Below are 112,843 nucleotides of genomic sequence, written 5' to 3' on the forward strand. Positions count from 1 at the left end.
TGGGTGCTTCTTGGGGCGGGGGGGTTTGGGGGGGCCGTCACGTGTCCACCCCTTTGCCTGGCCGGGGGTCGCTCACACTGGTTTGTTTTTGGGTGGGGGGGGGGGGGGGGGCGCCCGCCCCCGCCCCCACCCCCTTTTTCTCTCCAGACCCTGATGGAGCGTCCCTCCCTTGAACTTCGACGGACTGTTCTCCAACTTCGGAGAACTCACGACGACCGGCCTGACGCAGGGTGCGATCTACGCCCTGGTCGCGCTGGGTTACACGCTGGTCTACGGCGTGCTGAGACTCATCAACTTCGCCCACTCCGAGGTCTTCATCGCCGGCGCGTTCGCCGCGCTGTGGACCTGGAACGGATTCGGCCTCAACCAGGACTCGCAGGTCAGCGGGGTCGGCACGATCATCTTCTACCTGCTGGTGGCGATGCTCGTGGCGGCGGTCGCCTCGGCGGGCACCGCGACGGTGATCGAGCGGGTGGCGTACCGGCCGCTGCGTAAGCGCAACGCCCCGCCGCTGGCCTTCCTCATCACCGCGATCGGCGCGTCCATCGCCATCTCCGAGGCGTTCGGCGTCTGGACCCGCCGCCGCCCGGAGGGCGCGCCGGTGCTGGTCAGCTCCAAGCCGCTGTTCGAGGTCTTCGGCGTGCCGATCGACGCGATCCAGCTGCTGACCCTCGGGTCTGCGCTGGTGATGATGATCGGGCTGGACCTGTTCATCAACCGCAGCCGGGTCGGCCGCGGCATCCGGGCGGTGGCCCAGGACGCCAACACCGCCGCGCTGATGGGCGTGAACAAGGACCGGATCATCATGATGGTCTTCGTCGCCGGTGGCGCGATGGCCGGCGTGGCCGGCCTGCTCTACGACGTGCGGATCCAGACCCTCACCTACAGCGTCGGCTTCCTGCTCGGCCTCAAGGCGTTCACCGCCGCGGTGTTGGGCGGCATCGGCAACCTGCGCGGCGCGCTCCTCGGCGGCCTGCTGCTGGGCGTCGTGGAGAACTACGCCTCCGGCCTGTTCGGCAGCGAGTGGAAGGACTTCGCCGCGTTCGCGCTGCTGGTGGTGTTGCTGATGTTCCGGCCGACCGGTCTGCTGGGTGAGTCGCTGGGGAGGGCACGGGCATGACGACCGTCCTGGAGAAGGTGCGCTCCGGCCGCGAGGCGGCCGGGGAACGGTGGCGCGGCGCGCCGCGCTGGGTGCGCTGGGCGCTGCTGGCCGCGGTGATCGTGTTCTTCTACGCGCTGCCGAACAAGGAGTTCTACCAGTACCTCGGGCCGATCCCGACCCCGGGTGCGAACTTCACGCAGGTGATGTTCACCGTCTCGATCTACGTGCTGCTGGCCGTCGGGCTGAACATCGTGGTCGGCTTCGCCGGCCTGCTCGACCTCGGTTACTTCGGCTTCTTCGCCGTCGGCGCGTACACCGTGGCGGTGCTGACCTCGCCGAGCAGCGACATCAAGACGCTGTGGCCGTGGCTGCTGGCGGTGCCGGTGGCGATCGCGCTGACGATGGTCTCGGGCGTGATGCTCGGTACGCCGACCCTGCGGCTGCGGGGCGACTACCTGGCGCTGGTGACGCTCGGTTTCGCCGAGATGATCCGGATCGGGGCGGTCAGCTCGGAGTTCCTCAAGGGCCAGCGGGGCTTCAACCAGATCCCGCACCCGCCCGGCCAGTACGCCGACGGCAAGCCGGTCTTCGGCGTGCTCGACGCCCGGCCGTACTACTGGCTGGTGCTCACGGTGATCATTCTCGTGGTGATCGGGGTGCGGAACCTGACCCACAGCCGGGTCGGCCGCGCCTGGATCTCCATCCGCGAGGACGAGGACGCGGCGCAGCTGATGGGTGTGCCGACGTTCAAGTTCAAGCTGTGGGCGTTCGCGGCGGGCGCGGCGATCGCCGGCCTGGCCGGCGCGCTCTTCGCGGGCAAGCAGAACTTCGTCAACTCGCAGAACTTCGAGCTGCTGAACTCGATCATCATCCTCGCCGCGGTCATCTTCGGCGGCTCGGGCAACATCGTCGGCGCGATCGTCGGCGGTGGCCTGGTGGCGTACATGATCGAGCGGTTCCGCGGCATCGAGCTGTTCGGCGTCGAGCTGTACGAGTACCGGTTCCTGTTCTTCGGCCTGGTGCTGGTGGTAATGATGATCTTCCGGCCCGAGGGCCTGATCCCGAACCGACGACGTGCGGCGGAGTTCAAGGACCGCCGCAAGGAGGTGACCGTCGGTGAGTGACACCGAGCAGACGCCGGCCGTTCCGGCGCAGGCCGGCGCGCCGGCCGTGGAGGCGGTGCCCACCCGGGAGCCGCTGCTGGAGGTCGACAACGTCACGCTGCGCTTCGGCGGCGTGGTCGCGCTGAACGAGGTGGACTTCACCCTCTACAAGGGGGAGATCCTCGGTCTGATCGGCCCGAACGGCGCCGGCAAGACAACCTGCTTCAACGCGATGACCGGGATCTACCAGCCCACCCAGGGACAGATCCGGTTCCGCGGCGAGAAGATCAGCGGCAAGAAGCGGCACCAGATCACCAAGATGGGCATGGCGCGGACGTTCCAGAACATCCGCCTGTTCCCCGAGATGACCGCTCTGGAGAACGTCCTGGTCGGCGCGGACGCGCACCACAAGACCAGCGTCATCTCCGCGCTGTTCCGCCTGCCGCGGTACTGGAAGGAGGAGCGCGAGGGCCGGGAGAAGGCCGAGCGCCTGCTGGAGTTCGTCGGCATCCGCAAGCGGATGCACGAGTTCGCCCGCAACCTCTCCTACGGCGAGCAGCGGCGGCTGGAGATCGCCCGCGCGCTGGCCACCGACCCGGTGCTGCTCTGCCTGGACGAGCCGGCCGCCGGCTTCAACCCGGCGGAGAAGGAGGAACTGCTCCAGCTCATCCGGCAGATCCGGGACACCGGCGTGACCGTGCTGCTCATCGAGCACGACATGCGCCTGGTCATGGGGGTCACCGACCGGATCGTGGTGCTGGAGTTCGGAAAGAAGATCGCCGAGGGACTGCCCGCCGAGGTGCGGGAGAACCCGAAGGTGATCGCGGCGTACCTGGGGGTGCCGGACGATGCTGCTTGAGATCGACGATGTGAGCCTGCTGTACGGGCGGATCCAGGCGCTGCACGGCATCAGCCTGACGGTGGACGAGGGCGAGATCGTCGCCCTGATCGGCGCCAACGGCGCCGGCAAGTCGACCACGATGCGGGCGATCTCCGGCATCCGGCCGGTGGCCACCGGGAGCATCCGGTTCGACGGTGAGGACATCACCAAGCTCCGGGCCGACCTGCGGGTCAGGCGGGGGCTGTGCCAGGCGCCGGAGGGCCGGGGCATCTTCCCGGGCATGACGGTGCTGGAGAACCTGGACATGGGCGCGTACACGCGGCGGGACCGGGCCGGCATCGCCCAGGACCTCGACCGGGTGTTGAACCTCTTCCCGCGCCTGGCCGAGCGGCGCAAGCAGCCCGGCGGCACCCTCTCCGGCGGCGAGCAGCAGATGCTGGCCGTCGGCCGGGCGCTGATGAGCCGGCCGAAGCTGCTGCTGCTCGACGAGCCCTCGATGGGTCTGGCGCCGATGCTGATCCAGCAGATCTTCGACATCATCACGGAGATCAACGAACAGGGCACCACCATCCTGCTGGTCGAGCAGAACGCCCAGCAGGCCCTGGCCCGCGCACACCGGGCGTACGTGCTGGAGACGGGCCGGATCGTCAAGAGCGGCACCGGCGCGGACCTGCTGCACGACCCGGCGGTCAAAGAGGCATACCTCGGCGTGGCCTGACCTGCCGCCACCCCTCATCGCAAGGAGAACGACATGTTCCACATCACTGGTGGCCGCCGGGCCGTGCTCGGCGCCGCGGGTGCCGCGTTGCTCGCTTTCTCGATCGCCGGTTGCGGTGAGAAGGAGAACACCGAGCAGCCCGGCGCCGGTCCCAGCGTCACCGCCGCCGCCGACTCGGCGCTGGCCGCGAAGGTGCCCGACGCCATCAAGGCCGACGGCGTGATCAAAGTCGGCACCGACTCGACGTACGCCCCGGCGGAGTTCCTGGACGCCGACGGCAAGACGGTCGTCGGCTTCGACGTCGAGCTGTTCAACGCCGTCGCGCAGAAGCTCGGCCTCAAGGCCGAGTACGAGTCGGCGCCGTTCGACTCGATCCTGCCCGGCGTGGACTCGGGCAAGTACGAGATCGGCGTCTCCTCGTTCACGATCAACGCCGAGCGGATGAAGACCGTCAACATGGTCAGCTACTTCTCCGCCGGCACCCAGTGGGCCACGAAGGCCGGCAACCCGGCCAAGGTCGACGCCGAGAACGCCTGCGGCAAGAAGATCGCCGTGCAGGTCGGCACCGTGCAGCTCGACGACATCAAGGCCCGGTCGAAGAAGTGCACCGAGGCCGGCAAGCCGGCGATCACCATCGACCAGTACCAGGCGCAGAGCGACGCCACCGCCGCCGTGGTCAGCGGCAAGGACGACGCCATGCTGGCCGACTCCCCGGTGGGCGCGTACGCGGTGAAGCAGAGCAACGGCCAGCTGGAGCTGCTCGGCGACATCTACGAGTCCGCCCCGTACGGCTACGCGGTGAAGAAGGACCAGGCCGCGTTCGCCGAGGTGCTGAAGGAGGCCGTCGCGGCGGTCATCGCCGACGGCACGTACGAGACCGCGCTGAAGAAGTGGGGCGTCGAGGGCGGCGCCATCACGACCCCGGCGCTGAACCCGACCAGCTGACCATGTCGGTCGAGACAGACACACCCGAGCGGGCACGGCCGGAACCCATCCGCGCCGTGCCCGTGCGGCATCCCGGGCGGTGGGTCGCCGTCGCCGTGATCGGGGTGCTGGTGGCCATGTTCGTCCACCTGCTGGTGACGAACAAGGCGTTCAACTGGTCGTTCATGGTCGACGAGATGTTCCGCCCGCCGATCGTCGAGGGGGTGCGCGGCAGCATCGCGCTGTTGGTGACCTCGATGCTGATCGGTGTCGTGCTGGGCGTCGTCCTCGCCGTCATGCGGCTGTCGGAGAACCCGATCCTGCGCGGCGTCGCCTGGGCGTACACCTGGTTCTTCCGGGCGGTGCCCCGGCTGGTGCTGGCGATCCTCTTCGGCAACCTGGGCATCCTCTGGGCCCGGATCGAGTTCGGCCTGCCCTTCGACCGGCAGATCGGCGCCCTGTTCGGGGTGGACGACTTCGAGGCGCGGCTGTTCGGCTTCTCCTCCGTCGACATCCTCACCGGCTTCGTCGCCGGCATGCTGGCGTTGGGCCTGTCGGAGGCCGCCTACATGGCGGAGATCGTGCGGGCCGGCATCCAGTCGGTCGACGAGGGGCAGACGGAGGCCGCGCAGGCCCTCGGCATGCGGCGCGGGCAGATCCTGCGCCGGATCGTGCTGCCGCAGGCCATGCGGGTGATCGTCCCGCCGACCGGCAACGAGACCATCGCGATGCTCAAGGACACCTCGCTGGTCGCCTTCGTGCCGGTCTCGGCCGAGCTGTTCTTCCAGCTCCGGGCCGTCGGCAGCCGGACCTTCCAGGTCTTCCCGATGTTGGTGGCGGCGACCATCTGGTACCTGCTGCTGACCAGCGTGCTGCTGGTGGGGCAGTACTACCTGGAGCGGCACTTCGCCAAGGGCGTCGGGCGCGGCGGCCGGGCGAGGACCAGGCTGCGCGCGGTCACCGCGGAGAGCGGCGGCAGGATCGGGAAGGTGGACGACGCATGACCGAGCTGACCGTGCCGGCGCAGGCCGGCGAGCCGGCGGTGGAGTCCGGGCCGATGGTCCGGGCCGAGCAGGTGCACAAGTCGTTCGGGTCGATCGAGGTGCTCAAGGGCATCGACCTGGAGGTCCGCAGCGGCGAGGTGTGCTGCCTGCTGGGTCCCTCGGGCTCCGGCAAGTCGACGTTCCTGCGCTGCATCAACCACCTGGAGAAGATCAACGCCGGTCGGATCCGGGTGGACGGCGAGCTGATCGGCTACCGCGAGCGCGGCGGGAAGCTGCACGAGATGCGGGAGAAGGAGGTCGCCGCCCAGCGCCGGGCGATCGGCATGGTGTTCCAGCGGTTCAACCTCTTCCCGCACATGACCGCCCTGCAGAACGTCGCCGAGGCGCCGGTGCTGCTGGGCAGGGAGTCCAGGGCCGCCGCGCGGGACCGGGCCGCCGCCCTGCTGGAGCGGGTGGGGCTGGGCGACAAGCTGGGCAACTATCCCGGCCAGCTCTCGGGCGGCCAGCAGCAGCGGGTGGCGATCGCCCGGGCGCTGGCCATGCAGCCGAAGCTGATGCTCTTCGACGAGCCCACCAGCGCCCTCGACCCGGAGCTGGTCGGCGAGGTGCTCGACGTGATGAAGGACCTGGCCCGCGACGGCATGACGATGATCGTGGTGACCCACGAGATCGGCTTCGCGCGGGAGGTCGGCGACTCGCTGGTCTTCATGGACGGCGGCGTGGTCGTCGAGTCCGGCAACCCGCGCGAGGTGATCGCCAACCCCCGGCACGACCGGACCAAGGCGTTCCTGGCCAAGGTGCTCTGAGCGGGGCTCCGGCGCGGCCCGCCCGGGCCGCGCCGGCGCCCGTGCCGGTGTCCCGGAGTGTCGGGGCGGGCGGCTAGAGTCGCTCGCGTGACAGCTACGACGCCGCGCCTGCTCCTCGTCGACGGACACTCCCTGGCATACCGGGCGTTCTTCGCCCTGCCGGTGGAAAACTTCTCCACCACGACGGGGCAGCCGACCAACGCGGTCTACGGTTTCACGTCGATGCTGATCAACGTGCTGCGCGACGAGCAGCCGACGCACATCGTCGTCGCCTTCGACGTCTCCCGCCGCTCCTTCCGCACCGAGAAGTACGCGGAGTACAAGGCCGGCCGCAGCGAGACCCCGACGGACTTCAAGGGCCAGGTGAGCCTGGTCAAGGAGGTCCTCGCGGCGCTGCGCATCCCGGTGGTGGAGAAGGAGGGCTACGAGGCCGACGACATCATCGCCACCCTCGCCTGCCAGGCCCGCGACCAGGGCATGTCGGTGCTGATCAGCACGGGCGACCGGGACGCCTTCCAGTTGGTCGGCGACCGGATCACCGTGCTCTACCCGCGCAAGGGCGTCTCGGACCTGGCCCGGATGGACCCGGCGGCGATCGAGGCGAAGTACGGCGTCGCCCCCGAGCGCTACCGCGACCTGGCCGCCCTGGTCGGCGAGACCAGCGACAACCTGCCCGGCATCCCCGGCGTCGGCCCCAAGACCGCCGCGAAGTGGATCAACACGTACGGCGGGGTCGACGGGGTCATCGCGCGGGCCGACGAGATCAAGGGCAAGGCCGGCGACAGCCTGCGCGAGCGGCTCGCCGACGTGATCCGCAACTACGAGATCAACTGCCTCGTCTCCGACCTGGAGCTGCCGCTGCGTCCCGAGGACGCCCGCTGGCAGGGGTGGGACCGGGAGGCGGTCCACCAGGTCTTCGACACCCTCGAGTTCCGCATCCTGCGCGACCGGCTCTACCAGTACCTGGAGGCGGTGGAGCCGGAGGCCGAGTCCGGCTTCGACCTCACCGGCGAGGTGCTCACCGCGCCCGGGGCGGTGGCGGGGTGGCTGGAGACGCACGCGCCGGCCGGCACCCCGGTGGGTGTCGCCGTGAAGCTCGACACCGGGCCCAACCGCCGGCACACCGCCACGGTGACCGGCATGGCCCTGGCGACCGCCGGCGGCGCGGCGGCGTGGCTCGACCCCGCCACGCTGGAGCCGGCCGACGAGGCGGCCCTGGCGGCCTGGCTGGCCGACGAGGCGCGGCCCAAGGTGCTGCACGACAGCAAGCCCGCAGTGCTCGCGTTCGCCGCGCACGGCTGGGGTCTGGCGGGCATCCTGCGCGACACCCAGATCGCCGCCTACCTGGCCCGCCCCGACCAGCGCTCCTACGACCTGACCGACCTCGCGCTGCGCTACCTGCACCGCGAGCTGCGGGTCGACGCCCCGGAGACCGGCCAGCTCACCCTCGACGGGCTCGGCAACGACGGCGAGGCGGAGCAGAACCTCATGCTCCAGGCCCGGGCCACCCTCGACCTGGCCGACGCGATCGACGCCGAGCTGTCCCGCGACGGTGAGCAGTCCGCCCGGCTGATGGCCGGGGTGGAGCTGCCGCTGATGCGGGTGCTCGCCGCCATGGAGCGCACCGGCATCGCGGCCGACACGCACTACCTCTCCGAGTTGGAGGCGCACTTCGCCGCCGAGGTGAAGGCTGCCGCGCAGGGGGCGTACGCGGCGGTCGGGCGGGAGTTCAACCTGGGCTCGCCCAAGCAGTTGCAGGAGATCCTCTTCGGCGAGCTGGGCCTGCCCAAGACCAAGAAGATCAAGACCGGCTACACCACCGACGCCGACGCCCTGCAGTGGCTCTACGCGCAGAACCCGCACCCGGTGCTGGCCCACCTGCTGCGCCACCGCGACGTCGCCAAGCTCAAGACGACCGTCGACGGGCTGCTCAAGTCGGTCTCCGACGACGGCCGCATCCACACCACCTTCAACCAGACGGTGGCGGCCACCGGCCGGCTCTCCTCGACCGAGCCCAACCTGCAGAACATCCCGATCCGCACGGAGGAGGGGCGGCGCATCCGCCGCGCCTTCGTGGTCGGGGAGGGCTACGAGTGCCTGCTCACCGCCGACTACAGCCAGATCGAGATGCGGATCATGGCGCACCTGTCGTCGGACGACGCGCTGATCGAGGCGTTCAACTCCGGCGCCGACTTCCACGCCGCCACCGCCTCGTCGGTCTTCGCGGTGCCCCTCGACGAGGTGACCGCCGACCAGCGGCGCAAGATCAAGGCGATGAACTACGGCCTGGCGTACGGGCTGAGCGCGTTCGGCCTCTCCCAGCAGCTCGGCATCACCGCCGAGGAGGCGCGCGGGCTGATGGAGGACTACTTCGCCGGGTTCGGCGGGGTGCGCGACTACCTCCAGGAGGTCGTCGCCCGCGCCCGGCACGACGGCTACACCTCGACCATCCTGGGTCGCCGGCGCTACCTGCCCGACCTGGTCAGCGACAACCGCCAGCGCCGCGAGATGGCCGAGCGGATGGCGCTCAACGCCCCCATCCAGGGTTCGGCGGCCGACATCATCAAGGTGGCCATGCTGCACGTCGACACCGCGCTGCGCGAGGCCGGACTGCGCTCGCGGATGCTGCTCCAGGTGCACGACGAGCTGGTCTTCGAGGTCGCGCCGGGCGAGCGGGAGACCCTGGAGGCGCTGGTGCGGCGGGAGATGGGCGGGGCGTACCCGCTGTCGGTGCCGCTGGAGGTCTCCGTCGGCGAGGGGCGCGACTGGAACAGCGCCGACCACTGACGGGCCGTCGCCGCCGGACGGCGCCCGGTGCCGGTCAGCCCGGCCGGCCGAACGGCGTGGGGCCGCGCGTGGTCGCGGGCTCCACGTCCCGGCGCGGCCGACCGCCGTGCGGCCGCACGCGGTCCCCGGCTCGCCGTCCCGGCGCGGGCGACGTCCGGCCTGCGCGGCTCGGCCTCCCGGCGCGGGCGACGTCCGGCCGTGTGCGGCTCAGCGTCCCGGTCCCCGGCGCTCCTTCGGCGGGGCGCCGTGCCGCTCGAGGGCCTGCCTGGACCGGCCGCCGGGGGCCGGGAGCGGGGCCTTGAGCGGGTCGTGCCCCCAGTTCATCAGGGACCAGCGCCACTTGGTGTTGCGGACGTCGCCCGACGGGCGCTGCGCCATGTGCCGGCGGACGTACCCGACGACCTTGCGCATGTGCCGGTAGTCGCCCTCGGAGAACTCGGTGCGCTTGCGCCGCAGCAGGCCGATGATCTTCCGGCCGGACTCGTGGCCGACCGACTCGCCGCCGCTGGTGCCCTTCTTCCGCCAGCCGACGTGCTTCGACTCGTCGGTCTCCAGCCACCTCGACAGCTCGCCGGGCTTCATGTTGACCGCCTCGGTGAACTCGCGGTATGTGTCCCGGCCCTCGTCAGCCCTGCTCATGGCGCAGCACCTCCGGTCGGTGGGCGACGTCCCGGCCCGAGTCGTCGTTGCGGATCCGGTACTGCGGGTCGTCGGGGGACGCGTTCACGGTGTGCCCGCGCACGTGCGTCCGTTCGGTGATCTTCTCCTTGACCACGCCGTACGCCCGGCCGCTGTGGCTGGCCCACGAGACGTGGTCACCCTCGCGGAACTCGTTCTGCTCGGCCATGCCGCGCGGGTACCCGGCGTCGCCGGGCGGAAACGACGGCACCGAACGTACGGGCCGGAGCGCACGTCGTGTCCGGTCGGTCACGACGCCGGCCGCTCCGCGACGAAGATGGCGGTGCCGGGGAAGAGGCGGCCGCGCAGAGGGCTCCACTGCCCCCAGATCCCCTCGTGCCCCGCGGGCCACTCCGGCTCCACGAGGTCGACCAGGCGGAATCCGGCGCCCACGAGTTCGCGGACCCGGTCGCCGAGCGTGCGGTGCTGCTCGACGTACGTGGCCTCGCCGGTCTCGTCCTGCTCGACGTAGGGGGAACGGTCGAAGTACGAGTGCACGGCCGTCAGCCCGCCCTCGCCGGGGTCGTCGAGGAAGATCCACCGCATCGGGTGGGTCACCGAGAACACCCAGCGGCCGCCGGGACGCAGCACCCGGAACACCTCGCGCATCACCGCCGCCGAGTCGGCCACGAACGGGATCGCCCCGAACGCCGTGCAGGCGGTGTCGAACGCGCCGTCGGCGAAGGGCAGCGCCAGCGCGTCGGCCTGCACCAGCGGCACGCGTACGCCGGTGCGTCCGGCGGCGAGCGCGGCGTGCCGCAACATGCCGGCGGAGAGGTCCATCGCGACCGGCCGGGCGCCCCGCGTGGCCAGCCACCGCGCGGCGGCCGCGGCGCCGCAGCCGACCTCCAGCACCCGCCGCCCGGTCAGCTCGCCCAGCAGCCGTACGTCCGCCTCGCGCACCCCCTCGGGGCACCAGACGAAGTCCACGTCCCCGAGGAAGCCGCCGTGCTCGGCCTGGTAGTCGTCCGCGTCGGCGTCCCACCAGCGGCGGTTGGCCCGGCGGGCCTCGGCGTCGGCCACCCGGCGCCGGGTCACCCGGCTGTCGTCATCCACCCGCTCACGCTAGGCCCCGGGCCCACCCGGCGCGACGGCGGGCGGCCGGCCCCCGGGGGTGCGGCGCGATGTGGGCGGCGCTACCGTCTCGGTTGGGACGGTTGTGACGGAGGCGACACCTGAGGCTGCTTCCTGCCGATATCTCCGCTTTCGCAGGTGGCGCGGCGGCGAGAGGACGGGAGGGCTTGCACGCTGTGGTAATGCAGCGGGTAGGCTAGACGATGCGCTCGCGGATCGTGTGCCTCGGCAGGGAGCAGGTGCGCGGTCTCCGGGACCACTGGCGGAGTTACTCCATGATCTCACTCGATCTATCGGTGTGCCCGGCGACGGATCCGCTGGCGCGAACAGGTCACCGCGACACCAGCCTGCTGTGACACACCATCCGACCGGAGCAACCGCCCACATGACGAGCAGCATCGAGGCCCCCTCGAGCGCCACCCGGGTCACCCACGACGATCTCGGTTCCGAGGAAGCTTTCCTCGCCGCCATCGACGAGACCATCAAGTACTTCAACGACGGCGACATTGTCGAAGGCACCGTCGTCAAGGTCGATCGGGACGAGGTCCTGCTCGACATCGGCTACAAGACCGAGGGTGTCATCCCCTCTCGGGAGTTGTCGATCAAGCACGACGTGGACCCGGCCGAGGTCGTTTCGGTTGGTGACCACATCGAGGCCCTGGTCCTCCAGAAGGAGGACAAGGAGGGTCGTCTGATCCTCTCCAAGAAGCGGGCGCAGTACGAGCGGGCCTGGGGCACCATCGAGAAGATCAAGGACGAGGACGGCGTCGTCCGCGGCTCGGTCATCGAGGTGGTCAAGGGTGGCCTCATCCTCGACATCGGGCTGCGCGGCTTCCTGCCCGCCTCCCTGGTCGAGATGCGTCGCGTGCGGGACCTGCAGCCGTACGTCGGCCGCGAGCTCGAAGCCAAGATCATCGAGCTGGACAAGAACCGCAACAACGTGGTCCTGTCCCGCCGGGCCTGGCTGGAGCAGACGCAGTCCGAGGTGCGCACCGAGTTCCTCAACAAGCTGCAGAAGGGCCAGGTCCGCAAGGGCGTCGTGTCCTCGATCGTCAACTTCGGCGCGTTCGTCGACCTGGGCGGCGTGGACGGCCTCGTGCACGTCTCCGAGCTGTCCTGGAAGCACATCGACCACCCGTCCGAGGTCGTCGAGGTGGGCCAGGAGGTCGAGGTCGAGGTCCTGGACGTCGACCTGGACCGCGAGCGGGTCTCGCTGTCGCTGAAGGCGACGCAGGAGGACCCGTGGCGTCAGTTCGCCCGCACCCACGCGATCCAGCAGATCGTGCCGGGTAAGGTCACCAAGCTGGTGCCGTTCGGCGCCTTCGTCCGGGTGGACGACGGCATCGAGGGCCTGGTCCACATCTCCGAGCTGGCCGAGCGCCACGTGGAGATCCCGGAGCAGGTCGTCCAGGTGGGTTCCGAGGTCATGGTCAAGGTCATCGACATCGACCTGGAGCGCCGCCGGATCTCGCTGTCGCTCAAGCAGGCCAACGAGGGCTTCGTCGAGGGCGAGGAGCACTTCGACCCGACCCTCTACGGCATGGCCGCGACCTACGACGCCGAGGGCAACTACATCTACCCGGAGGGCTTCGACCCGGAGACGGGCGAGTGGCTCGAGGGGTACGAGAAGCAGCGCGAGACCTGGGAGCAGCAGTACGCCGAGGCGCGCCAGCGCTGGGAGGCCCACACCAAGCAGGTGCAGACCTCCCGGGCCGCCGACGCCGAGGCCGCTGCCAACCCGGCTCCGGCCGTCACCGGTGGCACCACCACCTCGACCAGCGCGGCCCCGAGCCGCCAGGCCGAGGAGCCGGCCGGCACCCTGGCCACCGACGAGGCGCTCGCCGCTCTGCGGGAGAAGCTCGCCGGCGGCAAGTGACCCGCTGAACGACGGAAGGGCCCCGTCCCCGCGATCGCGAGATCGCCGGGGGCGGGGCCCCTCCGTCTGCCCGCACCGGCCCGCCGGACCACCGCGTCACGTCGTCCGTGGCCGTGGTGGGCGGCTCACCGGGTCGGCCACGGCGGCGAGCGGGTTGGTCGTCGTTGCGCCTACGCGCCCGAAGCGGCGGCGATGGTGACCGGCTGCCTCAGGATGGTGCGTTGCTTCTCCGGTGCGACCCTGCGGAAGTCGCTGAGGTAGATCTCGTGGTGTCTGCCGGCCATCCGCAACCCGTTGCCCGGCACGAACTCGTGGTGCAGTCGCGCCAGCACCTCGGCTTCGTCGTCGAAGGAACCGAGGTGCAGCGTCTGCACGCACCGCCCCTCGGACAGCGTCTCCAGCCGGGTGTCGTCGAGCCGCGACGGGCGGTTCCTGGCCCCGACCTGTTCGACGGCGGCGGCGAACATGTCCTTGTCGATCCAGTCCGGGACCATGATCATCAGCGTCCAGTCCCACCGTGACTTGTCGCGTGCCGCGGTGAAGGACGCCATGTCCTCGGCCCACCACAGGCCCTCCAGGGGCGGGACGACGTAGTCGCGTCCGAGGTCCCGTTTGCTGGCGAACTTCAGCTTGTAGGCAACCGGGTAGAGGGCTTCGACGGCGGCGGTGAACGCCGGTGAGGTGTTCGGGTCGCCGTGGCCGTCGACCATGAGGTATTGCGTGTCGGGGACGTCCAGGACCCGGAACCGGCCCCGGGTGGCCTGGTAGGCGTCAAGGGTCCTCTTGAAGTCAGTCTTGTCCGTCATCGGGCACCTGGGCTCGGGCGGCGAGCCACTGCCTTTCTGCCTCCAGGAGGCACAGCGAGTACGAGAACACCTCACGCGCCGGTGGCGGGAGGGGGGCTTGCGCCTGCCGCGCCGCCCGGACCGACTCGATGCGGGCTTCCACCCGCGCGAGCCGGGTGCGCAGCGCCTGTGCGTACTCCCGGTCGGAGAGCAGGGGCAGGTTGGCGACGCCGACGAGGAGCGGGTGCGGGACCGGCCGCGGTTCCTCGATGAGGGCCAGCGCCGTGCGCGCCGCGACCTCTCGGCCCTCGGCGGTGGCATGGAAGACGCGGCGGGACTTCGGGGCGGCGGGGGTTTCGGGAACGTGGACCAGGCCGCGCTTCTCCAGCTTGGCGAGCAGGTAGTAGATCGAGGAGAAGCCGACGTCGGACCACTGCCGGATGCCGCGTTGCTCGATCACCCGCTCCAGGTCGTAGCCGTGCCGGGCGCGTTCGATGACCAAGCCGAGCACGGTCAGCTCGGCGGGCGTCAGTTCCACGGGCATATCCTACTACTAGGATAGCGAGGATCCCGCCGGGTGATCCCGCGGATGTCTCCCAGGGGCGGGTCGCCGGGCGGAAGGGCCCGGCCGGGCGACCCGGTGCCGCCGGTGCGGTGGCGATCCGGTTGACTGGTGCCGTGCTGAAGGTGGGACTGACCGGGGGAATCGGGTCCGGCAAGAGCGCCGTGGCGAGCCGGCTGGCCGAGTGCGGCGCCGTGGTGATCGACTCCGACCGCGTGGCCCGGGAGGTGGTCGCGCCGGGCACGGAGGGGCTGGCCGAGATCGTCGCGGCCTTCTCCGACCGGATCCTCGCCGCCGACGGCGCCCTCGACCGGGCGGCGCTGGGCGCGCTGGTCTTCGCCGACGAGACGGCACGCCGCCGACTGGAGGCCATCACCCACCCGCGCGTCCGGCAGCGGACCGCCGAGCTGGCCGCCGCGGCGGGGCCGGACGCGATCGTGGTCAACGACGTGCCGCTGCTGGTGGAGGTGGGGCTCGCACCCACGTACCACCTGGTGGTCGTGGTGCAGACGGCGGTGGCCACCCGGTTGGCGCGGCTGGCCCGCGACCGGGGGATGGACCGGGCGGAGGCCGAGCGGCGGATGGCCGCGCAGGCCGACGACGCCCGGCGGCGGGCCGTGGCCGACGTGGTGCTGGCCAACGACGGCAGCCTCGCCGACCTGCACGCGGCGGTCGACGCGCTGTGGCACGAGCGGCTGGTGCCCTTCGAGGCCAACCTGCGCGCGCGACGGCCGGTGCGCCCGCACCGCGTCGAGCTGACGGAGGCAGACCCGACCTGGCCGCGGCAGTACGCCCGGCTCGCCAGCCGGATCCGGCACGCGGTGGCCCCCGCCGACCCGCGGCTCGACCACATCGGCTCGACCGCGGTCCCGGGTCTCGCCGCCAAGGACGTGATCGACATCCAGCTCACCGTCCCCACCCTCGCCGACGCGGACGGACCGCTGGCCGAGCGCCTCGCGGCGGCCGGTTTCCCGCGTCTGCCCGGCGACTGGTGGGACAACCCCCGCCCGCCCGGCAGCGGGCGGTGGGAGAAGCGGCTGCACGGCAGCGCCGACCCGGGCCGCCCCGTGCACCTGCACGTCCGCGCGGTGGACTCGCCGGGCTGGCGGTACGCGCTGCTGACGCGCGACCACCTGCGCGCCGATCCGGACCAGCGGGCCGCCTACCTGCTGCTCAAGCGGGAGCTGGCCGCCTCGGCCCCGGACAGCGTCGCCTACACCACCGCGAAGGACCCCTGGTTCGACGAGGAGCACCTGCGCGCCGAGGAGTGGGCGGCGCGGACCGGCTGGCGGCCCTGACCGGTCACCGACCGGCGGCCGACGCCTTCGCACGCTGTGGCGCGGGCCCGACCGGGGGCAGCCGGGGCACCGCGCCGGGGGTCAGGTCGAGCTGGGCCCAGGTGCCCAACCGGGTCCGCAGCTCCAGCCGCCGCAGCACGCCGGTCCGGTCGATCCAGTAGCGCAACAACGTCCGCGACGCGCGCAGCTCGACCACGTCGACGGTCTCGCCGGCGAGGCTGTCCCCGCGCACCCGCAGGGCGCCGCCGCGCTGGTCGGGCGGCCGGGCGGCCCGCAGCGCCGCGTCGAGCAGCAGGCCCAGGTCGTCGGCGCGCGTCGGGTCGGCCCGCCAGCCCCGGGTCGGGGGCGGCAGCGGCGGCCGGCCTGGTGCTTCCACGCTGCCCGGGACCGTCGCGGCGGGCACCTCCGCCCGCGCCACGCCGGCGGCGTCGACGCGCAGCAGCGCCCGGCGCTCCGGTGCGCCGAGGTCGGCGACGGTCACGTACGCGGCCCGTTCCGTCCAGCTCACCCAGCCGGCGCCGCGCAGGTTGGTGGCGACGGCGAGGGGCGCGGAGAGGGTGACGGCGGCGCCACCGGCGGCGCGGAGCCGGGCGGGCAACCGGTCCAGCCGGCCCCGCTCGGCGACGGTCAGGGCACGGGGCTGTCCGGGACGGCCGCCGAGGGCGTCGACCGGCCGCAGCGTGGGCCGGTCCGTGCGGGTCAGTTGCACGGTGACCGGCCCGAGGCCCGGCAGCCCCGTCTCCAGCCGGTGCAGGCGGGCGTCGCGGTCCAACCAGTAGCGCGGCTGGTCGGTGGTCCCGGCGGGCGGCGGCGCGCCGGGGTCGGGCGGCGGCGCCTGGAGGATGTCGACCGGCTCCGCCCCGACCGTGGCGCGCCCCACCCACCGGGCGGCTTCCGCGGGCGGCTCGGGGCGGTCCGCGCCGAGCCGGAAGAGCAGGTCGAGCAGGGCGGCGAGCCCCCGCCCGGCGGACGGGTCGTGCAGCCGCCACCGGTCGGCCGGCGGCACCAGCGGCGGCGGCGCGGGGGTCGGCACCGCCGACGGGTCGGGGCGTAGCACGGCCACGCCCGGGGTGGCCTGCAGCAGACCCCGCTCGGCGCCCGCGCCGGGCCCGCCGACGTCCAGGTAGACCAGCGGTCGCGACCAGTCGACCCAGCCCACGAGTTCGGTGCGCGCCGGCCCGGTGCCGGCCGTCACGCGTACCCCGGCCCGCAGGTCGCGGTAGTTGGTGACCCGCATCGCGGCGAGCCGCTCGCGCTCCTCGCCGGTCAGCGCGCGCGGCGGCTCCGGCCCGTCCGGCGCCCAGCTCACCAGCCCCACGACGAGCGCCGTCGCGGAGAGCACGGCCACGGCCGCGAGCGCCAGCAGGGTGGTGCGCCGGCGGCCGGCCACCAGCCGCGGGATGCTTCCGGTGGAAGCGTCGTCGTGCGGGGGGCGGTCCGGCGGCGCGACGGTGCGCTCGGTACGGGCGGCGGAGGTCTCCACGGAGGGTTGAACGGGATTCACCGTCGCGGGGTGACGAGCAGGGGCGCTCGCGGCGGCCGGTCAGCGCCTCGGGCGCGACCACGTCGGGTGCGCACGCCGGGCGTGCCGGGTGCTGCGACCCCTGTGCCGGGAGCGGGCCGGCCGCTGAGGGCCTGGCCGCCTGCCCGGTCGGCCGCCGCGAGCGGCCTACACCGAGAGCGTAGTCCGGTGAGATGGGCCACACAATGGCGATATCGAAGCCGATCAGGGACCGCCCGTAGTCGGCGCGGGGTGTCGGACCCCCGGCGTACCGTTGAGGTCATGGCGCTCGACATTCCCCGGCTCGACGGCCGCTTCCAGGTCGTCAGTGAGTTCCAGCCGGCCGGTGACCAGCCGGCCGCGATCGACGACCTGGAGCGCCGGGTCCGGCGCGGCGACCGCAACACGGTGCTGCTCGGCGCGACCGGCACCGGCAAGAGCGCCACCACCGCGTGGCTGATCGAGCGGCTGCAGCGCCCGACCCTGGTGCTCGCCCCGAACAAGACGCTCTGCGCGCAGCTCGCCAAGGAGTTCAGCGAGCTGCTGCCGCACAACGCGGTGGAGTATTTCGTCTCCTACTACGACTACTACCAGCCCGAGGCCTACATCCCGCAGACCGACACCTACATCGAGAAGGACTCCTCGGTCAACGAGGAGGTCGAGCGGCTGCGGCACTCGGCGACCATGTCGCTGCTCACCCGTCGCGACGTGATCGTCGTGGCGACCGTCTCGGCGATCTACGGCCTGGGCACCCCGGAGGAGTACCTCGACCGGGCCGTCCGGGTCGCGGTGGGCCAGGAGCTCGACCGCGATCAGCTGCTGCGCCGCCTGGTCGACATCCAGTACACGCGCAACGACATGGCCTTCAACCGGGGCACCTTCCGGGTCCGCGGCGACACGCTGGAGATCATCCCGGCGTACGAGGAGCTGGCGGTCCGCGTCGAGCTCTTCGGCGACGAGGTGGAGAAGCTCTACTACCTCAACCCGCTGACCGGCGACGTGGTCAGGGAGGTCGACCAACTGGTCATCTTCCCGGCCACCCACTACGCGGCCGGCCCGGAGCGGATGGAGCGGGCGATCCGCGACATCGAGGCGGAGCTGGCCGAACGGCTGGCCGAGCTGGAGCGGCAGGGCAAGCTGCTGGAGGCCCAGCGGCTGCGCATGCGCACGACCTACGACATCGAGATGATGCGGCAGGTCGGGTTCTGCTCGGGCATCGAGAACTACTCGATGCACATGGACGGGCGGCTGCCCGGCAGCCCGCCGCACTGTCTGCTCGACTACTTCCCCGACGACTTCCTGACGGTCGTCGACGAGTCGCACGTGACGATCCCGCAGATCGGCGGCATGTACGAGGGCGACGCGTCCCGCAAGCGGATGCTGATCGACCACGGCTTCCGGCTGCCCAGCGCGGCCGACAACCGGCCCCTGCGGTTCGACGAGTTCCTGGAGCGGGTCGGCCAGATGGTCTTCCTGTCCGCCACGCCCGGCCCGTGGGAGCTGGAGCAGGCCCAGGGCGAGTTCGTCGAGCAGGTGATCCGGCCCACCGGGCTGATCGACCCCGAGGTCGTCGTCAAGCCCACCAAGGGCCAGATCGACGACCTGATGCACGAGATCAAGCTGCGCACCGAGCGCGACGAGCGGGTGCTGGTCACCACGCTGACCAAGAAGATGGCCGAGGACCTCTCCGACTACCTGCTGGAGAACGGCATCCGGGTGCGCTACCTGCACTCCGAGGTCGACACGCTGCGCCGGGTGGAGCTGCTGCGGGAGCTGCGCAAGGGCGACTACGACGTCCTGGTCGGCATCAACCTGCTCCGGGAGGGCCTCGACCTGCCCGAGGTGTCGCTGGTCGCCATCCTGGACGCCGACAAGGAGGGCTTCCTGCGCAGCGGCCGGTCGCTGATCCAGACCATCGGCCGGGCGGCCCGGAACGTCTCCGGTCAGGTCCACATGTACGCCGACAAGATCACCCCGTCGATGGCGGACGCGATCGAGGAGACCGACCGCCGGCGGGCCAAGCAGATCGCGCACAACGAGGCGCACGGCATCAGCCCCGAGCCCCTGCGCAAGAAGATCCACGACATCCTCGACGACATCTACCGCGAGGCGGAGGACACCGAGAACAGCCGGGTCGGCGGCGCGGTGCGGCAGCTCTCCCGGGGCAAGGCGCCGGTCAAGGAGACCCGCAGCCGCAGCCGGGCCGGCGGCGCCGGGCCGGCGCGGGAGGGGATGGCCCGGGCCGAGCTGGCCCAGCTCATTCAGGAACTCAACGACCAGATGCTGGCCGCGGCGCGTGAGCTGCAGTTCGAGCTGGCCGCCCGGATCCGCGACGAGGTCGCCGACCTGAAGAAGGAACTGCGTGGCATGGACGCGGCCGGCGTGAAGTGACTTCCGGGCGTCGCCGGCGCGGGGCGGCGGCGCCCCCCCCCGGCCCCCCCGGGGGGCCGGGGGGGGCGCGGGGGGCCCGCCCCCCCCCCCCCCGGGGGGGGGGGGGCGCCGCGGGGGGGGGGGGGGGGCGGGGGGGCGCGGGGCGGCCCCCCCCCCCCCCCCCCCCCCCCCCCCCCCCCCCCCCCCCCCCCCGACCGGGCCCCGCGGGCGGTCCGGCGGTGACGACGGGAATCCGTCACCGCACCGCCGTGGCGTGGCGGGAACGCCTGGTCGGTCGGCGCGTGCCGGCGCTGGCCGGCGCGCGGCGGGCGCGCTCGGTGCACGGGGGCGACAGCGTCTCGGTTGCGGTACGCGAGCGAACTATTGCGCTGGGTGATCGTCCTGCGTACTCTCCCTCGGTGGGGAGGCGGGGATGCCGTTGCCAACGAGTCCGGTCATTCGACGCGCGCGGTTGGGCGCCGAGCTGCGCCAGTTGCGCCGGCGGGAGTCGCTCACGCTGGAGCAGGTCTGCGACCGGCTCGGTTGGGCCTCCACCTCGAAGCTGTCCCGCATCGAGTTGGGGCAGAGCCGGCCCGACCTCGCCGACGTGCTCGACCTGCTCGACGTCTACGACGTGCCGCCGCCGCAGCGGGACGCGCTCATCGTCATCGCCCGCGACGCGGCCACCAGCCGGGGCTGGTGGAAGGCGCTGGGGGAGATGGGCGAGCGGCAGCGCACCTACGCCGAGCTGGAGGCCGGGGCGGCGACCATCGTGGACTGGCAGCCCGCCGTGGTGCCGGGGCTGCTCCAGACCCCGGCGTACGCGCGGCTGCGGATCGCCGCCGGGCGGCTGCTCGACCCGACGGTCGACGTGGAGGCCGACGTGCGGGCCCGCGCGATGCGGCACGAGGTGCTGCGCCGCGCCGACCCGCCCCGCTACACGGCGGTGCTCGCCGAGGCGGCCTGCGAGGCCGGCGACACCCCGCCGCAGGTGTGGCGCGAGCAGGTGCGGCACCTGGTCGACCTGGCCGGGCTGCCGCACGTGACGATCCGGCTGCTGCCCCGGGGCGTCTCCCCGCGGGGCGGGGCGCAGCCGCTCACGCCGTACTCCTGCTATTCGTTTCCTGACCCGGCCGACCCGCGCACGGTGATGCTGGAGGCGCTGACCACCGACGTGCGGCTGGTGACGGCGGCCGACGTCGACCGGTACGAGCAGCTCACCGACTGGCTGCTCGACGCGGCCCTCGGCCCGGCGGAGACCGTCGCGGCGTTGACCCGGCACTGCGGGGAGTGAGCCGGGACCGGCAGCCCGGCCCCGTCGGACTCCGGCACGCCGCGCGGCCACCGGGCCCGGCGCCCCCGAGCCCGTCGGGACCGGCGGCCGGCGCGTGCACGGCGCAGGGTAGGACAGGGGTACGACAGCCTCAGGCCGGCACGTCCACGAAGTGCTCGACCAGCGGCGGGTTGGCGAAGTGCGGGCCGATCAGCGCCCGCCACTGCGGGAAGCGCTCGGTGCCCCGGAAATTCTCCTCGTGCGCCTCGACCGAGTCCCACTCGACCAGCAGCACGAACCGTGACGGGGACTCGACGCCCCGCGTCATCCGCACCGACCGGCAGCCCGGCGTCCCGGCGAGCACCGGGTGCCCCTTGGCGTACGCGGCGGCGAACTCGTCCTCGTGTCCCGGCAGTACGTCGATGAGCGCGACCTCAAGCACCATGCCCGCAGCCTTTCACGTCGGTGTGCCGGCCGGGCGTGGCGGGGGACTGTTCCCGGTGGTCGGACGGATCTAGGGTGGGCGCGCTGGGGGCCGGGGCCGGCCGCCACCGGTCGTGGAGAGGGAGCGGCATGATCGACTGGCTCACCGGCACGGCGTTCACCGTGGCGGACACCGGCACCACCCGGGGGGAGCTGCTGGGCTTCGCCACGGGGGTGCTCAACGTGTGGCTGGTGGCCCGGCAGCGGATCGCCAACTGGCCGGTCGGCATCGCCAACGTCCTGCTGCTGATGCTGCTGTTCTGGACCGCCGGCCTGTACGCCGACGCCGGCCTCCAGGTCGTCTACGTCGGCCTGGGCCTCTACGGCTGGTGGGCGTGGCTCTACGGCGGCGAGCGGCGTACCCGGCTCACGGTCACCCGGACCGGCCGCCGGGAGTGGTGGGCGCTCGGCATCGCCGGGGTGGCGCTGACCAGCGCCCTGTGGGCGCTGCTGGACGGGGTCACCGACTCGACGGTGCCGCTGCCGGACGCGCTGACCACCGCGCTGTCGCTGCTGGCGACGTACGGGCAGACCCGCAAGCGGGTGGAGAGCTGGTGGCTCTGGATCGCCGCCGACGTGATCTACATCCCGCTGTACGCCTACAAGGGCCTGTACCTCACGGCGGCGCTCTACCTGGTCTTCCTCGGGCTCTGCGTGCTCGGGCTGCGCGAGTGGCGGGCGGACCTGCGGCGCGGCGCCGCCGCGACGCCGGTGCCGCCCGGCCCGGCTCCGGTGTCGGCGTGAGCGCGGGGACGCCCGCCGTCCCGGGCGGACCGGCGGCGCCGGAGTTCCGGCACGGGCTGGTGGTGGGGAAGTTCTATCCGCCGCACGCGGGTCACCACGCGCTGATCGAGGCCGCCGCCGCCCGCTGCGCGGCCGTCACCGTGGTGGTGGCCCCGTCGCGCCGGGAGTCGATTCCGCTCGCCCCGCGGCTGGACTGGCTGCGCGAGGTGCACGCGGGCACGCCGTGGGTCCGCTTCGTCGGCCGGCACGACGACCACCCGGTGGACTACGCCGACCCGACGGTGTGGGACCTGCACTGCGCCGTGTTCCGCGAGGCGCTGGGCGGGCGGCGGGTCGACGCCGTCTTCTCCTCCGAGGCGTACGGCGAGGAACTGGCCCGGCGCTTCGACGCCGTCGGGGTGTGCGTGGATCCGGGGCGGCGGAGCGTGCCGGTCTCCGGGACGGCGGTGCGCGCCGACCCGGCGGGCCACTGGGACCGGCTCAGCGCGCCGGTGCGGGCCTGGTTCGTGCGGCGGGTGGTGGTGCTCGGCGCCGAGTCCACCGGCACCACCACGATGGCTGCCGCCCTCGCGGCCCACTACGGCACCCGCTGGGTCCCGGAGTACGGCCGGGAACTGACCGAGCGGAAGCTGGCCCGGCTGCGCGAGCGGGACCCGGCGGCCACGATCTTCGACGTGACGTGGGACCGCGACGACTTCGCCGAGGTGGTGCGGGAACAGCAGGCGGCGGAGGACGCCGCGGCCCGCTCGTGCGGCCCGCTGCTGTTCTGCGACACGGACGCCCGGGCGACCGCGGTCTGGGAGGAGCGCTACCTCGGGTCGACCTCGGCGCGGGTGCGCGCGGCGGCCCGCCGGCCTGCGCTGTACCTGCTGACCGACCACGTGGGGGTGCCCTTCGACGACGACGGGCTGCGCGACGGCGAGCGGCTGCGGCCGTGGATGACCGCGCGGTTCCGGGCGGAGCTGGCCGGCTGTGGCGTGCCGGTGGTCGAGCTGGCCGGCCCGCATCCGCGGCGACTGGCGCGCGCGGTGGCGGCCTGCGACGCGCTGCTCGCGGCCGGCTGGTCGCTGGCGGATCCGGTGGCGCCCGCCGGGCCCCCCGCCGATCCGGCGGCCGTCGACCCGTCACACCTAGCCTCCTAGGACGGCTTACGGGTGGTGCGCCCCGTCTCGCCGGAAGGGCCAGGATCGAGCGGTTGATGCCCGCGTCACCCGGAAAGGCCGCGCACGGTGATGCGGAAGCGTCGCCGGCCGGGGAGGGTGGGGGAGGACACCGACAGCCCGAGGTGCGGTGACTGGGCGTGGTGGGCAAGAATGGCGGACGAGGAGGGGAGTATTCCCCCGCGACGGAGTCGTCAGCACGGTCGAGCGCCACCCCCGGTGCGCGACCCGGCTCCGTCGGTCACCGCCCCCAGGGACGGTGACGGAAGAGACCTCCGACAGTCACCAGAGTCAGCGTCACCGGCACACCGCGCCCACCGAGGGCGTACGGTGTGCCCGTCGTTGCGTGTCTGCCGGAGGAATGAACCTTGGACGTGTCCGGACTGGTCTGGGCGGGGACCCTCGTCGTACTGACCGCGATCCTGCTCGTGGATCTGCTGATCATCGGTCGGCGGCCGCACGAGCCGAGCGTGCGTGAGTCGAGCCTGTGGGTCGGCTTCTACGTCGCCCTGGCCCTGATCTTCGGCGCCGGCGTCTGGCTCGCCTCCGGGGCGAGCGCGGCGGGGCAGTTCTACACCGGCTGGCTGACCGAGTACAGCCTCTCGGTCGACAACCTCTTCGTCTTCGTGATCATCATGGCGCGCTTCGGCGTGCCCCGGAAGTACCAGCAGAAGGTGCTGCTCGTCGGCATCGTGCTCGCGCTGGTCATGCGGGGCGGCTTCATCGCCGCCGGCGCCGCGCTGATCTCCCAGTTCTCCTGGGTGTTCTACATCTTCGGCGCGTTCCTCATCTACACCGCGATCAACCTCGCCCGACAGGGCGAGCCGGACGAGGACGAGTTCACCGAGAACGTGCTGATCCGGTGGAGCCGCAAGGCGCTGCCGATCTCCCGGGACTACGACGGCGCCCGGCTGACCACCCACACGCCGAAGGGCAAGCGGGTCTTCACCCCGATGCTGATCGTCATGATCGCCATCGGCACCACCGACCTGATCTTCGCGCTGGACTCGATCCCGGCGATCTTCGGCATCACCCAGGAGCCGTACCTGGTCTTCACCGCCAACGTCTTCGCGCTGATGGGTCTGCGGCAGCTCTACTTCCTGCTCGGCGGCCTGCTGGACCGGTTGATCTACCTCAGCTACGGCCTGGCCGTGGTGCTCGGCTTCATCGGCGTCAAGTTGGTGCTGGAGGCGCTCGCCGACAACAACCTGCCGTTCATCAACGGCGGGGAGCACGTCTCCTGGGCCCCGCACATCCCGATCTGGCTCTCGCTGACGATCATCCTCGGCACCCTCGCCGTGGCCACCGCGGCCAGCCTCGTCAAGTCCTCCCGGGATCGACGCCGGATGCTGGCCAAGGCCAGCCACTGACGCGTACCCGACGCGACGAGGGGGCGCTCCCGGCCGGGAGCGCCCCCTCGTGCCGTACGGGGGTCAGACCCGGTGCGCGCCGACCAGGGTGGCGGTGCGCTCGGCCGGCAGTCGCTCCTCCAGCACCCGGCGCTGCCGGTAGCAGGCGTGCAGCATCCGCCGGTCGTCGTCGGGTCCCGGCTCGGCGGTGACGATGCCGATGTGGTGGATCTTCCGTCCGGGCCGGGCGAAGAAGTAGAGGTCGCCGGGGCGTTCCGTGCCCAGCGGCACCGGCGTGGTCGCCGCCGCCTGGTCGTCGGCGTCGCGCGGCAGCAGCACGCCGAGTCGCCGCCAGGCCAGGTGGACCAGGCCGGAGCAGTCGATGCCGTACGCCGACACCCCGCCCCAGATGTAGACCACGTCGAGCAGCCGTTGGGCGACGGCCAGCACCTCCCCGGCCGACGGGGGCGTGGTGGGGACCGGCACGGCGTGGGCGGCGGGCAGCCAGAGCGGGTCGGCGTGACCGGGCGCGTGCACGGGGCGCCAGCCGTCGACCGGCGGGCCGGCCGGGACCAGCCGGGTGCCGAGCACCACCCCGGGCACCGCCTCGGCCCCGCCCGGCGCCGTCCGCAGGGCGGTGACGGTGGCGTCGACCACGAGCGGCTCGGCGTCGGGGACGACCGCGTCGGGGACGAGCTGCTCGGCGGGCAGCCAGCCGGGGTAGCCGCGCGGGTGCAGCTTGGCGGCCGGCTGCTCGACGGCGACCACGTGCGCCCAGCCGTCCGGGCGGACCTCGGTGACGTGCACCCGCTCGCCGAGCAGCAGTTGGCTCAGCACGCAGTCACCGACCTGCTGGTCGGTGTCCATGCCGGCGATCCAGCCGGCGATGTCGGTGCGCGCGGCGAGGGCGGGGCGGTCGACGGCCCGTACGGCCTCGGGGGAGGTCCAGAGGGTCGCGACGGCGACACGGACCACGGCCTCCCGGCCCGGTTGCAGCTCCACGTCCACCCCCAGCTCGGTTGTCCCCCGCGACCCTATGAAAGTTTCCGTCGGGCATCAATCACGAGACTGCATCTTTACTTCAGTCACGGACGTCACGCCGAGCCCCGGCGCGTCCGGCAGGACGACGGTCGCGCCGTCGTACCGGAGGCCGCCCCGCACCGGCGACCAGGCCAGCCACCAGGCGGCGTCCAGGTCGGCGACGGCCGTGGTGCGGTAGGCGGCGACCAGGCTGGCGGCGGCGCCGATGCCCACCTGGCTCTCCATCATCGACCCGACGATCGTGCCGAGGCCGTGCGCGGCGGCCAGGTCGAGCAGGGTCCGGGCGGGGTGCAGGCCGCCGCACTTGGCGAGCTTGACGTTGACCATGTCGGCGGCCCGGCGGCGGATCACCTCGACCAGGTCCCGCACGCCGAAGACCGACTCGTCGGCGAGGATCGGCACCTCCACCCGGTCGCTGACCCAGGCCAGCCCGTCGAGGTCCCAGCGGGGGACGGGTTGCTCGACCAGTTCCACGTCGAGCCCCGCGTCCTCGACGCCTCGGATCACCCGGACCGCCTCGCGTGGGGTCCACCCCTGGTTGGCGTCGAGCCGGATCCGCACGTCCGGGCCGACCGCCGCCCGCACGGCGCGGACCCGCTCCAGGTCGCCGGCGGCGTCGGTGCCCACCTTCATCTTGAGCACGCCGAAGCCCTCGGCCTGCCGCTGCCGGGCCGCCGCCGCCAGGTCCACGGCGTCGCCCGCGGCGAGCGTGACGTCCGTGGGGACCCGCAGGCCCGTGCCGCCCAGCAGTCGCACCAGCGGTACCCCGAGCCGCCGCGCCGCCAGGTCGTGCAGCGCGACGTCGACGGCCGCCTTCGCCGCCTCGTTGCCGGCGACGGCGCGCTGCACCTCGGTGCACCGGGCCACCAGGTCGTCGGGGTCGCGGCCGGTGAGCGCCGGGCCGAGCAGGTCGCGGACGCACGCCTCGGAGCCGGCGACCGAGGCGCCGGTCACCTGCCACACCTGGGGCGCCTCGCCGTAGCCGGAGCGGCCGTCGGCGTCGACGACCTCCACCACCAGGGTCTCCACGGTGGTCGTGCGGCGCAGCGCGGTGACGAACGGGGTGTGCAGGGGCGCGGAGAGCCGGTGGGTGCGTACCGCGGCGATCGTCATGTGGGGCACCCTATACGGACACGCGCAGCCGAAGGGGAGGCCGCATGAGCGGGCGGGACTGGGAACTGGTGGGCGCGCCGAACGCCCGGGACCTCGGCGGGCTGGTCGGGGCGGACGGTCGGCGGGTGCGCAGGGGCGTGCTGATCCGCACCCCGGCGCTGGGCCGCCTCGCCGACGAGGACCTGCCGGTGCTGGCGAAGCTCGGCCCGGCCTGCGTGGTCGACCTGCGGGACCACTCGGAGATCGCGGTCGCCCCGCCGGACCGGCTGCCGGGCGAGCCGACGGTGGTGCACCTGCCGGTGCACGACGCCGAACACCCCGTCTTCACCTACGTCTCGGCGGTGCTGCTCGGCCACGACCTGGGCGCGTACGCGGCCCTGGCCGAGGAGGGCACCCCGGCGGCGATGGCGGCGATCTACCGCTGGTTCGTCACCGGGGAGTCGGCGCGGGAGAGCTTCGGCGCGGCGGTGCGGCTGGCGGCGGAGGCGCGGAACCTGCCGCTGGTCTACCACTGCTCGGCCGGCAAGGACCGCACCGGCTGGCTGACGGTGCTGCTGCTCAACGCGCTCGGCGTGGACGAGGCGGCGATCCGGGCGGACTACCTGGCCAACAACCGGCTGACCGAGAGCCTGCGGGAGGTCATCCTGGAGGCGATGCGCCGGCGGCAGCCGGGGCTGGACGTCGCGGCGGTGCGCCCGGTGCTGGAGGTGCGTCCGGAGTACCTCGACGCCGCGTACGCGGAGGTGCGCCGGGTGCACGGCTCGTTCGGGGCGTACCTGCGGGACGGGCTGGGGGTCACCGACGACATCGTGGCGGCGCTGCGGGCGCAGTTGCTGGAGTGACGGCTCAGGGCAGCCCGTACGCGTCGGCGAGCGCGTCGATCTCGGCGCGGAGCAGGGTGGCCGGCGCGAAGCCCATCCCGGCGAAGTGGCCGACCGCCTCCAGCCCGATGACGCCGTGCAGGCGCGCCCAGACGGTGACGGCGCCCGCCAGCGCCGCCCCGGCGTCGGCGTCGGGCGCGTACGCCGCGACCCAGGCGGTCACCTCGGGCGTGCCGGCGGACCAGTGGTCGAGTTGGTCGCGCAGGGCGGTGCCGGGGGTGCCGGGTCGCCCGTGGGCCAGGACGCCGAGGAACGGGCCGAGCACGGCCCGCGCCCGGTCGACGGTCTCGGGCGGGGCCTGGTAGGTGGGGCTCGGCGGGCCGGTGAGCAGGAGATAGGTCTGCGGGTGGGCGACCGCCCAGGCATGGAACGCCTCGGCGAGGGCGTGCAGGCGGGCGCGGGCGGGTTGCCCGGCCGCCGCCTCGGCGGCCCGGGCCACGGCGGTGGCCAGGTCGGCGTACCCGTCGAGGATCAGCTCGGTGAGCAGCTCGTCACGGCTGCCGAAGTACTTGTAGAGGGCCGGGCCGGAGACGCCGAGCCGCTTGGCGATGCCGTTGAGGGCGACGGCGGCCGCGCCGCCGGAGGCGACCTGGTCCAGGGCGGCCCGCTTGATCTCGGAGCGGACCTGGGCGCGGTACCGCCCGCGCGGGCTGTCGTCGGTCTTCGGCACGTCGTCTCTCCGTCCGTCGGCCGCGTGACGTGCGGCACCATTGACAGATCATAACTTCGGTTAGAAGCTATAACCAACGCGATAACATATAACCAAGGAGTCGAGATGTCTGGGGAACTGCACGTCGTCCTGGGTGCCGGGCCCGCCGGCACCACCCTCGCCACCCACCTGGTCGACCGGGGCCGCCGGGTCCGCGTGGTCAGCCGAAGCGGCGAGGCCGCGGTGCCGGGCGCCGAACGGGTCGCCGCCGACCTCACCGACCCGGAGCAGGCCACGGCCGCGCTGGCCGGCGCCACGGTCGTCCACCACTGCGCGAACGTGCCCTACGCGCAGCAGGTCGAGGTGATGCCCCGCATGCAGCGGGCGGTGCTGGCCGCCACCGCGGCGGTGGGCGCGCGGCTGGTGGTGCTCGACACGCTCTACCCGTACGGGCCGACCGGCGGGGCGGTGATGACCGAGGAGACGCCGTGGCGGGCGGTGAGCGCCAAGGGTCGGATGCGCGCCGACCTGGACGCCGCGTACCTCGACGCGCACCGGCAGGGCCGGGTGTCGGTGGTGATGGGGCGCTCCGCGGACTTCTTCGGACCCGGCGTGTTCAACTCCAGCCTCGGCGGCACGGTCTTCCCGGCCGCCCTGACCGGGGGCACCGCGCTGGCGCTGGGCGACATCGACCTGCCGCACAGCTACAGCTACCTGCCCGACGTGGCGGCCGGCCTGGCGCTGCTCGGCGACCACCCGGAGGCCGCCGGGCGGGTCTGGCACCTGCCCGCCGCGCCCGCGCCCACCACCCGCGAGGTGCACCGGGCCATCGAGCGCCTGGTGGGCCGCCCGCTCGCCGTCGACGTGCTGGACTCGCCGCGGCCGTGGGGTCCGTTCGACGCGGCGTTCATGCGCGAGTACGCCGAACTGTTCTACCAGTACCTGGAGCCGCAGGTCATGGACTCCACGGCGTTCGAGACCCGGTTCGCGGTCCGGCCCACGCCGCTTCGGGAGGCGCTGGCCTCGACCGTCGACTGGTTCCGTGCGGTGCTGGCCCCGGCGGGCTGAGCGCCGTCACAGGTCGTGCCGGCCGGCCCAGGCGGCGGCGGAGATCCGCGCGATCAGCCGGCAGGCGTCGTCCTCCGCCTCCTCGCCGGTGGGGCCGCCGTCGGCGAGGTCGGTGGTGGTGCACACGACGATCGCGTACGGCGGCGCGTCGTCGGGGAAGACCACCCCGGCGCCGTGCCGCACGCCGCGCACCCAGCCGTTCTTGTGCGCGATGCGGGTGCCCTCGGGCAGCCCGGCGGCCAGGTCCTCGCGGTGTTCCTGGGCGAACAGCACGTCGAGCATGGCGGCGCAGGCGGCCGGCGGGGCGAGCGGGCCCGGGGTGTGCGCGCCGGCGGCCAGCGCGCCGAGCAGGGCGGCCAGGTCGGCGGCGGTGACGAGGTTGGTGATGCCCGCGTCGCGGGCCGCGAAGTCCTCGATGCCCCGCCCGGTGACGCTGTGCCGGGCTCCGGCGAGGGCCCAAACCTCCGCCACCGCCGGCAGGCCGACGTGGCCGATGACCAGGTTGGTGGCCAGGTTGCTGGACCGGACGATCATCCGGTGGGCGAGCCAGCGCAGTGACGCGCTGTCGCCGACCCGGTCCCAGACGGCCTCGTCGTTGTCGTAGTGGCGGGCGCAGGAGAACCGGGGCGCGCCGGGCAGCGCCGAGTCGAACTCGTTGCGCACCGGCACCGGCGCGTCCAGGTCGAGGGCGCCGGCCTCGGCGGCCCGGTGCAGCGCGACGAGCACCGCGGCCTTCATGGTGCTGGCCGCGTAGTGGGTGGCGTCGGCGTGCCGGGTCCAGGTGGGGCCGGCGCCGAGGCGCCCCAGGTACGCCGACACGGTGCCGGGCACCCCGTCCAGGTGTGCGTCGAGTTCGTCCCAGGTCATGCGGGTGACCGTAGCGGATCATCGCCGGGGCGGCCGGCCGGGGCGAGCGGTCGCACCGTGCGGGGATGACGGGCGGAGCCCGGACCGTAACGGGCGGAGCCCGGACCGCGCGGGGCGGTCCGGGCTCCGGGGCGGCTGCCGTCGTACGTCAGCCGGCGTGCTTGCGGCGGGCGGCGGCCCGGCCGCGGAGCTGCTGGTCGAGCACCACCTTGCGGATCCGCACGGCGGCCGGGGTGACCTCGACGCACTCGTCCTCGCGGCAGAACTCGAGGGCCTGCTCCAGCGACAGCTTGCGCGGCGGGATCAGCTTCTCGGTCTCGTCGGCCGTCGACGAGCGCATGTTGGTGAGCTTCTTCTCCTTGGTGATGTTGACGTCCATGTCGTCGGAGCGGGAGTTCTCCCCGACGATCATGCCCTCGTACACCTCGGTGCCGGGCTCGACGAAGAGCTGGCCGCGCTCCTGGAGGTTGGTCATCGCGAAGGCGGTGACCGCCCCGGCGCGGTCGGCGACCAGCGAGCCGTTGTTGCGGGTGCGCAGCTCGCCGAACCACGGCTCGTACGACTCGAACACGTGGTGCAGGATGCCGGTGCCCCGGGTCTCGGTGAGGAACTCGGTGCGGAAGCCGATCAGGCCGCGGGCCGGGACCAGCCACTCCATCCGGATCCAGCCGGTGCCGTGGTTGACCAGCTGCTCCATCCGGCCCTTGCGGGTCGCCAGCAACTGGGTGATCGCGCCGAGGTACTCCTCCGGGGCGTCGATGGTGAGTCGCTCGACCGGCTCGCAGGTCTTGCCGTCGATCTCCTTGGTGACGACCTGCGGCTTGCCCACGGTCAGCTCGTAGGACTCGCGGCGCATCTGCTCGACCAGGATGGCCAGCGCCAGCTCGCCGCGGCCCTGCACCTCCCAGGCGTCGGGACGCTCGGTGGGCAGCACCCGCAGCGACACGTTGCCGATCAGTTCCTTGTCGAGCCGGTCCTTGACCATCCGGGCGGTGACCTTGGCGCCCTTGACCCGGCCGACCAGCGGCGAGGTGTTGGTGCCGATGGTCATCGAGATGGCCGGCTCGTCGACGGTGATCAGCGGCAGCGGCTGCGGGTTCTCCGCGTCGGCCAGGGTCTCACCGATCATGATCTCGGGGATGCCCGCGACCGCGATGATGTCGCCCGGGCCCGCCGAGTCGGCCGGCTTGCGCTCCAGACCCTCGGTCATCAGCAGCTCCGAGATGCGGACCCGCTGGGTGCTGCCGTCGGTGCGGCACCAGGCCACGGTCTGGCCCTTGCTGATGGTGCCCTGGCGCACCCGGCACAGCGCCAGCCGGCCGAGGAACGGGGAGGCGTCGAGGTTGGTGACGTGCGCCTGCAACGGCGCGCCCTCGTCGTACGCGGGCGGCGGGATGGTGTCGAGCAGGGTGCGGAACAGCGGCTCCAACGAGCTGCTGTCGTCGGGGACCGCGCCGTCGGCGGGTTGGGTCAGCGAGGCGATGCCGTCGCGGGCACAGGCGTAGACGATCGGGAAGTCGATCTGCTCCTCGTCGGCGTCCAGGTCGAGGAAGAGCTCGTAGGTGTCGTCCACGACCTCCTTGATCCGGGCGTCGGGGCGGTCCACCTTGTTGATCACCAGGATGATCGGCATGCGGGCCTTGAGCGCCTTGCGGAGCACGAACCGGGTCTGCGGCAGGGGGCCCTCGCTGGCGTCCACCAGCAGCACCACGCCGTCGACCATGGTGAGGCCGCGCTCCACCTCGCCGCCGAAGTCGGCGTGGCCCGGCGTGTCGATGATGTTGATGGTCACCGGGTCGGAGCCGTCCGCCGGCATGTACCGCACGCCGGTGTTCTTGGCCAGGATGGTGATGCCCTTTTCCCGTTCGAGGTCCATCGAGTCCATGACCCGCTCGGTTACCTCGCCGCGGGCGCCGTAGGCGCCGGCCTGCCGCAACATGGCGTCGACCAGGGTCGTCTTGCCGTGGTCGACGTGGGCGATGATGGCGACGTTGCGGAGGTCGGTGCGAAGCTGCATACCCTCCATACTCCTGTCTGCGGTTGCCGGGGCACGCGTCGGGGTCTCCCCCCAGATGGCCCGGATCTCTGCCGAAACTGATGTTCCGACCGTTTCAGCGCCTGGCATGCTGACCCCCGTGGGAATGGGGGCCCGATGCACGACCTGCTGACCTGGCTGCAGGGCCTGCCGCCCCTGCTGATCTATGTGATCGCCGCGACAATCGTCGCGGGGGAGACCGCGGTGATCTTCGGTCTGCTGGTGCCGGGCGAGGCGACCCTGCTGCTGGTCGGTTTCCTAGCGTACGCGGGGACGCTGCGCCTCGCCCCGGCCCTGCTGGTGATGATCCTTGCAGCGGTGATCGGGGACACACTCGCGTTCCGGGCCGGCCGCCGGTACGGGCCCCGGCTGCGCGCCGGCCGGCTGGGCACCCGGGTCGGCCACGAGCGGTGGGGCCGGGCGGAGGCGATGCTCGGCCGGCTGGGCGGGCGCGGGGTGCTGACCGCCCGCTGGGTGGCCTTCGCCCGCACCCTGGTGCCCCGGCTGGCCGGCGCGGCGGGAATGCCGTACCGGCGGTTCGCGCCGTGGAACCTCGCCGGCGTGGTGACCTGGGTGGGCGGCTCGGTGCTCGCGGGCAACCTGGCCGGGGAGTCGTACGAGACGGTCTCCCGGCTGCTCGGGCGGGCCACCGGCGCGGTGCTGGTGCTGGTGGCCGCGCTGGTCGCGGTGGTGCTGGCCGGGCGGTGGCTGGGCCGCAACCCGGACCCGGCCCGCGCGCTGGCCTCCCGGGCCGCCGGGCTGGGGCCGGTGCGCTGGCTCAGCGGCCGGTACGGCGTGCTGTTCTTCCTGCTCGCCATGTACGTCGGGCCGACCTGGACGCTGCTGATCAACCTGGCCGGCGGGCTGTTGCTGCTCTTCGTGGCCGGCTTCGCCATCGCCTGGGTGCTCGACGCGGTGGTCCGGCACAGCGGGTTGGCGGCGATCGACGGCGCCATCGCCGACTGGTTCGCCGACCGGCGTACGCCCGGTGCGGTCGACGTCACGCTGGCGGTGGTCTCGGCGCTGCGCGGCTCGTCGCTGATCGTGCTGGTGGCCGTCGTGGCCGCGGTGCTGGCCTGGCGCAACCGGCCCTGGCGGGCCGACCTGCTCAGCGTCGTCGGCACGGTCGGGGCGTTCGTTCCGCTGGTGGTGCTCGCCGTGGTGGTCGACCTGACCGGGCCGGGCACGGGCGGCCCGGACGGCCGGGACGCCGGCCTGTTCCCGACGCAGAACGCCGTGGTGGCGGCCAGTCTCTGCACCCTGGCCTGGCTGCTGTCGCGCGGGGCGCGCTGGCCGGTGGCGGTGGCCGCCTGGACCGGCGCGGCGGCCGGCGTGGTCGGCATCGTCGGCGCCCGCCTCTACCTGGGGTTGAGCACCGCCAGCGGCAGCGCGACGGCGGTGCTGCTCGGGGTGGCGTGGACGGCGTTGTTCGTGGTGGCCTGGGCCACCCGGGACCGGGCGGTGGGTGACGCCCCGGCGGAGCCGGAAGCGACGGCGGTGCCCGCCGACGCCTGAGGCGGCGCTCCGGACCGTGCCGCCCGGCGGCTCCTCGCGGCGGCCCGGACCGGGGGCCGTGGTGTGGCCGCCGCGACCCCCGGGTGGTGCGCGGGTCAGCCCCGGGCCGCCACCGGCTCCGGCCGGGCCGGGGAGTCCTCCGTGGCGGGGGCGATCCGCCCCGGCCACCAGAAGCGGTCGCCCAGCGCGAACGCCAGCGCCGGCACCAGGACCGTGCGGACGAGCAGCGTGTCCAGCAGCACGCCGATGCAGACGATGATCCCGATCTGGGTCAGCAGGATCAGCGGCAGGACGCCCAGCACGGCGAAGACGGCCGCGAGCAGGATGCCGGCGCTGGTGATGACGCCGCCGGTGACCCGCAGGGCCGACAGCATGCCGTCCCGGGTGCCGGTGCGCCGGGCGTCCTCCCGGGCCCGGGTGACGAGGAAGATGTTGTAGTCCACGCCCAGCGCCACCAGGAACACGAAGGCGAGCAGGAGCACGCCGCTGTCCAGCGCCGGGAACCCGAGCACGTGGTCGAAGATCAGCCACGACGCGCCGATGCTGGCGAAGAAGGACGCGATCACGGTGAGCACGAGCAGCACCGGCGCGACCAGGCCGCGCAGGAGCAGCACGAGCACGGCGCCGACCAGCAGCAGGATGACCGGCAGGATGAGCCGTACGTCCTTGCCGTTGGCCTCGTTCTCGTCGTAGGTGGCGGCGACGGCGCCGCCGACCACCGCCCCGTCGAACGCGGGCGCGCCCTCGACGGCCGGTGGGGCGGATCCGGGCACCGCCGCGACCGCCTCCCGCAGCGCCTCGACGGCGCGGTCCGAGGCGGCGGTGCCCGGCTCGGCGTCGAGCACGACGTCGACCTGGGCGACCCGGGCGCCCGCCTCGCCCGGCCGCGCGGAGGCGACACCGGGCACGGCCGCGGCGGCCTCCGTGACGGCCCGCGCCGCCGCGGGGGTGGTGAGCACCGCGACCGGCTGCGTCGTCCCGGCGGGGAAGGCCCTGGCGAGGGTTTCCGCGCCGGCGACCGCCTCCGGCTCGACCCGGAACTGCTGGGTCTCCGACAGGCCGGTGCGGATGCCGAGCCCGCCGAGGGCGAGCCCCGCGAGCAGCAGCGTGGTGAGCACCGCCACCGGCGCCGGACGGCGCTCGACGGCGGCGCCGAGCCGGCCCCACAGCCGACCCTCCCGGACCGCGCCGCCGACCCGGGGCACGAACGGCCAGAACAGGCCACGACCGAAGATCACCAGTGCCGCGGGCAGGACGAACAGCGCCGACAGCATCGCGAGGACGACGCCCGTCGCGCAGGCCACGGCGAGGGCGCGGTTCAGTTCCTGCTCCGACAGCAGCAGGGTGAGCACGCCGAGGACGACGGTGAAGCCGCTGGCGAGGATGGGCTCGGCGGTGCGGCGCAGCGCGGCGCGCATCGCCACGAACCGGTCCTCATCGCGGCGCAGCTCCTCGCGGTAGCGGGCGATGAGCAGCAACGCGTAGTCGGTGGCGGCGCCGAAGACGAGGACGCTGGCGATGCCGGTGACGGCGCCGCCGGGCAGGTTGATGCCGACGGCCGGGACGATCGTGTCGAGGGCGCGCAGCGTGAGCTGCTCGGTCGCCGCGACGACGACGAGCGGGACGATCCACAGGAACGGGCTGCGATAGGTGATCAGCAACAGCAGCGCGACGACGGAGGCGGTGACGATGAGCAGCGTGGTGTCGGCGCCGTCGAAGACCTTCGTCAGGTCGGTGGTGAACGCGGGCCCGCCGGTCACCTCGACGGTGAGCGCGTCGGGCGCGTCGTCCAGCGACGCGCGGAGGTCGTCGACCCGGCCGGCGGTCTCCTCCTGACCGCCCGCGGTCGACAGCGGCACGGCGACGAGTGCGACGGCGCCGTCCGGGGAGATCTGCGGCGGGCTGACGCGCCCGCCGACGGCGAAGCGGCCCAGGTCGGCGGACTGCCCGGCGAGCGCCGCGCGGTCGGCCTCGGTGAGCGGGCCGCCGTCGGCGCGGCTGACCACGACGAGCGCCGGCTGGACGTCGTGGGAGGGCAACTGGTCCTGGAGGCGTTCCACCTGGGTCGACTGCCACCCGACGGACAGGCCCGTGGACGAGACGGGAGCCGGGTTGTCGGGCGTGGGCAGCCCGAAGACGGCCGCGCCGAGGACGATCGCGGCGACCACGGTGAGCCACGCGGCCAGTCGGCCGCGGGCCACGCGGGTGAACACGGACATGGCTGACCTCACGGGTTCTCTCTACGGGATCCGGTCGACGCTCGAGACCCGCCACGACCGGAAAAGTGCGACCGCAGAGTATCTCGATAATCGAGATTATCGGCTGCTGAGTTATGCTGCAACCGGACGGGCGGCGGAGGGAAAGCGGCGGACGTGACAGGCCACGGCATGTACCGGAGGCGCGACACGCGCCGCGCGACGCTGGTCGCCGAGATCGCGGCCGAGCTGCGCCGCTACTCCGTCGACGCGCAGCACATCGGGCACGCCTTCGCCAACCTGCACGGGCTGGGCGCGACCGACCTGCAGGCGCTGATCGCGGTGATGGACGCCGAGCTGATCGGTCAGCCGATCACCCCCGGGCGCCTCGGCGAGCAGCTCAACCTCTCCTCCGGCTCCGTCACCGCCCTGATCGACCGGTTGGAGCGCGCCGGGCACATCCGCCGCGACCGCGACACCGCCGACCGGCGCAAGGTCCTCCTGCACTACGCCGAGCGGGGCGCGGCGCTGGCGATGGACTTCTTCCGGCCGCTGGGCCGGCGCACCGACGAGGTGATGGCCGGCTTCAGCGACGACGAGCTGGAGGTGGTGCACCGGTTCATGACCGCGATGACCGCCTCCATGCGGGAGCACCGCGACACGGTTCGGGCCGCCCGCGACGAGCCGGCCCGGCGGGCGAGCGGCTGACCTCGTGCTCGACGGGGCGCTCGTCCGGCTCGCCGCCGCCGCGCTGCGGCTGCCGGCCGGGCGCGCCCGGCGGGTCACCCTCACCCGGGGCATTCCGGTGCGGGTCCGCGACGGGGTGCCGCTGCGCACCGACCACTACGCCCCGGACCTGCCCGGCGCGCCCACCGTGCTGATCCGCACCCCGTACGGGCGGGGTGGGCCCATGCGGCTGCTCGGCCGGCTGGCCGCCGAACGCGGCTTCCACGTGGTGATCCAGTCCTGCCGGGGCACGTTCGGCTCGGGCGGGGCGTTCGATCCGCTGGTGCACGAGCGCGACGACGGCCTGGACACCCTCGACTGGCTGCGCCGCCAGCGGTGGTGGTCCGGCGCGTTCGGCATGTTCGGCGCGAGCTACCAGGGCTTCGTGCAGTGGGCCCTGGCCGCCGACGCGGGGGAGGAGCTGCGGGCGATGGTCGCGGTGGTGACCGCCTCGGGCACCCGTGATTCGACGTACGCCGGGGACTCGTTCGCCCTCGACGCCGTGCTCACCTGGGCCGAGCTGCTCCAGGCCCAGGCCGTGCCCTGGCTGGCCCGGCAGTGGGAGCTCAAGCGCGGCCAGCCCCGGCTGACCGCCGCGCTGGCGCACCTGCCGCTGGTCGAGGCCGACCGGGTCGCCACCGGCGTGACGGTGCCCTTCTTCCAGGAGTGGCTGCGCCACCACACCCCGGACGCCGGCTACTGGCGCGACCGTGTCTTCGGCGACCGGATCGCCGAGGTCCGGGCGCCGGTGGCGATGGTGACCGGCTGGCACGACATCTTCCTGCCGGCCCAGCTGCGCGACTTCGCGGCGCTGCGCGCGGCCGGCGCCCACCCCCGGCTGACGGTCGGGCCGTGGACGCACGGCAGCCCCGGGCTCTTCGTGGCCGCCCTGCGTGACGGGCTGGACTGGCTGGACGAGCACCTCGCCGGCCGCCCTCCGGCGGGCCGTGCCGCCCCGGTGCGGGTGTACGTCGGCGGGGCCGGTGGCGGCTGGCGGGACCTGCCGGACTGGCCGCCGCCGTCGGTGCCGACCCGGTGGCACCTGCATCCGGGCGGGGGGTTGAGCACCGCCGCCCCGGTGCCCTCGACGCCGGACCGCTTCCGCTACGACCCGGCCGACCCGACGCCGTCGCTCGGCGGGCCGCTGCTCGTCGCCCAGCGGGCCGGGCCGGTCGACAACCGCCCGGTCGAGGCCCGATCCGACGTGCTGACCTTCACCAGCGCCCCACTCGACGCGCCCGTCGAGGTAATCGGCCCGGTACGCGCCGAGATCCATCTGCGCAGCGAGCTGTCCCACCTGGACGTCTTCGTGCGACTGTGCGAGGTGGACCGGCGCGGCCGGTCCTGGAACGTCTGCGACGGGCTCGTCCGGGTCGCCCCGGGCCGGTACCCGACCGACCCGGCCGGCGTGGTGCGCGTGCCGGTGGAGCTGTGGCCCGCGGCGCACCGGTTCGCGCCGGGGCACCGGCTGCGCGTGCAGGTCTCCGGCGGCGCCCACCCCCGCTACGCGCGCAACCCCGGCACGGGCGAGGCCCTCGGCACAGCGGTCACCCTACGTGCTGGCTGGCGGGAGATCCTGCACGACCCGCAGCGACCGTCCGCAGTGGTGCTGCCGATCGTGCGGATCGCCCCGCAGCATTCTTGCCGCTGAAAAAATCCCGGTTGAGCTGGGCATTCATTCATCGGCGGCGTTATGGTTGGGCCAACGCCCGGCGCTGTGCACCACTCGGCCGGGCCCGCGCGTGAAGCCCTCCACCGCCTACGCGGTGTCACCGTCATGCCCGGCCCCCGACCATCCGCAAGGGGGAACCCATGACGCGGGCACCCGAGAACCTGCTGACCGTCCGCCGTCTGCTGCTCGACCACCTCAACATCGACCCCGACACCGTCCGGAGCCAGGACCTCGAACCCGCCGAGGTCGGCATCGTCGGCGACCCCGCCCACCGGGGCGGCTACCACTGCGGCTCCGACCGGGTGGTGACCAACGACTACTCCGTCGTCGAGTCGCCCCGGGACTCCGCCGGTCTCACCCTCGACGCGGCCGCGCTCGACGTCGGCCTCTTCCAGGTCCGCGCCGGCGGCCGCACGCATGACCTGCACACCTTCTCCAACTGGTGCGTGGCGCAGTGCGTCGCCAACACCCCGGACAGCCGGGACATCAGGGAGATCATCTATTCGCCCGACGGCGCCGTCGTGCGGCGCTGGGACCGGCTCCGCAGGCGCAGCAGTGGGGACAACTCCCACCTGTGGCACACCCACTTCAGCTTCTTCCGCGACTCGATCAAGGCGAACCGCGACCAGACGCCGCTGTTCCGCCGCTACCTGACCACCATCGGACTCCTGGAGGACGACATGAGCGCACAGGCCGAGAGCCAGATCAACAGCATCTATGTCGGCATGTTCTACGGCGGGTCGAGCATGGGGCGCAGCGTCGACCCCGACGCGGGCGGCCCCGCGACGGCCAGCAACAGCCTCGTGGCGAAGCTGGACTACACGATGCAGCGGCTCGACACGGTCGCCGCGCAGCTCACCGCGCTGTCCAACAAGGACTTCACCGACGAGCAGGCGATCGTGACGGGCGTCCTGGCCACGCTCACCCCCGACAAGATCGCCGCGGCGATCCCCGCCACCATGGCCAAGCAGGTCGCCGACGAGTTGGCCCGCCGGCTGGCGGCCTGAGCCGGCGTCCCCGGATCCGTCGGGCGGGCCGGGGACCGACCGAAGCCAGCAACGACAGTTGCGCAATGACTGTTGCGCAACTGTCGTTGCCGATGTCAGACTGGCGGCATGACGAATCCCGACGTGCGCCAGGTCACCGACTCCCGGGTCCTCGCCGCGCTGTCCCACCCGCTGCGCCGTCGGCTGATGGACGTGCTCAAGGTGCACGGCCCCTCGACCGTCGGCCTGCTCGCCGAGCGGACCGGCCAGGCGCCGGCGAACGTCAGCCACCACCTCAAGGTGCTGGCCGGCGCCGACCTTGTGGAGGAGGCGCCCGAGCTGGCCCGCGACCGCCGGGAACGATGGTGGCGCCTGGTCAACCGCGGCCTGCGCTGGTCCCGGTCGGACTTCGAGGCCGACCCGGCCGACCGGGCCGTCGCCGACGCGGCCGTCTCGCTCAACCTGGAGCGGCACGCCGCCCTGGTTCGCGCGTGGTACGCGGCCGACGACGCCACCCAGGCGGCCTGGGGGCAGGGGCCGTTCTCCATGGACCGGTGGCTGCGCCTGACCCCGGAGGAACTGGCGCAGCTCGATCGCGAGATGAACGACCTGCTGACCCGGTGGGCCGACCGGGAGGTGCCCGACGACGGGCGACGACGCGAACCGGTCTTCCTGTTCGCCTACGGCATTCCGGCCACCCCGTGAGGCCGCCCGCCGGCGTCGCGCCACCCCGTACCCCCGACGCCCGCGCGCCACGGCCGGAGCCCGCCGCGTCACCGCCGGAGCCCGCGGCCCCCGCGGCACGGCGTGGTGGCCTGCTGCGGCACCGGGACTTCCGGCTGCTCTGGGCCGGGCAGACGGCCAGCGCCATCGGCAGCAACGTCACCACCGTGGCGCTTCCCCTGGTCGCGGTGACGGTGCTCGACACCGGCACCTTCGGCGTCGCGGTGCTCACCGCCGCCGCCTGGCTGCCGTGGCTGCTCGTCGGCCTGCCCGCCGGCGCCTGGGTGGACCGGCTGCCGCGCCGGCCCGTGATGGTCGCCTGCGACCTGGTCTCCGCGCTGCTGTTCCTCAGCGTCCCGGTCGCCGCCGCGCTCGGCGCGCTGACCGTGGCGCAACTGTTGGCGGTCGCGCTGGGTGCCGGCCTGGCCCGGGTCTTCTTCGAGACGGCCGACCAGGTCTACCTGCCCGTGCTGCTGCGCCCCGAGCAGGTGCCGGAGGGCAACGCCAAGCTCCAGGCCACCCAGACCGCGAGCTACGTGCTCGGCCCCGGCATCGCCGGCGTGGTCGCGCAGGTCGTCGGCGCGGTCGCCGCGCTCCTGCTCGACGCGCTGAGCTTCCTGTTCTCCGCGGTGTGCCTGCTGCGCATCCGCACCGTCGAGAAGCGCCCCGAGCGCGTCGACCGGTCCCGGTCGCTGCGCCGGGAGATCGGGGAGGGGATCCGGTTCGTCGCCCGCGACCCGTACCTGCGGGTGCTCGCCGTCTTCGGCGCGGCCAGCAACGTGGGACTGATCGGCTACCAGGCCGTCCTGGTGGTCTTCCTCGTGCGGGAGGCGCGCCTCGCACCCGCGTCGGTGGGCGCGCTGGTCGCGGTGATGAGCCTCGGCGGCATCGCCGGCGCGCTGCTGGCCACCAGGCTCGGCCGGCGGCTCGGCACCGCCCGGGCCATGCTGCTGGCGGGGATGCTCACCGGCCCGATGGCGCTGCTGATCCCGCTCGCCGGCCCCGGCGGGCGACTGGCCCTGCCGGCGATCGGCGGCATGCTGGTCAGCCTCGGGGTGGCGGTCGGCAACGTGCTCAAGGGCAGCTTCCGGCAGACCTACACCCCGCACCACCTGCTGGGCCGCGTGACGGTGAGCATGCACATGCTCAACTACGGCACGATCCCGCTCGCGGCGCTGCTGTCCGGGGCGGTCGGCGCGGCCTACGGGGCCGGCACCGCGATCGCGGTGATGACCGGCTGGCTGGCGCTCACCCCGGTGATCCTGCTGGTCGGGCCGCTACGGCGGCGACGGGACCTGCCCGTCGCGCCGGAGCTGCCCTGAACGCGCTGCGGCGGCGGCCGGCTCCCGGCCGCCGCCACCGGCACGGATCTACATCGGGCGGACGTTGTCCGCCTGCGGACCCTTCTGCCCCTGGGTCACCTCGAACTCGACCTTCTGGCCCTCGTTCAGCTCCCGGTAACCGCTCGTCGCGATGGCCGAGTAGTGGACGAAGACGTCCGGCCCTCCGCCGTCCTGCTCGATGAAGCCGAAGCCCTTTTCCGAGTTGAACCACTTAACCGTGCCGGTTGCCATGCATCTCTCCCTGTTCCAAAGCGGGTGACCCGCGGTCGAAGACCGATGATCGCCCGGTACCACCCCGACAGTAACCGGCCGAGCGCCGATTCGCTGGCCGAAGTGCCGTAGGCGGCGTGGTGAACTCTCGGGGCCCGTGTGTGAAAGCGGCGCGGCGACCGGCCGACTGGGGCATGCTTGCGCCGGTGAGAGGTGCCACGGCCGACGCGCTGACCGAGTTGGAGCGGGAGATCGACGCTCCGGGCGGCGGGCTGGACCGGCTGCGGCTGGTGCGGATCCCGTTCGTGCCGGAGGTGCGGCTGCACCTGGCCGAGGACGCCATCGTCTGGTGGGCCCGGATGGAGGCGCAGGCCGGGCACGCGCTGCCGCCGCCGTACTGGGCCTCGGTCTGGGCCGGCGGGCAGGCCCTCGCCCGCTACCTGCTCGACCACCCCGACCTCGCCGCCGGGCGCCGGGTGCTCGACCTCGCCGCCGGGTCCGGCCTGGTGGCGATCGCCGCCGCGCTCGCCGGCGCCGACCGCGTCGTCGCCAACGACATCGACCCGTACGCGGTCGCGGCGGTGACCGTCAACGCCCGCGCCAACGGGGTGGCGGTCGCGGCCACCGGCGGCGACCTGCTCGACACCGACCCGGCCGGGGTGGACCTGCTGGTGGCCGGGGACGTGCTCTACGACGAGGCGATGGCGGCGCGGGTGCTGCCCTTCCTGCGCAGGGCCGCCGCCACCGGCACCGACGTGCTGGTCGGCGACCCCGGGCGGGGGCACCTGCCCCCGGGCGTGCTGGCGGCCGTGGCGAGCTATCCCGTGCCGACCACCGAGCCCTCCGTCGACTCGTCCGTCCGGCGGGTGCAGGTGCTGCGGCCCCGCTGACGGGGGGCCTCTCAGGGTCGACCCCGAGCCCGATACCAGGGGACGGTGGGGGATCGGACCCGATGCCCGGGGTGGTCGGGCGGCCATAGCGTACGGGGCATGACGGATTGGCTGGCCCAGGTCGGAGAGCTCCCCACCACCCTGCTGATGGGGGTGCTCGGGGTGGTGATGCTCTTCGACGCCGTGCCGCTGCTCGGGGTGCTGGTCCCCGGCGACGTGGCGATCCTGGCCGCCATGGGGGTCGGCGGGCCGATGACCGGCCTCGCCACCTTCACCGTCGTGGTGGCCGGCTGCCTCTCCGGATGGTCGCTGAGCTTCCTCGCCGGCCGCCGCTACGGGGACCGGCTGCGGCACAGCCGGATCGGCGGGTGGATCGGCGAGGAGCGCTGGGCGGCGGCGGAGGGGATCCTTCGGCGCGGGGGCGGCCGGATGGTGCTGATCGCGCCGTTCCTGCCGGTGTTCAACGCGCTGCTGCCGCTGGCGGCGGGCGGGCTGCGGATGTCGTACCGGCGCTTCCTCGCCTCCGCGACGCTCGGGGCGGCGGCGTGGGCGGGGCTCTACCTGGCGCTGGGCAGCGCCTCGCGGTCGCTGGCCGGGCTGCTGCCCGGGGAGTCCAGCCCGATGCTGGTCACCATGGCGGTCGGGCTGCTGCTGGCGGGGGTGGTGCTGATGGGCACGCGGCGTCGGCTGCGGGCGGTCACGGGGGCGTGACCGTCGCCCACGGGGGGAGCGGGGCCGGGCGCGGATCGCGCCCGGCCCCGCTGGGGCTCACCAGCCCCGGGCGCGCCACTGGGGCAGCGCCGGGCGCTCCGCGCCGAGCGTGCTGTCCTTGCCGTGGCCCGGGTAGAACCACGTCTCGTCGGGCAGCCGGTCGAAGAGCTTGTGCTCGACGTCGTCGATCAGCGCGGCGAACCGCTGCGGGTCCTTGTCGGTGTTGCCGACCCCGCCGGGGAAGAGGCTGTCGCCGGTGAAGAGGTGCGGCGGCCCGGCCGGGTCGCGGTAGAGCAACGCGATCGAGCCGGGCGTGTGCCCCCTGATGTGGATGACCTCCAGCGCGCAGTCGCCCACCGGCACGGTGTCCCCGTCGGCCAGCGTCTCCGCCTCGATCGGCAGCCCCGCCGCGTCGTCGGCGTGCACCAGAGCCCGGGCACCCGTCTTGGCGACCACCTCCTCCAGCGCCACCCAGTGGTCCATGTGCTGGTGGGTGGTGACCACGCCGGCCAGCCCGGCGTCGCCGACCAGGTCGAGCAGTCGGGGCGCCTCGTTGGCCGCGTCGATCAGCACCTGCTCGCCGGTGGCCCGGCAACGCAGCAGGTAGGCGTTGTTGTCCATCGGGCCCACCGACATCTTGGTGATGGTGAGCGCGTCGAGCTCACGTACGGCCGGCGCGCCGCCGGGCGTGACGTCTCCGCTGTAGGTCATGAGGTTGCCTATATCCATTCCGGTGGTTGCGGCAGCGGGCCGTCCGGGGTGACGGCCAGCACGGTGCCGGGGCTGCGGCCGATCAGCCAGGCGGCGAGTTCGGGGGCGGAGCCGGTGACCGTGGGCGCGGCCGACCGGTCGCCGACGACCAGTTCGTGCCGGCTGCCGTCGAAGCGCAGCACCATCGGCGGCACGTCGGCCCGGGCGGCGAGGTCGCCGGCCACCTCGTGCAGCAGCCGGTGGCCGAACGCCTCGGGCCAGTCCGCCGGCCGGTGCCCGGCGTCGAGGTCCACGTGGTGCACCTCGATCTCGCGCAGCCGGCCCCAGACCAGCATGGCCGCCGGCCAGGGACCGCGCCGCGTCTGGACCGTGGCCGCCCACGCCTCGACCGGCATCGCCCGGACCGCCTCGGCGAACCGGTCGGCCGAGCGGCGCAGGTCGTCGAGGTGGGCGGCGGGCGGGCGGGGAGCGCCGGCCTCGATGTCGGCGTCCCGGGCCGCCGCGGAGGCGTACATCGGGACGGGCTCGCCGGTGCGGGCGGCGGTGAGCAGGTTGACGAATCCGTCGGCGTTGCGGGCCAGGTGCGCCAGCACGTGCCCCCGGGTCCAGCCCGGCAGCAGCGACGCGGCGGCGATGTCCGCGCTGTCGAAGGTGGCCGCGGTCCGCAGCAGGCGGTCCGTGGCCGCGTCCACCTCGCCGGTCAGCAGGAGCGGATCAGTGGTCACGTGATGACCCTAGTCGCCGGGCCGCCCCGCGTCGCCGGGGAAATCGCTTTCGGCGCGTCGCCGCGCGCCCTACCGTCGGCGTCGGACGCGGCACCGGGAGGCCGGGAGGAGGTGGTGGCGTTGCCGGTCGCAGCACGCGTGCACCACTCACTCCGACACCGATGAGGATGCCATGACCATCGATCTCACCGCCCTCGGCTGGGACGCCGACCGGGCGGCACTTCTGCGACGGCGCAGCGACCACCGTCCGGGCCGCGTGGCCCGGGTGGACCGGGGCGTCTGCACCGTGCTCTGCGCGGACGGTCCGGTCCGCGCCACCCTGGGCGGGGCGGTCCTGGCCGACGCCGCCCGCGACCTGACCCGCCTGCCCTGCGTGGGGGACTGGGTGCTGCTGGGCACCTGGCCGGACCGGAACGTGACCGTGGAGGCGGTGCTGCCGCGGCGCACCGCCCTGGTCCGGCGGACCGCCGGCAAGGACGCCAGCGGCCAGGTGCTGGCCGCCAACCTGGACGCCGCCGCCGTGGTGGAGCCGGTGCACCCGGAGCCGGACATCGGCCGGATCGAGCGGCTGCTGTCCCTGGCGCACGAGTCGGGCGCCCGGCCGCTGGTCGTGCTCACCAAGGCCGATCTGGCGGCCGACCCGGAGGCGGTGGCGCGCCAGCTCGCCGCGGTCGCCCCGGGGGTGCCGGTGCTGGCCGTCAGCGCCGAGCACGGCACCGGGCTGGAGCCGCTGCGCGCCGAGGTGGCGCCGGGCCGTACGCTCGGCCTGCTCGGCCCGTCCGGCGCCGGCAAGTCGAGCCTGGTCAACGCGCTGGCCGGGGCGGCGGTCATGCCCACCCAGGCGATCCGGCGGGTGGACGGCAAGGGCCGGCACACCACCACCTGGCGGGCGCTGGTTCCGGTGCCGGGTGGCGGCGCCGTGCTGGACACCCCGGGGGTACGGGCGGTCGGCCTGCTGGACGGCTCGGCGGGGCTGGACCGGGCGTTCGCCGACATCGCCGAGCTGGCCGCCGGCTGCCGGTACGGCGACTGCGGGCACGACGGGGAACCCGGCTGCGCGGTGCGCGAGGCGCTGGAGAGCGGCGAACTGCCGGTGCGGCGCTGGGAGAGCTGGCGCAGGCTGCAGCGGGAGGTCGCGTACGAGAGCCGGCGGCGGGAGGCGCGGCTGGCCGCCGAGCGGCGCGGCGGCTGGCGTTCGGCGCGGCGTCGGGCCGCCCGCCCCTGACGTCCGGCGCGCCCGCCTGCCCGCCTGCGAGGTTCGGCGCGACGTCGGGCCGCCCGCCGTGGGCGGGGGCTTACGGGGACGGGCGGGGCGGCGAGCTGCCCCGCCCGCTGCCGCGTCCGCCTACGGTGCGGCGGTGGACCGGCCGCGGCCGGTCCGCGGCGGGGGCGGTCGGCCGCTCCGCGGCGTTGCGGCGGCCCCGGCCGACCGGCCGCTCCGCGGCGGCGGAGGCCGGCCGTTCCGGGGCGTGCCGCGTCCCCGGCCGACCGGGCTGAGCTGGGGGAACGTGCCGGCGGGGAAAAGTGTCGTACCACGGGGCTAGAGTTGCTGGGGCGCCTTTCCTGCGCGCAGACAACCGCTCAGACCAACCTCAGAGCGGACATTTCCTCCTCATCTTCTTCACCCGGGAGTACACGGACAGTGGCCGACCGACTGATCATCCGTGGCGCGCGCGAGCACAACCTGCGTGACGTCAGTCTCGACCTGCCCCGGGACGCCCTGATCGTCTTCACCGGGCTCTCCGGGTCGGGCAAGTCGAGCCTGGCCTTCGACACGATCTTCGCCGAGGGGCAGCGCCGCTACGTGGAGTCGCTGTCGTCGTACGCGCGGCAGTTCCTCGGCCAGATGGACAAGCCGGACGTCGACTTCATCGAGGGCCTGAGCCCGGCCGTCTCCATCGACCAGAAGTCCACCTCGCGCAACCCGCGCTCGACGGTGGGCACCATCACGGAGGTCTACGACTACCTCCGGCTGCTCTTCGCCCGCATCGGCGAGCCGCACTGCCCGGTCTGCGGCGAGCGGATCTCCCGGCAGACCCCGCAGCAGATCGTCGACCGGGTCCTCGCCATGGCCGAGGGCACCCGGTTCATGGTGCTCGCGCCGGTGGTGCGCGGCCGCAAGGGCGAGTACGTCGACCTCTTCGCCGAGCTCCAGGCCAAGGGCTACGCCCGGGCCCGGGTCGACGGCGTGGTGCATCCGCTGACCGAGCCGCCGAAGCTGAAGAAGCAGGAGAAGCACACCATCGAGGTGGTGATCGACCGGCTCACCGTCAAGCCCAGCGCCAAGCAGCGGCTGACCGACTCGGTCGAGGCCGCCCTGGGCCTGTCCAACGGCCTCGTCCTGCTCGACTTCGTCGACCTGCCCGAGGGCGACCCGGAGCGCGAGCGGCGCTACTCCGAGCACCTGGCCTGCCCCAACGACCACCCGCTCGCCATCGAGGACCTGGAGCCCCGGGTCTTCTCCTTCAACGCGCCCTACGGCGCGTGCCCCGAGTGCACCGGCCTCGGCACCAAGAAGGAGGTCGACCCCGAGCTGGTCGTCCCCGACCCGGAGCGCACCCTGCGCGAGGGCGCGATCCAGCCCTGGTCGACCGGGCACAACCTGGAATACTTCCTCCGCCTGCTGGAGGCCCTCGGCCAGGCGGAGCACTTCGACGTCGACACCCCGTGGCGGGCCCTGCCGTCGCGGGCGCAGAAGACGATCCTGCACGGCTCCGACGACCAGGTGCACGTGCGCTACCGCAACAAGTTCGGCCGCGAGCGCTCCTACTACACCGGCTTCGAGGGCGTGGTGCAGTGGATCGAGCGCCGGCACACCGACACCGAGTCGGAGTGGTCGCGGGAGAAGTACGAGGGCTACATGCGGGACGTGCCCTGCGCGGCCTGCGGGGGCGCCCGGCTCAAGCCCGAGGTGCTCGCGGTGACCCTGGCGGGCAAGAGCATCGCCGAGGTCTGCAACCTCTCCGTCGGCGAGGCCGCCGACCTGCTCGCCGGCATCGAGCTGACCGATCGGCAGAAGATGATCGCCGAGCGGGTGCTGAAGGAGATCAACGCCCGGCTGAAGTTCCTGCTCGACGTCGGCCTGGACTACCTCTCCCTGGACCGCCCGGCCGGCACCCTCTCCGGCGGCGAGGCGCAGCGCATCCGGCTGGCGACCCAGATCGGCTCCGGCCTCGTCGGGGTGCTCTACGTGCTCGACGAGCCGTCGATCGGGCTGCACCAGCGGGACAACCACCGGCTGATCGAGACCCTGGTCCGGCTGCGCGGCCTGGGCAACACGCTGATCGTGGTCGAGCACGACGAGGACACCATCCGCACCGCCGACTGGATCGTCGACATCGGCCCCGGTGCCGGCGAGCACGGCGGCAAGATCGTGCACAGCGGCTCGGTGCCGGCGCTGCTGGAGAACCCGGAGTCGGTGACCGGGGCGTACCTGTCCGGCCGCCGGTCCATCCCCACGCCGCGGCAGCGCCGCCCGCAGACCCCGGGCCGGGAGCTGGTCGTGCACGGCGCGCGCGAGCACAACCTGCGCAACCTGACCGTCTCGTTCCCGCTCGGCCAGCTCATCGCGGTCACCGGGGTCAGCGGCTCCGGCAAGTCCACGCTGGTCAACGACATCCTCTACGCGGTGCTGGCGAACCAGATCAACGGCGCGCGGCTGGTCCCCGGGCGGCACACCCGGGTCTCCGGGCTGGAGCACGTCGACAAGGTGGTCGGCGTCGACCAGTCGCCGATCGGGCGTACGCCGCGGTCCAACCCGGCCACCTACACCGGGGTCTGGGACCACGTCCGCAAGCTCTTCGCCGAGACCACCGAGGCCAAGGTCCGCGGGTACGGCCCGGGCCGGTTCTCGTTCAATGTCAAGGGCGGCCGCTGCGAGGCGTGCTCCGGCGACGGCACGATCAAGATCGAGATGAACTTCCTGCCCGACGTGTACGTCCCGTGCGAGGTCTGCAAGGGCGCCCGCTACAACCGGGAGACCCTGGAGGTGCACTACAAGGGCAAGACCGTCTCCGACGTGCTGGAGATGCCGATCGAGGAGGCGGCCGAGTTCTTCTCCGCCATCCCGGCCATCCACCGGCACCTCAAGACGCTGGTCGACGTCGGCCTCGGCTACGTCCGGCTCGGCCAGCCCGCGCCGACGCTGTCCGGCGGCGAGGCGCAGCGGGTCAAGCTCGCCGCGGAGTTGCAGAAGCGCTCCACCGGCCGGACGGTCTACGTCCTGGACGAGCCGACCACCGGCCTGCACTTCGAGGACATCCGCAAGCTGCTGATGGTGCTGGAGGGGCTGGTCGACAAGGGCAACACGGTGATCACCATCGAGCACAACCTCGACGTGATCAAGTCCGCCGACTGGCTGATCGACATGGGCCCCGAGGGCGGCCACCGAGGTGGCACGGTGCTCGCCACCGGCACCCCGGAGGAGGTCGCCGAGGTGCCCGAGAGCCACACCGGGCAGTTCCTGCGGCAGGTGCTCAAGCTCGACGGCGAGGCCAAGGGCGCCGCGGGGGCCACCTCCCGGGCGGCCAAGGCCAACGGCGCCAAGGCCAACGGCGCGAAGTCCCGCGCGCGGAAGGTCCCGGCCGGCGCCCGCTGACGCCCGTGGCGTGACCCGGACGGGCTCCCGGCCCGTTCGGGGCTCCTGGCGCGCCCGTGGCGTGACCCGGACGGGCTCCCGGCCCGTCCGTGGCCCCCGGCGGTCGCCGATCGGGTGAACCGTCGGGCACAGTGATCCGTGTACCCGAGTGCGGCCGCGGATCATGACTGGGCGGCGGCAGCCGAGAGAGAGGCGAGGCATGAGTGACGAGCAGGAGCTGACCGGGCCGGCGACGCAGACGCGGCGTGCCCTTCTCACGGGCGTCGGCGCGGTCGGCGCGGCGGTGGTCCTCGCCGCCTGCGGCAGCGACGACCCCGACGGCGGCGCGGCCCCGACCAGCGGCGGCCCGCCGGTGCCCAGCACGGGCGACGCCGGTGGTGGCGACCGCGAGGGCGCGCAGTCGCTGGCCCGCACCGCCGACATCCCGGTCGGCGGCGGCGCCGTCTTTCCCGCCCAGGGCGTGGTCATCACACAGCCGACCGCGGGCCAGTTCAAGGCGTTCGACTCGATCTGCACCCACCAGAACTGCCCGGTCACGAACGTCGACGGCGGCACGATCAACTGCACCTGCCACTTCAGCAAGTTCTCCATCGAGGACGGCTCGGTGAAGGGCGGCCCCGCCACCAGGCCCCTCCCGGCGAAGAACATCAAGGTCACGGGCGACCAGATCTCGCTGGCCTGATCGGCGCGCCGCGGCCGGCGACCCGACGACGACGCGGCCGAGTCCCCAGGCCAGCGCGGGCCGGGTCGCCGGTCGGCGTCATCGCGTCCCGGCGCCCGCGTCGGCCGCCGCCCGGCGGCCGACGGCCGGCTGCTCCCGGAGGGCGCCCGGCGGCAGGTGCCGCTCCAGCGCCAGGACGCCGGCCGCGCCAGCGGCGTTGAGCAGCGCCAGGGCCAGCCAGGGCGCGGCGCTGTCGACCTCGTACAGGATGGCGAAGAAGGCCGGCGCGACAAGCGAGGCGAGCGCGAAGGAGTACTGGAAGGCCGCCAGGTAGCGGCCGCGGGCGGCGACCGGCGCCGCGGCCGCGGCCAGCGCGGCGGACGCCGGCGCGTGCACCACCTCCGCCACGGTGAACAGCAGCGTGGCCGTGGCCAGCAGCGCGGCCACGGTGCCGAGCCGGCCGGGGCCGACCGTCGCCATGGCCAGGCCCCAGGCCGTCCACAGCGCCGCCGCCAGCGTGATCGCGCGGGTCCGGCGGTGGCGCGGCAGACGCGTACCGACGGGCGCGGAGAGCAGGGCGACGAGGAACGCGTTACCGGCGAGGATGGCCGAGGTCAGCCACGCCGGCCCCCGCGCGTCCGTGAGCATCACCGTGGGCAGCGCCAGGCCGAGCATCATGCTGGTCAGCGCGAAGACGGTGTTCAGGCCGATGAGCGCCAGGAAGGCGCGGTCGCGGGCCAGCGCGGCGTACCCGCCCCGCCGCGGACCCGCCGACCGGTCGGTGGCGGCCGGGGTGCGCACGCACGCGGCGATGAGCACACCGGCGAGGGCGAAGCAGGCCGCCGCCGCGTACGCCACCGCCCGGTAGGTGCCCGCCCGCCCGTCGGCCACCACCACCCCGGTGACCAGGCCGCCCACCGCCAGCCCGGCGGTCCGCGCGCCGTTGCTGACCGCGTACCAGGTGTCGCGGGTCCAGGCGCCGGCGCTGCCGTCGGCGTAGTCGGCGACGGCCGTGAAGACCGCGGACCAGAAGAACCGCACGCCGACCGCGACCAGCGCCGCCGCGACGAAGATCCCGACCGGCCCCCGCACCCAGGCGTACGCCAGGTAGCCGGCGGCCTGGAGCAGTTGGGCGGCGACGACCACCGGCAGGGCGCCCACCCGGTCCGCCAGCGCCCCGGCCCACAGCGGCACCGGGAGGGTGAGCAGGGTGGCGGCGCTGAGCAGCACCCCGAGCAGCGCCAGGGGCACGTCGGTCAGCCGCAGGAAGTAGACCAGCGACAGCGGCATGAACAGCCCGTTGCCGACCGAGTCGACGGTGAGCGCCGCCACGAGGACGGCGCCCCCTCGGCTGTGCCCGGTCCGATCCGTGCCCATGTCCTGCGCCCCCTCGCGTCGGTCCGGGTGGCGGATGCTATCCGGGGACGCCGCCGGCGGCACCCGGATAACCGGTCGGCCGCCGGGGCGGGCGGGGCGGCGACCGCGCTCGTGCGCGGGAGCTGTCGGGGGCGCGGACTAGGCTTGCTGCCGTGGCTGACCCCTCGACCTACCGTCCCGCGCCCGGCACCATCCCGGAGTCTCCGGGGGTCTACCGCTTCCGCGACGGCACCGGCCGGGTGATCTACGTCGGCAAGGCGAAGAACCTGCGCAGCCGGCTCAACTCCTACTTCGCCGACCTCTGGGGCCTGCACCAGCGCACCCAGCAGATGGTCACCACCGCCGAGTCGGTGGACTGGGTCACGGTCGGCACCGAGGTCGAGGCGCTCCAGCTCGAATACACCTGGATCAAGCAGTACGACCCGCGCTTCAACGTCCGCTACCGCGACGACAAGTCCTACCCCTACCTGGCGGTGACCCTCGACGAGGAGTTCCCGCGCCTGCAGGTGATGCGGGGGGCCAAGCGCAAGGGGGTGCGCTACTTCGGGCCCTACTCGCACGCATGGGCGATCCGCGAGACGCTCGACCTGCTGCTGCGGGTGTTCCCGGCGCGCACCTGCTCGGCCGGGGTGTTCAAGCGCGCCGGCCAGGTCGGCCGCCCGTGCCTGCTGGGCTACATCGGCAAGTGTTCGGCGCCCTGCGTGGGCAGCGTCACCCCGGAGCGGCACCGCGAGATCGTCGACGGCTTCTGCGAGTTCATGGCCGGCCGCACCGACACCATGGTCCGCAAGCTGGAACGGGAGATGACCGAGGCCAGCGAGCAGTTGGAGTTCGAGCGGGCGGCCCGGCTGCGCGACGACGTCGCCGCGCTGCGCCGGGCGATGGAGAAGCAGACGGTGGTGCTCGGCGACGGCACCGACGCCGACGTGGTCGCGTTCGCCGACGACCCCCTGGAGGCGGCCGTGCAGGTGTTCCACGTCCGCGACGGCCGGGTCCGGGGCCAGCGCGGCTGGGTGGTGGAGAAGACCGAGGACCTGACCACGGGCGACCTGGTGCACCACTTCTGCACCCAGGTCTACGGCGGCGAGCAGGGCGAGGCCGACGTGCCGCGCGAGCTGCTCGTGCCGGAGCTGCCCGCCGACGCCGCCGCACTGGCCGACTGGCTCTCCAGCCACCGGGGCAGCCGGGTGGCCCTGCGGGTGCCGCAGCGCGGCGACAAGCGGTCCCTGCTGGAGACGGTCGAGCGCAACGCCAAGGATGCCCTCGCCCGGCACAAGCTGCGCCGCGCCGGCGACCTGACCACCCGCAGCAAGGCCCTCGACGAGATCAGCGAGGCCCTCGACATGCGCACCTCGCCGCTGCGCATCGAGTGTTTCGACATCTCGCAGATGCAGGGCACCGACGTGGTGGCCAGCATGGTCGTCTTCGAGGACGGGTTGCCCCGCAAGAGCGAATACCGACGCTTCATCATCCGCGGCGCCACCGACGACCTCTCGGCCATGTCCGAGGTGCTGCGCCGCCGCTTCGCCCGCTACCTCGACGCCCGCGCCGAGACCGGGGAGGCGGGCGTCGAGCCGGCCGACGACCCCGACGCCCCGGCCGGCCAGGCGGGGCCCGACGAGCCCCGGGTCGGCGCCCTGATCGACCCGACCACCGGCCGGCCGCGCAAGTTCGCGTACCCGCCGCAACTGGTGGTGGTCGACGGCGGTGCGCCGCAGGTCGCGGCAGCGGCCCAGGCCCTCGCGGAGCTGGGCGTCGACGACGTGGCGCTGTGCGGCCTGGCGAAGCGGCTGGAGGAGGTCTGGCTGCCCGACGACGAGTTCCCGGTCATCCTGCCCCGCACCTCGGAGGGGCTCTACCTGCTGCAACGGGTGCGCGACGAGGCCCACCGCTTCGCCATCACCTTCCACCGGCAGCGGCGCTCCAAGCGGATGACCGAGTCGGCGCTGGACCGGGTGCCCGGCCTGGGGGAGGTGCGCCGCAAGGCGCTGCTGCGCCACTTCGGCTCGCTCAAGCGGCTCTCCGCCGCCACCGTGGAGGAGATCACCGAGGTGCCCGGCGTGGGCCGGCGCACCGCCGAGGCGATCCTCGCGCGGTTGGCCGACGGCACCGCCGGGTCGGGGGAGCGCGCCGGAGCCGCCGGACCGGGTGAGCGCGCCGGAGGCGCCGGGCCGGGAGAGCGCGGCGAAGCCGGCGGGAGCGTCGAGGCGGGGAAGCCGGACGCCGCCGGCTGACGCGCGGCCGGGGTCGGCGGCGGCGCTCGCCACCCCGGGCACCTCCGAGCGGACGTGTGCCGAGGGCGCGTGGCGCGCGTGCTGTGGTCGTCCGCGCCGACCCGCGGCCGGCCATCGCCGCCGAGGCCGGCCGTCCTACCGGACGGCGTCGAGGTCGACGGGCGCGCCCGGGAGAGCGTCCGGGGCCGGCGGGCCGGTCATCAGCGCGTCGAACACGAGATGCAGGTACCGTGCGGGCTGCGCGGCGACGTGCCCCGGCAGGCGGTCGGGATGGCAGGCGAAGACGTTGAGCAACAGGACGACGTCGCCGGTGCCGACGTCGGGGCGGACCGTCCCGTCCCGCTGCCCGCGGCGGACGAGGTCGTCGAGGAGTTCGAGCCACTCGTGGCGGGCCCGGGCGAACGCCGGCGAGGCGTGGAAGGTCTGCGTGGGCAGATCGGCCAACGCGGCGGCGAGGGCGCCCCGACCGGGGTCGGCGCACCAGTCGACCAGCCCGCGCAGGGCCGCCCGGGCGTCCCCGCTGCTCTCGCCGAGCTGCCGGGTGACGGCCACGAGGTCCGTCACGTACGCCTCGGCGACGGCGGCGATGAGCGCCTCGCGGGTGGGGAACCGCCGGTAGAGCGTGCCGATGCCGACGCCGGCCCGGCGGGCGATGAGGTCCATCGGGGCGGCGAGTCCCTGCTCGGCCACCACCGTGCGGGCGGCCGCGAGGATCTTCCCGAGGTTGCGTGAGGCGTCCGCCCGCAGCGGCGGGTTCTCCGCGTCGCCGATCCTCATGCCGCCCCCTATCCGGAACGCCGTCTTCCGGTTATCGTAACCCCCGTAACCGGAGAGTGGTATTCCGCTTAGGAGGAGTCATGATCGTGGTGACCGGGGCGTCCGGACAGATCGGCCGGGCGTTGGTCGAGCAACTCGATCGGTGGGGAGCGCCCCGCCGGGCGTTCGTGCGGCAGCACCGGCACGGCACGGAACTGGGCGGCGACTACGTCGTCGGCGACCTCGACGATCCCGACTCGATCAGGCGCGTTCTCGTCCCGGGGGCACGACTGCTGTTGAACGGCTCCCTCGGGCCGGAGTTCGTGACGCAGCAGCGGAGGCTCGTCGACCTCGCCGCCGAGGTGGGCGTCGCCCACGTCGTGAAGGTGTCGGTGCGCGGCGCCACCCCCGGTGGGCTGCTCGGGCTCGGCATGCACGGCGAGGTCGAGACCCACCTCAGGAACTCCGGGCTCGCCTGGTCGATCCTCCAGCCGGTGGGCTTCATGCAGAACCTCCTCACGGAGGTCACGTTCGACGGCGACGGGCAGGGGCGGTTCCACGGCTCCTACGGCCCGGGCCGGGTGGGCTACATCGACGCCAGGGACGTCGCGGCGGTGGCCGCCGCCCTGTTGACCCGGCCGGTGGGCGAGAACGAGACGCTGGTGCTGACCGGGTCCGAGGCGCCGACGCACGAGGAGATCGGCGAGGTGCTGACGCGGACCCTGGGCCGGCCGGTGCGGTACGTCGACCTGGCGGTGCCCGCCATGGCCGAGCGCCTCCGGTCGGCCGGGGTGCCGGCCGCCGCGGCCGACGACCTCGCCACCCTGATGCGCCTCGTCGGTGACGGCCGTTGGGCGAGCACGACGAGCGCCGTCCGCGACCTGACCGGTCGCCCGCCGCGTACCCTCGCCGACTTCGTGGCCGGGCACGCCGACCTGTTCCGCTGACGCCGTCGGACCACCGAACGTCCCGCCACCGCGCGGCGGCGCCCGGTGACGGGCCGAGGTCGACGTGCCCGGCGGCGCGGGTGTGGGCCGACGGCCCGCCCGGCGGCGCGGGTGTAAGTCGACGGCCCGCCCGGTGGCGCGGGCGTGGGTCGACCGGCGGTCAGCCCGGGTCGACCTCGTCGGCCAGGACGGCCAGGATCTGCCCGCCGTACTTGGCGAGCTTGTTCTCGCCGACGCCGCTGACCCGGGACAGCTCCGCCAGGGACGCGGGCGCGTCGGTGGCGATCTGCCGCAGCGTGGCGTCGTGGAAGATCACGTATGCCGGGACGCCCTGCTCCTTGGCGGTGGCTGCCCGCCAGGCGCGCAACCGCTCGAAGACCGCGGTCGCCGCCGGGGACAGCTCGGCGACGACGGTGGCCGCGCCGCGCGGCTTGGCGGCCCGGGGGGAGGCGACCTTCTCCGGCTCGCGGCGCATGATCACCGTGCGGCGGCGGCCCAGCACCTCCGCGCTGGCCTCGGTGAGGGTCAGCGTGCCGTAGTCGCCCTCGACGGCCAGCAGCCCCTCGGCCAGCAGTTGGCGCACCACGCCGCGCCACTGGGCCTCGCGCAGATCCCCGCCGATGCCGAACACGGTCAGCGAGTCATGGCCGTACTGGCTGACCTTGTCGGTCGCGCGGCCGAGCAGGATGTCGATGCAGTGGCCCGCGCCGAAGCGCTGGTTGCGTTCCCGGTCGAGCCGGAGAACCGTGGAGAGCAGCATCTGCGCCGCAACGGTGCCGTCCCACGACTCCGGCGGCTCCAGGCACGTGTCGCAGTTGCCGCAGGCGGCCGTGGCCTGCTCGCCGAAGTAGTCGAGCAGTTGGGTGCGGCGGCAGCGGACCGTCTCGCAGAGGGCCAGCATCGCGTCGAGGTGGGCGGCGAGGTTGCGCCGGTGGGCGAGGTCGCCCTCCGAGGTCTCGATCATCTTGCGCTGCTGCACCACGTCCTGCAGCCCGTACGCCAGCCAGGCGGTCGACGGCAGCCCGTCGCGGCCGGCGCGACCGGTCTCCTGGTAGTAGCCCTCGACGGACTTGGGCAGGTCGAGGTGGGCGACGAAGCGGACGTCCGGCTTGTCGATGCCCATGCCGAAGGCGATGGTCGCCACCATCACCAGGCCCTCCTCGCGCAGGAAGCGCTGCTGGTTGCGCGCGCGGGTCGCCGCGTCCAGGCCAGCGTGGTAGGACAGCGCGGCGATGCCGTTGGCGGTGAGGAACTCGGCCGTCTTCTCCACCGAGGCGCGGGACAGGCAGTAGACGATCCCGGCGTCGCCGGGGTGCTCGTCGCGCAGCAGGCTCAGCAGCTGCTTGCGCGGCTCGCGCTTGGGCACGATGCGGTACTGGATGTTGGGCCGGTCGAAGCTGGCCACGAAGTGCCGGGCGTCGGTGAGCTTGAGCCGGGTGGCGATCTCGGCGCGGGTGGCGCTGGTCGCGGTGGCGGTGAGCGCGATCCGGGGCACGTCCGGCCAGCGTTCGTGCAGCATCGACAGGGCGAGGTAGTCGGGGCGGAAGTCGTGCCCCCACTGCGACACGCAGTGCGCCTCGTCGATGGCGAACAGGGCGATCCTGCCGCGGTCGAGCAACTGCTGCACGCCGCGGGTGCCCAGCGCCTCCGGGGCGAGGTAGAGCAGGTCCAGCTCGCCGCCGACGAACGCCCGCTCCACCGCGCGGCGGGCGTCCAGGTCCTGCGTCGAGTTCAGGAAGCCGGCCCGCACGCCGACCGCGGTCAGCGCGTCGACCTGGTCCTGCATGAGCGCGATCAGCGGCGAGACCACCACCGCCACGCCGTCGCGGACCAGCGCCGGGATCTGGTAGCACAGCGACTTGCCGCCACCGGTCGGCATCAGGACCAGCGCGTCGCCGCCGGCCACGACGTGGTCGATCACCTCCCGCTGGAAGCCGCGGAAGGCGTCGTAGCCGAACACCCGGCGCAGCACCTCCAGGGCGTCGGAGGCGCGCAGGTCGGTGGGGGAAGCCATCCGGGGATTCTACGAACCTCCCCCGACACCCGGTCGGCCCGCGCCGCCGGGACGCGCCGGCCGTGCCCGAACCGCCGTGCGCCGTCGGCCTCCCCGGCGACCGGCCGGTCGGCGACGGCGGCACCGACCCGGCCGCCGCGGCGTCCCGGCAGCACGCCGGGCCGCGCCGCCCGCGGGCGTACGACGGTCGGCCGGGAGCGGCGGGATAGAGTCGCTGATTGACCACACGCGGCCGGGGCGCCGGCCGCGTGCGCCGCGGCTGGGGGGTAGTGGGTGAGCGAGGCGCGTACGGCCGAGGATCGGGGCGCGACGGTGACCGGGCAGCCGGCTCCGGCGGAATCGGACACCACCCTGGTGGTGGTCACCGGCCTCTCCGGCGGCGGCCGCAGCACGGTGGCCCGGGCGCTGGAGAACGTCGGCTTCTACGTGGTGGACAACCTGCCCCAGGCGCTCATGCTCGACATGGCGGAGCTGGCGTTCAAGGCCGGCGGGGCGGCCCGGCGCACGGCGATGGTGCTGGACGTGCGCTCGCGCGCCTTCTCCACCGACCTGGCCGGGGCGATCCGGGAGCTGAAGGAGCGCGGCTTCTCGCCCCGGGTGGTCTTCGTCGACGCCGACGACGAGGTGCTGATCCGGCGGTTCGAGAGCGTCCGGCGCTCGCACCCGTTGCAGGGCGACGGGCGGCTCGCCGACGGCATCGCCGTGGAGCGGGGCCTGCTGGAGGAGGCCCGCGACCAGGCCGACGTGATCATCGACACCAGCCATCTCAACGTGAACCAGCTCCGCCGCCGCATCGAGGAGCTGTTCGGCGGCGAGGACGCCCGCCGGCTGCGGCTCACCGTGCTCTCCTTCGGCTTCAAGTACGGCCTGCCGCCCGACGCCGACTTCGTGCTCGACGCCCGGTTCCTGCCCAATCCGTACTGGGTGCCCGAGCTGCGCGAGCACACGGGCCGGGAGGAGGCGGTCAGCTCGTACGTGCTGGGTCAGGAGGGCGCGGACGCCTTCGTCGGCTCGTACGCCGACCTGGTCAACGCCACCACCGCCGGCTTCGAGCGGGAGGGCAAGCGCTACCTGACCGTCGCGGTCGGCTGCACCGGCGGCAAGCACCGCAGCGTGGCCATCGCCGAGGAGCTGGCGGCCCGCCTGCGCCAGTCCGGCCTGGCCGCCAACGCCCAGCACCGCGACCTGGGGCGCGAATGACGGCGACGCGGGTGGTCGCCTTCGGCGGCGGGCACGGCCTGTCCGCCTCGCTGCGCGCCCTGCGCCGCTGCGCCCCCGAGCTGGACCTGGACATCACGGCCGTGGTGACCGTCGGCGACGACGGCGGCTCCAGCGGCCGGCTGCGGGCCGAGCGGGGCGGCCTGCCCCCGGGTGACCTGCGGCAGGCGCTGGTCGCTCTCGCGGGGGACCACCCCGCCACCCGGCGCAGCGCCGGGCTGTTCCAGCACCGCTTCGCCGAGGTGCCGCCGCGCGCCGGGGGAGCCGACGGGTCGACCCGCGCCGGGGACGCCGACCGCGCCGGGGGAGCCGGTGCCGACCGGGGCGACGGGCTGGCCGGGCACGCGGTGGGCAACCTCGTGCTCTGCGGGCTGATGGAGCTGCTCGGCGACCCGGTGGCCGCCCTGGAGCACGCCGGCGCGATGCTCGGCGCGGTGGGCCGGGTGCTGCCGATGTCCTGCGAGCCGGTGGGCATCGAGGCCCGGGTGCGCGGCGTCGACCCGCGCCGCCCGGACGAGGTGCGGACGGTCACCGGCCAGCACCAGGTGGCGGTGACCACCGGCCGGGTGGAGTCGCTGCGGCTGACCCCGGCCGCCCCGCGGGCCTGCCCCCAGGCGGTCGCGGCGATCGGCGCGGCGGACTGGCTGATCTTCGGGCCGGGCAGCTGGTACACCAGCGTGCTGCCGCACCTGCTGGTGCCGGAGCTGGCCGCCGCCGTCGTCGCCAGCCCGGCGCGGCGGCTCGTCACGCTGAACCTCGCCTCGGAGAAGGAGACGCTCGGGCTCTCCCTGGCCGACCACCTGGCCGCGCTGCGCTGGTACCTGCCGGAGCTGAGGGTCGACCATGTGGTCGCCGATTCCAAGGCGGTGGGTGACCCCGAACCGGTCGAACGTGCGGCAGAATCGCTGGGTGCCCGCCTGGTCCTCGCCCCCGTCGCGGTCACCGACGGCACTCCCCGTCATGATCCGGCCGCCCTGGGCGCCGCACTGGTGCCTGTCCTGGGCGCCGATCGTTAGACACGTACGTAATCTCCGGCGACACGCCGGAACAGGTCCGTGAGGGGACGCACAATGGCGATGACGGCTGCGGTCAAGGACGAGCTGAGTCGGGTCGACGTGCCCAAGCCCTGCTGCCGGCGGGCGGAGATGGCGGCGCTGCTGCGCTTCGCCGGCGGGCTGCACATCGTCTCCGGTCGGGTCGTGGTGGAGGCCGAACTCGACACCGGGGCGGTGGCCCGACGGCTGCGACGGGAGATCGCGGAGGTCTACGGCTACCCCAGCGAGATCCACGTGCTGGCCTCCGGCGGCCTGCGCAAGGGCAGCCACTTCATCGTCCGGGTGGTCAAGGACGGCGAGGCCCTCGCGCGGCAGACCGGCCTGCTCGACGTCCGGGGACGCCCGGTGCGGGGGCTGCCGCCGCACGTCGTCGCCGCGAACGTGTGCTGCGCGGTGTCGGCCTGGCGGGGCGCGTTCATGGCGCACGGCTCGCTGACCGAGCCCGGCCGCTCCAGCGCGCTGGAGATCACCTGCCCCGGGCCGGAGTCGGCGCTGGCCCTGGTCGGCGCCGCCCGCCGGATCGGCATCACCGCCAAGAACCGCGAGGTGCGCGGGGTGGACCGGGTGGTGGTCAAGGACGGCGACGCGATCGCCGCGCTGCTCACCCGCGTCGGCGCCCACTCCAGCGTGCTGGCCTGGGAGGAGCGCCGGGTGCGCCGCGAGGTCCGGGCCACGGCGAACCGGCTGGCCAACTTCGACGACGCGAACCTGCGCCGCTCGGCGCGCGCCGCGGTGGCCGCCGCCGCCCGGGTCACCCGGGCGCTGGAGATCCTCGCCGACGACGCGCCCAACCACCTCACCTCGGCGGGGCGGTTGCGCCTGGAGCACCGGCAGGCATCGCTGGAGGAGCTGGGCGCGCTGGCCGATCCTCCGCTGACCAAGGACGCGATCGCCGGCCGGATCCGCCGGCTGCTGGCGCTGGCCGACAAGCGGGCCCGCGACCTGGGCATCCCGGATACGGAAGCGGCCGTCACGCCCGACATGCTCGTGGTCTGATAGGACGGTGAGGCTCGGCGGTGCCAGTGGGCCACCACCCGGCGCTGCGCGGTGTCGCACGCTCGGATAGGGTCGCTGCGTACGGCAAGGGGGCCGGCACAGGCACTCCTCGCCGTGCTCACCGCCTCGGGCGGTCAGGTCCTTGGGACCGCGGCGGGGTGGCCGAGATGAACCGTCAACGGCCGGCTCCAACGGTCGGCGCACACACCTCCGCCGGCCCGGGTCTTACGCCGGCGGACCAGAACGCGAGGAGATGGGACCTGTGACCATCCGGGTTGGCATCAACGGCTTCGGCCGGATCGGCCGCAACTTCTTCCGGGCAGTGCTGGCGTCCGGCGCTGACATCGAGGTCGTGGCGGTCAACGACCTGACCGACAACGCGACGCTCGCCCACCTGCTCAAGTACGACAGCATCCTGGGTCGCCTCCCGCACGAGGTGAAGGCCACGGCCGACGAGATCACCGTGGGCGGCAAGACCATCAAGGCGTACGCCGAGAAGGACCCGGCGAAGCTGCCGTGGGGTGAGGTCGGCGCGGACGTGGTCATCGAGTCCACCGGCTTCTTCACCGACGCCACCAAGGCGAAGGCGCACGTCGACGGCGGCGCCAAGAAGGTCATCATCTCCGCCCCGGCGAAGAACGAGGACGTCACGGTCGTCATGGGCGTCAACCACGACCAGTACGACCCGGCCAAGCACACCATCATCTCCAACGCGTCCTGCACCACCAACTGCCTCGCCCCGATGGCGAAGGTCCTGCACGACACGTTCGGCATCCAGCACGGTCTGATGACGACGATCCACGCGTACACCCAGGACCAGAACCTCCAGGACGCGCCGCACAAGGACCTGCGTCGGGCCCGCGCCGCCGCGCTGAACATCGTGCCGACCTCGACCGGTGCGGCGAAGGCGATCGGCCTGGTGCTGCCGGAGCTGAAGGGCAAGCTGGACGGCTACGCGCTGCGGGTGCCGATCCCCACCGGCTCGACCACCGACCTGACCGTCAACGTCAACCGGGAGACCACGGTCGACGAGGTCAACGCCGCGCTGAAGGCCGCCGCCGAGGGCCCGCTCAAGGGCATCCTGGTCTACAACGAAGACCCGATCGTCTCCTCGGACATCGTCACCGACCCGGCGTCGTGCATCTTCGACGCGCCGCTGACCAAGGTCGTCGGCAACCAGGTCAAGGTCGTCGGCTGGTACGACAACGAGTGGGGCTACTCGAACCGCCTGGTCGACCTGGTCAAGCTGGTGGGTCAGTCGCTGTGAGCATCCGTACCCTCGACGACCTGCTCGCCGAGGGGGTGTCGGGTCGGCGCGTGCTGGTGCGCGCCGACCTGAACGTCCCGCTCGACAAGCAGACCGGCGACATCACGGACGACGGCCGGATCCGGGCGGTGCTGCCGACGCTCGGCGCGCTGGTGGAGGCCGGTGCGAAGGTGGTCGTCTGCTCGCACCTGGGCCGCCCGAAGGGCGCCCCGGACCCGCAGTTCAGCCTCCGCCCGGTCGCCGGGCGGCTCGGCGAGCTGCTCGGCGCGCGGGTGCACTTCGCCTCCGACACGGTCGGCGAGTCCGCCCGCTCCACCGTGGACGCCCTCGCCGACGGCGAGGTCGCGCTGCTGGAGAACCTGCGGTTCAACAAGGGCGAGACCAGCAAGGACGACGCCGAGCGGGGCGCGTTCGCCGACCAGCTCGCCGCGTTCGCCGACGCGTACGTCGACGACGCGTTCGGCGCGGTACACCGCAGGCACGCCAGCGTCCACGACGTGCCGGCGCGGCTGCCGCACGTCGCCGGCCGGCTGGTGCTGCGCGAGGTGGAGGTCCTCTCGAAGCTCACCGGCGAGCCGGAGCGCCCCTACGTGGTGGTGCTCGGCGGCTCGAAGGTCTCCGACAAGCTCGCGGTGATCGAGGCGCTGCTGCCGACGGTCGACCGGCTGCTCATCGGCGGCGGGATGTGCTTCACCTTCCTCAAGGCCCAGGGCCACGAGGTGGGCTCCTCGCTGCTGGAGGAGGAGATGGTCGAGACCTGCCGCAACCTGCTGGAGCGCTCCGGGAACAAGATCCTGCTCCCGGTCGACGTGGTGGCCGCCGACGCGTTCGCCCCGGACGCCGCGCACGACACCGTGCCGGCCGACGGCATTCCCAGCAAGCGGGTGGGTCTCGACATCGGTCCGGAGACCGTCGCCGGGTTCGCCGCCGCCCTCAAGGGCGCGCGGACGATCTTCTGGAACGGCCCGATGGGCGTGTTCGAGATGCCGGCGTTCGCCCACGGCACCCGCGGGGTGGCCGAGGCGATCGCCAAGGCCGACGCGTTCACCGTGGTCGGCGGCGGCGACTCCGCCGCCGCGGTGCGGGCGCTCGGGCTGGACGAGTCGTCCTTCGGGCACATCTCCACCGGCGGTGGCGCCTCCCTGGAATACCTGGAGGGCAAGACCCTCCCCGGCATCGCGGCTCTGGAGAACTGATGGCGAGCGCCACCCGCCGGCCGCTGATGGCCGGCAACTGGAAGATGAACCTCAACCACCTCGAGGCCAACCTGCTGGTGCAGAAGCTGGCGGCGAGCCTCACCGAGAAGCAGCTCACCGAGGTCGAGACGGTGGTCCTGCCGCCGTTCACCGACCTGCGTACGGTGCAGACCGCCGTCGACGGCGACAAACTGCTGATCGGCTACGGCGCGCAGGACCTGTCGCCGCACGCGTCGGGCGCCTACACCGGGGACATCTCCGGCCCGATGCTGGCCAAGCTGGGCTGCACGTACGTCGTGGTCGGGCACTCGGAGCGGCGCGCCTACCACCACGAGGACGACTCGGTCGTCAACGCCAAGGTGCAGGCGGCGCTGACCCACGGGCTCACCCCGATCCTCTGCGTGGGTGAGGGGCTCGACGTCCGGGACCAGGGCACCCACGTGGCGCACTGCAGCGACCAGCTCGACGGCGCCCTGAAGGGGCTGACCGCCGAGCAGGTGGCGAAGGTCGTGGTGGCGTACGAGCCGGTCTGGGCGATCGGTACGGGCAAGACGGCCACCCCGGAGGACGCGCAGGAGGTCTGCGAGGCGGTCCGTCAGCGGCTCGCCGAGTCCTTCGGCCAGGGCACCGCCGACCAGGTCCGGATCCTCTACGGCGGCTCGGTCAAGTCCTCCAACGTCGCGGCGATCATGGCCAAGCCGGACGTCGACGGGGCGCTGGTGGGCGGCGCGAGCCTGGACGCCGAGGAGTTCGCGAAGATCTGCCGGTTCCCGGAGCACATCACCCGCTGATCGCTCGCTATCCTTGACTCCGCCCGTCCGTCGGTCGGTGCCACCGTGCCCGATCTGCCCGGGCGAGGATCGTAACGAGAGGACTGACCCCAGCCATGCCGATCTGGTTCGCATACACGTTGATCGTGTTGCTGGTCATCACGAGCATCCTGCTGACCATGCTGATCCTGCTGCACCGCGGTAAGGGCGGCGGGTTGTCGAGCATGTTCGGTGGCGGCGTCAGCTCCAGCCTCGCCGGGTCGTCGGTGGCGGAGAAGAACCTCGACCGCTACACCGTCCTGGTGGGCATCGTCTGGTTCGCCTGCATCGTCGGGCTCGGGCTCTGGCTCCGCCTCCAGACGGCCAGCGGCGCCGTCTGAGCGCCGTCAAGTCGTACAATCTGCGCGCGGTCCGTCACCGACGGGCCGCGCGCAGTTCGTTTCACCCGCTGCACCGCGTCGCCCGCCGCCCCCTCCGCGGCGGTACCCCTCCCGACGACAGGAGCGAGCAGCCGTGCCGAGTGGCAACGTCATCCGGGGCGCCCGCATCGGGTCCGCCCCCGAGCGCAGCGCCGAGCGCTACCAGCCGGCCCCGTGCCGGGCGGTCACCTACTGGTGCCGCAACGAGCACCGCACCGAGATCCGGATCGCCGCCGAGGCCGAGGCCCCCGAGGTGTGGGACTGCCCGCGGTGCGGCCTGCCCGCCGGCCAGGACGCGGGGAACCCGCCGGGACGGGCCCGGCTGGAGCCCTACAAGACCCACCTGGCGTACGTGAAGGAGCGGCGCACCGCCGAGGAGGGGGAGGCCATCCTCGCCGAGGCCCTCGCCGACCTGCGCCGCCGCCGCGGCCGCACCGCCCCGTAGTGAGAAGGGCCCCTCGTCGACGCCCGGCGCCGACGAGGGGCCCTCACCTCGTCGGCGTCAACGAAGGCTGCGCAGGCGGGCCGGCACGTCGGCCGCCGCGGCCCGGTCCAGCAGCCAGAGGGTGCGGCCCGTGCCCTGCACGCCGGCCGCCGGCAGTTGCACCGGCCCCGCCCCGGCCAGCGCCATGCCGACCGCACGGGCCTTGTCGGCGCCGCTGGCGACCAACCAGACCTCCTCGGCGGTGTTGATCGCCGGCAGGGTCAGCGTGGTCCGCACCGGCGGGGGCTTCGGGCTGCCCCGCACGGCGCTGACCGGCCGGCTGTCGTGGTGCACCGGGTGCTCCGGGAACACCGAGGCCACGTGCCCGTCCTCGCCGACGCCCAGCATCAGCACGTCGAAGTGGGGCAGCGCGGCGTGGCCGGGGCGCGCCGCCCGGGCCAGTTCCTCGGCGTACCGGGCGGCGGCCTCCTCCGGGTCCGGGCCGGCCGGTCCGTCGGAGGCGGGCATCGGGTGGACCCGGGCCGGGTCCAGCGGCACCGCGTCCAGCAGGGCGGCACGGGCCTGGGTCTCGTTGCGCTCCGGGTCGCCGGCCGGCAGGAACCGCTCGTCGCCCCACCAGACGTCCACCCGGGACCAGTCCACCGCGTCCCGGGCCGGCAGCGCCGCCACCGCCCGGTGGACCGCCGCCGCGATCCGGCCGCCGGTCAGCACCATCGACGCCTGACCGCGCTCGGCCTGCGCGTCGAGCAGCTTCACCACCAGCCGGGCCGCCACCGCCTGCGCCAGCAGGTCGGCGTCGGCGTGGACGGCGACACTCGCCTCACTCATCCCTGTGCCTTCGTTTCTCCGGCCGCCCGCGCGGCCGGTGTTTCGCTCGTACGCCCGGCAGCCGGGCGCTCAGTGCTCGGCGCTCGTTCCCGCGTGCGCGGTCACCCCCGCCTCGGCCCGCTGGGCGGTGGCCGGATCCTTCCAGACGTGCACCCGCTGCGCCGGGTGCTGGTCCAGGCCGGTCAGGCCAGCCGCCGCGCCGAGCGCCTCCGCGTACACCTGGTCGGCGTCGAGCCGGCGCAGCTCCTCGGCCAACTCGTCGCCGAGCGGCCGGCGGACGAGCGGCAGCTGCCGCTCGTCCTGGCCGGTACGCCGGAACGTCGCCACGCTGTCCTCGCGGGTCAGCGTCAGCTCCTCGCCGTTGGCGCAGCGCAGCTGCACCTCCCGCATCCGGGGGAACTCGTCGGTGCGCTGCCACACCGGCTCGATGCCGAGCCGGGCGGCCAGCCAGCCCCGCATGAGCGCCGCGGTGGGATCGGTCGCCGGGGCGACCACGGTCGCCTCGGTCACCCGCGCCTGGGTGGTGTCGAACGCCCCGGCCACCAGGGTGCGCCACGGGGTGATCCGGGTCCACGCCAGGTCGGTGTCGCCCGGCGCGTAGTCCCGGGCCCGCTGGCGCAGCGCCTCGATCGGGTCGGCGGCCTGCGCGGCGTCGGTGATCCGCCGGTCGGCCACCACGCCGAGGAAGTCGGTCGCGATCTCGGCCGGTGGCTCGCCGTGCCACCACGTCACCACCGGCACGTCCGGCACCAGCAGCGGCATCACCACCGACTCGGCGTGCAGGGCGAGCCGCCCGTACATCCGGGTGACCACCGCCTCGCACGGGCCGAGCCGGCCGCCGACGACGATCTCCGCGTCGAGGCGGTTGCGCTCCCGCTCGACGTCGGAGCGGACCACCACCACCAGCCGGCAGGGGTGGGCGGCGGCCGCTATCGTCGCCGCCGCCTCCGCCTCGCGGACCCGCTTCTCGTCCACCACCACGATCAGGGTGAGCGCCATGCCGCTGGCCACCCCGCCGGCGCTGCGCCGCTCGGCGGCCAGCGCCTTGACCACCTCGTTGCCGGTGGTGTCCCACAGGCCGATCACTGGAGCCTCCTGGTTGACTCGCTGGGCTTGCTCACGCTCTGCGCCACGCCCGGCCCTCGCGGGCCAGCATCTCGTCGGCGGCCCGGGGGCCCCACTCGCCGGCCCGGTACGGCTCCGGCTTCGTGCCGGCCCACGCGTGCTCCAGCGGGTCCACCACCTGCCAGCTCTGCTCGACCTCGGCGGCGTCCGGGAAGAGGGTGCGGTCACCGATGAGCACGTCCAGCACCAGCCGCTCGTACGCCTCGGGGCTGGACTCGGTGAACGCCTCGCCGTACTGGAAGTCCATCGCGATGTCGCGGACCTCCATCGTGGTGCCGGGCACCTTGGAGCCGAACTTCAGCACCACGCCCTCGTCCGGCTGCACCCGGATGACGAGCTGGTTGTTCCCCAGCGACTCCATGTCGGCGGCGTTGAACGGCAGGTGCGGCGCCTTCTTGAACATGATGGCGACCTCGGTGACGCGGCGCGGCAGCCGCTTGCCGGCCCGGATGTAGAACGGCACCTCTGCCCAGCGGCGGTTCTGGATGCCGAGCCGGACCGCCACGTACGTCTCGGTGGTCGAGTCCGCCGGGACGCCCTCCTCCTCCAGGTAGCCGACCGCGCGCTGACCGCCCACCCAGCCGGGCAGGTACTGGCCGCGCACGGTGCCCTCGGCCACGTCCTTCGGCAGGGTGATGGCCCGGAGCACCTTGAGCTTCTCGGTGCGGATCTCGTCCGCGTCGAAGCTCGTCGGCTCCTCCATCGCCACCAGCGCCAGCAGCTGGAGCAGGTGGTTCTGGAGCACGTCCCGGGCGGCGCCGGCCGAGTCGTAGAACCCCGCCCGGGTGCCGATGCCGACGTCCTCGGCCATGGTGATCTGCACCGAGTCGACGTACTTGGAGTTCCACAACGGCTCGAACAGGTTGTTGGCGAACCGCAGGGCGAGGATGTTCTGGACCGTCTCCTTGCCCAGGTAGTGGTCGATGCGGAAGACGTCCTTGCGGGTGAAGACGTCGTCGACCAGGTCGTTGAGCGCCTTCGCCGAGGGCAGGTCGTGCCCGAACGGCTTCTCGACCACCACCCGGCGCCACCCGCCGGACTTGGCGTTGTCGGCCATGCCGGTGCGCGCGAGCTGCTTGAGCACCACGGGGAACGCCGCCGGGGGGATGGAGAAGTAGAAGGCGGCGTTGCCCGGGATGCCGTGGGTCTGGCGCAGCTCGTCGAGGGTGGCGGCGAGCTGGTCGAACGCGGCGTCGTCGTCGAACGAGCCGCCGACGAACTTGATGTTGCCGGCGAGCCGCGACCACACCTCCTCCCGCCAGGGGGTGCGGGCGTGCTTCTTGGCGGCCTCGTGGGCCAGCGACTCGAAGTCGCCGTCGCCCCAGTCCCGGCGGGCGAAGCCCAGCACGACGAAGCCCGGGGGCAGCAGCCCCCGGTTCGCCAGGTCGTACACGGCCGGCAGGAGTTTCTTGCGGGCCAGGTCGCCGGTGACGCCGAAGATCACCAGGGCGCACGGCTCCGGGATCCTCGGCAGCCGGCGGTCCTGCGGGTCGCGCAGCGGGTTCATGCCGCCTCCTCGCTCCGCATCGTCCACGGTCCTCATCGTCACGCCCGCAGCGCCCCGACCGCATCGAGCAGCTGGGCCACGCCCGCGGACCGGTCGGTCAGGTGCAGCCGCACCACCGGGCGCTGCCGCTCGGCCAGCGCCTGCCGGTCGCCGGCGGCCTGCGCCGCCTGCAGCTCCCCGAAGGTGTACGGCTTGCCCGGCACCGGCAGGTCGTCGGTGACCGCGCCGGTGAGCTGGAGGTAGCTGCCGACCTGCGGGCCGCCCTTGTGGTACTGGCCGGTGGAGTGCAGGAACCGCGGCCCCCAGCCGAAGGTGACCGGCCGCCCGGCGGCCCCGGCCAGCAGCGGCCGCAGCCGGGCCGCGTCGGCGTCGGCGAACCGGTCGAGGTACGCCATCACCGCGAGGTAGCCGTCGTCGCCCAGCCCGTCGACCAGCCAGCGCAGCACGCCGGCCAGGTCGCCCGGGGCGCCCTGCGGCGCGTACACCTCGATCGCGCCCTCGGTGAACGACGGCGTCTCCGCCGGCGGACCGGAGGCGAGGATCCTGTTGGTGTTCTCCTTGGACTCGGTGACGTTGGGCTGGTTGAACGGGTCGATGCCGAGCACCACGCCGGCGATCGCGGTGGCGTACTCCCAGGCCAGGAACTGCGCGCCGAGCGGGCCGTTGACCGCCACGTCGGCGCCGGCGCCGCCGCCCGGGACCGCGCCGGTGGCCAGCGCGCCGCCGTAGGTCACGGTGAGCACGTCGTCGCCGGTGGCGCCGGGGCTCTGCGGCGACTCCACGACGACCGGGAGGATGCCGACCCCCGCCTTGCCGGTGGACTCGGCGATGAGCTGCTCGGCCCAGTCGCCGAGGCCGTCGATGCCGGTGCCGTCGGAGACGAGGGCGACCTTGTCGCGGCCCATGGTGGCCGCCGCGCCGAGCGCGGCGCCCAGGGCCAGGCCGGGGTTGTCCCGGTCGCCGCCCAGCGACCGGGCCAGGGCGTCCGCCTCGTCGAGCAGCTCGGCCACCTCCACGCCGGCCAGCGCCGACGGGACCAGCCCGAACGCGGTCAGCGCGGAGTAGCGGCCGCCCACGTTCGGGTCGGCCAGCACGGTGAAGGCGCCCATCTCGGCGGCGGTCCGCTCCAGGGGCGAGCCCGGGTCGGTGACGACGACGAAGTGCCGGCCGGCCTCCGCCTCGGTCATCCCGGCGTCCAGGAACGCCTGCCAGTAGGCCCGGCGGTGGCTGTCGGTCTCCACCGTCGAGCCGGACTTGCTGGCCACCACGACCACGGTGCGCTCCAGCCGGTCGGCCAGCGCCGCCCGGACCTGCCCCGGGTCGGTGGTGTCGAGCACGGTGAGCTGCTTGCCGAGGGTGCGCGCGATGACCTCGGGGGCCAGCGACGAGCCGCCCATGCCGGCGAGCACCACGTGGTCCAGGTCGCCCAGCTCCGCCTTCAGCTCGGCGAGCTGGGGGAGCAGCTCCCGGCTGCGCCGGTGGGTGTCCACCCAGCCGAGGCGGATCTTCGCCTCGGCCTCGGCGTCCGGGCCCCACAGGGTCGGGTCCTTCTCGGCCAGCCGCCCCGGCACGCCGGCCTTGACCAGCGCGTCCCGGGTGGAGGCGGGGGCCGACCTGTCGACCGTGTCGGCGCCGTGCACGGCGAGCCCGGCGGCCGCCTCGACCGGCCCGTTGAGCAGATCACTCACGCGTTGCCTCCCGCCTGCTGCGCGGCCTGCGCGTTGCCCTTCGCGGCGTTGCCCGGGTGGCCGGTGCCCTTGCCCGCGGCGGCCAGCGACTTGCGGACGCCGTCGAGCAGCTCCAGCCAGCTCGCCTCGAACTTCTCCACGCCCTCGCGCTCCAGGGTGGCGATCACGTCGGCCATGTCGACGCCGACCGACTCCAGGTCCGTGAAGACCTTGCGGGCCTCGTCGTACGAGCCGGTGATGGTGTCGCCGCGGGTCTCGCCGTGGTCGGCGTACGCGTGGATGACCGGCTCCGGCATGGTGTTGACGGTGCCGGGCGCGATCAGCTCCTCGACGTAGATGACGTCGCGGTAGTCCGGGTTCTTGGTGGAGGTGGACGCCCACAGCGGCCGCTGCGGGTGCGCGCCGGCGTCGGCGAGGGCCTGCCAGCGGTCGGAGGAGAAGACCTCGCCGTAGCGCTCGTACGCCAGCTTGGCGTTGGCGACGGCGGCCTTGCCGCGCAGCGCCTTGGCCTCGTCGGAGCCGATCTTCTCCAGCCGCTTGTCGACCTCGCTGTCGACGCGGGAGACGAAGAACGACGCCACGGACCCGATCTTGCTCAGGTCGTGCCCGTTCGCCTTCGCCTGCTCCAGGCCGGCCAGGAACGCCTCCATCACCTGCGAGTAGCGGTCCAGCCCGAAGATCAGCGTGACGTTGACGCTGATCCCCTCCGCCAGGGTGGCGGTGATGGCCGGCAGGCCCGCCTCGGTGGCCGGGATCTTGATGAAGAGGTTCGGCCGGTCGACCAGCCACCACAGCGCCTTGGCCTCGGCGACGGTCTTGTCGGTCTCGTGGGCCAGCCGCGGGTCCACCTCGATGGAGACCCGGCCGTCGACACCCGCGCTGCGCTCGTACGACGGGTGCATCACGTCGCACGCCCAGCGCACGTCGTAGGTGGTGAGCATCCGCACGGCCTCCTCGACCTCCACCCCACGGGTGGCGAGGTCGCGCAGCTGCCAGTCGTACTCGTCGGCGTCGCTCAGCGCCTTGGCGAAGATCGTCGGGTTGGTGGTCACCCCGGCCACGTGCTTCTCCCGGCGGAGCTGGTCCAGCCCGCCGGAGCTCAGCCGTACCCGGGAAAGATCGTCGAGCCAGACCGCCACGCCCGCGGCGGTGAGTTCGCTCAGCCTGTCCGTCATGCCGTCCACGCTCCCTCAGTTGCCGGTCGTGAAACCGGTGATGTCGCCCACCCGGGTCATCGCCGCGTGCGCGGCGGCCACGATCCGGTCGGGAGTGAACCCGAACTGTTCGAAGAGCACGGTGTGCGGGGCGCTGGCACCGTAGTGCTCCAGGCTCACGCTCTCGCCGAGGTCGCCGACGACGCCGCGCCACGACATCGCGATGCCCGCCTCCACGCTCACCCGTGCCTTTACCCCACGCGGCAGCACCGACTCCCGGTACGCCTCGTCCTGCTCGTAGAACCACTCCTGGCAGGGCATCGAGACCACCCGCGTCGGGGTGCCGTCCGCCTCCAGGCGCTCCCGGGCGGTGAGGCAGAGCTGCACCTCGGAGCCGGTGCCGATGATGATCACCTGGGGCTTGCCGGTGGACGCCTCGGCGAGCACGTAGCCGCCCTTGGCCACGCCCTCGGCGCCGGCGAGGTTCGACCGGTCCAGCGTCGGCAGCGCCTGCCGGCTCAGCGCCAGCGCGGTCGGCCGGTCGGTGTGCTCCAGCGCCTGCCGCCAGGCCCAGGCGGTCTCGTTGGCGTCGGCCGGGCGGACCACGTCCAGGCCCGGGATGGCCCGCAGCGCGGTCAGGTGCTCCACCGGCTGGTGGGTCGGGCCGTCCTCGCCCAGGCCGATCGAGTCGTGCGTCCAGACGTAGATCACCGGCAGCTTCATCAGCGCGGCGAGCCGGACGGACGGGCGCATGTAGTCGCTGAACACCAGGAACGTGCCGCCGTACGGGCGGGTGCCGCCGTGCAGCGCGATGCCGTTGAGGATCGCGCCCATGGCGTGCTCGCGGATGCCGAAGTGCAGCGTGCGGCCGTACTCGTGGCCGGGGAAGTCCTTGGTGGCGTGGGTGGCCGGGATGAAGGAGGGCTCGCCCTTCATCGTGGTGTTGTTGCTCTCGGCCAGGTCGGCCGAGCCGCCCCACAGCTCCGGCAGGACCGGCGCGAGCGCCTCCAGGACCTTGCCGGAGGCGGCGCGGGTGGCGATGCCCTTGGCGTCGGCCGGGAACTCCGGCAGCGCCTCGGTCCAGCCCTCGGGGAGCACCCGGCCGGCCATCCGGTCGTAGAGCGCCCTGCGCTCCGGGTTCGCCTTCGACCAGGCGTCGAACGCCGTGGTCCACTCCTGCTGGGCGCGGGCGCCGCGCTCCAGCACCAGGCGGGCGTGCCCGAGCACCTCCTCGTCGACCTCGAAGGACTGCGCCGGGTCGAAGCCCAGGATCTGCTTCGTGGCGGCCACCTCGTCGGCGCCGAGCGCGGAACCGTGGATCTTGCCGGTGTTCTTCTTGTTGGGCGCGGGCCAGCCGATGATGGTGCGCAGGGCGATGAAGGAGGGACGGCCGGTCTCGGCCTTCGCGGCCAGCAGCGCCCGGTGGAGGGCCTCGACGTCCTCGTGGTAGTCGCCCTGGTCGGCGTCACCGGTGCGCCAGTCGACGGTCTGCACGTGCCAGCCGTACGCCTCGTAGCGGGCCGCGACGTCCTCGCTCTTGGCGATCCGGGTGTCGTCCTCGATGGAGATCTCGTTGTCGTCGTAGATCACGCAGAGGTTGCCGAGCTGCTGGTGGCCGGCGAGGGCGCTGGCCTCGTGGCTGATGCCCTCCTCGATGTCGCCGTCGGAGGCGATGCACCAGATGTCGTGGTCGAAGACCGACGCGCCGGACTCGGCCTCCGGGTCGAACAGGCCGCGCTCGCGGCGGGCCGCCATCGCCATGCCGACCGCGTTGCCCAGGCCCTGGCCGAGCGGGCCCGTGGTGGTCTCGACGCCCGGCGTGTGCCCGTGCTCGGGGTGGCCCGGCGTGAGCGAGCCCCACTGCCGCAGCGACTTCAGGTCCTCCAGGGCCAGCGGGTATCCGGAGAGGAAGAGCTGGATGTAGAGGGTGAGGCTGGAGTGGCCCGCCGAGAGCACGAACCGGTCGCGGCCGGGCCAGTTCGGGTCGGCCGGGTTGTGCCGCATGACCCGGTTGAAGAGCAGGTAGGCCGCGGGCGCGAGGCTCATCGCGGTGCCCGGGTGGCCGTTGCCGGATTTCTCCACGGCGTCCATGGCCAGCACGCGGACGGTGTCGACGGCCCGGCGGTCGAGGTCGGACCAGTTCAGTGCGGGGTGCTCGGGTCGGTTGGCAGCCACGATGGTTGTGCTCCTCGGCAGATGGGCGGAACCCTCACTGATGACCCTATCGAGCGGTCCTAAACGTCCGCCCGGGGATCTCCGCATGCTGGTCTGTGCGGGTCCGGGAGGATCGGTGGTTCCGTCGGCGGTGTGACGGCCCGCACCGTTGTCGGGTCGCCCGGGCAGCCAAAACGACAGCGCGTAGTCTGTGGTGCGGTGTGTGGCCCGAGCCGGGTCCGACCGACCCGACCTCCCCTGCCGACGCCGGAAGGTGGCAATCCGTGAGCATGATCACCGAGCGCCCCGTCAGCAACTCTGCCGGGAAGCCGCCGGTGCGCACGGCGGCGGAGGCGCCGGCGGTCGGCCGCCGGGACGTCCGCGCGGTGGTCTCGGCGTACGTGACGCTGACCAAGCCGCGGATCGTGGAGCTGCTCCTCGTCACCACCGTGCCGGCGATGATGCTCGCGGACGGCGGCCTGCCGTCGCTGTGGCTGATGGCCGTGGTGCTGGTCGGCGGCTCGCTCGCCGCCGGCGCGGCCAGCGTCATCAACTGCTACATCGACCGGGACATCGACCAGCTGATGCGGCGCACCAAGCGCCGCCCGCTGCCGGCGCACACCGTGTCGCCGCGCAGCGCGCTGATCTTCGGGCTGGTGCTGGCGACGGTGTCGGTCGCGTTGATGGTGGCGTTCACCAACCTGCTGGCCGCCGGGCTGACGCTGGCCGCGATCGTCTACTACGACGTGGTCTACACCCTCTGGCTCAAGCGCACCACCACGGCGAACACGTTCTGGGGCGGCGCCTGCGGGGCGGCGCCGGTGCTGATCGGCTGGGCGGCGGTGACCGGGTCGCTGGCGCCGGCCGCGTGGGCGCTCTTCGCGGTGGTCTTCTTCTGGCAGATGCCGCACTTCTACCCGCTGGCGATGAAGTACAAGGACGACTACGCCCGCGCCGGCATCCCGATGCTGCCGGTGGTCGCCTCCGCCCGCCGGGTGAACACCGAGATCATCGTCTTCGCCTGGCTCACCGTGGCCTCCTCGCTGGCGGTGTGGCCGCTGGGGATGAGCGCGATCTACGGGGTGCCCGCCGTGGTGGTCGGCGCCATCTTCGTGGTGGAGGCGCACAAGCTCGCCCGCCGGGTCTCGCGTGGTCAGGCCGTCAAGCCGATGCGGCTGTTCCACTGGTCGACGACCTACCTGACCATCCTCTTCGCCGCCGTCGCGCTCGACGCGCTGATCTGATCCCCGCCGCGTCCCCGCCGGCCTCCGCCGGAGGTCCGGCGCGCCCCTGCCGAGCCGACCGGGTCAGGGTCGAAGCGGTCGGGGCTTTCCGGGTCCCCGCCGGTCGCCGTGCCCGCAAATCACCATCGTGTATGCCTTGTCCGGGTTTCTTGTCACATCGGGGACAGCTTCGGTATCCGCCCGAACAGTTCGCCCTGCCCCGCGACGGGTCGGTTCGGGGCGAAACTTTGCGCTGATAAGTCGGATAAAGCCGGGCAGTTCGCCTGTGATCTTCCTTAAACCTCCAGGTAATTGGCATCACAAAAGGTTCATGGTTCTCGCCCGCCCGGGTGGAAGTCTGCTTACGCTTCGCGTCATGGCAGAAGGTTCCGATACGACGCTGACGGCCGATCAGACCGCCGGTCAGGCCCCCAACGGCCTGGTCGCGGGCATCAAGTCGTTCGCCGCCGGGCACGGCGGGGCGAAGGCGGTCATCGAGTACGTCGGCAAGCGCGGCGCCCGCATCGTCCTCGTCGGCGAGGACGGGGTGTGGGGCGACCAGTTCGCGGACGACACCGTCGTCGCGCGGGAGGCCTGTGCGATGGCGGGAGTCACCGTCGAGAACGCCTGGGAGCGTGAACTCATGGACCAGATGCGTCCGAGCAACGACCTCTGGCGGTCGATGGCCCGGCGCTCGATGGCCCGTTGACATAAATTGACCGACCACCACCAGTCGACCCGGGGGGAACCCCGGGTCGCTCTCGTCACCTGTGCCGAACTGCCCGACCTCGACCCCGACGACCGGCTGCTGCTCGCCCCGCTGACCGTGCGCGGCGTGACCGCCGAGCCGGTGGTCTGGGACGATCCCGCCGCCGACTGGTCGGCGTACGACCTGGCGGTGCTCCGCTCGCCCTGGGACTACGCGCTGCGTCGCGACGAGTTCGTCGCCTGGGCGTCGACCGTGCCCGGCCTGGCCAACCCGGCCGACGTGGTGCGCTGGAACACCGACAAGCGCTACCTGGGCGAGCTGTCGGCGGCCGGGGTGCCGACCGTGCCGACGTCCTGGGTCGCGCCGGGGGAGACCTGGCAGCCGCCCGCCGAGCGTGGCGAGTACGTCGTCAAGCCGGCGGTCAGCGCCGGCAGCCAGGACACCGGCCGCTACGACCTGGCCGACCCGGAGCACCGGGGGCTGGCCGCCGCGCACGTGCGGCGGCTGTCGGACGCGGGCCGGCTGGCCATGGTGCAGCCGTACCTCGACGCGGTCGACACGGTCGGCGAGACCGCGCTGCTCTTCCTGGCCGGGCCGGCGGGTCCGGCGTTCAGCCACGCCATCCGCAAGGGCCCGATGCTGACCGGCCCGGACCTGGGCACCGAGGGGCTCTACAAGCCCGAGGAGATCACCGCCCGCACCGCCGCCCCGGAGCAGTTGGCGGTGGCGGAGCAGGCCCTCGCGGCGGTGCCCGGCGGTCCGGAGCGGCTGCTCTACGCCCGGGTGGACCTGATCCCGGGTGCGGACGGCGCGCCCGTCCTGGTGGAGCTGGAGCTCACCGAGCCGTCGCTGTTCCTCGGGTACGCCGACGGCGCCGCCGACCGGCTGGCCGACGCGATCCTGACCCACCTGCGCCGCCCGCCGCGCGGCGTCTGAGCCCGGGCGGCCGGCGCCGCCCGTCAGGCGGCGACCGGGACGGCGTCCTCGGCGGGGGCGGGGTCCGGGGTCGGCGCGACGGGGCGGCGCGCACGGGTGGACCACTGCACCGAGAGCGTGGCCAGCAGCACCAGGCAGGAGCCGAGCATGTGCGCGCCGACCAGGAGCGCCGGCAGGTTGGTGAAGTACTGCACGAAGCCGATCACGCCCTGACCCAGCTCCACCGCGACCAGCACCACGGCGGCCCGTGCGGCCCGGTCCGCGCCGACCGCGCGGAAGGCGAAGACGAGGGCCACCGAGAGGCCGATCAGCAGGAAGACGCCGTCGGCGTGCACCTGGGCGATCGTCTCCGGGTCGAGCCCGTTGCGGGCCGCGCCGTGGTCGCCCGCGTGCGGGCCGCTGCCGGTGACCCAGGTGCCGACCACCAGCACGGCGGCGCTGACCACGGTGGTGAGCACGGCCAGGGTCCGCAGCGGCGCCGGCACCACGGCCACCGCCGGACCGGCCGGATCGTTGATCCGCCGCCAGAGCGCGTACGCGGCCGCGATGACGAGCATCGAGGCGAGGAAGTGCAGGCCGACCACCCACGGGTTGAGGTCGGTGAGCACGGTGATGCCGCCGACGATCGCCTGGGCGGGGATGCCGAAGAGCACGGCGACCGCCAGCGGGACCAGCTCCCGCCGGCGGGGGCGGTGCAGCAGCACGGCCACCAGGACGGCCAGCGCGATGACGCCGACGGCGAAGGTGAGCAGGCGGTTGCCGAACTCGATCGCCCCGTTGATGCCCATCTCGGCGGTTGCCACGTACGACTCGTCCGTGCACCGGGGCCAGGTGGGGCAGCCGAGACCGGACTCGGTGAGCCGGACCGCCCCGCCGGTGACGACGATGCCCACGTTCGCGATGATCGAGGCGAGCGCGAGACGGCGCAGCAGAGCGGTGGAGACCGGGAACCGGACGGATGGAGTCACGGCGCAAATCCTACGCACCGTAGTGATCGAGGTTCGTGCGACTCCGCCGGCGCGGTGGTTCGGATCACCGGGACCCGGGTTTGCGGCCCTCCGACGAATTACGTAACGTGGGCGTTGTGAAAAACGCGGCGGCGCTCTCGGGGCAGCAGCCGGCGGCCCCTCCGGCCGCCGGTCAGTCCGCGTCCGTCGCGGATCTCTCCACCCGTGACCGGGTCACCCAGCTGCTGTTGGAGCGGGGTGCGACCACCGCCGCGCAGCTCGGCTCGGCGCTCGGGCTCAGCCCGGCCGCGATCCGCCGGCACCTCGACGCGATGCTCGCCGACGGTGACGTGGTCGCCCGCGACCAGACCGTCCGTGGCCACCGGGGCCGGGGCCGGCCGGCGAAGGTGTTCCTGCTGACCGACGCGGCCCGCGGCCGCTGCGGCACCCACCACTACGACAACATGGCCACCGCCGCGCTGCGCTGGATCGCGCGCAACGGCGGCTCCGAGGCCGTCGAGGCGTTCGCCACCGACCAGGTCGCCGCCCTGGAGGCCCGCTGCCGGGCCGCCATGGAGGATGCCGGCGACGACCCCCTCGCGCGGGCCGAGGCGCTCGCCGGGGCGCTGACCGCCGAGGGCTACGCTGCCAACGCGTCCACGATCGCCTCCGGCGGCCAGCTTTGTCAGCACCACTGCCCGGTGGCGCACGTGGCCGCCGAGTTCCCCCAGCTGTGCGAGGCCGAGACCGCGGTGATCTCCCGCCTGGTCGGCACCCACGTGCAGCGCCTGGCCACCATCGCGCACGGCGACGGGGTGTGCACCACGCACATTCCCGCCCAGCCGGGGCGTGCCCAGTCCGGTAAGACCGTCACCACTGTGAGGACAGATAGATGACCGAGCAGATCGTCCAGCCCCTGACCCAGGAAGAGCAGCTCGCCGCCCTGGGTCGCTACGAGTACGGCTGGGCCGACCCCGACGTCGCCGGGGCGGTCGCCCAGCGCGGCCTCAACGAGGCGGTGGTGCGGGACATCTCGGCCAAGAAGAACGAGCCGGCCTGGATGCTCGACCTGCGGCTGAAGGGTCTGCGGCTGTTCGGCCGCAAGCCCATGCCGGCCTGGGGCGCCGACCTCACCGGGATCGACTTCGACAACATCAAGTACTTCGTCCGGTCCACCGAGAAGCAGGCCACCAGCTGGGAGGACCTGCCCGAGGACATCAAGAACACCTACGACAAGCTGGGCATCCCCGAGGCGGAGAAGCAGCGGCTGATCGCCGGTGTCGCGGCGCAGTACGAGTCCGAGGTCGTCTACCACAAGATCCGTGAGGACCTCGAGGAGCAGGGCGTCCTCTTCCTCGACACCGACACCGCGCTGCGCGAGCACGAGGACATCTTCAAGGAGTACTTCGGCACGGTCATCCCGGTCGGCGACAACAAGTTCGCCGCGCTGAACACCTCCGTGTGGTCCGGCGGCTCGTTCATCTACGTGCCGAAGGGCGTGCACGTGGAGATCCCGTTGCAGGCCTACTTCCGGATCAACACGGAGAACATGGGCCAGTTCGAGCGGACGCTGATCATCGTCGACGAGGGCGCGTACGTGCACTACGTCGAGGGCTGCACCGCGCCGATCTACTCCTCGGACTCGCTGCACAGCGCCGTGGTGGAGATCATCGTCAAGAAGAACGCCCGGTGCCGCTACACGACCATCCAGAACTGGTCGAACAACGTCTACAACCTGGTCACCAAGCGCGCCGTGTGCCACGAGGGCGCGACCATGGAGTGGATCGACGGCAACATCGGCTCCAAGGTCACCATGAAGTACCCGGCGGTCTACATGACCGGCGAGCACGCCAAGGGCGAGGTGCTCTCGGTGGCCATGGCCGGCGAGGGCCAGCACCAGGACGCCGGCGCCAAGATGGTGCACGCCGCCCCGCACACCTCCTCGACCATCGTCTCGAAGTCGATCGCCCGTGGCGGCGGCCGGACGTCCTACCGGGGTCTGGTGCAGGTGCTGGAGGGCTCGACCAACAGCCGCAGCACGGTCAAGTGCGACGCGCTGCTGGTCGACACCATCTCCCGCTCGGACACCTACCCGTACGTCGACATCCGCGAGGACGACGTGTCGATGGGGCACGAGGCCACCGTCTCCAAGGTCAGCGAGGACCAGCTCTTCTACCTGATGAGCCGGGGCCTGAGCGAGGACGAGGCGATGGCGATGATCGTGCGCGGCTTCATCGAGCCGATCGCCAAGGAGCTCCCGATGGAGTACGCCCTGGAGCTCAACCGCCTGATCGAGCTGCAGATGGAGGGCGCGGTCGGCTGACCCCGCCCGGCCCGGACCCGTCGCGTCGCGACCAGCCCGACTGACCCTCCGACTACGCAGAACAGACCAAGGAAGAGATGACTACCCAGGCTTCCGCGCCGCCCAGCACCAAGTCGCAGGCGCTCCGCTCGTACGACGTCGCCGACTTCCCGGCCCTGACGGGCCTGGAGGAGGAGTGGCGCTTCACCCCGCTCAAGCGGCTGCGGGGCCTGCTCGACGACGCCGCGGCGTCGGCCGGGCAGATCGTCACGCAGGTGTGGGCGCCCGACGGCGTCACCGCCGAGTGGGTCGAGCGGGACGACGCCCGCCTCGGCCGGGTGCTGGTGCCGTTCGACCGGCTCAGCGCCCAGGCGTGGAGCCGGTTCGACAAGGCCCTCGTGGTGACCGTGGCGCGGGAGGCCGTGCTGCGCGACATGGTCTCCATCGAGACCCGCGGGCAGGGGGACGGCGTCGCCCACCAGCACATCCTGCTGGACGTGCAGCCGCTGGCCGAGGCCACCGTCGTGCTCGACCAGCAGGGCAGCGCGACGCTGGCCGACAACGTCGAGGTGACGGTGGCCGACGGGGCGAAGCTGACCCTGGTCACCGTCGCCGACTGGGCCGACGACGCCGTGCAGGCCCAGCACCTGAAGGTGAAGCTGGGCCGGGACGCCAAGGTGGTGCACGTCCAGGTCAGCCTCGGCGGCGACCTGGTCCGGCAGTACACCTCGGTGGAGTACACCGAGCGGGGCGGCGAGGCCGAGCTGTACGGCCTCTACTTCGCCGACGCCGGGCAGCACCTGGAGCACCGCCAGCTGGTCGACCACAGCGTGCCGGACTGCCGCAGCTACGTCGGCTACCGGGGCGCCCTGCAGGGCGAGAGCGCGCGCACCGTCTGGGTGGGCGACGTGCTGATCCGCGCCGAGGCGACCGGCACGGACACGTACGAGATCAACCGGAACCTGCTGCTCACCGACGGCGCGCGGGCGGACTCCGTACCCAATCTGGAGATCGAGACCGGCGAGATCGCCGGCGCCGGCCACGCGAGCGCGACCGGCCGCTTCGACGACGAGCAGCTGTTCTACCTGATGGCCCGGGGCATCCCGGAGGCCGAGGCGCGCCGCCTGGTGGTCCGCGGCTTCTTCGCCGAGCTGATCAACAAGATCCCGGTCGAGGACCTGCGCGAGCGGCTCGGCGACGCCATCGAGGCCCGACTGGCGAAGGCCGGCGCCTGATGATCAAGATCTGCTCGACCGAGGACGTGCCGAAGGGCACCGCGATCAGCGCGGACGTCGACGGCACGCAGATCGCGATCGTGCACGGCGAGGACGACACCTTCTACGCCGTCCACGACGAGTGCTCCCACGCCGCGGTCGCCCTCTCCGAGGGGGAGGTCGAGGGCTGCACGCTGGAATGCTGGCTGCACGGTTCCCGTTTCGACCTGAGGACCGGCGAGCCGACCGGGCTGCCCGCCACCGAACCCGTTCCCGTCTATCCCGTCGAAGTCCGCGACGGCGACATCTACGTCAGCCTGACGCCGAGCAATGGAGTGACCCGATAATGAGCACCCTGGAGATCCGCGACCTGAAGGTGTCGGTCAAGCTGCCCGAGGGTGAGCTCAAGCCGATCCTCGCCGGGGTAGACCTGACGGTGAAGTCGGGGGAGACCCACGCGATCATGGGCCCGAACGGGTCCGGCAAGTCGACCCTGGCCTACTCGATCGCCGGCCACCCCAAGTACGAGATCACCGGCGGCTCGGTGACCCTCGACGGCGAGGACGTGCTGGCCATGTCCGTCGACGAGCGGGCCCGCGCCGGCCTCTTCCTGGCCATGCAGTACCCGGTCGAGGTGCCCGGCGTCTCGGTGGCCAACTTCCTGCGTACCGCCAAGACCGCCATCGACGGCGAGGCGCCGAAGCTGCGCACCTGGGGCGGCGAGCTGCGCGGGGCCATGGAGCGCCTCCAGATGGACCCGGCGTTCGCCCAGCGCAACGTCAACGAGGGCTTCTCCGGCGGCGAGAAGAAGCGGCACGAGATCGTGCAGCTGGAGCTGCTCAAGCCGAAGATCGCCATCCTCGACGAGACCGACTCCGGCCTCGACGTGGACGCGCTGCGCGTGGTCAGCGAGGGCGTCAACCGGGTCCGCGACACCGGCGACACCGGGATGCTGCTGATCACCCACTACACCCGGATCCTGCGCTACATCAAGCCCGACTTCGTGCACGTCTTCGTCGCCGGCCGGATCGTCGAGCAGGGCGGCCGGGAGCTGGCCGACAAGCTCGAGGAAGAGGGCTACGAGCGGTACGTCGCCGGGGCCGGTTCGGCGCGGGCCTGAGCGAAGGACCAGCTGAGGTGACCACCATCGCGATCCCACCGGGGATGCCGCAGTACGACGACGTGCCGCGTTACGACGTGGCCACGGTGCGCGCCGACTTCCCGATCCTCGACCGGGAGGTCAACGGGCACCCGCTGGTCTATCTCGACAGCGCCAACACCTCGCACAAGCCGCGGCAGGTGCTCGACGTGCTCGCCGAGCACTACGCGAGGCACAACGCCAACGTGTCCCGCTCGGTGCACACGCTGGGCACGGAGGCCACCGAGGCGTACGAGGGCGCGCGGGCGAAGATCGCCGCGTTCATCAACGCGCCCAGCGTGGACGAGGTGGTGTTCACGAAGAACTCCACCGAGGCGATCAACATCGTGGCGTACGCGTTCTCCAACGCCTCGCTGCGGCCCGACGCCGACCCCCGCTTCCGGCTCGGCCCCGGCGACGAGATCGTGATCTCCGAGATGGAGCACCACTCGAACATCGTCCCGTGGCAGTTGCTGGCCGAGCGCACCGGCGCGACGCTGCGCTGGTTCCCCGTCACCGATCACGGGCGCCTGGACGAGTCCGGGCTGGAGGAGCTGGTCACCGAGCGGACGAAGATCGTCTCGCTGGTGCACATGTCCAACATCCTCGGCACCGTCAACGCCACCTCGCGGATCACCGAGCGGGTCCGGCAGGTGGGGGCGCTGCTGCTGCTCGACTGCTCCCAGTCGGTGCCGCACCTGCCGATGGACGTGGTCGACTACGACGCCGACTTCATCGTCTTCACGGGTCACAAGATGTGCGGCCCGACCGGCATCGGGGTGCTCTGGGGCCGGGCCGAGCTGCTGGCGGCGATGCCGCCGGTGCTCGGCGGCGGCTCGATGATCGAGACGGTGTCGATGGCCGGCTCGACGTTCGCCGCGCCGCCGGCCCGGTTCGAGGCGGGCACCCCGCCGATCGCCGAGGCCGTCGCGCTGGGCGCCGCCGTCGACTACCTCAGCGGCATCGGGATGCGCGCCATCCAGTGGCACGAGAAGGAGTTGACGGCGTACGCGCTGGACGCGCTCGGCTCGGTGCGCGGCCTGCGGATCTTCGGGCCGAACGTGCCGGTGGGCCGCGGCGGCACCATCTCGTTCGCCCTCGGCGACATCCACCCGCACGACGTGGGACAGGTGCTCGACTCCCTCGGCGTGCAGGTGCGGGTCGGCCACCACTGCGCCCGGCCGGTGTGCACCCGGTTCGGCGTGCCGGCCATGACGCGGGCCTCGTTCTACCTCTACACCACCACCGAGGAGATCGACGCCCTGGTGGCGGGCCTGGAGCAGGTGCGGAAGGTGTTCGAGTGAGCGGCGACGCGGGAGCCCGCGGATCTACGGGAGTTCAGCCTGATGCAGCTTGAGTCTCTTTACCAGGAGATCATCCTGGACCACTACAAGCACCCGCACGGCCGTGGCCTGCGGGACGCGGGCGATCCGGCGGACCGGGTGGCCGAGGCGCACCACGTGAACCCGACCTGTGGCGACGAGGTCACCGTCCGGGTCGCCACCGACGGCGACGTGTTGCACGACGTCTCGTACGACGGCATGGGCTGCTCGATCAGCCAGGCGTCGGCGAGCGTGCTGCACGAGCTGCTGGTCGGTCGGGGCGCGGGTGAGGCGTTCCAGGTGCACGAGGCGTTCGTCGAGTTGATGTCCGGCCGTGGCCAGGTCACGCCGGACGAGGACGTGCTCGGTGACGGGGTCGCGTTCGCGGGCGTCGCCCGCTACCCCGCCCGGGTCAAGTGCGCGCTGCTGCCGTGGATGGCGTTCAAGGACGCCGCGGCACGCGCCGGCGTGGGCGTGAGCCCTTCGGAGGTTAAGGCATGAGTAGCGAGGACACCGCCACCGCGGCGACGCCGGCGGCCGAGGGCAGGGCGGCGCCGGAAACGGCTGCCGCCACGCCGGCCACGGACGCCGCGCCGGCGGCCCGGGGGAAGGCCGCCGTCGCCGACATCGAGGAGGCGATGAAGGACGTCGTCGACCCCGAGCTGGGCATCAACGTGGTCGACCTCGGCCTGGTGTACGGCGTGCACGTCGACGACAACAACGTCGCCACCCTGGACATGACGCTGACCTCGGCGGCCTGCCCGCTGACCGACGTGATCGAGGACCAGGCCCGGCAGGCGCTGACCACCGGGCCGGGCGGCGGCCTGGTCGACGACATCCGGATCAACTGGGTGTGGCTCCCGCCGTGGGGGCCGGACAAGATCACCGACGAGGGGCGCGACCAGCTCCGCTCCCTCGGCTTCAACGTCTGACCCGGCCCAGCGCCGGTCCGTCGAGCGCGCCGCCCCTCCGGGTGGCGCGCTCGACGTGTCTCTCCTCCTGCTCCGGCTCGCGCCGCCTGCCTGACCGCCGGTCCGCCCGTGCGGGCGGCCCTGGCCGCCGACCTGAGCCGGGATCCTCGAACAATCCCTGCGAACCCCGGCGCCGGACAACGCCGAACACCGCTGAGCGGCCCACCCCGCTCGGCTGCCGACGCCAGCGGCCCGGGCCGCCGTGCCGGCCGGTGGCCGTGGCCGCGCCCGGGTCTCGGCGTGACCGGGCGTCCGGGGTGGCGGCCAAACCACCGGTGCCCCTGGCCCCGCCCCGTTCGAGGCGGTGACCGTGGCGGTCAGCAATTCGGTGGCGGAGGGTGGCATCAGGGAGCAGGATCGGGGCGTGATCGAGACGTACCCGATGAAGCCCGTCCTCGTTGCCGCGACCATCGGCGCGCGGCGACAGCGGACGGTGCGCGGGGTCGTCTCGGGCCGCCACCGACCGTCGTGACCGGGGCGTTCCTGGCCGGTCTGGTCGCCGGCTACGGCGTCGCCGTTCCGGTCGGCGCGATCGCCGTGCTCATCCTCGGGCTCAGCGCCCGCACGTCGTTCCGGGTCGGTGCCGCCGCCGCGTTGGGGGTGGCGACGGCCGACGGGCTCTACGCCGCCGTGGCGGCCCTCGGCGGGGCCGCCGTCGCCGGGCTGATCGCCCCGGTCGCCGGGCCCTTGCGGCTGGCCGCTGCGGTCGTGCTGCTCGCCCTCGCCGGCCACACCGCCTGGCGCGCCCTACGACCCCGCACCGGGCCGGGCGTCCCGGCCGGCACCCGCCGGGGCCTGGACACCCCGATGCGGGCCTTCGGCGGCGTGCTCGCGCTGACCCTGCTGAACCCGGCGACGGTGGTCTACTTCGCCGCCCTCGTCATCGGGCGGCAGGGCGGCGCGGATCCGGGCGTGGCCGGCGCGCTGCTCTTCGTGGCGGGAGCCTTCGTCGCGTCGGCGAGCTGGCAGCTGCTGATCGCCGGCGGGGGCACCCTCGTCGGGCGGACCCTGGCCGGGCCGCGCGGTCGGCGCGTCACGGCGCTGGTCTCCAGCGGTCTCATCGCGGCGCTGGCGACCGTGATGCTGCTGCCGCGATGAGTCCGGGGCCGGGCCGCACGCCCGCCGGCCCGGCCTCGCCGCGACGCCACGCCCCGGGCCGCCCGCCCGGCCCCGCCGCGCCGACATCGCCGCGGACGGCCTGCCCGGGCCGCGGCGTGACGACCCCGGCGGGCGACCCGGGTGTCAGGCGGCGTAGCCGGGGGACATGGCCGCCGCCAGGCGCAGGTGGGCGGCGGCGCGCCGGGCGTCGCCCTGCCGCTGGAGGGTCCGCCCGAGCAGCAACTGCACGTACGCGTCGTCCGGCGCGGCCGCCGCCAGCGGCTCCAGGATCGCCAGGGCCCGGCTGAGCTGGGCGGAGTGGAAGTATGCCCGGGCGGCGAGCAGCCGGGTGCCGCGATCGTCGCCGTGGGCGTCCAGCAGGGGCCGGAGCAGGGTCAGGGCGCCGAGGGGGTCGCCGAGATCCAGCAGCGCCTCGGCGTGCCGGAGGCGCTCGACCTCCTCGGGGAGTTGCCGCGGGCTGCGCCGGGCGGCCTCGGTCAGGAAGCCGCGGATGACCTCCGGGGGCTGGGCGCCCCGCAGTGCCGCGCCGTTCACGACGAACGTCGGGGAGGTCGCCACCCCCGCGGCCCGGCCCCGCAGCACCAACTCCCGGACGGTCGCGTCGCCGCCGCCGTCGGCCAGCAGCCCACCTCCCGCCGGGAAGCCCGCCCGGCGGGACACCTCGTCCAGCACGCCGGGCAGGCTGATGTCCAGGGCGTCGACGAAGTGTGCCCGCATGACCTCCTCGGCCACCGCGTCCTGCAGGCGCGCGCCGCCGGCCTCGTGGGCGAGGGCGAGGAGGCGGTGGGCGTCGTGGCTGCTGGCCCGCCAGCCGGCGCCCCAGCGCGGGCCGAGGCCCTCGGCGAGCGCGATGCGGGAGACGCGTTCCCGGTTCTCGTCGGGCGTGAGGTCCGGCGCGCACCCCCGCAGGGCGGCGTCCACCATCGGGTCCCGCAGCACGTCCGCCAGGGGTTCGCCGGGCGCGGGGGCGGACGGGTCGATCCGGTACGGCCGCCAGACGACCTCGACCGGGTCACCCTCCCAGGACGCCAGCGCCCGCTCCAGCCGCCGCTTGCCGATGTACGCCCACGGGCAGACGACGTCCGCCCAGATCTCGATCCGCATGCCCGCCAGGTTACCCGACACCTGTCGCATAAACCACGGGTGTCGTATAGTGGCGGGGTGAACACCTCCGACCCCCGCGTCCGGCGGACCCGGGCCAGGCTGCGGGCGGCCGTCCTCGACCTGGCGGCCGAGCGGGAGCTGGGCGACATCACGATCGCCGAGGTGGCCAAGCGGGCCGGGGTGAACCGCGCGACGACCTACCTCCACTTCCCCGATCTGGACGCGCTCGTCGCGGACGCGATGGAGGAGGCGGTGGCCCAGGTGGCGCGCGCCGCGGCGCTCTGCCCGCTGGACGCCCCGCGCGACGAGCCGCCGCAGCCGCTCCGCGACCTCTTCGACACCGTCGCCGCCAACGCCGTCCTCTACCGTCGGATGCTGTCCCCGCACGGCAGCGCCCGCTTCGCGGCGGGCCTGCGGGACCGCCTCGCCGCCGAACTGCGGCGGAGCCTGGAGGGCCGGGCCCGTCCCCGGGGGACGGACGACGTGCCGGTGGACGTCCACGCCGCCTACCTCGCCGGCGCCCTGACCGGCGTCATCGCCACCTGGACGGCGGCGGGGGCGCCGGCAGGCGCGGCCGACACGGCGCTCGCGACGTGGCGGTTGCTCCGTGGCTGAACCGGCCCGCGTTCCGGCACGAACGTCACCAGGGAGGTTGTCGTGGTCGGCAGGCCGGCGGTAGGCGGGGGCCGGTGGGTCGAGGTGGCTCCGGGCCGGGTCGCCCGCTGGGTCGCCGGCTTCGCCGACCGGCACGGCCCGCCCGTCACCACCGCGCAGGCGTACGGCCTGCTGCTCGCCGCCCCGGACGGCGCGAGCGCCGAGTTGCACACCCCGCCCGGCGCGCGGGCCGCCTCGGACGTGCCCGGTTTCGTGGCCGCCGCGGTCACGCCCCGCCGGATCGGCCTGCTGCTGGCCCGCAAGGGCGCGGTCGCCGTCGGCGTGGCGGCGGGGGAGGAGCTGACGGTCTCCAAGGTGGACACCCGGTACGTGCAGGGCCGCACCGCCGCCGGCGGCTGGTCCCAGCAGCGCTTCGCCCGACGCCGCGACAACCAGGCGAAGGCGGCGCTGGGCGACGCCGCCGACCTGGCCGTACGCCTGCTGCTGCCGGCGGCGCCGTCGCTGAGCGCGCTGGTCTGCGGCGGCGACCGGCGTGCGGTGGACACCGTCCTCGCCGACCGGCGGCTCGCCCCGCTCGCCGCCCTCCGCGCCGAGCGCCTGCTCGACGTCCCCGAGCCCCGGCACGCGGTGCTGGTCGCCGCCGTCGCCGGCGCCCGGGCCGTCCGGATCCTGGTGCGCGACCCCGCGCCGTCCTGATCCGGGGCCAGGGCGACTCCGGCCCGGCGGGACGCCGCTCGGGGCCGGCCGGCCGGACGGCGGTCGCACTAGGCTGGGCGGGAGGGTGGGGAAGGAGCCGGGATGGCGGAGACGGCTGCGGCCGACGTCGTCGTGGTCGGTGCCGAGAGCGCCCCCGACGACGACCTGGTGGTGGAGAGCCTGGGCCACCGGATCAGGCGGCTGCGCGTGGCCCGGGGCCTGACCCAGCAGCAGGTGGTCGGCTCCCGCTACACCCGCGCGTTCCTCGGCGCGGTGGAGTCGGGCGCGCGGATGCCCAGCCCCGAGGCGCTGGCATACTTCGCGGACCGGCTCGGGCTGCCGGTGGACGACCTGCGGTACGGCCGACCGGCCAACGCCGCCGCCCGGCTCGCGGCCGAGCACGCGGCGGCCAGGCGGGCCCTCTCCGCCGGCCGGCTGGACGCCGCCGAGCGGGCGCTGACCGCGGTACGCCGCCGGGCGGAGCACTACCGACTGTCCGAACTGGCCGGCTGGGCCGGATACCACCTGGCGGAGGCGCAACTGCACCGGGGGCTGACGGAGGACGCCGCCGCCCGCTACGACGAACTGGCGAAGGCGCTGCCCGACGGGTGCCCGGCGCTGCGCGCGGCGGTGCTGGCCCGGCAGGCGTACTGCCTGCTGGTCACCGGGGACGCCCCGCGGGCGGTGGCGATGCTGGAGGGCGGCCTGCGGGACCTGCGGGTGGCGCCGCCGGCGGACGCCGACGCCGAGCTGCGGTTGACCAACGCGTTGATGTACACGTTCCTCGAGCTGAGCTGGCGGGAGCGGGCCCGGCGGCTGGAGCGGGAGGTGACGCCCCTGCTCGGCCGGGTGGGCAACCGGGAGTGGGTGGCGCAGTTCCACGCCGTGGCCGGGCAGTTGCGCCGCGACGGCGAGCTGGCCGAGGCGGACCGGCACCTGCGCGAGGCCGCCCGGGGCTACGCCGAGCTGGGGCTGACCCGCGAGATCGCGCTGTGCCGCTGGGCCCGTGGCTACGTGCTGCTGCGGGCCGGGCGGCCGGGGGAGGCGGGAACGGAACTGCGGTCCGCCCGGGAGATGCTGGGCGCCGTCGGCGCGGTGCTCGACCACGCCGGGGCGACGCTGGAGCTGGCCGAGGCGCGCCGGCGGGAGGGTGCCCTCGACGAGGCGGGCGAGCTGGCCGAGGAGGCCGCCCGGACGGTTGCCGCCTGCGACCACCGTGAGCTGATGGCCGAGGCCGACCGGGTACGCGGGCTGGTGCGGGCCGCCCAGGGCGACGACGACCAGGCGCGGCGGCTGCTGCTGCGCGCGGTCGACCGGTACGAGCGGGCCGGCCTGATGGGGGACGTGGTGATCACCTGCCGCCACCTCGCCGAGCTGCTGCTGGGCCGGTCGGAGCGGGACGCGGCCGCGGCGGTGCTGCGTCGGGGCCTGCGCGCGGCGGAGCGCCTGTCGTGACCCGGTCGGAGCCCGCCACGCCGGAGCGCGTGTCCGCGACCGGGCCGGAGCCGGTCGTCGCGGAGCGCGTGCCTGCGTCCGGGCCGGAGCCGGTCGTCGCGGAGCGGGTGCCTGCGTCCGGGCCGCCGGAGCCTGTCGTCGCAGGTGGGGCGTCGGGCGGGCTGGGCGTGCGCCTCCAGCGGTTGCGGGCGGAGCGGGGCCTGACCCAGCGCGCCCTTGCCGAGCCGCGGTACACCGCGGCCTATGTCTCCGCCGTCGAGGGCGGACGCCGGATGCCCTCCGCCGACGCCGTCGCCCATTTCGCCGAGCGGCTCGGCGTCACCCCCGCGGACCTGACCACCGGCCGCTCGCCGGCCGAGGCGGTGCGCCTGTGTCTCCGGCTGGTCGATGCGGACCTGGCCGGGGCGGCGGGCGGGACGAGCGCCCTCCTCCGGGAGGTGGCCGTGGTCGCCGTCGACCTGGCCGAGCCGGTGCTGGCCGCCCGGGCCCGGCTCGGTCTGGCCGGTGCCGCGCTGCGCCGGGGCGATCTCGACGCCGCGTCAGTCGAGGTGGACCGGGCCGAGGAGCTGCTGGCAGGGGCGCCGCCGCACGTTCGTGCGGAGGTGGTGGCCGGCCGCGCGGCGGTGGCGTGCCGCGCCGGTGATCCCCGGTACGCCCGCTACCTGCTTACCGAGGCACGGGACGCGCTGACCCGGGAGGGCTATCCGGACCCGTCGGCCCTGCTGGCCCTCCACGCCGAGCTGGTGCTCTGCCACGTGGCGCTCGGCGACGGGGACGCGGCGGCGGAGGACGCCGCGCGGGCCCTGGCCCTGGCGGTGCTGCCCGCGCCGGCCCGGGTGGCGGAGCTGCACCTGGCCGTGGCGCGCTCGCTGCTCGCCTCGGGACGGGCGGCGGAGGCCGAAGTCGCCACGGAGCAGGCCCGCCAGGCGGCCCGGCAGGTCGCCATGCGGGTGCAGTTGGCGTGCTGCCACCGGGCCCGGGGGCAGGGGCGCCGGGCGGCCGGCGACCTGGCCGGCGCCCTCGCCGACCTGGCGGACGCGCACACGGCGCTGGCCGACGCCGGGCAGCGGGCCCTGGCCGGGGACGTCGGGGTGGAGCTGGCCGAGGTCCACCACGCCCTGGGGCAGCCCGAGCGCGCCGAGGCGCTGCTGCGGGACGCCGACCCGGACGGCGACGCGGTGGTGGCGGCCCGCGCCGAGCGGGTGCGTGGGCTGTTGCGGGCCGACGTCGGGGAACGGGCCGGCGCCGAGCGGCACCTGCGGGCGGCGATCGCCGGCTACCGGGCGGCCGGGCGGCGCCGGGAGCTGGCCGCGTTGGTCCTCCTGCTGGCGGACCGGCTCGACGGGTGGGACCGGCCCGGGGACGCGCTCGACCTGCTCCGCGACGGGTTGCACCAGGTGGAGCAGCTCGGCGAACGGGTCTCGGCGCTCCGCGGCTCGGCCTGATTCGACCGGCCCCGCAACGGCCGTCGCGCGGCCGGCCCGTGCCCGCCCGATGTGGACACCGCCCCGCCCGGCCGTGCCCCGGCCATGGACGCCGCCCCGCCCGGACCGGTAGCCCCGGCACGTCCGGCCCGCGCCCGGCACCGCCGTGGGCCCGGCACGTCCGGCCCGCGCCCGGCACGTCCGGGCCGCTGTGGACCCTGGGGCGACCGGTCGCCCGCCCCCGACCCACGACAGGACGGGCGACCGGTACGTTTCACGGTCCCGCGTCAGTCCCTGGCCCAGAGCGCCGGCGTGTGCGGCGGCTCCCAGCCGGGCTGGGCGGTGTGCGCCTGGAGACACCGGTATCCCAGGCCACCGTACGTCACCCGGGCGCCGGCCGGGTACGCGGTGCCGGGTGCCCAGGTGCCGCCGGGCGCGGTGCCGGTCGGGGTGGGGGTGGGACCGGAGGTGACGTTCAGCACGAAGTCGAAGCTGGCCTCCCGGCCGCCGTCCACCGCACGCACCGCCATGAGCAGGGCGGGGTCGAAGATCGGGTCGGTGTTGTTCCGCGGTTCGCCGGGAAAGTACAGCTGGGTGGTGAGCACCGGCCGGTTGGGCGCCTGTGCCTTGACGTGGATGTGCCGCGTCCGTCCGGGATAGAGGCCCGGCACGATCGTGGTGAGCCGGTACGCGCCCGCGGCGTCGGTGAACTGGTGGCCGCGCAGCCGGTAGCCGGTGTTGTCGTAGGCGCCGTTGGCGTCCGCCTGCCAGAAGTCCAGCAGCACGCCGGGGACCGGCCGGCAGTCCAGCCCGAAGACGTGGCCGGTGACGGTGAGCCGGGTGCCGACCACGCCGGCCTCGACAAGGGACGTCCGCCGCGGCGAGTTCGGCTTGAAGTAGGGGCCCTCCATCTGCTCCGGCGTCGGGTCGTCGCCGTCGTCGCAGTACGGGGTGAGGGGCGGTGGCGACGCGGTCGCCTCCGTGCCGACGCCCTGGGCGGCGCCGGCGACCAGGAACGGAGCGGGCAGCGCCAGCGCCGCCACCTTCAGCACGCTCTTGCGTGTCACGCCGCCGCGGGGACCCGGCTCGCCGGGCTCCTGCGCGTGGTCTGGTGCACCGTTCATGAGCGCTCCTCCTCGTGGGGCAACGGGTTCCCGGTTCGGCCGGGCCGTGGGCCGCGAAGCCGGGTCAGCCGGCGCGGCCGGCGATCCGACGCTATTGACCGACGTCAGGGCGCGTCGATGTGTCGCAGGTCGCGGTCGTGGTGTTTTCCGCCGTCCCGTCGGAACGCGCCGGGGGAGTCGCCGACCTCGCGGCGGAAGAACCGGCAGAAGTAGGCGGGGTCGGCGAAGCCGAGCCGGCCGGCGATGGCGGCCACCGTCAGGTCGGTCCCGGTCAGCAGGCGTTTCGCCTCCAGCACCCGGGCCCGGCGGATCAGCCGGACTGGGGTGGTACCGGTGGCCAGCGGCACCGCGGCGTTGAGGTGGCGCACCGACACGCCGATCCGGCGGGCGTACGTGCGGGGCGGCTCGCCGACGAGGTCCGGCTCGGCGAGCAGTTCCTCGAAGCGGCGGGCGATGGCGGCGGCCCGGCGGTTGCGGGTGGTGGCCTCGGGCGGCGGGTCGGGGGCCGGCCGGGTGGGGCGGGCCCGGAGTACCTCGGTGAGCAGGAGGTGCAGGTAGGCCCGGAGGGTGTTGTCGTGGCCCGGCGCGGCCCGGCGGTGTTCGGCGGTCGTCCAGCGGAGCAGGGTGACGACCCTCCTCGCCTGGGTGGCGTCGCGGGGGCGCCAGGAGCGGTGGGTCGAGCGGTGCAGCGCGTCGCGGGCCGCCGGCACGGTGAGCAGGAACTCGGCGGCGCAGAGCAGCACGTGCCCGCGCAGGTCGCGCTGGTCCCGCCAGTGGTGCACCTGGCCCGGCGTGACCACGAACAGGTGCGGCGGCCGGACGGGGTGGGCGTCGAGGTCGATGACGTGCGACGCCCGGCCGTGGGTGACGTACACCAGCTCGTAGAAGGTGTGCCGGTGCGGGAAGTCGGCGCGCGACAGCGGGCCGATCTCGTCGAAGGTGCCGACGGCGAACGGCACGCCGTCCGGGGCGGGCGCCGCCAGGTGGTGGCGGGGCAGCGCCGACGGTGCTCCGGCGACGGCCGGTCGTGATCGGACGGACGGGGCCGGGCGGGGCGACGGGGCGGGCGGGCGCGACGGGGACACGGGCAACTCCCTGCGCTGACGCGAGACGGGGTCAGATCGACCGCCACCTCTATTGACGGCATCGGATGCCTAACCTACGGTAATGGCAACAGAGTTAACAACAAATGTTGTCTCTCTAGTAGCGCACCGGCCGTCAGCCCGTCGATCGGCACTTCGTGCCTGCTCACACCCGGTCGCTTCGCCCCTCCACACTGTCCCGACCGCGAGGAGAACCCCATGCTCCGCCGAACAGCCACCGTGACGGCGACTACCCTGAGTGCCGCTGCCCTGGTGCTGACCGTTGCCCTGTCCGCCCACGCCGGCACCGAGCCCACCGCCGCGTCCGCCGCCCCGGTCGCCGCCCCCGACGGCGTCGCCCCCGAGATGTTCGCCGCCCTGCAGCGGGACCTGCGGCTGACCCCGGCCCAGGCCCGCGCCCGTCTCGACGTCGACGACCGGGCCAGCCGGGTCCAGCGGGTGCTGCGCACCACCCTCGGCGCCCGCTACGGCGGCACCTGGGTCGTGGAGCGGGGCGACGCCGTGGCGGTCGGCGTCACCAGCGCCGCCGACGCCGCCTCGGTCCGCAACCTCGGCGCGCTCCCGGTTCCGGTGACGTACCCCGAGCGTGCCCTGGACGCGGCTGTCGACCGGCTGAACCGCGGGGCCGCCGCCGCGCCGGCCGCGGTGATCGGCTGGTACGCCGACCTGCCCGGCAACGCCGTCGTGGTCCTCGCGCGCGACGGCGGCGCGTCCGCCGTCCGCTCCTTCGCGGCCGCCGCCGGGGTGCCGGCCGGCGTGCTGCGCGTCCGCGCCAGCACGGAGGACCCGAGGCCGTACGCGGACGTGATCGGCGGCAACGCCTACTACACCGGCAGCAGCCGCTGCTCGATCGGGTTCTCGGTCAGCGGCGGCTTCGTCACCGCCGGCCACTGCGGCCGGGCCGGCGCCCGCACCTCGCAACCGGGCGGCACGGTGCGCGGCTCCACCTTCCCCGGCCGCGACTACGCCTGGGTGCAGGTGGACGCCGGGAACACCCCGCGTGGGCTGGTCAACGACTACCGGGGCGGGACGGTGGCCGTGGCCGGCAGCGTCGAGGCCGCGGTGGGCGCGGCGGTCTGCCGGTCCGGCTCCACCACCGGCTGGCGCTGCGGCACCATCCAGCAGAAGAACGCCTCGGTGACCTACCCCGAGGGCACGGTGAGCGGGCTGACCCGCAGCAACGCCTGCGCCGAGCCGGGCGACTCCGGCGGCTCCTGGATCTCCGGTGACCAGGCCCAGGGGGTCACCTCGGGCGGCTCCGGCAACTGCAGCACCGGCGGCACCATGTACTTCCAGCCCGTCAACCCGATCCTGGCGGCGTACGGGCTGAGCCTGGTCACCACCGCGGGCCCCGGCCCGACCCCCACGCCCACCTCGACCGGCAACCCGCCGGGCGGCACGACCTGGCAGGTCGGCGCCGTGTACGCCACCGGCGCGACGGTCGACTACGCCGGGGTTTCCTACCGCTGCCTGCAGGGGCACACCGCGCAGCCCGGCTGGGAGCCGCCGAACGTGCCGGCGCTCTGGCAGCGGGTCTGACCACCGCCTGCGCCGCAACACGTACGGGCCCGGTCGCCGTGGCGACCGGGCCCGTACGCGCGTCCGTCCGGACGGGCGGTCAGCCCGCCCGTCCCGCTGCCGTCACAGCGCCCCGCCGAAGGTGTCGCAGGACTTCGGGTCGCCGGTCTCGTAGCCCCGGGTGAACCACTGCCGGCGCTGCTCGGAGGAGCCGTGGGTGAACTCCTCCGGGTTCACCGGCCGGTTCGCCCGCTCGGAGATGGCGTCGTCGCCGATCTTCTCGGCGGTGTCGATGGCCTGCCGGATGTCCTGCTCGGTGATGCTGGTGAAGATCTTCTGGCCGCTCTCGTCGGCGGTGCCGGTGGCGTTCTTCGCCCAGGCGCCGGCGTAGCAGTCGGCCTGGAGCTCGAGCTTCACCGAGAGCGCGTTGGCGCTGTCCGGGTCGCGCTGCTGCTGGCGGCGCATCTGGGCCTCGGTGCCGAGCAGGTCCTGCACGTGGTGGCCGTACTCGTGGGCCAGCACGTACGGCTGGGCGAACTCGCCCTCCGCGCCGAGCTGCTGCGCCAACACTTGGTAGAAGGTGAGGTCGATGTAGACCAGGTCGTCGGCGGGGCAGTAGAACGGGCCGACGCCGGAGTCGGCCTGCCCGCAGGCGGTGCTGACGCCCTGGCTGAAGAACACCGTCCGCGACGGGCGGTACTGCTCGCCGAACGCCTCGGGCAGGGCCGTGCGCCAGTACGCCTGGATGGAGTTGACGTAGAGCGCGTTGCGGCAGTCGAGCTGCTTGAGCGCGTCGTCGGCCGAGCACTTCTGCTCCAGCGACGTGTTGTCGCCCTGCGGGTCCCCGCCGCCGTTGGTGGCGGCGTTCAGACCGAAGCCGCCGCCGACGAGGGCGACCAGCACGGCGATGACGAGGCCGACGATGCCGCCCCGGCCGCCGCCGATCGGGATGGGGATGCCGCCCAGCCCGCCGCCCCCGCCGGATCCTCGCCGGTCGTCCACCTGGCTGGTGTCGATCCGCGCGTTCTCGTTCAGCTCCATGTCTACCCCGATCACCGTTTCGATCCGTTTTGGTGGTTGCGGTACCGGACCGGGTCCGGACGGTGTTTCGGTACCCGATGATCTTGGCCGGTAATCCGGAGGGGCGCTCGGGCGGCGCCCGGTACACTTGCCCCCGTGCTGCTCTGCGAAGGCTGAACCGCCCCGCGCCGACGGGCCTCGTGCTCGCCGGCGCTTTCGCGTGCCCTGAGTCAGCCCTTCCAGATCCCGAGAGCGAGTCCTCCGACATGATCACTGCCACCGGCCTGGAGCTGCGCGCCGGCGCCCGGATCCTGCTGTCCGACACCACGCTGCGGGTGCAGCCGGGTGACCGGATCGGCCTGGTCGGCCGCAACGGCGCCGGCAAGACCACCACGCTCAAGGTGCTCGCCGGCGAGGGACAGCCGTACGCCGGGCAGATCGAGCGGCGCAGCGCCATCGGCTACCTCCCGCAGGACCCGCGGACCGGCGACCTGCAGGTCACCGGCCGCGACCGGGTGCTCTCCGCGCGGGGCCTGGACGTGCTGATGGCCCAGATGAAGGAGATCGAGGCCAAGCTCGCCGAGAGCGCCGACGACAAGCTGGTCCGCCGCTACGGCGCGCTGGAGGACCAGTTCGCCTCCCTGGGCGGGTACGCCGCCGAGGCCGAGGCCGCCCGGATCTGCGCCAACCTCGGGCTGCCGGACCGGGCGCTCGCCCAGACCATCGGCACCCTCTCCGGCGGTCAGCGCCGCCGCATCGAGCTGGCCCGGATCCTGTTCCGCGACGCGGGGGAGAACGGCGGCGGCATCCTGCTCCTCGACGAGCCGACCAACCACCTCGACGCCGACTCGATCACCTGGCTGCGCGGCTTCCTCGCCAACCACAAGGGCGGCCTGATCGTGATCTCCCACGACGGCTCGCTGCTGGAGTCGGTGGTGAACAAGGTCTGGTTCCTCGACGCCACCCGCTCGGTGGTCGACGTCTACAACCTCGGCTGGAAGGCGTACCTGGAGGCCCGCGAGACCGACGAGCGCCGCCGCCGCCGGGAGCGGGCCAACGCCGAGAAGAAGGCCGGTGCGCTGATGGCGCAGGCCGACAAGATGCGGGCCAAGGCCACCAAGACCGTCGCCGCGCAGAACATGGCCCGGCGGGCCGAGAAGCTCATCGCCGGCCTGGAGGAGGTCCGCGTCGCCGACAAGGTGGCGAAGGTGCGCTTCCCGAGCCCGGCGCCGTGCGGCAAGACGCCGCTCACCGCGACGGGCCTGTCCAAGTCGTACGGCTCGCTGGAGATCTTCACCGACGTCAACGTGGCGGTGGACCGGGGCTCCCGGGTGGCCATCCTCGGCCTCAACGGCGCCGGCAAGACCACCCTGCTGCGGATGCTCGGCGGCCTGCTGGAGCCGGACACGGGCGAGGTGCACGCCGGGCACGGCCTGCGGCTGGGTTACTACGCGCAGGAGCACGAGACGCTCGACGTGGAGCGGACGGTGCTGGAGCACATGCGCAGCGCCGCCATCGAGCAGACCGACACCGAGCTGCGCAAGATCCTCGGCGCGTTCCTGTTCTCCGGCGACGACGTGGACAAGCCGGCCGGGGTGCTCTCCGGCGGCGAGAAGACCCGGCTGGCCCTGGCCACCCTGGTCTGCTCCGGGGCGAACGTGCTGCTGCTGGACGAGCCGACGAACAACCTCGACCCGGTCAGCCGGGAGCAGGTGCTCGACGCCATCGCCCGCTACCCGGGCGCGATCGTGCTGGTCACCCACGACCCCGGCGCGGTCATGGCGCTGAAGCCCGACCGCGCCATCCTGCTCCCCGACGGCGACGAGGACGCCTGGAGCGACGACCTGCTCGAACTCGTCGAACTCGCCTGACCGGGGCGCCGCGCTCAGCGCACCAGGGCGAGCAGGTGGGTCAGGACGCCGGAGGTGGCCAGGATGACCAGGCCGATGGCGACGAAGATGGCCGGGACGAGCCGGTGCCCGGCGCGCTCGACCAGCCGGGTCACCCGGGGGTGGCCGCCGAGCCAGGCGCCGGCCGCGCACCAGAGCGCGATGAGCACCACGAAGACCAGCAGGAAGGCCGCGCTGTCGGCGAGGCCGAGGGCGCGGAACACCGGCACGTAGACGGCGACGTTGTCGGCGCCGTTGGCGATCGTCACCCCGGCCACGCCGAGGGCGGAGCCCACCACCGCCGGGCCCTCGTCGGCGTCGCGGTCGAGCAGCGCGCGGACGCCGAGGGCGATCGGCAGCAGGCCCAGCAGCCCGGTCCACGGGTCGGGCACCACCAGCAGCCCGGCCGCGGCCACCGCGCTGGCCAGCGCGAGCGCGCCGATCCCCAGGTACTGCCCGGCCACGATCTGCCAGGGCCGGGGACGCCCGGTGGTCCGGGCGGCGACGAAGAACAGCGTCAGGATGACGATGTCGTCGATGTCGGTGGCGGCGAAGACCACCGCCGCGCCGGCGGCGGTGCCGAGGAGGTCGATCACCCGAGCAGGGTACGGAGCGCCCGCCGCCGCCGTCCGGGCGCCCGCGGGGGGACCCGGATCGCGTCGGAAGTGTCACTCTTCCGGGAAGGTGACAACGCATAGCGTGTCGGTTGGCGAAGAGTTGATATCTGGCGCATGATCGTTCGAGGCGGTCTAATAGGTGGGACCGTATCCGAACCGCACAGTCTGGGACGTGAGGACACAGCATGGCAGCCACTGGCACAGCCACCAGCACTGAGAAGGGTCGCCGGATCGTCGGAGCCGAGCGTCAGACGCTCGCCAAGGACCTGGTCAAGCGGTACACCTCGGGTGAGAGCATCCGCGCGCTCGCGGCCTCGACCGGCCGTTCCTACGGGTTCATCCACCGGGTGCTCACCGAGTCCGGGGTTCAGCTGCGGCAGCGTGGCGGCGCCCGGCGCCGCAAGAAGGCGTGATCCGCCCACCAGCGTCGTCCACCAGCGCCGCACCCCGGGTCGCCCGGTGACCGCCGAGGCGACCGGGGTTCGGCTGGAATGTGACGGGCCGGTCGCGACGGTCACGCTGTGCCGGCCCGACGTGCTCAACGCGCAGACCCCGGCGATGTGGCAGGCGATGAGCGACTTCGCCAGGGATCTCCCCGGCGACGTGCGCGTCGTGGTCGTCCGCGGCGAGGGTCGGGCGTTCTCCGCCGGCCTCGACCTGACGGTGGCCGGGGCGTCCGGGCCGGGCTCGTTCGCCGAGCTCGCCACCCTGCCGGAGCAGGAGTGCGCGGACCGGATCGCGGAGCTCCAGGGCGGCTTCACCTGGCTGCACCGGCCGGACATCGTCTCCGTCGCCGCCGTGCAGGGCCACGCGATCGGCGCCGGCTTCCAGCTGGCGCTCGCCTGCGACCTGCGGGTGCTCGCCGAGGACGCGAAGTTCTCGATGGCCGAGGTGACGCTCGGCCTGGTGCCGGATCTCGCCGGCACCAAGCGCCTGGTCGACCTGGTCGGCTACTCCCGCGCGCTGGAGATCTGCGCCACCGGCCGGCGCCTGGACGCCGGCGAGGCGGACCGGATCGGCCTGGCCACCCTGGTCGTGCCGAACGCCGAGCTGGACGCCGCGGTGCGCGATCTGACCGCCGGCCTGCTGGCCAACAACCGGGACGCGGTGGTGGAGATCAAGGCGCTGCTGGCCGGTGCCGCCGGCCGATCCGCCGCCGAGCAGCAGCGGGCCGAGCGCGAGGCGCAGACCCGTCGGCTGCGCGATCTCGCCGGGCGGGGAGAATAGTAAGGACCGTTCGGGAAGATCCGGGTTACGGCCGAGGTTGTCAGAGTCGTCGGGAGAATTGACCTGACGGTGCGGTCGACCCGACGACCCGGAGGTGAACGTGTCCAACCCGATGTCCGGCGGCGGCATGGCCGGTTGGAGCATGCTCCGGTCGATGCGCAGCCGCGACGAGATCTCCACCCACCGGCTCAAGCGTGGCGTCGCCCGCCGGATCGTGGCCTTCGCCCAGCCCTACCGCCGGGACATCGTCGTGTTCCTCGTGACCGTGGTGCTGGCCGCGATCATCGGCGTGGCCACCCCGGTGCTCGCCGGCGACGTGATCGACGCGATCAACCGGGGCGGCTCGACCGCAGGCGACCTGGTGGTCCGGCTGGCCCTGGTCATCGCCGCGCTCGCGGTGGCCGACGCGCTGCTCTCCCTCGCCCAGCGTTGGTACTCGGCCCGCATCGGCGAGGGCATCATCCTCGACCTGCGCACCCGGGTCTACGACCACGTCCAGCGGATGCCGCTACAGTTCTTCACCCGCACCCAGACCGGCGCGCTGGTCAGCCGGCTCAACAACGACGTGCTCGGCGCCCAGCGGGCGTTCACCTCGACGCTCTCCGGCGTGGTCAGCAACGTCATCCAGCTGGTGCTCACCGCCGCCGTGATGTTCACCCTGTCGTGGCAGATCACGGCGCTGTCGCTGGTGCTGCTGCCGGTGTTCATCATCCCGGCCCGCCGGGTCGGCAAGCGGCTCGCCGAGATCACCCGGGAGTCCTACAACCTCGACGCGAAGATGAACGCGACGATGACCGAGCGCTTCGGCGTCTCGGGGGCGCTGCTGGTGAAGCTCTTCGGCCGGCCCGAGGTGGAGGCGCGGCGGTTCGCCGGGCGGGCCGAGCGGGTCCGCGACATCGGCATCCAGTCCGCGATGTACTCGCGAACGTTCTTCGTGGCCATGCTGCTGGTCGCCTCGCTGGCCCAGGCGCTCACCTACGGCCTCGGCGGCTGGCTCGCGGTCACCGGCAACGTCAGCGCCGGCACCGTGGTGACCCTGGCGCTGCTGCTCACCCGCCTCTACGGCCCGCTGACCGCGCTCTCCAACGTCCGGGTCGACGTGATGAGCGCGCTGGTCTCCTTCGACCGGGTCTTCGAGGTGCTCGACCTGAAGCCCACCATCGAGGAGAAGCCCGACGCGGTCCCGGTGCCCAAGGGCAGCGGTCGTGTCGAGTTCCGCGAGGTGCGGTTCCGCTATCCCAGCGCCGCCGAGATCTCGCTGGCCTCGCTCGAGGAGGTCGCCGCGCTGGACCGCACGGTCAACGAGCCGGTGCTCAAGGGCGTCTCGTTCGCCGTCGAGCCGGGGCAGATGGTGGCGCTCGTCGGGCCCTCCGGCGCCGGCAAGTCGACGCTGTCCATGCTGATCTCCCGCATCTACGACGTCACCGACGGGCAGGTGCTGGTCGGCGGGGTCGACGTCCGCGACGCCACCCTCGACTCGCTGCGCGACGAGATCGGCGTCGTCACCCAGGATTCGCACCTGTTCCACGAGACCATCGCGGAGAACCTGCGCTACGCCAAGCCGGACGCCACCGACGACGAGATCTGGGCGGCCCTGGCCGGCGCGCAGGTCGCCGACCTCGTGCGGTCCCTGCCCGACGGACTGGAGACCACGGTCGGCGAGCGCGGCTACCGCTTCTCCGGTGGCGAGAAGCAGCGCATCGCCATCGCCCGGCTGCTGCTCAAGGCCCCGTCGATCGTGATCCTCGACGAAGCGACCGCGCACCTCGACTCCGAGAGCGAGGCGGCGGTGCAGCGGGCGCTGTCGGTGGCGCTGACCGGGCGTACCGCGCTGGTGATCGCGCACCGGCTCTCCACGGTCCGCGACGCCGACCAGATCCTGGTCCTCGACGACGGGCGGATCGTCGAGCGGGGCCGGCACGAGGAGCTGGTCGCCGTGGGCGGGCTCTACGCCGAGCTCTACCGCACCCAGTTCGCGGTCGCCGACTCGCCCACCCCGTACGCCGACGCGACCGGCCCCGAGCCGGTGAGCCTGCCGCTGCGGCCCTACCTCGCCGACGAGGCCATGCCCCCCGCCGCGGCCAACTGACGGCTCACCCGGTGGCGGCGACCGCCGCCCGCAACTCGGCGAACGCGGCGCCGAGGGTCTCGGGGGTGAAGTGCGCGTTCAGGCCGCTGGGGTTGGGCAGCACCCAGCGCCGGGCGCCGGCCAACGGCTCCGGCTGCGGGCCGAACGCCGCCTTCGGCCGGGCGAACCCGATCCGGTAGGCGGTAACCCCGACCACGGCGACCCACCGGGGGCGGTACCGCTCGACCTTGCCGGCGAGGATCTCGGCCCCCTCGACCAGCTCGGCCGCGGTCAGTTCGTCGGCCCGGGCGCTGGCCCGCGCGACCATGTTGGTGATGCCCAGGCCGAGGCCGGGCAGCTCGCCCTGTTCGCTCGGGTGCAGCAGCCGCGGCGTGAACCCGCCCCGGTGCAGCGCCGGCCAGAACCGGTTGCCGGGCCGCGCAAAGTGCCACCCGGTCGCGGCCGACCACAGGCCCGGGTTGATCCCGACGAAGAGCACGTCCAACCCGGGCGCGATGACGTCGGGAATGGTGCGCTCCGCCGCCGCGGCGAGTTCCTCCCGGGTGGGCCGAAAAGAGCGCCGCGCGGCGTCCCCGGTGCCGGGTGCCGGCCGGGGCCGGCCACCCCGCCCGGTGCCCCCGGCCCCGGCCGGCGCGCCGGGGGACGTGGCCACTACAGGCTCCGCAGCGCGCCGCCGTCGACCGGCACGGTGACCCCGGTGAGGTAGCTCGCGGCGGGGGAGAGCACGAACGCGGCCACCCGACCGAACTCGGCCGGCGCGCCGATGCGGCGCAGCGGGATGCCCGCCTCGGCCTCTGCGCGGGCCCGCTCCGGGTCGCCCGTGGCGGCGAAGAGCTCGACGTTGCGGTCCGTCAGGATCCGCCCCGGCAGCAGCCCGACGACCCGTACGCCCCGGGGTCCGTACTCGTCGGCGACGTCCTTGGCCATCCCGGCCAGGCCGGGCCGCAGGCCGTTGGAGATGCCCAGTCCGGGCACCGGCGAACGCGCCGAGGTCGACAGGACCAGCCCGATCGCGCCGCCGTCGCCCTCGCCCAGGACGGCGGCGACCGTACGCACCGCGCGGACGGTGCCGAGGAAGACCGTCTCGAAGGAGCGGCGCCACTGCTCGTCGGTGGCCGACGCGGCGCTGCCCGGCGGCGGCCCGCCCACCGACACCAGCGCCCCGTCGAGGCGCCCGAAGTGTTCGCGGGCCGTCGCCACCAGGCGCCCCGGCGTCTCCGGGTCGGCCAGGTCGGCGGTCACCCCGACGGCCCGCTCCGGCCCTCCCAGGCGCTGCGCGGCGGCGGCCACCGCGTCGGCGTCGCGGGCGGAGAGCACCACGCGGGCGCCGTCGGCGACGAGGCACTCCGCGGTCGCGTAGCCCAGGCCGCGGGAGGCGCCGGTCAACACGTACACCCGATCGGTCAGTCCGAGATCCATGCCGACGATCCTGCCGCACCCGGCCGGATCCGCCAGCCGGGGGCGGCGGGTCGGTTCAGCGGCGGGCGGGACGCAGCAGGCGTACCCGGCCGGCGACCTGGACCGCGACGGCGTCGCCGGCGCGTCCCCACCCCGGCAGGCGGCGTGGCCGCGGCGGCCCGTGGCCGTCGTAGCGGTCGGTGGCCTCCCGCGCGGCCAGTTCCTCCGCGCCGAGCGGGGGCAGCGCGCCCCGGTCGCGCAGGTCGCGCGCCAGGTCCCAGCCGTCGCGCAGCGAGCCGCCGGTCGGCCGTCCCGCAGCCCACCGGGCGAAGGTCGCCGGCCAGTCCGCGCCGAGGCCGGCGGCGAGCAGCGGCCAGTGCCGCGCCACGTCCCCGGCCCGCTTGCGCAGCAGGGCGGCCCGGGCGGCGGCCAGCGCCGCCGGGTCGAAGCCGGGCGGGAGCGGCCCGCCGGCCACCAGCGCCGCCACCAGTTCCGCCTGCCGGGCGGCCAGGTCGCCGCTCACGTCACCGCCGGGAGACCGGAGGCGGCGGCGAGGGCGTCCAGCTCGGCGCGCAGCGCCGCGGCGGGCGGGTAGCGCCCGTCCCGTTCCAGCAGCAGCGCCGGCGGCCGGTGCCGGTCGCACAGCTCCCGCAGCAGGTCGAGCACCGCCGGGGGGACCGGGTCGGTGTGCGTGTCGTGGTAGAAGCCGCCGCTCTCGGCGCCGCCCGCCACGTGCAGGTAGGCGACCCGGTCCAGCGGCAGGCGGTCGAGCAGCGCGACCGGGTCGGCGCCCCGGTTGCGGGCGTTGGCGTACACGTTGGCGACGTCGAGCAGCAGGAACGCGCCGGTGCGGTCCAGGATCTCGGTCAGGAAGTCGGCCTCGTCGAGCTCGTCGTCGGGCCAGTCGAACAGGGCCGCGATCGGCTCCAGCGCGATCGGCACCGGCAGCTCGGCCCGGGCGCGGGCGACGTTGGCGCAGACTGCGTCGACCGCCTCGCGGCTGCGGGGCAGCGGCAGCAGGTGGCCCGCCTCGACGCCGCCGGCCCGGACGAACGCGATGTGCTCGCTGACCAGCGGCGCGTCCACCAGCTCCGCCACCGCGGCCAGGTGGGCGACCCGGGCCGGGTCGACGGGCTCCGCGCCGCCGAGGGAGAGCCGCACGCCGTGCGGTACGACCGTCACGCCGCGCTCGCGCAGCGCGGCGAGCCCGGCGGGCAGCGGCTCGGTGGGGGCGAGGCCCTCCGCGACCACCTCCACGAAGCGCAGCCCGGGCAGGTCGGCCACGAAACCGGAGATCTCCGGCCGCCAGCCGATGCCGACCCCGCGCGGGCCGGTCATCCCCCGCACCCGCCACCGCCGCAGCCGCCACCGCCGCCACCGCCGCCGCAGGAGCTGCCACCGCCGCACGAGCTGCCGCCGCCGGAGGAGCCGCCGGCGCTCGCCGCCTGCCGCTGGATCTCGGCCTGCTCGGCGAAGCCGGGGTCCATCGCCCACAGCGACGCGGTACCGAACAGGGCGACGCCCATCGCGGCGCCCGCCGGGCCGTAGGTGGCGTAGGCGGGGGCGGACGCGGGGACGAGGTAGGTGTGCTGCTGCCGCAGGGCGCGCAGCGCCCGGGTGGCGGCGCGGGTCCGCCCGGGCACCCGGTACAGCAGGACGGCCGCCACGATCAGCGGGAGCTGGCCCAGCACGAGCCAGCCGACCGGACGGTCGTTCTCCAGCCCCGCGAAGATCCGGAAGAAGCCGAGCAGCAGCAGGGCGGAGAGCAGGAACGGGCCGCGGCGCAGCGCCGCCCGGCGGGCCGGCGCGAGCGCCAGCCCCCGCTGCTCCAGGCCGGTCCGGAGCTGGTCGAGCGCCCGGCGTACCCGCTCGTCGCGGGGCAGCTCCCGGGTGGCGGCGTTCCGGCCGGCGGCGAGGTGGATCGCCTGGTCCAGCGGCGTGGTCCCGGCGGGCAGCGGGCCGCCGGTGGTCAGCCGCCGGTCCGGCCGTACGCCGATCGCCCCGCTGCCCCGCAGCCCGCCGAGCGAGGCCCAGATCGCCAGCTGCTCCCCGCCGTTGAGGTACGCGACCTGCTGCGGGCCGAGCTGACCGACGTCGCCGGCCGGCGGGCCGGCGAGGACGCGGACCCGGTGGACGATCGACCCCACGACGACCACGGCGGCGGCGAGGAGATAGACCCGGAGGAAGAGGGGGCCGGAGATGCCCCAGGTGTCACCCGGTGCGGCGAGGACAGTCATCTGCTGCTCCTGTCGAGCGAGGGGATCGCGGCCTCATTGTGGAGCAGTCCCGCCAGGGCCGACCCGCCGCCGGGGGCGAGTTACCGGACCGATACGAACCGGGGTGTCGGACGCGCGGGCGCGTGGGGCGGGGGCGCCGGGCCGGCCGGTCAGCGGCGGCGGACCGCCTCCTCTACCAGGTCGAGCACCGGGCCGAGGTCGCCGGCGGGGCGTCCCATCGCCAGGTGCAGCACCAGGCCGTCGTAGGCGAGTTCGAGGAACTGGGCCAGCACGTCGATCGGCACGTCCTCGCGGAGCACGCCCGCCTCCCGTTGCCGGGCCAGCCGCTCGCGGGTCGCCGCGGCGACCGCCGCGGACCGTTCCGCCCACCGCTTCGCGAATGCCGGGTCGGTGCGCAGCCGCCGGGAGACCTCCAGTTGGCTGCCGAGCCACCCGGTGGTGTCGGGGGAGACCGCCCCCGCCAGCAGGTCCCGCATCACCTGGACCAGGCCGTTGCGGGCGACCGTCTCCACCATGGCGGCGGCGTCGTCCTCGGCGACGGCCAGGAAGAGCGAGTCCTTGTCGCGGAAGTGGTGGAAGATCGCGCCTCGGGACAGCCGGGTGGCCTCTTCGAGCCGCCGCACGGTGGCGCCCTCGTAACCGTGCCGCGCGAAACACGCCCGTGCGGCGGCGAGGATCTCCTGCCGGCGCGCGTCGAGCTGGTCCTGACTTACTCTGGGCACGGGTCGATCGTGTCAGGTCGCCCCTGGCTACGCAAACCGTACGTACGGCTTGGGTTGCGGGCGAACGAATGATCATCTGGCGGGACGGCCCCGGTAGGATCGGCCCGTGACGCCACCCCCCGCCGCCGTCGCGGTCCCCGCCGCACCGCTGACCGTCGCGACCGTGCAGGCCGAGCCCGTCCCCGGGGACGTCGCCGGCAACGCGGCGAGCGCCGCCCGGCTGGTCCGCCGGGCGACGGAGCGCGGCGCCCGGGTCACCGTGCTGCCGGAACTCTTCCTGCCCGCGTACCATCCGCCGACGCTGGCGGCCGACCCGGTCGGCACCGACGTCGCGGCCGACGCCACCGCGATGGTCGACGACCCGCGGCTGGACCCGCTGCGCGAGGCCGCCCGCGACGGTGGCGGCGCCGTGGTGGTCGGCGCGGCGGTCCGGCACCCGGACGGCCGGCGGACGATCTCCTCGCTCGTGGTCGACCCGGCCGGCGCGGTCCGCGTCGGGTACGACAAGCAGCAGCTCTGGAGCGGCGAGCGGGAGCTGTTCGTCGCCGGCGACCGGGGCGCCACCCTGCTGGTCGACGACTGGCGGCTGGGGCTCGGCATCTGCTACGACGGCTGCTTCCCCGAGCACGGCCGGGCCGCCGCCGCCGACGGGGCGCACGGCTATCTCTGCCCGAGCGGCTACCTGGCCGGCTCCGAGCACCGCCGCGACCTCTACTACGCCGCCCGCGCTTTGGACAACACCATGTACGTGGTGTTCGCCAACGCCGTCGGCGGCGCCGACCCGTGGCGGTTCAACGGCGGCGCCGCCATCTACGACCCGGAGGGCCGGCCGCTGGCGCGGGGCGCGGACACCGGCGAGGCCGTGCTGGTCGTCGCGCTCGCGCCCGAGGCCCTCGCGGCCACCCGGGCGGCCCACTCCATGCTGCTCGACCGCCTTCCCGACCAGGGGCTGGCCCGGTCGTCGATGTCGGCCTGACGCACGCGCGACGCCGCGCGACCCTGTCGGCGGGACACCGCGGTCCCGTAGGGTGCCCGAGTGCCGTTGCTCCTGCTGGACCTGGACAACACCCTGCTCGACCGGGCCGGCCCCTTCCGCGCCTGGGCGGAACGTTTCCTGGACGGCATCGGCGCACCGGCCACCGACATCGACTGGCTGCTCTCCGTCGACGCGGACGGGCTGACCGACCGGTGGGACGTGGCCGACGCCATCCGGGACCGGTACGGGCTGCGGATCCCGTCCATCGACCTGGTCGAGGAGCTGCACGACGGCGTGGTCGCCTACACCCGCCTCGATCCGCTGGCCGCCTGCGCGCTGCGGATCGCCGGCGAGGCCGGCTGGACGCCCGTGGTGGTCAGCAACGGCGCGGTCCGGCAGCAGGAGGCCAAGATCCGGCGTACCGGGTTGGACCGGTACGTCGCCGACTGGGTGATCTCCGAGGAGGCCGGCGTCAGCAAGCCCAACCCGAGGATCTTCGCGCTGGCCGCCCGGCGCGTGCGGCTGCCACTGCGCGGCGCCTGGGTCATCGGTGACGGGCCGGAGGCGGACATCGGCGGTGCCGCCGCCGTCGGGCTGCCCAGCGTCTGGCTGCACCGGGGCCGCACCTGGACCGACAGCCGGTTCGCGCCGACCCGCACCGTGGACGGCCTGATCGCCGCCGTCGCGGTGGTGCTCGACGACTGACCGGCCGGCGCGCGTAATTCGGTTGACCCGGTTGACGCCCGGCCGCGAGCATGGTCGGCGCATCGTGCACCCGGGCGTGCGCCCGGTCGAGGAGAGGGGGTCGGTCATGGCCGTCTTCGCAGGTCACTTCCACCTGCCTCAACCAGCCTCGAGCAAGGGATCACCACCGCAGTGCGCGATCACGACCTTCCGGCGCGGGAGCGCCGTACCCGCGGCAAGCGCCGCTTCGACGACGACGAGCAGCTCTTCCTGAAGCGGGGCCGGGCCGCCGAGCCCGCCCCCGCCGACCCCGACGCCGAGCCGGACCCCGACACCGGGGAGCGCTGGTCCTCCTGGGACGACGCCGTGCACGGCCCGCAACCCCACCCGGACTGGCTGGTCACCGAGCTGGCCGCGAAGGACACCGAACTCGGTGTGCTCAAGACCGGCAAGGAGGCGGACGTCCACCTGGTGCGCCGCGCCGTGCCCGGCACCGACCGGTCCTGCCTGCTGGCGGTCAAGCGCTACCGGGACGCCCAGCACCGGCTCTTCCACCGCGACGCCGGCTACCTGGAGGGGCGTCGGGTCCGCCGGTCCCGCGAGAACCGGGCGATGGCGGGGCGCACCGCGTTCGGCCGTCAGATGATCGCCGGGCAGTGGGCGGCGGCCGAGTTCGCCGCGTTGGCCCGGCTCTGGGAGATCGGTGCCCGGTACGGCACGATCTCGGTCCCCTATCCGGTGCAGCTGCGCGGCACCGAGCTGATGCTGGAGTTCCTCGGGGATCCGGCCGAGGGGACGGCCGCGCCCCGGCTGGCCCAGCTGCGCCCCGAGGCCGGCGAGCTGCGCGGCCTGTGGGACCAGATGGTCGACGCCCTGCTGGTGCTCGCCCGCGCCGGCCTCGCGCACGGCGACCTGTCGCCGTACAACCTCCTGGTGCACGCGGGGCGGCTGGTGCTGATCGACCTGCCGCAGGTGGTCGACGTGGTGGCCAACCCGCAGGGGCCGGAGTTCCTGGCCCGCGACGTCCGGGTGGTCGCGACCTGGTTCGCGGCCCGAGGGCTGCCGGCGGAGGCAGTCGATCCGGCCGCGCTGACCGCGCTGCTGCTGCGGGAGGCGGGGATCCGCTGACCGGGTGCCCCGGGCGGCCGGCACCGGCCGCCCGGGGCCGGCTCACTGCAGGTAGCGCTCGACCTCCGGCTTGGGGCGCACCCCCTGCGCGTCCGGGTCGCCGTGGGTCTGCCGGGCCGCCCTGCGCCGGCGCAGCAGGTCCCAGCACTGGTCGAGGGACTCCTCCAGCTCGCGCAGCCGGTCGCGGGCGTCGTCGTCGGTGCCCGACTCGCTGGCCTGCGCGTCGGCGCGCAGCCGGTGTTCCTCGTCGACCAGCTCGGAGATCCGGTTCAGGATGGTCTTGTCGTCCATGACCTGAGCCTGACACAGGCCGTGCGGGCGCGCCCGGAATCCACCGCCGGCCGCCCCCCGCCGCGCCGGCCGCTGGGGTAGGTTGCCCAGCCATGGTCCCCTCCGTCCGGGCCGCCGGGCCGCGCGATGCGGTGCCGGCCGCCGAACTGCTCCGCGCCGCCGAGCCCCACCTGGTCGTCACGCCCGAGCTGCTCGCCTGGCAGGCGACCGGCAAGCCGGCGGAGCGCTTCGGGATGCTGGTCGCCGAGGCGGACGACGGCATCGCCGGCGTGGCCCGCACGGGGCTGCTGCACGAGAGCGCCGAGCCGGGGCTCGGCTTCGTCAACCTGGTCGTGCGCCCCGAGCGGCGGGAGCGGGGCGTCGGGTCGGCGTTGCTCGCCGCCGCCGAGGAGCGGCTCGCGGGGCTCGGCGTGCGCCGGGCGTACGCGCGGGTGGCCGACGAGCCGGCGGCCGTCTCCTTCGCCGAGCGGCGCGGCTACCGGCCCGGCCGGCGCAACCGGATCCTCCGCCTGGACCTGGCGGCGGAGTTGCCGGCGCCGCCCGCGCCGCCGCCCGGGGTGCGGCTGACCACGGCCGCCGACCTGCCCGACCCGCGCCCGCTGTACGAGGCGGACCTGGACGCCGCCGCCGACGAGCCGGGCGACGTCGGGATGGACGAGATCAGCTACGCCGACTGGCGGGCCGCGTACTGGGACCGGCCGGACCTGGACCGGCGGCTCACCACGGTGGCCGTGGCGGGCGGGGCGGTTGTCGCCTTCAGCGTCGCGCTGACCGACGGCGGGAGCCGTTACCTGTCGGGGATGACCGGCACCCGGAGCGGGTGGCGGGGCCGGGGCCTGGCCCGGCTGGTCAAGCACGCCTCGCTGCGGTCGGCCCGGTCGGCCGGCCACCGGTGGGCGTTCACGGTCAACGACGCCGGCAACGACGCCATGCGCGCGGTCAACGAGTGGTTCGGCTACCGGGAGGTGGCCGCCGAGCGGCGCTACCTCTCGGAGCTGCCCCGTCGACCACCATCCATTGTGTGACAGTGGGACATTTCGCAGCACAAACACTGGAGCTGCCCCCTCATTGGTGAGATGCTCTCGGCACCCGGACGGTGGAAGTTCCATGTGGACCGTCCGACGGGTCACCGTCGACACGACGAGGAGACGTGGTACGCGATGTCAAGCCTGCGTGACGGCCGCGGCGCCCCCCTCCCCGCGAATCCGCGCACCATCCCGCTGCGGCGGGCGCTGCCCGCCCTGATCCGGGACCCCCTCGGCGCGCTGGTCGGCTTCGCCGAGGACTCCGGCGGGGACGTCGTCCGGCTCAACCTCGGATCGTTCCGCCCGTACCTGGTCAGCCACCCCGAACACCTGCAGTACGTGCTGCGGGACCGCGCGGACAACTACATCCGGGACGGTCGGGGGCTGCTGTGGCGTCCGGTCCGCCGCGTCGTCGGGGAGGCCATCCTGGTCGCCGAGGGCGAGGTGTGGGAGTCCAGCCGCGGCGCCCTGCAACCGTTGTTCACGGCGAAGCGGGCCGAAACGCTGGTGGACCGGATGGCCGAGGCGATCAGCGAGGCGGTCGACGAGTGGGACGAGCCCGCCCGGCAGGGGCGGCCGATCGACACGGCCGCCGAGCTGACCCGGATCGTCCTGCGCGCCACCATGCGGGTGCTCTTCGCCGACCGGATCTCCGTGCCCGACGCGGAGCGGATCAGCGCCGCGCTGGACACCGTCACCACCGCCATGCTTCCCCGCCTGCTGGTGCCCTTCGTGCCCTACTCGGTGCCCATGCCCGGCGACCGCGCGTTCCGGTCCGCCGTGCGGACCATCGACGACGTGGTGCTGCCGATCATCCGTGCGGCGCGGGCCCGGCCGGGCGACGGCGACGACATCATCTCCACCCTCTGCCGGCCCCGACCGGACGGCCGGCAGCCAGACGAGTACCAGATCCGCGGCGATGTCGTGGCCATGTTCTCCACCGCCACCGAGACCACCATCGCGCTGCTGTCCTGGCTCTGGCCGGTGCTGGAGACCCAACCGGAGGTCGCGGCCCGGCTCTACGCCGAGGTGGACCGGGTGGTCGGCGGCGGCCGGGTGCGGCGGGAGCACCTCGGCGAGCTGCGGTACGGGCGCATGGTGCTGGACGAGATGCTGCGGCTCTATCCCGCCGGTTGGATGGTCCCCCGCACGGCGGTCGCCGCCGACGTGCTGGGCGGGGTGCGGGTCAAGGCGGGCGCGACGGTGCTGGTCAGCCCGTACGTGACCCAGCGGATGCCGATGTTCTGGGACGACCCGGAGCGGTTCGATCCCGAACGCTTCTCGCCGGAGAAGCCCCGACGCCGCTACCGCTACTCCTACTTTCCCTTCGGGGGTGGCCCCCACCAGTGTCTCGGGCAGTACCTGTTCCTCCTGGAGGCGCAGCTCATCGTGAGCACGCTGCTGAGCCGCTTCCGGTTCCGCCCCACCGAGCCGGCCGACCTGACCCCCCGCATGGGCGCCTCGCTCTCGCCCCGGCAACGGCTGCGGGTGACCCTGTCGCCGGTGCAGCGACCGGTCGCGCCGTGAGCACGACCGACGCGCCGCCGCGGGACGGCCACGCCGACGTGGCCGAGCAGGGCAGGATCTGCGCCCTGGCCACCCGGGGCGTGCGCGACCTGCAAGAGGTCACCGCCGCGCATCCCGGCCTCTTCTCCGCCGCCACGTTCGATTCCGCGCTGCTCGGTTCCGTCGCCAACGCCATCGCCTTCACCGCTCCCTGGCACAGCGCCGCCGAGCTGCGCATCACCACCCGTACGCTGCTCTGGGTCTTCGCGGCCGACTGGCAGGTCGACTACCTCGCGACATCCGCCGACGACGTGCGGGCGGTGGTGGCGCAGTGCCTGGCGGTCGCCGACGGCGCCGACCCGCCGGCGGGTCGGCACCTGGCCCGGCTGCTGGCCGACATCCGCGACGATCTGGCGACCGTGCCGGCGTTCGACCGGTTCCGCCCGGTGTGGCGCGACGAGCTGGCGCGGATGTTCGCCGCGGTGGCCCGGGAGTGGGACTGGAAGAACGCGTCGCGCGCGCCGGGCGGGTCCCTGCCCACCCTCGACCGCTACCTCGACAACGCCGACAACCTGGCCTGTTCCTTCGTCAACGCCACGCACTGGATCGCCACCGGCGACGGGGAGTGTCTACGGCACCTGGACGAGCTGCTGACGGTGGGCCGCGAGGTGCAGCGGGTGCTGCGCCTGGTCAACGACCTGGCCACGCACGAGCGGGACGTCGAGTGGGGAGACCTCAACGCGCTCATGCTGGTGCCGGACCCGGCCCTCGTGCGCGACCGGTTGACCCAGCTCACGCGGCGCTGCCAGGGGCTGCTGGACCTGCTGGCCGAGCGTGATCCGCGGCAGGCCGACTACATGCGCCGGCAGATCTCCTTCACCGCCGGCTTCTACCAGGTCTCGGACTTCTGGGGGGCGCGATGAGTGAGGGCGGGTCCCGGGCGGCCACGGCGCCGGCACAGCGCGCCGGCCAGGGTTCCGACGGCTGCGCCGACCTGGCCCGGGAACTCCTCGCCACCATGGCGCTGCGACCGTGGGGGGAGGTGGCTCCCTCCGTCTACGAGACCGGCCGGTTGGTGGTCGTCGCGCCCCGGCTCGCCGGGCACGCGGAGCGGGTCGCGTTCCTCGTCCGGACCCAGCGCGCCGACGGCGCGTGGGGGCCCCCGGAGGGCTACGCGCTGGTGCCGACGTTGAGCGCCACGGACGCGCTGCTGGCGGCGTTGGCGGACGGGAGCGTGCCGGCGCCCGCCCGCCCGGCCCTGGCCGACGCGGCCGGGCGCGGACTGCGGGCCCTGTCCGTCCTGCTGGCGGCGAACTCCGCGGTGCCGGACACGCCTGCCGCCGACCTCATCGTGCCGGCCCTGGTGGACTCGATCAACGCGCGGACGTCCGGGCCGGAGGCCGCGCTGTCGGCCCCGCACCCGTTGAGCCTGCCCACCGGGACGGACCGTCGCCGGTTGACCGCCGTCCGGGCGGCGCACGCCGCGGGCGCCGAGCTGCCTCCGAAACTGGCGCACTTCGGCGAGCTGCTGCACGGCCCGGCGCAGCGGCCGCCGCGGTCCCACGCGGCCGAGCCGACCGCGGTCGGGGCCTCGCCGGCGGCGACCGCCGCGTGGCTCGCCGCCGCCGGTCCGGACGCCGACGGGCGGGGGGCCCGCGCGTTCCTGGAGCGGGTGATCGGCGAGGGCGACGGGTTGGTGCCGTGCCCCATGCCGATCACCGTCTTCGAACGCGCCTGGGCCCTCGGCGGACTGTCCCGCGCCGGCATCGCGGTGCAGCCACCGAAGTCCGTCCTCGCCAGCCTCACCGACGCCGTCGGTCCCGCCGGTGTCGCCACCGGAGCGGGCCTGCCGGCCGACGCGGACACCACGGCCGTGACCCTGTACGCGCTCGGGCGCCTGGGGCGTCCGGTCGAGCCGACGAGCCTGTGGGCGTACGAGACGGCGGACGGCTTCTGTACCTGGCCGGGGGAGGACGGCTTCTCGGTCACCACCAACGCGCACGTGCTCGACGCCCTCGCACAGCACGCCGTGCGCGAGCCGGGCGCCGGCGCCCGCTACCGGAGGGCCGTCGACCGGCTGGCCCGGGTGCTCCGGGAGCGGCAGGAGGCCGACGGCAGCTGGCACGACCGGTGGCACGCCTCGCCGTACTACGCCACCGCCTGCTGCGCGCTCGCGCTGGCCGAGTCCACGTCGGACGCCGACCGGG

General features: G+C 74.0%; 105 protein-coding genes (1 of these 105 only partly in view). 67 read left to right on the plus strand and 38 right to left on the minus strand.

Annotation, left to right across the window (positions count from 1 at the left end; genetic code table 11):
- The first annotated feature begins 169 nt into the window (after window positions 1-169).
- The 8 genes from ACGF7U_RS06660 to polA all read left to right on the plus strand — a co-directional run bounded on the left by ACGF7U_RS06660 (window position 170) and on the right by polA (window position 9,285).
- The gene (locus ACGF7U_RS06660) at window positions 170-1,120 is read left to right on the plus strand and encodes a branched-chain amino acid ABC transporter permease (RefSeq protein WP_393103655.1); all 951 of its coding nucleotides are present in this window, start codon (window positions 170-172) and stop codon (window positions 1,118-1,120) included.
- A complete protein-coding gene (locus tag ACGF7U_RS06665; protein ID WP_393103657.1) occupies window positions 1,117-2,226 on the plus strand; it encodes a branched-chain amino acid ABC transporter permease in 1,110 nt (369 codons plus the stop codon). Before ACGF7U_RS06660 ends, ACGF7U_RS06665 begins: the two co-directional genes overlap by 4 nt.
- Entirely contained in the window at window positions 2,219-3,064 is an 846-nt protein-coding gene (locus tag ACGF7U_RS06670) for an ABC transporter ATP-binding protein (protein WP_393103659.1), read from the plus strand. The genes ACGF7U_RS06665 and ACGF7U_RS06670 overlap by 8 nt, the downstream gene beginning before the upstream one ends.
- Window positions 3,054-3,764, plus strand: coding sequence for an ABC transporter ATP-binding protein (locus ACGF7U_RS06675; RefSeq protein ID WP_393103661.1), 711 nt, complete (start codon window positions 3,054-3,056; stop codon window positions 3,762-3,764). Before ACGF7U_RS06670 ends, ACGF7U_RS06675 begins: the two co-directional genes overlap by 11 nt.
- A 33-nt stretch (window positions 3,765-3,797) precedes the next feature.
- On the plus strand, window positions 3,798-4,709 hold the full coding sequence (locus tag ACGF7U_RS06680; protein WP_393103663.1) for an ABC transporter substrate-binding protein: 912 nt from the start codon (window positions 3,798-3,800) through the stop codon (window positions 4,707-4,709).
- 2 nt (window positions 4,710-4,711) lie between these two features.
- Window positions 4,712-5,692 (plus strand): amino acid ABC transporter permease, encoded by a 981-nt coding sequence (locus tag ACGF7U_RS06685; RefSeq protein WP_393103665.1) that lies wholly within the window; start codon window positions 4,712-4,714, stop codon window positions 5,690-5,692.
- The gene (locus ACGF7U_RS06690) at window positions 5,689-6,498 is read left to right on the plus strand and encodes an amino acid ABC transporter ATP-binding protein (protein ID WP_393103667.1); all 810 of its coding nucleotides are present in this window, start codon (window positions 5,689-5,691) and stop codon (window positions 6,496-6,498) included. The genes ACGF7U_RS06685 and ACGF7U_RS06690 overlap by 4 nt, the downstream gene beginning before the upstream one ends.
- A gap of 87 nt (window positions 6,499-6,585) precedes the next feature.
- On the plus strand, window positions 6,586-9,285 hold the full coding sequence (gene polA / locus ACGF7U_RS06695; RefSeq protein ID WP_393103669.1) for a DNA polymerase I: 2,700 nt from the start codon (window positions 6,586-6,588) through the stop codon (window positions 9,283-9,285).
- 207 nt (window positions 9,286-9,492) lie between these two features.
- Here the strand turns inward: polA and ACGF7U_RS06700 are convergent, their stop codons facing one another.
- The 3 genes from ACGF7U_RS06700 to ACGF7U_RS06710 form a co-directional block, all read right to left on the minus strand.
- Window positions 9,493-9,924 carry a DUF3140 domain-containing protein gene (locus ACGF7U_RS06700; protein ID WP_393103671.1) on the minus strand — a complete coding sequence of 144 codons (432 nt, stop codon included), beginning with the start codon at window positions 9,922-9,924 and terminating at the stop codon, window positions 9,493-9,495.
- Window positions 9,911-10,132, minus strand: coding sequence for a DUF2945 domain-containing protein (locus ACGF7U_RS06705; RefSeq protein WP_393103673.1), 222 nt, complete (start codon window positions 10,130-10,132; stop codon window positions 9,911-9,913). The genes ACGF7U_RS06700 and ACGF7U_RS06705 overlap by 14 nt, the downstream gene beginning before the upstream one ends.
- A gap of 80 nt (window positions 10,133-10,212) precedes the next feature.
- Window positions 10,213-11,019, minus strand: coding sequence for a class I SAM-dependent methyltransferase (locus ACGF7U_RS06710; RefSeq protein ID WP_393103675.1), 807 nt, complete (start codon window positions 11,017-11,019; stop codon window positions 10,213-10,215).
- 403 nt (window positions 11,020-11,422) lie between these two features.
- Here ACGF7U_RS06710 and rpsA point away from each other — a divergent pair, with 403 nt between their 5' ends.
- Window positions 11,423-12,913, plus strand: a complete 1,491-nt coding sequence (gene rpsA / locus ACGF7U_RS06715) for a 30S ribosomal protein S1 (protein WP_091105097.1) — start codon at window positions 11,423-11,425, stop codon at window positions 12,911-12,913.
- 170 nt (window positions 12,914-13,083) lie between these two features.
- On the opposite strand, the gene ACGF7U_RS06720 is transcribed toward rpsA, so the two are convergent.
- The gene (locus tag ACGF7U_RS06720; RefSeq protein WP_393103677.1) at window positions 13,084-13,719 is read right to left on the minus strand and encodes a GyrI-like domain-containing protein; all 636 of its coding nucleotides are present in this window, start codon (window positions 13,717-13,719) and stop codon (window positions 13,084-13,086) included.
- Window positions 13,703-14,236, minus strand: coding sequence for a PadR family transcriptional regulator (locus tag ACGF7U_RS06725; RefSeq protein ID WP_393103679.1), 534 nt, complete (start codon window positions 14,234-14,236; stop codon window positions 13,703-13,705). The genes ACGF7U_RS06720 and ACGF7U_RS06725 overlap by 17 nt, the downstream gene beginning before the upstream one ends.
- A 140-nt stretch (window positions 14,237-14,376) precedes the next feature.
- On the opposite strand from ACGF7U_RS06725, the gene coaE reads away from it, so the two are divergent.
- Window positions 14,377-15,558, plus strand: a complete 1,182-nt coding sequence (gene coaE / locus ACGF7U_RS06730; protein ID WP_393103681.1) for a dephospho-CoA kinase — start codon at window positions 14,377-14,379, stop codon at window positions 15,556-15,558.
- Window positions 15,559-15,562: 4 nt separating this feature from the next.
- Here coaE and ACGF7U_RS06735 read toward each other — a convergent pair whose 3' ends face one another.
- Window positions 15,563-17,041 carry a hypothetical protein gene (locus tag ACGF7U_RS06735; protein ID WP_393103683.1) on the minus strand — a complete coding sequence of 493 codons (1,479 nt, stop codon included), beginning with the start codon at window positions 17,039-17,041 and terminating at the stop codon, window positions 15,563-15,565.
- Window positions 17,042-17,341: 300 nt separating this feature from the next.
- Here ACGF7U_RS06735 and uvrB point away from each other — a divergent pair, with 300 nt between their 5' ends.
- Window positions 17,342-19,450, plus strand: coding sequence for an excinuclease ABC subunit UvrB (gene uvrB, locus ACGF7U_RS06740; protein WP_393103685.1), 2,109 nt, complete (start codon window positions 17,342-17,344; stop codon window positions 19,448-19,450).
- 412 nt (window positions 19,451-19,862) lie between these two features.
- A complete protein-coding gene (locus ACGF7U_RS06745; protein ID WP_393103687.1) occupies window positions 19,863-20,723 on the plus strand; it encodes a helix-turn-helix domain-containing protein in 861 nt (286 codons plus the stop codon).
- Window positions 20,724-20,853: 130 nt separating this feature from the next.
- Here the strand turns inward: ACGF7U_RS06745 and ACGF7U_RS06750 are convergent, their stop codons facing one another.
- Complete coding sequence (locus ACGF7U_RS06750; RefSeq protein WP_393103690.1) at window positions 20,854-21,147, minus strand: antibiotic biosynthesis monooxygenase family protein; 294 nt, start codon at window positions 21,145-21,147, stop codon at window positions 20,854-20,856.
- 128 nt (window positions 21,148-21,275) lie between these two features.
- Between ACGF7U_RS06750 and pnuC the strand changes: the two genes are divergently transcribed.
- The 3 genes from pnuC to ACGF7U_RS06765 all read left to right on the plus strand — a co-directional run bounded on the left by pnuC (window position 21,276) and on the right by ACGF7U_RS06765 (window position 24,459).
- The gene (gene pnuC, locus ACGF7U_RS06755; RefSeq protein WP_393103692.1) at window positions 21,276-21,929 is read left to right on the plus strand and encodes a nicotinamide riboside transporter PnuC; all 654 of its coding nucleotides are present in this window, start codon (window positions 21,276-21,278) and stop codon (window positions 21,927-21,929) included.
- Window positions 21,926-23,071, plus strand: a complete 1,146-nt coding sequence (locus ACGF7U_RS06760; protein WP_393103694.1) for an AAA family ATPase — start codon at window positions 21,926-21,928, stop codon at window positions 23,069-23,071. The genes pnuC and ACGF7U_RS06760 overlap by 4 nt, the downstream gene beginning before the upstream one ends.
- Before the next feature lie 386 nt (window positions 23,072-23,457).
- Complete coding sequence (locus tag ACGF7U_RS06765; protein WP_393103696.1) at window positions 23,458-24,459, plus strand: TerC family protein; 1,002 nt, start codon at window positions 23,458-23,460, stop codon at window positions 24,457-24,459.
- A gap of 63 nt (window positions 24,460-24,522) precedes the next feature.
- Here ACGF7U_RS06765 and ACGF7U_RS06770 read toward each other — a convergent pair whose 3' ends face one another.
- Together ACGF7U_RS06770 and ACGF7U_RS06775 are read right to left on the minus strand one after the other, a co-directional pair.
- The gene (locus tag ACGF7U_RS06770) at window positions 24,523-25,440 is read right to left on the minus strand and encodes an NlpC/P60 family protein (protein ID WP_393103698.1); all 918 of its coding nucleotides are present in this window, start codon (window positions 25,438-25,440) and stop codon (window positions 24,523-24,525) included.
- A 54-nt stretch (window positions 25,441-25,494) separates the two neighbouring features.
- Window positions 25,495-26,592, minus strand: coding sequence for a mandelate racemase/muconate lactonizing enzyme family protein (locus ACGF7U_RS06775; protein WP_393103700.1), 1,098 nt, complete (start codon window positions 26,590-26,592; stop codon window positions 25,495-25,497).
- A 44-nt stretch (window positions 26,593-26,636) separates the two neighbouring features.
- Between ACGF7U_RS06775 and ACGF7U_RS06780 the strand changes: the two genes are divergently transcribed.
- Window positions 26,637-27,434, plus strand: coding sequence for a tyrosine-protein phosphatase (locus ACGF7U_RS06780; protein WP_393103702.1), 798 nt, complete (start codon window positions 26,637-26,639; stop codon window positions 27,432-27,434).
- 4 nt (window positions 27,435-27,438) lie between these two features.
- On the opposite strand, the gene ACGF7U_RS06785 is transcribed toward ACGF7U_RS06780, so the two are convergent.
- Window positions 27,439-28,143: a TetR/AcrR family transcriptional regulator gene (locus ACGF7U_RS06785; RefSeq protein ID WP_393103704.1), complete on the minus strand. Its 705-nt coding sequence runs from the start codon at window positions 28,141-28,143 to the stop codon at window positions 27,439-27,441.
- A gap of 105 nt (window positions 28,144-28,248) precedes the next feature.
- Between ACGF7U_RS06785 and ACGF7U_RS06790 the strand changes: the two genes are divergently transcribed.
- Window positions 28,249-29,190 (plus strand): NAD-dependent epimerase/dehydratase family protein, encoded by a 942-nt coding sequence (locus tag ACGF7U_RS06790; protein WP_393103706.1) that lies wholly within the window; start codon window positions 28,249-28,251, stop codon window positions 29,188-29,190.
- 6 nt (window positions 29,191-29,196) lie between these two features.
- On the opposite strand, the gene ACGF7U_RS06795 is transcribed toward ACGF7U_RS06790, so the two are convergent.
- A complete protein-coding gene (locus tag ACGF7U_RS06795; protein ID WP_393103708.1) occupies window positions 29,197-30,057 on the minus strand; it encodes a serine hydrolase in 861 nt (286 codons plus the stop codon).
- Window positions 30,058-30,205: 148 nt separating this feature from the next.
- The gene (typA, locus tag ACGF7U_RS06800) at window positions 30,206-32,074 is read right to left on the minus strand and encodes a translational GTPase TypA (protein ID WP_393103710.1); all 1,869 of its coding nucleotides are present in this window, start codon (window positions 32,072-32,074) and stop codon (window positions 30,206-30,208) included.
- 135 nt (window positions 32,075-32,209) lie between these two features.
- Here typA and ACGF7U_RS06805 point away from each other — a divergent pair, with 135 nt between their 5' ends.
- A complete protein-coding gene (locus ACGF7U_RS06805; RefSeq protein WP_393103712.1) occupies window positions 32,210-33,607 on the plus strand; it encodes a DedA family protein in 1,398 nt (465 codons plus the stop codon).
- 95 nt (window positions 33,608-33,702) lie between these two features.
- On the opposite strand, the gene ACGF7U_RS06810 is transcribed toward ACGF7U_RS06805, so the two are convergent.
- Window positions 33,703-35,826, minus strand: coding sequence for an MMPL family transporter (locus ACGF7U_RS06810; RefSeq protein ID WP_393103714.1), 2,124 nt, complete (start codon window positions 35,824-35,826; stop codon window positions 33,703-33,705).
- Between the two features lie 168 nt (window positions 35,827-35,994).
- Here ACGF7U_RS06810 and ACGF7U_RS06815 point away from each other — a divergent pair, with 168 nt between their 5' ends.
- The 5 genes from ACGF7U_RS06815 (at window position 35,995) to ACGF7U_RS06835 (ending at window position 41,231) form a co-directional block, all read left to right on the plus strand.
- Window positions 35,995-36,510, plus strand: coding sequence for a MarR family winged helix-turn-helix transcriptional regulator (locus ACGF7U_RS06815; protein WP_393103716.1), 516 nt, complete (start codon window positions 35,995-35,997; stop codon window positions 36,508-36,510).
- 4 nt (window positions 36,511-36,514) lie between these two features.
- The gene (locus ACGF7U_RS06820) at window positions 36,515-38,179 is read left to right on the plus strand and encodes a CocE/NonD family hydrolase (protein WP_393103718.1); all 1,665 of its coding nucleotides are present in this window, start codon (window positions 36,515-36,517) and stop codon (window positions 38,177-38,179) included.
- Window positions 38,180-38,340: 161 nt separating this feature from the next.
- On the plus strand, window positions 38,341-39,207 hold the full coding sequence (locus ACGF7U_RS06825; RefSeq protein WP_393103720.1) for a hypothetical protein: 867 nt from the start codon (window positions 38,341-38,343) through the stop codon (window positions 39,205-39,207).
- Between the two features lie 108 nt (window positions 39,208-39,315).
- Window positions 39,316-39,891, plus strand: coding sequence for an ArsR/SmtB family transcription factor (locus ACGF7U_RS06830; RefSeq protein WP_393103722.1), 576 nt, complete (start codon window positions 39,316-39,318; stop codon window positions 39,889-39,891).
- Window positions 39,888-41,231, plus strand: a complete 1,344-nt coding sequence (locus tag ACGF7U_RS06835) for an MFS transporter (RefSeq protein WP_393103724.1) — start codon at window positions 39,888-39,890, stop codon at window positions 41,229-41,231. The genes ACGF7U_RS06830 and ACGF7U_RS06835 overlap by 4 nt, the downstream gene beginning before the upstream one ends.
- Window positions 41,232-41,279: 48 nt before the next feature.
- On the opposite strand, the gene ACGF7U_RS06840 is transcribed toward ACGF7U_RS06835, so the two are convergent.
- Entirely contained in the window at window positions 41,280-41,483 is a 204-nt protein-coding gene (locus tag ACGF7U_RS06840) for a cold-shock protein (protein ID WP_007072071.1), read from the minus strand.
- Between the two features lie 173 nt (window positions 41,484-41,656).
- Between ACGF7U_RS06840 and ACGF7U_RS06845 the strand changes: the two genes are divergently transcribed.
- Entirely contained in the window at window positions 41,657-42,352 is a 696-nt protein-coding gene (locus tag ACGF7U_RS06845) for a class I SAM-dependent methyltransferase (protein WP_393103726.1), read from the plus strand.
- Window positions 42,353-42,451: 99 nt separating this feature from the next.
- Window positions 42,452-43,063: a DedA family protein gene (locus ACGF7U_RS06850; RefSeq protein WP_393103728.1), complete on the plus strand. Its 612-nt coding sequence runs from the start codon at window positions 42,452-42,454 to the stop codon at window positions 43,061-43,063.
- A 57-nt stretch (window positions 43,064-43,120) separates the two neighbouring features.
- Here ACGF7U_RS06850 and ACGF7U_RS06855 read toward each other — a convergent pair whose 3' ends face one another.
- Window positions 43,121-43,774, minus strand: a complete 654-nt coding sequence (locus ACGF7U_RS06855) for an MBL fold metallo-hydrolase (protein WP_393103730.1) — start codon at window positions 43,772-43,774, stop codon at window positions 43,121-43,123.
- Window positions 43,775-43,782: 8 nt separating this feature from the next.
- Window positions 43,783-44,499, minus strand: a complete 717-nt coding sequence (locus ACGF7U_RS06860) for a maleylpyruvate isomerase family mycothiol-dependent enzyme (protein ID WP_393103732.1) — start codon at window positions 44,497-44,499, stop codon at window positions 43,783-43,785.
- 172 nt (window positions 44,500-44,671) lie between these two features.
- Between ACGF7U_RS06860 and rsgA the strand changes: the two genes are divergently transcribed.
- The 3 genes from rsgA (at window position 44,672) to ACGF7U_RS06875 (ending at window position 49,778) form a co-directional block, all read left to right on the plus strand.
- The gene (gene rsgA, locus ACGF7U_RS06865) at window positions 44,672-45,724 is read left to right on the plus strand and encodes a ribosome small subunit-dependent GTPase A (RefSeq protein WP_393103734.1); all 1,053 of its coding nucleotides are present in this window, start codon (window positions 44,672-44,674) and stop codon (window positions 45,722-45,724) included.
- Between the two features lie 417 nt (window positions 45,725-46,141).
- Window positions 46,142-49,096, plus strand: coding sequence for an excinuclease ABC subunit UvrA (gene uvrA, locus ACGF7U_RS06870; protein WP_393103736.1), 2,955 nt, complete (start codon window positions 46,142-46,144; stop codon window positions 49,094-49,096).
- A 199-nt stretch (window positions 49,097-49,295) separates the two neighbouring features.
- The gene (locus ACGF7U_RS06875) at window positions 49,296-49,778 is read left to right on the plus strand and encodes a Rieske (2Fe-2S) protein (protein WP_393103738.1); all 483 of its coding nucleotides are present in this window, start codon (window positions 49,296-49,298) and stop codon (window positions 49,776-49,778) included.
- A 78-nt stretch (window positions 49,779-49,856) separates the two neighbouring features.
- Here the strand turns inward: ACGF7U_RS06875 and ACGF7U_RS06880 are convergent, their stop codons facing one another.
- Entirely contained in the window at window positions 49,857-51,134 is a 1,278-nt protein-coding gene (locus tag ACGF7U_RS06880; RefSeq protein WP_393103740.1) for an MFS transporter, read from the minus strand.
- A 152-nt stretch (window positions 51,135-51,286) separates the two neighbouring features.
- Between ACGF7U_RS06880 and uvrC the strand changes: the two genes are divergently transcribed.
- The gene (gene uvrC / locus ACGF7U_RS06885; RefSeq protein ID WP_393103742.1) at window positions 51,287-53,368 is read left to right on the plus strand and encodes an excinuclease ABC subunit UvrC; all 2,082 of its coding nucleotides are present in this window, start codon (window positions 51,287-51,289) and stop codon (window positions 53,366-53,368) included.
- Between the two features lie 135 nt (window positions 53,369-53,503).
- On the opposite strand, the gene ACGF7U_RS06890 is transcribed toward uvrC, so the two are convergent.
- A complete protein-coding gene (locus ACGF7U_RS06890) occupies window positions 53,504-54,145 on the minus strand; it encodes a TetR/AcrR family transcriptional regulator (RefSeq protein ID WP_393103744.1) in 642 nt (213 codons plus the stop codon).
- A gap of 80 nt (window positions 54,146-54,225) precedes the next feature.
- Here ACGF7U_RS06890 and ACGF7U_RS06895 point away from each other — a divergent pair, with 80 nt between their 5' ends.
- The gene (locus tag ACGF7U_RS06895; protein WP_393103746.1) at window positions 54,226-55,071 is read left to right on the plus strand and encodes an NAD(P)H-binding protein; all 846 of its coding nucleotides are present in this window, start codon (window positions 54,226-54,228) and stop codon (window positions 55,069-55,071) included.
- A gap of 160 nt (window positions 55,072-55,231) precedes the next feature.
- On the opposite strand, the gene recQ is transcribed toward ACGF7U_RS06895, so the two are convergent.
- Window positions 55,232-57,085 (minus strand): DNA helicase RecQ, encoded by a 1,854-nt coding sequence (recQ, locus tag ACGF7U_RS06900; protein ID WP_393103748.1) that lies wholly within the window; start codon window positions 57,083-57,085, stop codon window positions 55,232-55,234.
- Between the two features lie 312 nt (window positions 57,086-57,397).
- Between recQ and rapZ the strand changes: the two genes are divergently transcribed.
- From rapZ to ACGF7U_RS06940, 8 genes are all read left to right on the plus strand, one after another.
- On the plus strand, window positions 57,398-58,285 hold the full coding sequence (gene rapZ / locus ACGF7U_RS06905) for an RNase adapter RapZ (protein WP_393104153.1): 888 nt from the start codon (window positions 57,398-57,400) through the stop codon (window positions 58,283-58,285).
- On the plus strand, window positions 58,282-59,319 hold the full coding sequence (locus tag ACGF7U_RS06910; RefSeq protein WP_393103750.1) for a 2-phospho-L-lactate transferase CofD family protein: 1,038 nt from the start codon (window positions 58,282-58,284) through the stop codon (window positions 59,317-59,319). The genes rapZ and ACGF7U_RS06910 overlap by 4 nt, the downstream gene beginning before the upstream one ends.
- Window positions 59,320-59,373: 54 nt before the next feature.
- Window positions 59,374-60,354 (plus strand): DNA-binding protein WhiA, encoded by a 981-nt coding sequence (gene whiA / locus ACGF7U_RS06915; RefSeq protein WP_393103752.1) that lies wholly within the window; start codon window positions 59,374-59,376, stop codon window positions 60,352-60,354.
- Between the two features lie 262 nt (window positions 60,355-60,616).
- Window positions 60,617-61,621 (plus strand): type I glyceraldehyde-3-phosphate dehydrogenase, encoded by a 1,005-nt coding sequence (gap, locus tag ACGF7U_RS06920; protein ID WP_393103754.1) that lies wholly within the window; start codon window positions 60,617-60,619, stop codon window positions 61,619-61,621.
- Window positions 61,618-62,817 (plus strand): phosphoglycerate kinase, encoded by a 1,200-nt coding sequence (locus ACGF7U_RS06925; protein WP_393103756.1) that lies wholly within the window; start codon window positions 61,618-61,620, stop codon window positions 62,815-62,817. Before gap ends, ACGF7U_RS06925 begins: the two co-directional genes overlap by 4 nt.
- Entirely contained in the window at window positions 62,817-63,608 is a 792-nt protein-coding gene (gene tpiA, locus ACGF7U_RS06930; protein ID WP_393103758.1) for a triose-phosphate isomerase, read from the plus strand. Before ACGF7U_RS06925 ends, tpiA begins: the two co-directional genes overlap by 1 nt.
- A 95-nt stretch (window positions 63,609-63,703) precedes the next feature.
- Window positions 63,704-63,967, plus strand: coding sequence for a preprotein translocase subunit SecG (gene secG, locus ACGF7U_RS06935; protein ID WP_350709154.1), 264 nt, complete (start codon window positions 63,704-63,706; stop codon window positions 63,965-63,967).
- Window positions 63,968-64,100: 133 nt separating this feature from the next.
- Window positions 64,101-64,451, plus strand: a complete 351-nt coding sequence (locus ACGF7U_RS06940) for an RNA polymerase-binding protein RbpA (RefSeq protein WP_393103760.1) — start codon at window positions 64,101-64,103, stop codon at window positions 64,449-64,451.
- Window positions 64,452-64,508: 57 nt separating this feature from the next.
- Here ACGF7U_RS06940 and pgl read toward each other — a convergent pair whose 3' ends face one another.
- The 6 genes from pgl to tkt form a co-directional block, all read right to left on the minus strand.
- A complete protein-coding gene (gene pgl / locus ACGF7U_RS06945) occupies window positions 64,509-65,279 on the minus strand; it encodes a 6-phosphogluconolactonase (protein ID WP_393103762.1) in 771 nt (256 codons plus the stop codon).
- 69 nt (window positions 65,280-65,348) lie between these two features.
- Entirely contained in the window at window positions 65,349-66,365 is a 1,017-nt protein-coding gene (locus ACGF7U_RS06950; protein WP_393103764.1) for a glucose-6-phosphate dehydrogenase assembly protein OpcA, read from the minus strand.
- A gap of 31 nt (window positions 66,366-66,396) precedes the next feature.
- Window positions 66,397-67,911, minus strand: a complete 1,515-nt coding sequence (zwf, locus tag ACGF7U_RS06955; protein WP_393103766.1) for a glucose-6-phosphate dehydrogenase — start codon at window positions 67,909-67,911, stop codon at window positions 66,397-66,399.
- Between the two features lie 38 nt (window positions 67,912-67,949).
- Window positions 67,950-69,599 carry a glucose-6-phosphate isomerase gene (locus ACGF7U_RS06960; RefSeq protein ID WP_393103768.1) on the minus strand — a complete coding sequence of 550 codons (1,650 nt, stop codon included), beginning with the start codon at window positions 69,597-69,599 and terminating at the stop codon, window positions 67,950-67,952.
- Window positions 69,596-70,774: a transaldolase gene (gene tal / locus ACGF7U_RS06965; RefSeq protein WP_393103770.1), complete on the minus strand. Its 1,179-nt coding sequence runs from the start codon at window positions 70,772-70,774 to the stop codon at window positions 69,596-69,598. Before tal ends, ACGF7U_RS06960 begins: the two co-directional genes overlap by 4 nt.
- Before the next feature lie 15 nt (window positions 70,775-70,789).
- A complete protein-coding gene (gene tkt, locus ACGF7U_RS06970; protein WP_393103772.1) occupies window positions 70,790-72,928 on the minus strand; it encodes a transketolase in 2,139 nt (712 codons plus the stop codon).
- Between the two features lie 263 nt (window positions 72,929-73,191).
- On the opposite strand from tkt, the gene ACGF7U_RS06975 reads away from it, so the two are divergent.
- From ACGF7U_RS06975 to ACGF7U_RS06985, 3 genes are all read left to right on the plus strand, one after another.
- Window positions 73,192-74,151, plus strand: coding sequence for a heme o synthase (locus ACGF7U_RS06975; RefSeq protein ID WP_393103774.1), 960 nt, complete (start codon window positions 73,192-73,194; stop codon window positions 74,149-74,151).
- A 355-nt stretch (window positions 74,152-74,506) separates the two neighbouring features.
- Window positions 74,507-74,839, plus strand: a complete 333-nt coding sequence (locus ACGF7U_RS06980) for a hypothetical protein (RefSeq protein WP_393103776.1) — start codon at window positions 74,507-74,509, stop codon at window positions 74,837-74,839.
- Window positions 74,840-74,845: 6 nt separating this feature from the next.
- Window positions 74,846-75,775, plus strand: a complete 930-nt coding sequence (locus ACGF7U_RS06985) for a RimK family alpha-L-glutamate ligase (protein WP_393103778.1) — start codon at window positions 74,846-74,848, stop codon at window positions 75,773-75,775.
- Between the two features lie 23 nt (window positions 75,776-75,798).
- Here ACGF7U_RS06985 and ACGF7U_RS06990 read toward each other — a convergent pair whose 3' ends face one another.
- Window positions 75,799-76,761 (minus strand): heme A synthase, encoded by a 963-nt coding sequence (locus tag ACGF7U_RS06990; RefSeq protein WP_393103780.1) that lies wholly within the window; start codon window positions 76,759-76,761, stop codon window positions 75,799-75,801.
- A 98-nt stretch (window positions 76,762-76,859) separates the two neighbouring features.
- On the opposite strand from ACGF7U_RS06990, the gene ACGF7U_RS06995 reads away from it, so the two are divergent.
- The 10 genes from ACGF7U_RS06995 to ACGF7U_RS07040 all read left to right on the plus strand — a co-directional run bounded on the left by ACGF7U_RS06995 (window position 76,860) and on the right by ACGF7U_RS07040 (window position 84,767).
- Entirely contained in the window at window positions 76,860-77,618 is a 759-nt protein-coding gene (locus ACGF7U_RS06995) for a helix-turn-helix transcriptional regulator (protein ID WP_393103782.1), read from the plus strand.
- Window positions 77,615-79,045 carry a Fe-S cluster assembly protein SufB gene (gene sufB, locus ACGF7U_RS07000; RefSeq protein ID WP_393103784.1) on the plus strand — a complete coding sequence of 477 codons (1,431 nt, stop codon included), beginning with the start codon at window positions 77,615-77,617 and terminating at the stop codon, window positions 79,043-79,045. Before ACGF7U_RS06995 ends, sufB begins: the two co-directional genes overlap by 4 nt.
- Window positions 79,046-79,122: 77 nt before the next feature.
- Window positions 79,123-80,259 carry a Fe-S cluster assembly protein SufD gene (sufD, locus tag ACGF7U_RS07005; RefSeq protein ID WP_393103786.1) on the plus strand — a complete coding sequence of 379 codons (1,137 nt, stop codon included), beginning with the start codon at window positions 79,123-79,125 and terminating at the stop codon, window positions 80,257-80,259.
- Window positions 80,259-80,585, plus strand: coding sequence for a non-heme iron oxygenase ferredoxin subunit (locus ACGF7U_RS07010; protein ID WP_393103788.1), 327 nt, complete (start codon window positions 80,259-80,261; stop codon window positions 80,583-80,585). The genes sufD and ACGF7U_RS07010 overlap by 1 nt, the downstream gene beginning before the upstream one ends.
- Window positions 80,585-81,358, plus strand: coding sequence for a Fe-S cluster assembly ATPase SufC (gene sufC, locus ACGF7U_RS07015; protein ID WP_393103790.1), 774 nt, complete (start codon window positions 80,585-80,587; stop codon window positions 81,356-81,358). The genes ACGF7U_RS07010 and sufC overlap by 1 nt, the downstream gene beginning before the upstream one ends.
- A 17-nt stretch (window positions 81,359-81,375) precedes the next feature.
- Window positions 81,376-82,680, plus strand: a complete 1,305-nt coding sequence (locus tag ACGF7U_RS07020) for a cysteine desulfurase (protein ID WP_393103792.1) — start codon at window positions 81,376-81,378, stop codon at window positions 82,678-82,680.
- 42 nt (window positions 82,681-82,722) lie between these two features.
- A complete protein-coding gene (sufU, locus tag ACGF7U_RS07025) occupies window positions 82,723-83,199 on the plus strand; it encodes a Fe-S cluster assembly sulfur transfer protein SufU (RefSeq protein ID WP_393103794.1) in 477 nt (158 codons plus the stop codon).
- Window positions 83,196-83,630, plus strand: coding sequence for a metal-sulfur cluster assembly factor (locus tag ACGF7U_RS07030; protein ID WP_393103796.1), 435 nt, complete (start codon window positions 83,196-83,198; stop codon window positions 83,628-83,630). Before sufU ends, ACGF7U_RS07030 begins: the two co-directional genes overlap by 4 nt.
- A 349-nt stretch (window positions 83,631-83,979) precedes the next feature.
- Window positions 83,980-84,141, plus strand: coding sequence for a hypothetical protein (locus tag ACGF7U_RS07035; RefSeq protein ID WP_393103798.1), 162 nt, complete (start codon window positions 83,980-83,982; stop codon window positions 84,139-84,141).
- Window positions 84,138-84,767, plus strand: coding sequence for a LysE family transporter (locus ACGF7U_RS07040; RefSeq protein WP_393103800.1), 630 nt, complete (start codon window positions 84,138-84,140; stop codon window positions 84,765-84,767). The genes ACGF7U_RS07035 and ACGF7U_RS07040 overlap by 4 nt, the downstream gene beginning before the upstream one ends.
- Window positions 84,768-84,911: 144 nt before the next feature.
- On the opposite strand, the gene ACGF7U_RS07045 is transcribed toward ACGF7U_RS07040, so the two are convergent.
- Entirely contained in the window at window positions 84,912-85,892 is a 981-nt protein-coding gene (locus tag ACGF7U_RS07045) for a DsbA family protein (RefSeq protein ID WP_393103802.1), read from the minus strand.
- A gap of 57 nt (window positions 85,893-85,949) precedes the next feature.
- Here ACGF7U_RS07045 and ACGF7U_RS07050 point away from each other — a divergent pair, with 57 nt between their 5' ends.
- The 4 genes from ACGF7U_RS07050 (at window position 85,950) to ACGF7U_RS07065 (ending at window position 90,103) form a co-directional block, all read left to right on the plus strand.
- Window positions 85,950-86,507: a TetR/AcrR family transcriptional regulator gene (locus ACGF7U_RS07050; protein WP_393103804.1), complete on the plus strand. Its 558-nt coding sequence runs from the start codon at window positions 85,950-85,952 to the stop codon at window positions 86,505-86,507.
- A gap of 42 nt (window positions 86,508-86,549) precedes the next feature.
- Complete coding sequence (locus ACGF7U_RS07055; RefSeq protein WP_393103805.1) at window positions 86,550-87,203, plus strand: acVLRF1 family peptidyl-tRNA hydrolase; 654 nt, start codon at window positions 86,550-86,552, stop codon at window positions 87,201-87,203.
- Between the two features lie 102 nt (window positions 87,204-87,305).
- Window positions 87,306-88,658 (plus strand): helix-turn-helix domain-containing protein, encoded by a 1,353-nt coding sequence (locus ACGF7U_RS07060; protein WP_393103807.1) that lies wholly within the window; start codon window positions 87,306-87,308, stop codon window positions 88,656-88,658.
- Complete coding sequence (locus ACGF7U_RS07065; protein ID WP_393103809.1) at window positions 88,655-90,103, plus strand: helix-turn-helix domain-containing protein; 1,449 nt, start codon at window positions 88,655-88,657, stop codon at window positions 90,101-90,103. The genes ACGF7U_RS07060 and ACGF7U_RS07065 overlap by 4 nt, the downstream gene beginning before the upstream one ends.
- A gap of 266 nt (window positions 90,104-90,369) precedes the next feature.
- Here the strand turns inward: ACGF7U_RS07065 and ACGF7U_RS07070 are convergent, their stop codons facing one another.
- Window positions 90,370-91,206: a carbohydrate-binding protein gene (locus tag ACGF7U_RS07070; protein ID WP_393103811.1), complete on the minus strand. Its 837-nt coding sequence runs from the start codon at window positions 91,204-91,206 to the stop codon at window positions 90,370-90,372.
- 104 nt (window positions 91,207-91,310) lie between these two features.
- Window positions 91,311-92,291 carry a helix-turn-helix domain-containing protein gene (locus tag ACGF7U_RS07075; protein ID WP_393103813.1) on the minus strand — a complete coding sequence of 327 codons (981 nt, stop codon included), beginning with the start codon at window positions 92,289-92,291 and terminating at the stop codon, window positions 91,311-91,313.
- 216 nt (window positions 92,292-92,507) lie between these two features.
- Between ACGF7U_RS07075 and ACGF7U_RS07080 the strand changes: the two genes are divergently transcribed.
- Window positions 92,508-93,848: a carbohydrate-binding protein gene (locus tag ACGF7U_RS07080; RefSeq protein ID WP_393103815.1), complete on the plus strand. Its 1,341-nt coding sequence runs from the start codon at window positions 92,508-92,510 to the stop codon at window positions 93,846-93,848.
- 102 nt (window positions 93,849-93,950) lie between these two features.
- Here ACGF7U_RS07080 and ACGF7U_RS07085 read toward each other — a convergent pair whose 3' ends face one another.
- Window positions 93,951-94,868 carry a neutral zinc metallopeptidase gene (locus ACGF7U_RS07085; protein WP_393104155.1) on the minus strand — a complete coding sequence of 306 codons (918 nt, stop codon included), beginning with the start codon at window positions 94,866-94,868 and terminating at the stop codon, window positions 93,951-93,953.
- Window positions 94,869-95,113: 245 nt separating this feature from the next.
- Here ACGF7U_RS07085 and ACGF7U_RS07090 point away from each other — a divergent pair, with 245 nt between their 5' ends.
- On the plus strand, window positions 95,114-96,718 hold the full coding sequence (locus ACGF7U_RS07090) for an ABC-F family ATP-binding cassette domain-containing protein (protein ID WP_393103817.1): 1,605 nt from the start codon (window positions 95,114-95,116) through the stop codon (window positions 96,716-96,718).
- Between the two features lie 14 nt (window positions 96,719-96,732).
- Here ACGF7U_RS07090 and ACGF7U_RS07095 read toward each other — a convergent pair whose 3' ends face one another.
- On the minus strand, window positions 96,733-97,332 hold the full coding sequence (locus tag ACGF7U_RS07095; RefSeq protein WP_393103819.1) for a cadmium resistance transporter: 600 nt from the start codon (window positions 97,330-97,332) through the stop codon (window positions 96,733-96,735).
- Between the two features lie 206 nt (window positions 97,333-97,538).
- On the opposite strand from ACGF7U_RS07095, the gene ACGF7U_RS07100 reads away from it, so the two are divergent.
- From ACGF7U_RS07100 to ACGF7U_RS07110, 3 genes are all read left to right on the plus strand, one after another.
- A complete protein-coding gene (locus ACGF7U_RS07100) occupies window positions 97,539-97,766 on the plus strand; it encodes a helix-turn-helix domain-containing protein (RefSeq protein ID WP_007462679.1) in 228 nt (75 codons plus the stop codon).
- A 46-nt stretch (window positions 97,767-97,812) separates the two neighbouring features.
- Window positions 97,813-98,580, plus strand: a complete 768-nt coding sequence (locus ACGF7U_RS07105; RefSeq protein WP_393103821.1) for an enoyl-CoA hydratase/isomerase family protein — start codon at window positions 97,813-97,815, stop codon at window positions 98,578-98,580.
- 112 nt (window positions 98,581-98,692) lie between these two features.
- Window positions 98,693-100,669 (plus strand): ABC transporter ATP-binding protein, encoded by a 1,977-nt coding sequence (locus ACGF7U_RS07110; protein ID WP_393104158.1) that lies wholly within the window; start codon window positions 98,693-98,695, stop codon window positions 100,667-100,669.
- 4 nt (window positions 100,670-100,673) lie between these two features.
- On the opposite strand, the gene mug is transcribed toward ACGF7U_RS07110, so the two are convergent.
- From mug to ACGF7U_RS07140, 6 genes are all read right to left on the minus strand, one after another.
- On the minus strand, window positions 100,674-101,321 hold the full coding sequence (gene mug, locus ACGF7U_RS07115) for a G/U mismatch-specific DNA glycosylase (RefSeq protein WP_393103823.1): 648 nt from the start codon (window positions 101,319-101,321) through the stop codon (window positions 100,674-100,676).
- On the minus strand, window positions 101,321-102,088 hold the full coding sequence (locus ACGF7U_RS07120; protein ID WP_393103825.1) for an SDR family oxidoreductase: 768 nt from the start codon (window positions 102,086-102,088) through the stop codon (window positions 101,321-101,323). Before ACGF7U_RS07120 ends, mug begins: the two co-directional genes overlap by 1 nt.
- Window positions 102,089-102,143: 55 nt before the next feature.
- On the minus strand, window positions 102,144-102,590 hold the full coding sequence (locus tag ACGF7U_RS07125) for a hypothetical protein (protein WP_393103827.1): 447 nt from the start codon (window positions 102,588-102,590) through the stop codon (window positions 102,144-102,146).
- Window positions 102,587-103,405 (minus strand): DUF692 domain-containing protein, encoded by an 819-nt coding sequence (locus ACGF7U_RS07130; RefSeq protein ID WP_393103829.1) that lies wholly within the window; start codon window positions 103,403-103,405, stop codon window positions 102,587-102,589. Before ACGF7U_RS07130 ends, ACGF7U_RS07125 begins: the two co-directional genes overlap by 4 nt.
- Window positions 103,402-104,304 carry a TIGR04222 domain-containing membrane protein gene (locus ACGF7U_RS07135; RefSeq protein WP_393103831.1) on the minus strand — a complete coding sequence of 301 codons (903 nt, stop codon included), beginning with the start codon at window positions 104,302-104,304 and terminating at the stop codon, window positions 103,402-103,404. The genes ACGF7U_RS07130 and ACGF7U_RS07135 overlap by 4 nt, the downstream gene beginning before the upstream one ends.
- 149 nt (window positions 104,305-104,453) lie before the next feature.
- Window positions 104,454-105,026, minus strand: coding sequence for a TetR/AcrR family transcriptional regulator (locus ACGF7U_RS07140; protein ID WP_393103833.1), 573 nt, complete (start codon window positions 105,024-105,026; stop codon window positions 104,454-104,456).
- Between the two features lie 106 nt (window positions 105,027-105,132).
- Here ACGF7U_RS07140 and ACGF7U_RS07145 point away from each other — a divergent pair, with 106 nt between their 5' ends.
- The 3 genes from ACGF7U_RS07145 to ACGF7U_RS07155 all read left to right on the plus strand — a co-directional run bounded on the left by ACGF7U_RS07145 (window position 105,133) and on the right by ACGF7U_RS07155 (window position 107,814).
- Entirely contained in the window at window positions 105,133-106,002 is an 870-nt protein-coding gene (locus ACGF7U_RS07145; RefSeq protein WP_393103835.1) for a carbon-nitrogen hydrolase family protein, read from the plus strand.
- A 60-nt stretch (window positions 106,003-106,062) separates the two neighbouring features.
- Window positions 106,063-106,707: an HAD family hydrolase gene (locus ACGF7U_RS07150; protein ID WP_393103837.1), complete on the plus strand. Its 645-nt coding sequence runs from the start codon at window positions 106,063-106,065 to the stop codon at window positions 106,705-106,707.
- A gap of 171 nt (window positions 106,708-106,878) precedes the next feature.
- Window positions 106,879-107,814 (plus strand): serine protein kinase RIO, encoded by a 936-nt coding sequence (locus ACGF7U_RS07155; protein ID WP_393103839.1) that lies wholly within the window; start codon window positions 106,879-106,881, stop codon window positions 107,812-107,814.
- Window positions 107,815-107,856: 42 nt separating this feature from the next.
- On the opposite strand, the gene ACGF7U_RS07160 is transcribed toward ACGF7U_RS07155, so the two are convergent.
- Window positions 107,857-108,105: a DUF2630 family protein gene (locus ACGF7U_RS07160; protein WP_393103841.1), complete on the minus strand. Its 249-nt coding sequence runs from the start codon at window positions 108,103-108,105 to the stop codon at window positions 107,857-107,859.
- Window positions 108,106-108,197: 92 nt separating this feature from the next.
- On the opposite strand from ACGF7U_RS07160, the gene ACGF7U_RS07165 reads away from it, so the two are divergent.
- The 4 genes from ACGF7U_RS07165 to ACGF7U_RS07180 form a co-directional block, all read left to right on the plus strand.
- The gene (locus tag ACGF7U_RS07165) at window positions 108,198-109,130 is read left to right on the plus strand and encodes a GNAT family N-acetyltransferase (protein ID WP_393103842.1); all 933 of its coding nucleotides are present in this window, start codon (window positions 108,198-108,200) and stop codon (window positions 109,128-109,130) included.
- Window positions 109,131-109,319: 189 nt separating this feature from the next.
- Window positions 109,320-110,657: a cytochrome P450 gene (locus ACGF7U_RS07170; protein ID WP_393104160.1), complete on the plus strand. Its 1,338-nt coding sequence runs from the start codon at window positions 109,320-109,322 to the stop codon at window positions 110,655-110,657.
- Window positions 110,654-111,559, plus strand: coding sequence for a terpene synthase family protein (locus ACGF7U_RS07175; RefSeq protein WP_393103844.1), 906 nt, complete (start codon window positions 110,654-110,656; stop codon window positions 111,557-111,559). Before ACGF7U_RS07170 ends, ACGF7U_RS07175 begins: the two co-directional genes overlap by 4 nt.
- Window positions 111,556-112,843 carry the 5' portion of a prenyltransferase/squalene oxidase repeat-containing protein gene (locus ACGF7U_RS07180; protein WP_393103846.1) on the plus strand. It continues 353 nt past the right edge of the window, so only the first 1,288 of its 1,641 coding nucleotides appear in the window; the start codon lies at window positions 111,556-111,558; its stop codon lies off the right edge, out of view. The genes ACGF7U_RS07175 and ACGF7U_RS07180 overlap by 4 nt, the downstream gene beginning before the upstream one ends.

Origin of the sequence: Micromonospora sp. NPDC047670, assembly GCF_043204915.1 — a bacterium.
Classification (GTDB): Bacteria; Actinomycetota; Actinomycetes; order Mycobacteriales; family Micromonosporaceae; genus Micromonospora.

What these genes read in the sequence shown, in the direction of transcription:
- ACGF7U_RS06665 (WP_393103657.1), top strand. Translation starts at nt 1,117, where the DNA reads ATGACGACCGTCCTGGAGAAGGTGCGCTCCGGCCGCGAGGCGGCCGGG.
- ACGF7U_RS06675 (WP_393103661.1), top strand. Translation starts at nt 3,054, where the DNA reads ATGCTGCTTGAGATCGACGATGTGAGCCTGCTGTACGGGCGGATCCAG.
- ACGF7U_RS06680 (WP_393103663.1), top strand. Translation starts at nt 3,798, where the DNA reads ATGTTCCACATCACTGGTGGCCGCCGGGCCGTGCTCGGCGCCGCGGGT.
- ACGF7U_RS06685 (WP_393103665.1), top strand. Translation starts at nt 4,712, where the DNA reads ATGTCGGTCGAGACAGACACACCCGAGCGGGCACGGCCGGAACCCATC.
- ACGF7U_RS06690 (WP_393103667.1), top strand. Translation starts at nt 5,689, where the DNA reads ATGACCGAGCTGACCGTGCCGGCGCAGGCCGGCGAGCCGGCGGTGGAG.
- ACGF7U_RS06700 (WP_393103671.1), bottom strand. Translation starts at nt 9,924, where the DNA reads ATGAGCAGGGCTGACGAGGGCCGGGACACATACCGCGAGTTCACCGAG.
- ACGF7U_RS06705 (WP_393103673.1), bottom strand. Translation starts at nt 10,132, where the DNA reads ATGGCCGAGCAGAACGAGTTCCGCGAGGGTGACCACGTCTCGTGGGCC.
- rpsA (WP_091105097.1), top strand. Translation starts at nt 11,423, where the DNA reads ATGACGAGCAGCATCGAGGCCCCCTCGAGCGCCACCCGGGTCACCCAC.
- ACGF7U_RS06720 (WP_393103677.1), bottom strand. Translation starts at nt 13,719, where the DNA reads ATGACGGACAAGACTGACTTCAAGAGGACCCTTGACGCCTACCAGGCC.
- uvrB (WP_393103685.1), top strand. Translation starts at nt 17,342, where the DNA reads ATGGCGCTCGACATTCCCCGGCTCGACGGCCGCTTCCAGGTCGTCAGT.
- ACGF7U_RS06745 (WP_393103687.1), top strand. Translation starts at nt 19,863, where the DNA reads ATGCCGTTGCCAACGAGTCCGGTCATTCGACGCGCGCGGTTGGGCGCC.
- ACGF7U_RS06750 (WP_393103690.1), bottom strand. Translation starts at nt 21,147, where the DNA reads ATGGTGCTTGAGGTCGCGCTCATCGACGTACTGCCGGGACACGAGGAC.
- pnuC (WP_393103692.1), top strand. Translation starts at nt 21,276, where the DNA reads ATGATCGACTGGCTCACCGGCACGGCGTTCACCGTGGCGGACACCGGC.
- ACGF7U_RS06775 (WP_393103700.1), bottom strand. Translation starts at nt 26,592, where the DNA reads ATGACGATCGCCGCGGTACGCACCCACCGGCTCTCCGCGCCCCTGCAC.
- ACGF7U_RS06780 (WP_393103702.1), top strand. Translation starts at nt 26,637, where the DNA reads ATGAGCGGGCGGGACTGGGAACTGGTGGGCGCGCCGAACGCCCGGGAC.
- ACGF7U_RS06790 (WP_393103706.1), top strand. Translation starts at nt 28,249, where the DNA reads ATGTCTGGGGAACTGCACGTCGTCCTGGGTGCCGGGCCCGCCGGCACC.
- ACGF7U_RS06795 (WP_393103708.1), bottom strand. Translation starts at nt 30,057, where the DNA reads ATGACCTGGGACGAACTCGACGCACACCTGGACGGGGTGCCCGGCACC.
- typA (WP_393103710.1), bottom strand. Translation starts at nt 32,074, where the DNA reads ATGCAGCTTCGCACCGACCTCCGCAACGTCGCCATCATCGCCCACGTC.
- ACGF7U_RS06805 (WP_393103712.1), top strand. Translation starts at nt 32,210, where the DNA reads ATGCACGACCTGCTGACCTGGCTGCAGGGCCTGCCGCCCCTGCTGATC.
- ACGF7U_RS06810 (WP_393103714.1), bottom strand. Translation starts at nt 35,826, where the DNA reads ATGTCCGTGTTCACCCGCGTGGCCCGCGGCCGACTGGCCGCGTGGCTC.
- ACGF7U_RS06815 (WP_393103716.1), top strand. Translation starts at nt 35,995, where the DNA reads ATGTACCGGAGGCGCGACACGCGCCGCGCGACGCTGGTCGCCGAGATC.
- ACGF7U_RS06825 (WP_393103720.1), top strand. Translation starts at nt 38,341, where the DNA reads ATGACGCGGGCACCCGAGAACCTGCTGACCGTCCGCCGTCTGCTGCTC.
- ACGF7U_RS06830 (WP_393103722.1), top strand. Translation starts at nt 39,316, where the DNA reads ATGACGAATCCCGACGTGCGCCAGGTCACCGACTCCCGGGTCCTCGCC.
- ACGF7U_RS06840 (WP_007072071.1), bottom strand. Translation starts at nt 41,483, where the DNA reads ATGGCAACCGGCACGGTTAAGTGGTTCAACTCGGAAAAGGGCTTCGGC.
- ACGF7U_RS06845 (WP_393103726.1), top strand. Translation starts at nt 41,657, where the DNA reads ATGCTTGCGCCGGTGAGAGGTGCCACGGCCGACGCGCTGACCGAGTTG.
- ACGF7U_RS06850 (WP_393103728.1), top strand. Translation starts at nt 42,452, where the DNA reads ATGACGGATTGGCTGGCCCAGGTCGGAGAGCTCCCCACCACCCTGCTG.
- ACGF7U_RS06855 (WP_393103730.1), bottom strand. Translation starts at nt 43,774, where the DNA reads ATGACCTACAGCGGAGACGTCACGCCCGGCGGCGCGCCGGCCGTACGT.
- rsgA (WP_393103734.1), top strand. Translation starts at nt 44,672, where the DNA reads ATGACCATCGATCTCACCGCCCTCGGCTGGGACGCCGACCGGGCGGCA.
- ACGF7U_RS06875 (WP_393103738.1), top strand. Translation starts at nt 49,296, where the DNA reads ATGAGTGACGAGCAGGAGCTGACCGGGCCGGCGACGCAGACGCGGCGT.
- ACGF7U_RS06880 (WP_393103740.1), bottom strand. Translation starts at nt 51,134, where the DNA reads ATGGGCACGGATCGGACCGGGCACAGCCGAGGGGGCGCCGTCCTCGTG.
- ACGF7U_RS06890 (WP_393103744.1), bottom strand. Translation starts at nt 54,145, where the DNA reads ATGAGGATCGGCGACGCGGAGAACCCGCCGCTGCGGGCGGACGCCTCA.
- ACGF7U_RS06895 (WP_393103746.1), top strand. Translation starts at nt 54,226, where the DNA reads ATGATCGTGGTGACCGGGGCGTCCGGACAGATCGGCCGGGCGTTGGTC.
- recQ (WP_393103748.1), bottom strand. Translation starts at nt 57,085, where the DNA reads ATGGCTTCCCCCACCGACCTGCGCGCCTCCGACGCCCTGGAGGTGCTG.
- ACGF7U_RS06910 (WP_393103750.1), top strand. Translation starts at nt 58,282, where the DNA reads ATGACGGCGACGCGGGTGGTCGCCTTCGGCGGCGGGCACGGCCTGTCC.
- whiA (WP_393103752.1), top strand. Translation starts at nt 59,374, where the DNA reads ATGGCGATGACGGCTGCGGTCAAGGACGAGCTGAGTCGGGTCGACGTG.
- tpiA (WP_393103758.1), top strand. Translation starts at nt 62,817, where the DNA reads ATGGCGAGCGCCACCCGCCGGCCGCTGATGGCCGGCAACTGGAAGATG.
- secG (WP_350709154.1), top strand. Translation starts at nt 63,704, where the DNA reads ATGCCGATCTGGTTCGCATACACGTTGATCGTGTTGCTGGTCATCACG.
- pgl (WP_393103762.1), bottom strand. Translation starts at nt 65,279, where the DNA reads ATGAGTGAGGCGAGTGTCGCCGTCCACGCCGACGCCGACCTGCTGGCG.
- zwf (WP_393103766.1), bottom strand. Translation starts at nt 67,911, where the DNA reads ATGAACCCGCTGCGCGACCCGCAGGACCGCCGGCTGCCGAGGATCCCG.
- tal (WP_393103770.1), bottom strand. Translation starts at nt 70,774, where the DNA reads ATGACGGACAGGCTGAGCGAACTCACCGCCGCGGGCGTGGCGGTCTGG.
- ACGF7U_RS06980 (WP_393103776.1), top strand. Translation starts at nt 74,507, where the DNA reads ATGGCAGAAGGTTCCGATACGACGCTGACGGCCGATCAGACCGCCGGT.
- sufB (WP_393103784.1), top strand. Translation starts at nt 77,615, where the DNA reads ATGACCGAGCAGATCGTCCAGCCCCTGACCCAGGAAGAGCAGCTCGCC.
- sufD (WP_393103786.1), top strand. Translation starts at nt 79,123, where the DNA reads ATGACTACCCAGGCTTCCGCGCCGCCCAGCACCAAGTCGCAGGCGCTC.
- ACGF7U_RS07010 (WP_393103788.1), top strand. Translation starts at nt 80,259, where the DNA reads ATGATCAAGATCTGCTCGACCGAGGACGTGCCGAAGGGCACCGCGATC.
- sufC (WP_393103790.1), top strand. Translation starts at nt 80,585, where the DNA reads ATGAGCACCCTGGAGATCCGCGACCTGAAGGTGTCGGTCAAGCTGCCC.
- sufU (WP_393103794.1), top strand. Translation starts at nt 82,723, where the DNA reads ATGCAGCTTGAGTCTCTTTACCAGGAGATCATCCTGGACCACTACAAG.
- ACGF7U_RS07030 (WP_393103796.1), top strand. Translation starts at nt 83,196, where the DNA reads ATGAGTAGCGAGGACACCGCCACCGCGGCGACGCCGGCGGCCGAGGGC.
- ACGF7U_RS07045 (WP_393103802.1), bottom strand. Translation starts at nt 85,892, where the DNA reads ATGCGGATCGAGATCTGGGCGGACGTCGTCTGCCCGTGGGCGTACATC.
- ACGF7U_RS07060 (WP_393103807.1), top strand. Translation starts at nt 87,306, where the DNA reads ATGGCGGAGACGGCTGCGGCCGACGTCGTCGTGGTCGGTGCCGAGAGC.
- ACGF7U_RS07070 (WP_393103811.1), bottom strand. Translation starts at nt 91,206, where the DNA reads ATGAACGGTGCACCAGACCACGCGCAGGAGCCCGGCGAGCCGGGTCCC.
- ACGF7U_RS07080 (WP_393103815.1), top strand. Translation starts at nt 92,508, where the DNA reads ATGCTCCGCCGAACAGCCACCGTGACGGCGACTACCCTGAGTGCCGCT.
- ACGF7U_RS07085 (WP_393104155.1), bottom strand. Translation starts at nt 94,868, where the DNA reads ATGGAGCTGAACGAGAACGCGCGGATCGACACCAGCCAGGTGGACGAC.
- ACGF7U_RS07090 (WP_393103817.1), top strand. Translation starts at nt 95,114, where the DNA reads ATGATCACTGCCACCGGCCTGGAGCTGCGCGCCGGCGCCCGGATCCTG.
- ACGF7U_RS07100 (WP_007462679.1), top strand. Translation starts at nt 97,539, where the DNA reads ATGGCAGCCACTGGCACAGCCACCAGCACTGAGAAGGGTCGCCGGATC.
- ACGF7U_RS07110 (WP_393104158.1), top strand. Translation starts at nt 98,693, where the DNA reads ATGTCCGGCGGCGGCATGGCCGGTTGGAGCATGCTCCGGTCGATGCGC.
- ACGF7U_RS07120 (WP_393103825.1), bottom strand. Translation starts at nt 102,088, where the DNA reads ATGGATCTCGGACTGACCGATCGGGTGTACGTGTTGACCGGCGCCTCC.
- ACGF7U_RS07130 (WP_393103829.1), bottom strand. Translation starts at nt 103,405, where the DNA reads ATGACCGGCCCGCGCGGGGTCGGCATCGGCTGGCGGCCGGAGATCTCC.
- ACGF7U_RS07135 (WP_393103831.1), bottom strand. Translation starts at nt 104,304, where the DNA reads ATGACTGTCCTCGCCGCACCGGGTGACACCTGGGGCATCTCCGGCCCC.
- ACGF7U_RS07160 (WP_393103841.1), bottom strand. Translation starts at nt 108,105, where the DNA reads ATGGACGACAAGACCATCCTGAACCGGATCTCCGAGCTGGTCGACGAG.
- ACGF7U_RS07165 (WP_393103842.1), top strand. Translation starts at nt 108,198, where the DNA reads ATGGTCCCCTCCGTCCGGGCCGCCGGGCCGCGCGATGCGGTGCCGGCC.